Source organism: Rhodococcus sp. IEGM 1366, from assembly GCF_033142425.1.
GTDB lineage: Bacteria > Actinomycetota > Actinomycetes > Mycobacteriales > Mycobacteriaceae > Rhodococcus_F > Rhodococcus_F globerula.
On sequence record NZ_JAWLRZ010000003.1, the window covers coordinates 390,471 to 505,813 of the forward strand.

At 61.2% G+C, this 115,343-nt stretch carries 103 protein-coding genes and 1 pseudogene (2 of these 104 cut by a window edge); 52 read left to right on the top strand and 52 right to left on the bottom strand.

The genetic code is table 11. The features are described 5' to 3' along the window. The 7 genes from R4P64_RS11550 to R4P64_RS11580 all read right to left on the bottom strand — a co-directional run. Positions 1 to 834 carry the 5' end (the start) of a molybdopterin-dependent oxidoreductase gene (locus tag R4P64_RS11550; RefSeq protein ID WP_317820841.1) on the bottom strand. It extends 1,314 nt beyond the left edge of the window, so only the first 834 of its 2,148 coding nucleotides appear in the window; the start codon lies at positions 832 to 834; its stop codon lies beyond the left edge, outside the window. A 16-nt stretch (positions 835 to 850) separates the two neighbouring features. Next, positions 851 to 2,224, bottom strand: a complete 1,374-nt coding sequence (locus tag R4P64_RS11555) for an MFS transporter (RefSeq protein ID WP_317820843.1) — start codon at positions 2,222 to 2,224, stop codon at positions 851 to 853. A 1-nt stretch (position 2,225) separates the two neighbouring features. Continuing rightward, the gene (locus R4P64_RS11560; RefSeq protein ID WP_317820845.1) at positions 2,226 to 3,782 is read right to left on the bottom strand and encodes a class I adenylate-forming enzyme family protein; all 1,557 of its coding nucleotides are present in this window, start codon (positions 3,780 to 3,782) and stop codon (positions 2,226 to 2,228) included. Positions 3,783 to 4,079: 297 nt separating this feature from the next. Next, positions 4,080 to 5,624, bottom strand: coding sequence for a class I adenylate-forming enzyme family protein (locus R4P64_RS11565; protein ID WP_172935887.1), 1,545 nt, complete (start codon positions 5,622 to 5,624; stop codon positions 4,080 to 4,082). Between the two features lie 327 nt (positions 5,625 to 5,951). Then, complete coding sequence (locus tag R4P64_RS11570) at positions 5,952 to 7,199, bottom strand: CoA transferase (protein WP_317820846.1); 1,248 nt, start codon at positions 7,197 to 7,199, stop codon at positions 5,952 to 5,954. A 42-nt stretch (positions 7,200 to 7,241) separates the two neighbouring features. Continuing rightward, a complete protein-coding gene (locus tag R4P64_RS11575) occupies positions 7,242 to 7,877 on the bottom strand; it encodes a PaaI family thioesterase (protein ID WP_317820847.1) in 636 nt (211 codons plus the stop codon). Positions 7,878 to 7,885: 8 nt separating this feature from the next. Beyond that, positions 7,886 to 9,046: an aromatic ring-hydroxylating oxygenase subunit alpha gene (locus R4P64_RS11580; protein WP_317820849.1), complete on the bottom strand. Its 1,161-nt coding sequence runs from the start codon at positions 9,044 to 9,046 to the stop codon at positions 7,886 to 7,888. 71 nt (positions 9,047 to 9,117) lie between these two features. Between R4P64_RS11580 and R4P64_RS11585 the strand changes: the two genes are divergently transcribed. Next, positions 9,118 to 9,714: a TetR/AcrR family transcriptional regulator gene (locus tag R4P64_RS11585; RefSeq protein ID WP_317542564.1), complete on the top strand. Its 597-nt coding sequence runs from the start codon at positions 9,118 to 9,120 to the stop codon at positions 9,712 to 9,714. 85 nt (positions 9,715 to 9,799) lie between these two features. On the opposite strand, the gene R4P64_RS11590 is transcribed toward R4P64_RS11585, so the two are convergent. Genes R4P64_RS11590 through R4P64_RS11605 form a run of 4 tightly spaced genes read right to left on the bottom strand, consistent with a single transcriptional unit; the run spans position 9,800 to position 14,078 of the window. Further along, entirely contained in the window at positions 9,800 to 10,960 is a 1,161-nt protein-coding gene (locus R4P64_RS11590; RefSeq protein ID WP_317820852.1) for an acyl-CoA dehydrogenase family protein, read from the bottom strand. 33 nt (positions 10,961 to 10,993) lie between these two features. After that, positions 10,994 to 11,977, bottom strand: coding sequence for an NAD(P)H-dependent flavin oxidoreductase (locus R4P64_RS11595; protein WP_172935892.1), 984 nt, complete (start codon positions 11,975 to 11,977; stop codon positions 10,994 to 10,996). A 58-nt stretch (positions 11,978 to 12,035) separates the two neighbouring features. Then, a complete protein-coding gene (locus R4P64_RS11600) occupies positions 12,036 to 13,229 on the bottom strand; it encodes a thiolase family protein (RefSeq protein WP_172935893.1) in 1,194 nt (397 codons plus the stop codon). A 48-nt stretch (positions 13,230 to 13,277) separates the two neighbouring features. Next, positions 13,278 to 14,078 (bottom strand): crotonase/enoyl-CoA hydratase family protein, encoded by an 801-nt coding sequence (locus R4P64_RS11605; RefSeq protein WP_172935894.1) that lies wholly within the window; start codon positions 14,076 to 14,078, stop codon positions 13,278 to 13,280. 202 nt (positions 14,079 to 14,280) lie between these two features. On the opposite strand from R4P64_RS11605, the gene R4P64_RS11610 reads away from it, so the two are divergent. The 5 genes from R4P64_RS11610 (at position 14,281) to R4P64_RS11630 (ending at position 19,814) form a co-directional block, all read left to right on the top strand. Next, entirely contained in the window at positions 14,281 to 15,075 is a 795-nt protein-coding gene (locus tag R4P64_RS11610; RefSeq protein ID WP_317820856.1) for an enoyl-CoA hydratase, read from the top strand. Between the two features lie 195 nt (positions 15,076 to 15,270). Beyond that, the gene (locus R4P64_RS11615; protein ID WP_317820858.1) at positions 15,271 to 16,461 is read left to right on the top strand and encodes an aromatic ring-hydroxylating dioxygenase subunit alpha; all 1,191 of its coding nucleotides are present in this window, start codon (positions 15,271 to 15,273) and stop codon (positions 16,459 to 16,461) included. A 38-nt stretch (positions 16,462 to 16,499) separates the two neighbouring features. Further along, positions 16,500 to 17,393 (top strand): hypothetical protein, encoded by an 894-nt coding sequence (locus R4P64_RS11620; RefSeq protein ID WP_317820859.1) that lies wholly within the window; start codon positions 16,500 to 16,502, stop codon positions 17,391 to 17,393. 124 nt (positions 17,394 to 17,517) lie between these two features. Beyond that, complete coding sequence (locus R4P64_RS11625) at positions 17,518 to 19,068, top strand: class I adenylate-forming enzyme family protein (protein ID WP_317820861.1); 1,551 nt, start codon at positions 17,518 to 17,520, stop codon at positions 19,066 to 19,068. Between the two features lie 89 nt (positions 19,069 to 19,157). Continuing rightward, entirely contained in the window at positions 19,158 to 19,814 is a 657-nt protein-coding gene (locus R4P64_RS11630; protein ID WP_317820863.1) for a helix-turn-helix domain-containing protein, read from the top strand. Here R4P64_RS11630 and recD read toward each other — a convergent pair. Genes recD through recC form a run of 3 tightly spaced genes read right to left on the bottom strand, consistent with a single transcriptional unit; the run spans position 19,802 to position 28,250 of the window. Next, complete coding sequence (gene recD, locus R4P64_RS11635) at positions 19,802 to 21,667, bottom strand: exodeoxyribonuclease V subunit alpha (RefSeq protein ID WP_317820865.1); 1,866 nt, start codon at positions 21,665 to 21,667, stop codon at positions 19,802 to 19,804. The two genes, R4P64_RS11630 and recD, sit on opposite strands and share 13 nt — an antisense overlap. Next, complete coding sequence (locus R4P64_RS11640) at positions 21,664 to 24,969, bottom strand: UvrD-helicase domain-containing protein (protein ID WP_317820867.1); 3,306 nt, start codon at positions 24,967 to 24,969, stop codon at positions 21,664 to 21,666. The genes recD and R4P64_RS11640 overlap by 4 nt, the downstream gene beginning before the upstream one ends. Positions 24,970 to 24,971: 2 nt before the next feature. Then, complete coding sequence (gene recC, locus R4P64_RS11645; RefSeq protein ID WP_317820869.1) at positions 24,972 to 28,250, bottom strand: exodeoxyribonuclease V subunit gamma; 3,279 nt, start codon at positions 28,248 to 28,250, stop codon at positions 24,972 to 24,974. 122 nt (positions 28,251 to 28,372) lie between these two features. Here recC and R4P64_RS11650 point away from each other — a divergent pair, with 122 nt between their 5' ends. The 4 genes from R4P64_RS11650 to R4P64_RS11665 all read left to right on the top strand — a co-directional run bounded on the left by R4P64_RS11650 (position 28,373) and on the right by R4P64_RS11665 (position 31,988). Next, positions 28,373 to 29,206 carry an ABC transporter ATP-binding protein gene (locus tag R4P64_RS11650; protein WP_080711649.1) on the top strand — a complete coding sequence of 278 codons (834 nt, stop codon included), beginning with the start codon at positions 28,373 to 28,375 and terminating at the stop codon, positions 29,204 to 29,206. Then, complete coding sequence (locus tag R4P64_RS11655) at positions 29,203 to 30,033, top strand: ABC transporter permease (protein WP_045068522.1); 831 nt, start codon at positions 29,203 to 29,205, stop codon at positions 30,031 to 30,033. Before R4P64_RS11650 ends, R4P64_RS11655 begins: the two co-directional genes overlap by 4 nt. After that, positions 30,030 to 30,827, top strand: a complete 798-nt coding sequence (locus R4P64_RS11660) for an ABC transporter permease (protein WP_317820873.1) — start codon at positions 30,030 to 30,032, stop codon at positions 30,825 to 30,827. The genes R4P64_RS11655 and R4P64_RS11660 overlap by 4 nt, the downstream gene beginning before the upstream one ends. Before the next feature lie 78 nt (positions 30,828 to 30,905). Further along, positions 30,906 to 31,988, top strand: a complete 1,083-nt coding sequence (locus tag R4P64_RS11665) for an ABC transporter substrate-binding protein (protein ID WP_033232660.1) — start codon at positions 30,906 to 30,908, stop codon at positions 31,986 to 31,988. 2 nt (positions 31,989 to 31,990) lie between these two features. Here R4P64_RS11665 and R4P64_RS11670 read toward each other — a convergent pair whose 3' ends face one another. Both R4P64_RS11670 and R4P64_RS11675 read right to left on the bottom strand, forming a co-directional pair. Further along, positions 31,991 to 32,347, bottom strand: coding sequence for a hypothetical protein (locus R4P64_RS11670; protein WP_141486546.1), 357 nt, complete (start codon positions 32,345 to 32,347; stop codon positions 31,991 to 31,993). Positions 32,348 to 32,485: 138 nt separating this feature from the next. Then, positions 32,486 to 33,382, bottom strand: coding sequence for a helix-turn-helix transcriptional regulator (locus R4P64_RS11675; RefSeq protein WP_317820876.1), 897 nt, complete (start codon positions 33,380 to 33,382; stop codon positions 32,486 to 32,488). Between the two features lie 205 nt (positions 33,383 to 33,587). Between R4P64_RS11675 and R4P64_RS11680 the strand changes: the two genes are divergently transcribed. The 4 genes from R4P64_RS11680 (at position 33,588) to R4P64_RS11695 (ending at position 37,835) form a co-directional block, all read left to right on the top strand. Then, positions 33,588 to 34,817, top strand: a complete 1,230-nt coding sequence (locus R4P64_RS11680; protein WP_317820877.1) for an MFS transporter — start codon at positions 33,588 to 33,590, stop codon at positions 34,815 to 34,817. A gap of 46 nt (positions 34,818 to 34,863) precedes the next feature. Beyond that, positions 34,864 to 35,907 (top strand): NAD(P)-dependent alcohol dehydrogenase, encoded by a 1,044-nt coding sequence (locus R4P64_RS11685; protein WP_172935902.1) that lies wholly within the window; start codon positions 34,864 to 34,866, stop codon positions 35,905 to 35,907. 109 nt (positions 35,908 to 36,016) lie between these two features. Next, positions 36,017 to 36,529, top strand: coding sequence for a cyclophilin-like fold protein (locus R4P64_RS11690; protein ID WP_095888204.1), 513 nt, complete (start codon positions 36,017 to 36,019; stop codon positions 36,527 to 36,529). 205 nt (positions 36,530 to 36,734) lie between these two features. Then, positions 36,735 to 37,835: a PQQ-dependent sugar dehydrogenase gene (locus R4P64_RS11695; RefSeq protein ID WP_411742665.1), complete on the top strand. Its 1,101-nt coding sequence runs from the start codon at positions 36,735 to 36,737 to the stop codon at positions 37,833 to 37,835. A 334-nt stretch (positions 37,836 to 38,169) separates the two neighbouring features. Here the strand turns inward: R4P64_RS11695 and R4P64_RS11700 are convergent, their stop codons facing one another. The 3 genes from R4P64_RS11700 to R4P64_RS11715 form a co-directional block, all read right to left on the bottom strand. Next, positions 38,170 to 38,673, bottom strand: coding sequence for a TspO/MBR family protein (locus R4P64_RS11700; RefSeq protein WP_317820881.1), 504 nt, complete (start codon positions 38,671 to 38,673; stop codon positions 38,170 to 38,172). Positions 38,674 to 38,718: 45 nt separating this feature from the next. Continuing rightward, positions 38,719 to 38,988 carry a DUF4235 domain-containing protein gene (locus tag R4P64_RS11705; protein ID WP_095888202.1) on the bottom strand — a complete coding sequence of 90 codons (270 nt, stop codon included), beginning with the start codon at positions 38,986 to 38,988 and terminating at the stop codon, positions 38,719 to 38,721. A 129-nt stretch (positions 38,989 to 39,117) separates the two neighbouring features. Next, positions 39,118 to 39,744, bottom strand: coding sequence for a hypothetical protein (locus tag R4P64_RS11715; protein ID WP_051730361.1), 627 nt, complete (start codon positions 39,742 to 39,744; stop codon positions 39,118 to 39,120). A 273-nt stretch (positions 39,745 to 40,017) separates the two neighbouring features. Here R4P64_RS11715 and R4P64_RS11720 point away from each other — a divergent pair, with 273 nt between their 5' ends. Continuing rightward, positions 40,018 to 40,542: a hypothetical protein gene (locus R4P64_RS11720; RefSeq protein ID WP_317820884.1), complete on the top strand. Its 525-nt coding sequence runs from the start codon at positions 40,018 to 40,020 to the stop codon at positions 40,540 to 40,542. A 186-nt stretch (positions 40,543 to 40,728) separates the two neighbouring features. Beyond that, positions 40,729 to 41,163: a cupin gene (locus R4P64_RS11725; protein ID WP_045068504.1), complete on the top strand. Its 435-nt coding sequence runs from the start codon at positions 40,729 to 40,731 to the stop codon at positions 41,161 to 41,163. On the opposite strand, the gene R4P64_RS11730 is transcribed toward R4P64_RS11725, so the two are convergent. Beyond that, the gene (locus R4P64_RS11730) at positions 41,152 to 42,357 is read right to left on the bottom strand and encodes a cytochrome P450 (RefSeq protein ID WP_317820885.1); all 1,206 of its coding nucleotides are present in this window, start codon (positions 42,355 to 42,357) and stop codon (positions 41,152 to 41,154) included. The genes R4P64_RS11725 and R4P64_RS11730 overlap by 12 nt on opposite strands. 135 nt (positions 42,358 to 42,492) lie before the next feature. Between R4P64_RS11730 and R4P64_RS11735 the strand changes: the two genes are divergently transcribed. The 3 genes from R4P64_RS11735 (at position 42,493) to R4P64_RS11745 (ending at position 46,123) form a co-directional block, all read left to right on the top strand. Next, on the top strand, positions 42,493 to 43,332 hold the full coding sequence (locus tag R4P64_RS11735; protein WP_317820887.1) for an SDR family oxidoreductase: 840 nt from the start codon (positions 42,493 to 42,495) through the stop codon (positions 43,330 to 43,332). Next, the gene (locus R4P64_RS11740; RefSeq protein WP_317820889.1) at positions 43,329 to 44,057 is read left to right on the top strand and encodes an acetoacetate decarboxylase family protein; all 729 of its coding nucleotides are present in this window, start codon (positions 43,329 to 43,331) and stop codon (positions 44,055 to 44,057) included. Before R4P64_RS11735 ends, R4P64_RS11740 begins: the two co-directional genes overlap by 4 nt. A gap of 1,019 nt (positions 44,058 to 45,076) precedes the next feature. After that, on the top strand, positions 45,077 to 46,123 hold the full coding sequence (locus R4P64_RS11745; RefSeq protein WP_317820891.1) for a transglycosylase family protein: 1,047 nt from the start codon (positions 45,077 to 45,079) through the stop codon (positions 46,121 to 46,123). Positions 46,124 to 46,246: 123 nt separating this feature from the next. On the opposite strand, the gene R4P64_RS11750 is transcribed toward R4P64_RS11745, so the two are convergent. Further along, positions 46,247 to 47,428 (bottom strand): MFS transporter, encoded by a 1,182-nt coding sequence (locus R4P64_RS11750; protein WP_317820893.1) that lies wholly within the window; start codon positions 47,426 to 47,428, stop codon positions 46,247 to 46,249. A gap of 143 nt (positions 47,429 to 47,571) precedes the next feature. Between R4P64_RS11750 and R4P64_RS11755 the strand changes: the two genes are divergently transcribed. Next, entirely contained in the window at positions 47,572 to 48,018 is a 447-nt protein-coding gene (locus R4P64_RS11755; protein WP_317820895.1) for a MarR family winged helix-turn-helix transcriptional regulator, read from the top strand. Here the strand turns inward: R4P64_RS11755 and thrS are convergent. Then, positions 48,015 to 49,250: a threonine--tRNA ligase gene (gene thrS, locus R4P64_RS11760; RefSeq protein ID WP_317820896.1), complete on the bottom strand. Its 1,236-nt coding sequence runs from the start codon at positions 49,248 to 49,250 to the stop codon at positions 48,015 to 48,017. The two genes, R4P64_RS11755 and thrS, sit on opposite strands and share 4 nt — an antisense overlap. A 331-nt stretch (positions 49,251 to 49,581) precedes the next feature. Between thrS and R4P64_RS11765 the strand changes: the two genes are divergently transcribed. Both R4P64_RS11765 and R4P64_RS11770 read left to right on the top strand, forming a co-directional pair. Then, on the top strand, positions 49,582 to 50,856 hold the full coding sequence (locus R4P64_RS11765) for a hypothetical protein (protein WP_033232453.1): 1,275 nt from the start codon (positions 49,582 to 49,584) through the stop codon (positions 50,854 to 50,856). 2 nt (positions 50,857 to 50,858) lie between these two features. Next, positions 50,859 to 51,665, top strand: a complete 807-nt coding sequence (locus R4P64_RS11770) for an Abi-alpha family protein (RefSeq protein ID WP_317820899.1) — start codon at positions 50,859 to 50,861, stop codon at positions 51,663 to 51,665. A gap of 68 nt (positions 51,666 to 51,733) precedes the next feature. Here the strand turns inward: R4P64_RS11770 and hsaB are convergent, their stop codons facing one another. The 4 genes from hsaB to hsaA are packed head-to-tail and all read right to left on the bottom strand — an operon-like array spanning position 51,734 to position 55,258. Beyond that, the gene (gene hsaB, locus R4P64_RS11775) at positions 51,734 to 52,294 is read right to left on the bottom strand and encodes a 3-hydroxy-9,10-secoandrosta-1,3,5(10)-triene-9,17-dione monooxygenase reductase subunit (RefSeq protein ID WP_033232457.1); all 561 of its coding nucleotides are present in this window, start codon (positions 52,292 to 52,294) and stop codon (positions 51,734 to 51,736) included. Beyond that, positions 52,291 to 53,193, bottom strand: a complete 903-nt coding sequence (gene hsaC / locus R4P64_RS11780; RefSeq protein ID WP_045068484.1) for an iron-dependent extradiol dioxygenase HsaC — start codon at positions 53,191 to 53,193, stop codon at positions 52,291 to 52,293. Before hsaC ends, hsaB begins: the two co-directional genes overlap by 4 nt. Next, positions 53,193 to 54,071: a 4,5:9,10-diseco-3-hydroxy-5,9,17-trioxoandrosta-1(10),2-diene-4-oate hydrolase gene (hsaD, locus tag R4P64_RS11785; RefSeq protein ID WP_317820902.1), complete on the bottom strand. Its 879-nt coding sequence runs from the start codon at positions 54,069 to 54,071 to the stop codon at positions 53,193 to 53,195. The genes hsaC and hsaD overlap by 1 nt, the downstream gene beginning before the upstream one ends. 11 nt (positions 54,072 to 54,082) lie before the next feature. Next, entirely contained in the window at positions 54,083 to 55,258 is a 1,176-nt protein-coding gene (gene hsaA / locus R4P64_RS11790; protein ID WP_045069644.1) for a 3-hydroxy-9,10-secoandrosta-1,3,5(10)-triene-9,17-dione monooxygenase oxygenase subunit, read from the bottom strand. A gap of 195 nt (positions 55,259 to 55,453) precedes the next feature. Between hsaA and R4P64_RS11795 the strand changes: the two genes are divergently transcribed. Next, on the top strand, positions 55,454 to 56,605 hold the full coding sequence (locus tag R4P64_RS11795) for a Rieske 2Fe-2S domain-containing protein (protein WP_033232463.1): 1,152 nt from the start codon (positions 55,454 to 55,456) through the stop codon (positions 56,603 to 56,605). A gap of 2 nt (positions 56,606 to 56,607) precedes the next feature. Then, complete coding sequence (locus R4P64_RS11800) at positions 56,608 to 56,967, top strand: hypothetical protein (RefSeq protein ID WP_033232465.1); 360 nt, start codon at positions 56,608 to 56,610, stop codon at positions 56,965 to 56,967. Positions 56,968 to 57,049: 82 nt separating this feature from the next. On the opposite strand, the gene R4P64_RS11805 is transcribed toward R4P64_RS11800, so the two are convergent. Together R4P64_RS11805 and R4P64_RS11810 are read right to left on the bottom strand one after the other, a co-directional pair. Further along, positions 57,050 to 58,255, bottom strand: a complete 1,206-nt coding sequence (locus R4P64_RS11805; protein WP_033232467.1) for a CaiB/BaiF CoA transferase family protein — start codon at positions 58,253 to 58,255, stop codon at positions 57,050 to 57,052. After that, entirely contained in the window at positions 58,252 to 59,742 is a 1,491-nt protein-coding gene (locus R4P64_RS11810; RefSeq protein WP_219110737.1) for an aldehyde dehydrogenase family protein, read from the bottom strand. The genes R4P64_RS11805 and R4P64_RS11810 overlap by 4 nt, the downstream gene beginning before the upstream one ends. A gap of 447 nt (positions 59,743 to 60,189) precedes the next feature. On the opposite strand from R4P64_RS11810, the pseudogene R4P64_RS11815 reads away from it, so the two are divergent. From R4P64_RS11815 to R4P64_RS11865, 11 genes and pseudogenes are all read left to right on the top strand, one after another. Beyond that, positions 60,190 to 60,375: pseudogene (locus R4P64_RS11815) on the top strand (ferredoxin); the annotation flags it as partial. Between the two features lie 59 nt (positions 60,376 to 60,434). After that, positions 60,435 to 61,781, top strand: coding sequence for a cytochrome P450 (locus R4P64_RS11820; protein ID WP_033232470.1), 1,347 nt, complete (start codon positions 60,435 to 60,437; stop codon positions 61,779 to 61,781). 14 nt (positions 61,782 to 61,795) lie between these two features. Next, positions 61,796 to 63,499, top strand: coding sequence for a thiolase C-terminal domain-containing protein (locus R4P64_RS11825; protein ID WP_095888196.1), 1,704 nt, complete (start codon positions 61,796 to 61,798; stop codon positions 63,497 to 63,499). A gap of 13 nt (positions 63,500 to 63,512) precedes the next feature. Further along, positions 63,513 to 65,069, top strand: a complete 1,557-nt coding sequence (locus tag R4P64_RS11830) for an acyl-CoA synthetase (protein ID WP_317820908.1) — start codon at positions 63,513 to 63,515, stop codon at positions 65,067 to 65,069. A 20-nt stretch (positions 65,070 to 65,089) separates the two neighbouring features. After that, the gene (locus R4P64_RS11835) at positions 65,090 to 65,851 is read left to right on the top strand and encodes an SDR family oxidoreductase (RefSeq protein ID WP_317820910.1); all 762 of its coding nucleotides are present in this window, start codon (positions 65,090 to 65,092) and stop codon (positions 65,849 to 65,851) included. A gap of 125 nt (positions 65,852 to 65,976) precedes the next feature. Next, the gene (locus tag R4P64_RS11840) at positions 65,977 to 67,248 is read left to right on the top strand and encodes an amidohydrolase family protein (RefSeq protein ID WP_033232474.1); all 1,272 of its coding nucleotides are present in this window, start codon (positions 65,977 to 65,979) and stop codon (positions 67,246 to 67,248) included. Between the two features lie 216 nt (positions 67,249 to 67,464). Continuing rightward, the gene (locus R4P64_RS11845) at positions 67,465 to 68,766 is read left to right on the top strand and encodes an acyl-CoA dehydrogenase family protein (RefSeq protein ID WP_045068471.1); all 1,302 of its coding nucleotides are present in this window, start codon (positions 67,465 to 67,467) and stop codon (positions 68,764 to 68,766) included. Further along, positions 68,763 to 69,779: a phosphotransferase family protein gene (locus R4P64_RS11850; protein WP_317820912.1), complete on the top strand. Its 1,017-nt coding sequence runs from the start codon at positions 68,763 to 68,765 to the stop codon at positions 69,777 to 69,779. The genes R4P64_RS11845 and R4P64_RS11850 overlap by 4 nt, the downstream gene beginning before the upstream one ends. Next, positions 69,776 to 70,546 carry an enoyl-CoA hydratase-related protein gene (locus tag R4P64_RS11855; protein ID WP_317820914.1) on the top strand — a complete coding sequence of 257 codons (771 nt, stop codon included), beginning with the start codon at positions 69,776 to 69,778 and terminating at the stop codon, positions 70,544 to 70,546. Before R4P64_RS11850 ends, R4P64_RS11855 begins: the two co-directional genes overlap by 4 nt. Before the next feature lie 6 nt (positions 70,547 to 70,552). Continuing rightward, complete coding sequence (locus tag R4P64_RS11860; RefSeq protein WP_317820916.1) at positions 70,553 to 71,527, top strand: NADPH:quinone oxidoreductase family protein; 975 nt, start codon at positions 70,553 to 70,555, stop codon at positions 71,525 to 71,527. Between the two features lie 103 nt (positions 71,528 to 71,630). Further along, positions 71,631 to 72,413, top strand: a complete 783-nt coding sequence (locus R4P64_RS11865) for an enoyl-CoA hydratase/isomerase family protein (protein ID WP_045069635.1) — start codon at positions 71,631 to 71,633, stop codon at positions 72,411 to 72,413. A gap of 71 nt (positions 72,414 to 72,484) precedes the next feature. Here R4P64_RS11865 and R4P64_RS11870 read toward each other — a convergent pair whose 3' ends face one another. From R4P64_RS11870 to R4P64_RS11880, 3 genes are read right to left on the bottom strand one after another with little or no spacing between them, the layout of a single operon-like run. Next, positions 72,485 to 72,808, bottom strand: coding sequence for a hypothetical protein (locus R4P64_RS11870; protein ID WP_045068465.1), 324 nt, complete (start codon positions 72,806 to 72,808; stop codon positions 72,485 to 72,487). Between the two features lie 41 nt (positions 72,809 to 72,849). Beyond that, on the bottom strand, positions 72,850 to 73,611 hold the full coding sequence (locus tag R4P64_RS11875; protein ID WP_317820919.1) for an SDR family oxidoreductase: 762 nt from the start codon (positions 73,609 to 73,611) through the stop codon (positions 72,850 to 72,852). 12 nt (positions 73,612 to 73,623) lie between these two features. Beyond that, positions 73,624 to 74,391, bottom strand: coding sequence for an SDR family NAD(P)-dependent oxidoreductase (locus R4P64_RS11880; protein WP_033232487.1), 768 nt, complete (start codon positions 74,389 to 74,391; stop codon positions 73,624 to 73,626). A 352-nt stretch (positions 74,392 to 74,743) separates the two neighbouring features. Between R4P64_RS11880 and R4P64_RS11885 the strand changes: the two genes are divergently transcribed. The 4 genes from R4P64_RS11885 to R4P64_RS11900 all read left to right on the top strand — a co-directional run bounded on the left by R4P64_RS11885 (position 74,744) and on the right by R4P64_RS11900 (position 78,560). Then, positions 74,744 to 75,175 (top strand): nuclear transport factor 2 family protein, encoded by a 432-nt coding sequence (locus tag R4P64_RS11885; RefSeq protein ID WP_317820921.1) that lies wholly within the window; start codon positions 74,744 to 74,746, stop codon positions 75,173 to 75,175. Between the two features lie 11 nt (positions 75,176 to 75,186). Continuing rightward, positions 75,187 to 76,017 (top strand): mycofactocin-coupled SDR family oxidoreductase, encoded by an 831-nt coding sequence (locus R4P64_RS11890; RefSeq protein WP_045068460.1) that lies wholly within the window; start codon positions 75,187 to 75,189, stop codon positions 76,015 to 76,017. Positions 76,018 to 76,044: 27 nt separating this feature from the next. Continuing rightward, positions 76,045 to 76,839 (top strand): SDR family oxidoreductase, encoded by a 795-nt coding sequence (locus tag R4P64_RS11895; protein ID WP_317820923.1) that lies wholly within the window; start codon positions 76,045 to 76,047, stop codon positions 76,837 to 76,839. A 119-nt stretch (positions 76,840 to 76,958) separates the two neighbouring features. Beyond that, complete coding sequence (locus R4P64_RS11900) at positions 76,959 to 78,560, top strand: FAD-dependent monooxygenase (RefSeq protein ID WP_317820925.1); 1,602 nt, start codon at positions 76,959 to 76,961, stop codon at positions 78,558 to 78,560. Here R4P64_RS11900 and R4P64_RS11905 read toward each other — a convergent pair. From R4P64_RS11905 to R4P64_RS11925, 5 genes are read right to left on the bottom strand one after another with little or no spacing between them, the layout of a single operon-like run. Then, complete coding sequence (locus R4P64_RS11905) at positions 78,550 to 79,038, bottom strand: VOC family protein (protein ID WP_317542650.1); 489 nt, start codon at positions 79,036 to 79,038, stop codon at positions 78,550 to 78,552. The genes R4P64_RS11900 and R4P64_RS11905 overlap by 11 nt on opposite strands. Beyond that, a complete protein-coding gene (locus R4P64_RS11910; protein WP_233364013.1) occupies positions 79,035 to 79,787 on the bottom strand; it encodes an SDR family NAD(P)-dependent oxidoreductase in 753 nt (250 codons plus the stop codon). Before R4P64_RS11910 ends, R4P64_RS11905 begins: the two co-directional genes overlap by 4 nt. Before the next feature lie 9 nt (positions 79,788 to 79,796). Beyond that, positions 79,797 to 80,840, bottom strand: coding sequence for a 4-hydroxy-2-oxovalerate aldolase (dmpG, locus tag R4P64_RS11915; protein ID WP_033232497.1), 1,044 nt, complete (start codon positions 80,838 to 80,840; stop codon positions 79,797 to 79,799). Further along, the gene (locus R4P64_RS11920) at positions 80,837 to 81,739 is read right to left on the bottom strand and encodes an acetaldehyde dehydrogenase (acetylating) (protein ID WP_045068448.1); all 903 of its coding nucleotides are present in this window, start codon (positions 81,737 to 81,739) and stop codon (positions 80,837 to 80,839) included. Before R4P64_RS11920 ends, dmpG begins: the two co-directional genes overlap by 4 nt. A 2-nt stretch (positions 81,740 to 81,741) precedes the next feature. Beyond that, on the bottom strand, positions 81,742 to 83,373 hold the full coding sequence (locus tag R4P64_RS11925; RefSeq protein WP_317820928.1) for an FAD-binding protein: 1,632 nt from the start codon (positions 83,371 to 83,373) through the stop codon (positions 81,742 to 81,744). 115 nt (positions 83,374 to 83,488) lie between these two features. On the opposite strand from R4P64_RS11925, the gene kstD reads away from it, so the two are divergent. The 5 genes from kstD to R4P64_RS11950 all read left to right on the top strand — a co-directional run bounded on the left by kstD (position 83,489) and on the right by R4P64_RS11950 (position 90,252). Further along, complete coding sequence (gene kstD, locus R4P64_RS11930; RefSeq protein WP_317820929.1) at positions 83,489 to 85,249, top strand: 3-oxosteroid 1-dehydrogenase; 1,761 nt, start codon at positions 83,489 to 83,491, stop codon at positions 85,247 to 85,249. Next, positions 85,239 to 86,096, top strand: a complete 858-nt coding sequence (locus R4P64_RS11935) for a MaoC/PaaZ C-terminal domain-containing protein (protein WP_045068442.1) — start codon at positions 85,239 to 85,241, stop codon at positions 86,094 to 86,096. The genes kstD and R4P64_RS11935 overlap by 11 nt, the downstream gene beginning before the upstream one ends. Before the next feature lie 54 nt (positions 86,097 to 86,150). Then, on the top strand, positions 86,151 to 87,908 hold the full coding sequence (locus R4P64_RS11940) for a cholesterol oxidase substrate-binding domain-containing protein (protein WP_317820931.1): 1,758 nt from the start codon (positions 86,151 to 86,153) through the stop codon (positions 87,906 to 87,908). A gap of 169 nt (positions 87,909 to 88,077) precedes the next feature. After that, positions 88,078 to 89,253, top strand: a complete 1,176-nt coding sequence (locus R4P64_RS11945; RefSeq protein WP_317820932.1) for a serine hydrolase domain-containing protein — start codon at positions 88,078 to 88,080, stop codon at positions 89,251 to 89,253. Positions 89,254 to 89,427: 174 nt separating this feature from the next. Then, on the top strand, positions 89,428 to 90,252 hold the full coding sequence (locus tag R4P64_RS11950; RefSeq protein WP_242484472.1) for a PE-PPE domain-containing protein: 825 nt from the start codon (positions 89,428 to 89,430) through the stop codon (positions 90,250 to 90,252). On the opposite strand, the gene zapE is transcribed toward R4P64_RS11950, so the two are convergent. Continuing rightward, positions 90,230 to 91,177: a cell division protein ZapE gene (gene zapE / locus R4P64_RS11955; protein WP_317820933.1), complete on the bottom strand. Its 948-nt coding sequence runs from the start codon at positions 91,175 to 91,177 to the stop codon at positions 90,230 to 90,232. The genes R4P64_RS11950 and zapE overlap by 23 nt on opposite strands. An 87-nt stretch (positions 91,178 to 91,264) precedes the next feature. Here zapE and R4P64_RS11960 point away from each other — a divergent pair, with 87 nt between their 5' ends. Further along, entirely contained in the window at positions 91,265 to 91,834 is a 570-nt protein-coding gene (locus tag R4P64_RS11960; RefSeq protein ID WP_317820934.1) for a TetR/AcrR family transcriptional regulator, read from the top strand. An 11-nt stretch (positions 91,835 to 91,845) separates the two neighbouring features. Here the strand turns inward: R4P64_RS11960 and R4P64_RS11965 are convergent, their stop codons facing one another. Next, positions 91,846 to 92,430 carry a TetR/AcrR family transcriptional regulator gene (locus R4P64_RS11965; protein ID WP_172935918.1) on the bottom strand — a complete coding sequence of 195 codons (585 nt, stop codon included), beginning with the start codon at positions 92,428 to 92,430 and terminating at the stop codon, positions 91,846 to 91,848. Between the two features lie 153 nt (positions 92,431 to 92,583). Here R4P64_RS11965 and R4P64_RS11970 point away from each other — a divergent pair, with 153 nt between their 5' ends. The 5 genes from R4P64_RS11970 (at position 92,584) to R4P64_RS11990 (ending at position 97,683) form a co-directional block, all read left to right on the top strand. Beyond that, positions 92,584 to 93,648 carry a zinc-binding dehydrogenase gene (locus R4P64_RS11970; protein WP_045069630.1) on the top strand — a complete coding sequence of 355 codons (1,065 nt, stop codon included), beginning with the start codon at positions 92,584 to 92,586 and terminating at the stop codon, positions 93,646 to 93,648. A 2-nt stretch (positions 93,649 to 93,650) separates the two neighbouring features. After that, on the top strand, positions 93,651 to 94,145 hold the full coding sequence (locus R4P64_RS11975; RefSeq protein ID WP_045068426.1) for a nuclear transport factor 2 family protein: 495 nt from the start codon (positions 93,651 to 93,653) through the stop codon (positions 94,143 to 94,145). Between the two features lie 74 nt (positions 94,146 to 94,219). Beyond that, positions 94,220 to 95,032, top strand: a complete 813-nt coding sequence (locus R4P64_RS11980) for an SDR family NAD(P)-dependent oxidoreductase (protein ID WP_317820935.1) — start codon at positions 94,220 to 94,222, stop codon at positions 95,030 to 95,032. Positions 95,033 to 95,201: 169 nt separating this feature from the next. Next, the gene (gene iri, locus R4P64_RS11985; RefSeq protein ID WP_317820936.1) at positions 95,202 to 96,653 is read left to right on the top strand and encodes a rifampin monooxygenase Iri; all 1,452 of its coding nucleotides are present in this window, start codon (positions 95,202 to 95,204) and stop codon (positions 96,651 to 96,653) included. Positions 96,654 to 96,876: 223 nt separating this feature from the next. Continuing rightward, a complete protein-coding gene (locus tag R4P64_RS11990; protein WP_095888181.1) occupies positions 96,877 to 97,683 on the top strand; it encodes a putative protein N(5)-glutamine methyltransferase in 807 nt (268 codons plus the stop codon). On the opposite strand, the gene R4P64_RS11995 is transcribed toward R4P64_RS11990, so the two are convergent. The 13 genes from R4P64_RS11995 to R4P64_RS12055 form a co-directional block, all read right to left on the bottom strand. Beyond that, positions 97,673 to 98,473 carry an ABC transporter permease gene (locus R4P64_RS11995; RefSeq protein WP_033232521.1) on the bottom strand — a complete coding sequence of 267 codons (801 nt, stop codon included), beginning with the start codon at positions 98,471 to 98,473 and terminating at the stop codon, positions 97,673 to 97,675. The genes R4P64_RS11990 and R4P64_RS11995 overlap by 11 nt on opposite strands. Next, on the bottom strand, positions 98,470 to 99,426 hold the full coding sequence (locus tag R4P64_RS12000; protein ID WP_033232523.1) for a daunorubicin resistance protein DrrA family ABC transporter ATP-binding protein: 957 nt from the start codon (positions 99,424 to 99,426) through the stop codon (positions 98,470 to 98,472). Before R4P64_RS12000 ends, R4P64_RS11995 begins: the two co-directional genes overlap by 4 nt. Before the next feature lie 74 nt (positions 99,427 to 99,500). Beyond that, on the bottom strand, positions 99,501 to 100,949 hold the full coding sequence (locus R4P64_RS12005) for an MFS transporter (protein ID WP_317820939.1): 1,449 nt from the start codon (positions 100,947 to 100,949) through the stop codon (positions 99,501 to 99,503). Between the two features lie 5 nt (positions 100,950 to 100,954). Further along, complete coding sequence (locus tag R4P64_RS12010; RefSeq protein ID WP_033232524.1) at positions 100,955 to 101,803, bottom strand: mycofactocin-coupled SDR family oxidoreductase; 849 nt, start codon at positions 101,801 to 101,803, stop codon at positions 100,955 to 100,957. Positions 101,804 to 101,901: 98 nt separating this feature from the next. Then, positions 101,902 to 103,095, bottom strand: coding sequence for a serine hydrolase domain-containing protein (locus tag R4P64_RS12015; RefSeq protein WP_317820941.1), 1,194 nt, complete (start codon positions 103,093 to 103,095; stop codon positions 101,902 to 101,904). 122 nt (positions 103,096 to 103,217) lie between these two features. Then, entirely contained in the window at positions 103,218 to 103,628 is a 411-nt protein-coding gene (locus tag R4P64_RS12020; RefSeq protein ID WP_033232525.1) for a VOC family protein, read from the bottom strand. A gap of 154 nt (positions 103,629 to 103,782) precedes the next feature. Then, on the bottom strand, positions 103,783 to 104,784 hold the full coding sequence (locus R4P64_RS12025; protein WP_317820944.1) for a helix-turn-helix transcriptional regulator: 1,002 nt from the start codon (positions 104,782 to 104,784) through the stop codon (positions 103,783 to 103,785). 71 nt (positions 104,785 to 104,855) lie between these two features. After that, positions 104,856 to 106,025, bottom strand: coding sequence for a lipid-transfer protein (locus R4P64_RS12030; RefSeq protein ID WP_317820946.1), 1,170 nt, complete (start codon positions 106,023 to 106,025; stop codon positions 104,856 to 104,858). Continuing rightward, the gene (locus R4P64_RS12035; protein ID WP_116104118.1) at positions 106,022 to 106,453 is read right to left on the bottom strand and encodes a MaoC family dehydratase; all 432 of its coding nucleotides are present in this window, start codon (positions 106,451 to 106,453) and stop codon (positions 106,022 to 106,024) included. The genes R4P64_RS12030 and R4P64_RS12035 overlap by 4 nt, the downstream gene beginning before the upstream one ends. Next, positions 106,450 to 107,430: a bifunctional MaoC family dehydratase N-terminal/OB-fold nucleic acid binding domain-containing protein gene (locus R4P64_RS12040; RefSeq protein WP_317820948.1), complete on the bottom strand. Its 981-nt coding sequence runs from the start codon at positions 107,428 to 107,430 to the stop codon at positions 106,450 to 106,452. Before R4P64_RS12040 ends, R4P64_RS12035 begins: the two co-directional genes overlap by 4 nt. A gap of 9 nt (positions 107,431 to 107,439) precedes the next feature. Next, on the bottom strand, positions 107,440 to 108,591 hold the full coding sequence (locus R4P64_RS12045; protein ID WP_045068414.1) for an acyl-CoA dehydrogenase family protein: 1,152 nt from the start codon (positions 108,589 to 108,591) through the stop codon (positions 107,440 to 107,442). Then, positions 108,576 to 109,628 carry an acyl-CoA dehydrogenase family protein gene (locus R4P64_RS12050; protein ID WP_317820951.1) on the bottom strand — a complete coding sequence of 351 codons (1,053 nt, stop codon included), beginning with the start codon at positions 109,626 to 109,628 and terminating at the stop codon, positions 108,576 to 108,578. The genes R4P64_RS12045 and R4P64_RS12050 overlap by 16 nt, the downstream gene beginning before the upstream one ends. A 73-nt stretch (positions 109,629 to 109,701) precedes the next feature. After that, positions 109,702 to 111,849 carry an acyl-CoA dehydrogenase gene (locus R4P64_RS12055; protein ID WP_317820952.1) on the bottom strand — a complete coding sequence of 716 codons (2,148 nt, stop codon included), beginning with the start codon at positions 111,847 to 111,849 and terminating at the stop codon, positions 109,702 to 109,704. A 94-nt stretch (positions 111,850 to 111,943) separates the two neighbouring features. Between R4P64_RS12055 and kstR the strand changes: the two genes are divergently transcribed. Further along, the gene (gene kstR, locus R4P64_RS12060) at positions 111,944 to 112,582 is read left to right on the top strand and encodes a cholesterol catabolism transcriptional regulator KstR (RefSeq protein ID WP_033232537.1); all 639 of its coding nucleotides are present in this window, start codon (positions 111,944 to 111,946) and stop codon (positions 112,580 to 112,582) included. 87 nt (positions 112,583 to 112,669) lie between these two features. Beyond that, entirely contained in the window at positions 112,670 to 115,231 is a 2,562-nt protein-coding gene (gene otsB / locus R4P64_RS12065; RefSeq protein ID WP_045068411.1) for a trehalose-phosphatase, read from the top strand. On the opposite strand, the gene R4P64_RS12070 is transcribed toward otsB, so the two are convergent. Beyond that, on the bottom strand, positions 115,216 to 115,343 hold the final stretch of the coding sequence (locus R4P64_RS12070) for a LacI family DNA-binding transcriptional regulator (protein ID WP_033232541.1). It continues 961 nt past the right edge of the window; the window shows 128 of its 1,089 coding nt (coding positions 962-1,089); its start codon lies off the right edge, out of view; its stop codon occupies positions 115,216 to 115,218. The genes otsB and R4P64_RS12070 overlap by 16 nt on opposite strands.

Below are 115,343 nucleotides of genomic sequence, written 5' to 3' on the forward strand. Positions count from 1 at the left end.
GCAGACCCGTTCCACCATCTGCGGGGTCGCACCAGCAACCGCGGCGGCAAGCTCGGGCAAGTCGCCAGCATACTGTCGACAGAAATCGTGGTCGTACAATTCTTCGGAGAGAACAAGATTCAACATGCCTGCAAACAGCACAGCATCTGTGCCAGGACGCGGCGCGAGGTGCAGATCTGCGCGCGCTGCCGTCTCCGTCCGACGAGGATCCACAACGATCAACCGCAACCCGCGCTCACGTGCTTCTCGCAGTGTCACGGATGGATTCTGGACGACCGCACCGTCGCCGTCTCCGCCATTCGCGGAGACGAGAGTATTTGTCCCCGCAAGCAACCACACATCGGCAGTCTCGAAGCGCTGACGTCCGCCGAGATAGGTTCCCATCCGCTCTTGGACAACCCATTTGGCGGATTGATCGATCGTCATGGTCGAGAACAGCTTGTGCGAACCCGTCCCACGGAACCAGGCACGCGCCATCGGCGGGGTCAACGCCGCAAAGTTCTGTTGTGTCCCCATGAACATGGCAACAGACTCCGGTCCGTGTTCGTCGACGACGGCCTTCAAGCGCGCCGCGATGTCGGTTACCGCTTCCGGCACCGATACCGGCACGTGTGTGCCGGTATCGGTGCGCCGAAGCGAAGACGTCAACCTATCCGGACCGCGCGCGAGATCAGCGCCTCGGCGCCCCTTCGCGCACGTATACCCGCCAGAAATCGGATGGTGGGCATCACCGAGCACCCGAACGATCTGGTTGTCCTCGAGATCGAGCAGGACACCACACGATGCGGGACACAGACGGCAATAGGACGTCTTGCGCGACCGGGAAGTCTTCATGATTACGAACTCTCAGCTAGCTCTCGACCGGAGTAAACACCGAGGTGGTGGACGATTGCTCGAGCCGACGCTCACGACGACTCCGTAGTTGCAACACTGCCAGCGTCAGTACCGCGACCATCGTCGGCACGATCATCAACATGAAGATCGTGCGGGCATCCATGCCGGCGGCGATGAGCACTGCGCCCAGACTCGGGCCGACGATCGATCCGATTCGCCCGACGCCCAAGGCCCAACCAACACCTGTTGCTCGTGACGAGACCGGGTAGATCGATGATGCAATCGCAATGATGCCGGCTGAGCTGCCGGACATACCGAAACCCACCACGAAAATCGTCACCAGGAGCAGAAGCGAATTGCCGAGCAACATTGCCACTGCCCCGATGAAGATGGCACCAAGAGTGTATCCGGCCATGACTACGGCAAATCCATTGCCGATGCGGTCTGTGATCCGGCCGAACGTCAAAGCACCGGTCATACCACCAAGATTGAACAGGGCGGCCGCAAGTAGCGCGGTCGACGCACTCTGACCGGCGTTACTGAACAGCGAGGGCATCCAACTCAGCAGGAAATAGATCACCAGGAAGTTGATGACGAATACTACCCACAGCAGCACGGTGTCGATGGCGCGGTTGCCCGAGAAAAGCTCCCGTACAGGTGATTTCGCCTGGACCGACACATCCTGCACGAACCTGTCCGCAGCAGTGATGTTTGCCGTAGGCGCAATCGACGCAAAGATCTTCGAAGCTCCTGCGTGGTCACCGCGAGCAGCCAAGAATCGACCGGACTCCGGCAGCCAGAACCATGCCACCGCGGCTGCGACCAACGGAAGTACACCACCGATGACGAAGATCGATTGCCACCCGAACGAGGGAATCAGAAAGGCTGCCGCAAAACCTCCGACAAACCCACCCAGTGACATACCTGCGATAACCACGGTTACTGCCGTCGCACGGATTCTCGTGGGGCTGTATTCACTGGTCAGAGCAACAAGATTCGGGGTGACACCACCCAAACCCAGGCCGGCCAGGATGCGCAGCACGATGAGCATCGACATCGATGTCGCCAGCGCAGACGCCAGCGTGAAGACCGCGAAGATCACCGTACAGACAAGGATGACTCTCCGCCGTCCGTAGCGGTCGGACAACGGCCCGAACACCATGCTGCCGACAACCATAGCGCCGGCGCTCAACGCAAGAAGCAAGCCGAACGAAGCCTTCGAAACTCCCCAGGCTTCGGACAGGGCTGGAATTGCGAAACCAATCAACTGCGCATCGAGCCCATCAAGAATTGCCAGGATCAAACACACCGCGATTGTTCTCTTCTGCAAGAGAGACAGCGGCGCCTTGTCGATCAAATCCGAGATATCCACGTCTCTAGTCGTTGTCATGTCATGCGTTCCTTTCAGAGATTCGATGCATCCCGCCCACTGCAAGCGCAGATTCCGGCGCTTGCGGGAACTTGGTCCGCAGAACTGCTTTTGCCAACTTTCCGGAGAACGTGCGAGGTAGCGGCTCATCCAGAGCGACGGCGTGGCGCGGCCGTTTGAAACTTGCGAGGCTCGCACCCGCAACAACGCTGATATCTGCGACGACATCGGCCGCAGCACGGTCGCTGTGGAACACGACCATCGGAACTTCACCCCAGCGGTCGTCCGCAACCCCGATCACCGCAAGATCGACCAACCCGTCGATCACGTGCAGGGCTTTCTCGATTTCCGCCGGGTAGACGTTGAGACCCCCGGAAATCACCATGTCCTTACTGCGGTCCACCACTTTGAGGAACCCCAGGTCGTCTTGAAGGCCGAGATCACCGGTTCGCAGCCAGCCACCGACCAGGGCGCCGGCAGTAGCATCAGGTTTGTTCCAGTACCCCGCCATGACGTGCTCACCGCGGACCAGGATCTCTCCGATCTCGTTCGGCGCAGCAAACCCGCCGTCCGCAGCGCCGATCCGGATCTCGGTGCCTACCAATGCAAGACCGGCAAAACCCGGCCGCGTCCTGGCGTCTTCGTACTCGAGAGTCGATACCAGTCCGGAGGCTTCGGTCAAGCCGTAGGCCTGCGTAAGTGGTACACCGCGGTCGTTGTAGAAATCGAGGAGGTCGAGACTGACCGGCGCTCCGCCGGCGGTAGCAAAGGTGAACTTGGCCAGCTTGCGAACGCCGAAATCCGGAAGAGCAGTCATACGCTCCCAAATCACCGGCACCGTTTGCGCAGCCGTCACCTGTTCCCTCGCAAAGGTATCGAGTGCAATCTCCGGGTCGAATTCACGCAGAAGCACCATGGTCGAGCCAGGCACCAAGACCATCTGGACAAAAATCGAGATAACCGAACCGGTATAGACGAGAGGTGCCGAACACATGACACGATCACGCGCCGACAGCCCGGCACCGATCACCAAGGACAGACCGGAAGACAGTGCATTGCGATGGGTCAGCGTCGCGCCCTTCTGCACACCCGTCGTCCCCGACGTGTAGCAAATGAAGGCGGGATCGTCAGCCGAGATGTCCACAACCGGAGCCGTACCCACATCCAACAACGACTCGTACCGGCGATGAGCACTACCACCGATGGCAAAGATCTCGAAATCTACTGCTGCAGAGCTCTCTTCGAGAAGAGAAGCCAACTCGTCCTCCACGATCACCACCCGCGGCGCCGAATCGACCAGCATCGGCGCAAGCTCCTTGCCGATCAACCGGAAATTCAGCGGGACACTGATCGCACCCAACTTGAGCGTCGCCAAAATGACATGGGCCAACTCAGGCCGATTGAGCATCATGACCCCAACCCGATCCCCCTTGCCCACACCACGGGCTGCCAAACCCCGCGCCAACGCGTCGGTGATCGCATCCACCTGCGCCCACGTCTGCGACGTGTCACCAAAAACAATGGCCTGCTGCTGCGGCCGCGTTTTCCCCCAGTACCGGGTCAGGTCCGCCAAATTCATGAGCTCTCCTCGTTATCGACCTGGTTGCAATGCAATCCGAACAATTCCCAACAGCCGCCGGCGCGACACGTCCGATTCGAAATTTGGTGAGCTGAAGAGTTATGCGACCGACGGCGACAACACGATCGTGTGATGGCCATCACAGGCACCGTAGAGAACATAGCACCAACAGGTAAGTTACGCAACGCTTTTCGACCCAGACTCACAGATTCACGAAGTTGCCGGAAATGCGAAAGCTCCTCCCGCCACAGGGTTTTCAAGGCAGGAGGAGCCGGCACAAGCAATCGGACCTGGAAGTCAGTCGGCAGCTGTAACTGCCGATGCCCGAACTACTGGAACAGCCGCCGTCGGAGCCATGGGAAAACGCTCCCGGAGAACAGCTTTAGCAAGTTTGCCGGAGAACGTGCGCGGCAATGGTTCATCCAAGGCAAGTGCGTGACGCGGCCATTTGTATTTCGAGAGGTTCCGGCCGGCCACGTCGGTAATGTCCGCGACGACATCGGCAGCGGCACGGTCGCTGTGAAACACCACCATCGGAACTTCGCCCCAGCGATCGTCCACCACCCCGATCACCGCAAGATCGACCAACCCGTCGATACCGTGCAAGGCTTTCTCGATCTCCGCCGGGTAGACGTTGAGACCCCCGGAAATCACCATGTCCTTACTGCGGTCCACCACCTTGAGGAACCCACCCTCGTCCTGCGCGCCCAGATCGCCCGTGTGTAGCCAACCGTCGACCAGCGTGGCCGTCGTAGCTTCCGGCTTGTTCCAGTACTCACGCATGACGTGCTCACCGCGCACCAGAATTTCACCAACCTCGCCGGGAGCGACCGAACCGTCACCGATCCGTATCCTGGTTCCTGCCAGCGGCAGCCCTGCGAATCCCGGGCGAGTGCGGGCATCGGCGTACGTCAAGGACGACGCCATACCGGACGATTCCGTCAGCCCGTAGACCTGAGTGAGTGGAACACCCCGATCGTTGTAGAAATCGAGCAGATCGAGACTGACCGGAGCACCACCGGCACCGGCGAAGGTGAACTTTGCAAGCTTTCGAACGCCGAAATCGGGGAGCATCGTCATGCGCTCCCAGATCACGGGCACCGTGGTCGTCGCCGTGACCTGTTCGCGTTCGAAAGTATCGAGGGCGATCTCCGGATCGAACTCGCGCAAAAGCACCATCGTTGCGCCCGGTACCACCACCAACTGCATGAAGATCGACAGCACGGAACCGGTATAGACCAGGGGTGCCGAACACATCGCTCGATCACGTCCCGAAATACCATGTGCCACAACCTGTGCCAGGCCAGGTGCGATTGCACTGCGATGTGTGATTACAGCGCCCTTCTGCGCTCCCGTCGTCCCCGACGTGTAGCAAATGAAGGCGGGATCGTCAGCCGAGATGTCCACAACCGGAGCCGTACCCACATCCAACAACGACTCGTACCGGCGATGAGCACTACCACCGACGGCAAAGATCTCGAAATCTACTGCTGCAGAGCCCTCTTCGAGAAGAGAAGCCAACTCGTCCTCCACGATCACCACCCGCGGCGCCGAATCGACCAGCATCGGCGCAAGCTCCTTGCCGATCAACCGGAAATTCAGCGGGACACTGATCGCACCCAACTTGAGCGTCGCCAAAATGACATGGGCCAACTCAGGCCGATTGAGCATCATGACCCCAACCCGATCCCCCTTGCCCACACCACGGGCTGCCAAACCCCGCGCCAACGCGTCGGTGATCGCATCCACCTGCGCCCACGTCTGCGACGTGTCACCAAAAACAATGGCCTGCTGCTGCGGCCGCGTTTTCCCCCAGTACCGGGTCAGGTCCGCCAAATTCATGAGCTCTCCTCGAGATCGACTCGGTCGCGGCGGGAAGCATCCTCACTCGCGACCTGTTCGACAGGTGTGATCCGGATCGAATCGCACCATCTTGTTTGTTTTCCCTGCACTGCTGCGTCGGCCACATCGACGCGGATGTGATCGCGCTCACCGCATCCCTCAGTAAATCTAACATCAATAGATATCAATTACCAGGCAATTCGCAACTATTCTGCCGACGGATCGAATCGTATCGAAGACATGAAAAAGCCACTCGTGCATATGATTTCATGCACGAGTGGCGCGGCCAGGCCGGCGAACGACTATGAAGTTGTCGGAGCGCGCAGCCTACAATCCGGTTCCAACGGGAGCGGCAGCAGCGGGATCGACCACCGATCGTGCACGCTCCGGTGAGTAACCGGCGACCTCACACAAGACGTCGATCGTGTCCACACCGAGCCGAGGCGGAAGATCCGGAGCGAATCTCTCGCCCGCAATCCGGACAGGACTGGTCACGAACTCGAGTTCACCGACCCCGTCGTAGTCGACTCGATACGTATTGGCGCGAGCACGAAAGTGGGGATCGGCGATCATGTCGGCAACGCTGTTGACCGGACCACCGGCAATCTCGTGTTCGAGGAACAGAGCAACCCATTCGGCTCTGGTCCGTTGCAGAAATACTTCTCGCAGGGCGCGCCACACCAGATCTGCACGAGCCGGCGCACCGTCATCGGCACTGCTCAAGTCGATGGACAGCAGATCCTCTCGACCTACCGCAACACAGAAATTGCGCCAGAATTTGTCCACGTGAGAACCGAAGAGCATCGCCTCGCCGTCACTGGTCCGGTACGCCTCCAGTCGTGGCCAGTCCGGCAATCTACCGTCCTGCATCCATGACGGCCTAGGAATCGACCGCTCCTGGTTGAGTTCCGCATCGATCATGTCCGGCACCCATGCCGCTGCAATATCGATACCGGCTACCTCGAGTTGCACCGCTTCGCCGGTCGTACGTGCGCGATGCAGCGCGGCCAACAACCCCATCGCTCCATACGCGCCGAGCGCGTACATCGCGATGGGTGGTGTGGTCGATCCCGCCATCCCGACGGTAGGCGGGTCGGTTGGCGTCGTCACTTCCCGTAGGCCTGCATATGCGTCGAAAACCGGCCCGCCGGTTCCCATCTGCCGATAAGGTCCGTCCGATCCCATCCCCGATACCGAGCAGAAGACGATACGCGGATTCACCTGCCGCAGTTGCTCGTAACCGATTTCCAGCCAGTCCAGATAGCCCCCGCGCATGCCCTCGATCACGGCGTCGCACGAACCCGCCAAGTCGAGGAACGCCTGCTTTCCGGCTGGACTACGCAGGTCAAGCGCCACACTCTTCTTGCCGCGATTCCAACGTAAATGCATGAACGCCGGGCCGTCCTCGTCCCCGATCGCCCGACTTCCTCCGACTCGAACCGGATCGCCGAGTGGCCCGGACTCGATCTTGACGACTTCGGCGCCCAAGTCGGCTAGATGTCCGCCGAGCGAGGACGGGGCGAGTTGGGCGACCTCGAGTATCCGCACACCACTGAGCAACGAGTATCCACTCATGCCTTCTCCTTCTTCTATTCGCGCGTAGGACTTCTGAAAGCGTTATCTCTGTTCGGGTTTCAGCTCTACCCACAAACCTTCGACGTCAGCGACAAGGATGTCTCCGTCGTACATCGCTCCCCGCATGAACCGTTTCCGCCCGTCCTGACCGACGAACTCCGCCTCCACTCGCAGCACCGCGTCGAGTGGAGCCAATGCGCGATAGTTGACGTTGAGATAGGCGGTGCGGCCCCAAGCACGCCCAGCGCTATTGGCGAGCCTCGCGAGAATCTCGTCGAAGATCAGTGGCGTGACACCGCCGTTCATCGCATACCGTCCGGAATGGAATCGGCCGACGCTCACATGACCCCGAGCAGTGGTATCGGTAACTTCGTCGATATGTAGCGCCGGGGCCATGGACTGCGCTCGTCCGGCAAGTTCCCAGCGCCGGCCGGCAATCTGCTCGTCTTCGGAGACTTCGAATTTTGCCATCTGCAGTGCGAGATCACGCAGTCTCTGGGCGGCAGCGGCCGCTCCGGCGGGAGTCGGTCTACTACGAGCAACCGATTCTTGAACCGCTCGCAACGCGTCGATCAATTCGGAGAATTCGTCCTCGCACTCGACCGTCGGCTCGAACGGGTCGATCCAACTCGGATTCCAGAGATCGGACTGCTCAGCTAAATCCGGAATGGCATCCATGTGTCTCCTCAGGGTTGTGCGAGCAGCTCCTGTGCATCACGCGTGATCATCTTGTGGAACACCTGTCCCGGCAATTCGTTACGGCCGTATATCAATTCGTCCACCTGACCGTGCGCCGCATTGTCGGTGATCGTTTTCGTGACGAACCAGTCCTCGTTGTGCAGAGTCTCCATGAGCAGTTCCCAGTTCTTCTCGAGCACCCGCTTCTCACGCGGGGTTTCCGGTTCTTTGGGAGAAAGAAGACGAATCGTGCAGTACGAAACGTTCGGATCTTCGGTATCGGGGACGATGGTCCACACCTCGAAGTGATTGGGTTCCGTGACAAGCATGGTCCCGGGGTAGATCGTGTAATTCGCGAGCGAGTAATCGCGGACGTCGAACGAGTCCGGGTCTGCATCGCGCACCTCGGTAATCGACTTGCGCGCCACGACGATTCGCCATGATCGATCGACGAGATCGAATGCGGTGATGTTGCCTTCGAGGTAGTTGCACACCGTCTTGGTGTGAAGTTGGCACAGGTGATACGAGTCTTGCACTCCGTCGACGGCGATCTTCCAGTTCATGCCGAGTTTCCACGATTCCTTGCGAACCTGGAACGAGTCGGCCATGCCCGTCGCGATCACCTCGGCGTCGTGCTTGGAGCCCAGGGTGTGCTCGATGTCCAAGTCGGCACCAACCGTCGGCACCACCCACACGAGACCGTGGCGCACCTCGCACGGGAACTCGACCAGTCCGTATTGCTGGCGGTCCATTCCCTCGAAACCCTCCGCGTGCGGCATCCCGCGCAGTTCACCGCCGCGTCCGTACGCCCAATTGTGATACGGGCAACTGAAGATTCGCTTGCATCCGGATTCGGCGAACTCGACCTTGGCACCACGGTGGCGGCACACGTTCGAGAACGCCTTGACGCTTCCGTCGGACTGCTTGACCACCAGCAGCGGGGTTCCGATGAGATCCGTAGTGACAAAGTCACCCGTCTTCTTCAACTCGTCCACGTGAGCGACGATGTGCGGGAAGCGCCGAACCACTTCCCGTTCACGCGCTGCGAGCTCGGGGTCGTCGAACGCCGAAAACGGAACGCGCATCAAATCTTCCGCATAATCGGTGGTGTCGTTGTCCACGTGCGAGATAAGGCGCCTGGTGAGTTCGATCTTGTCTTCACGCTCCATACGTGAAGCCTGGCACATGAGACAAAGATTGTCTAGTGCCTCACGGTCCTGGGTGGCGGTATTCTTCACCCATGACCTCAAAGACGGAACCCGATGCGTCGACAGACGTGACGATCGCAATCCTGAATGCGGCAGAGTCGTGCTTCGAGCGATTCGGCATGACTAAAACGACTATGGCCGACGTGGCCAGAGCCGCAAATATCTCCCGAGCAACGGTGTATCGGTATTTCACCGATCGCGAAGCTCTGATCACAGCGTCGATCGTGCGACGCGCGCAGGTGAACATGGGACCGGCGCGTGCTTTCATCGCCAGCTTGCCCACGATCGAGGACCAGATCGTCGAGGGTATCTGCAAAGACGTGCAAAGCGGTCGCCAGGATCCTGTGGTCAACATGCTGGTCTCACCTGAGGAAATGGAGTTGTCGACCAAACTTCTCAACGAATCGGGCAAGGCAATCGAACTGACCTACGAATTGTGGGGACCGATTCTGTCCGACGCTCAGGAGAGCGGCAAGATACGCGCCGACATCGACCTGCGCCTGCTGTGCGAATGGATCTCCGAGATCGAAATCATGTACATCAGCGCGCTCACCGACGACGATGGCGCCTTGGATCGATTCAAGTACAAGATGCGCCACTTCTTCGTGCCATCGCTTCTCCCCCGCTGATCCGGGTCATGGCTTCAGATGAGCGCTGACGCGATGAGGGCGAACGACCACAGGTCGTTCGCCCTCATCGCTAAAGGTAGTTCGATCACGAGGTGAACCCGGCCGCGATGTCGCGGCCGATGATCTCCTTCATGATTTCGGTGGTACCGCCGTAGATGGTCTGAATGCGCGTATCCACGTAGGAACGTCCGATCGGATACTCCATCATGTAGCCGTACCCACCGTGCAACTGCACACAACGATCCACCACCCGCTTCTGCAACTCCGTGGCCCACCACTTCGCTTTCGACGCGTCGACAGCAGACAGTTCCCCCGCATTGAGGGCCAGAACGCACCGGTCGACGTGAGTCTCGGTCACCTCGATCTCGGTCAACATCTCCGCGAGAGCAAATCGAGTGTTCTGCAAATCCCCGATCCGCTTTCCGAACGCCTTGCGCTCGAACACATACCGGCTAGTCCAGCCGAAAGCCGATCGAGCCGCGGCAATCGCGTTGACCGCGATGGACAGCCGTTCGAGAGGCAGACGCTCCATCAGGTGCACAAAGCCACACCCTTCGGTGCCCAGCAGGTTTGTGGCGGGCACCCGGACGCTCTCGAAGACCAGTTCCGCGGTGTCCTGACTGGCAAGGCCGACCTTGTGCAGCTTTCGCCCGCGACTGAATCCCTCCATCCCCCGCTCGACCACAAGTAACGAGAACCCTCTCGATCCGGCACTGGGGTCGGTGCGGGCCACGACGATCACCAGATCGGAATGAATACCGTTGGTGATAAACGTCTTCTGGCCATTCAGGATCCAATGATCACCATCGCGAACGGCAGTACTCTTGACGCCCTGCAGATCGCTCCCGGCGCCAGGCTCCGTCATGGCAATTGCCCCGATCAGTTCACCGGCCGCCATTCCAGGCAACCATCGCCGCTTCTGTTCCTCGGTGCCCAGATCCTTGATGTACGGGATCGCAATATCGTCCTGCAAGGTCACGCTCTGCCCGAACGACGTGGTAGCCGCACGCGCGATTTCCTCGGAGACCACACACCGGAAGCGATAGTCTCCGACTCCGGAACCCCCGAACTCCTCCGGTATCGAGAGACCGATGATGCCGGACTTGCCTGCCGCGAGCCACGCAGATCGGTCGATGAGCCGATCGGCTTCCCACTGCTCGTAGTACGGTTCGACCTCACGGGCCAGGAACTCACGAACCGTGTCCCGATACGCGTCGTGGTCCGTCTCGAAGAGACTGCGTTGCATGGCTATTCTCCTCAACCGTTGATCTGCTCAGGGTCAGGCGTTGATCGGATCGAGGACACCGACAAGGCGCTCGGCAATCAGAGCTTCGGCCTCGGCGACCATGCGATTAACCAGGTCACCGACAGTGGGAATGTCGTGGATCAAACCCTGCGCAGTTCCGACGGTCCAGATGCCGGCTTCAGGATCACCGTTCTCGTACACGGTTCGTCCCCGCGCACCCGCGACAAGATCACGCACGTCCTCGAATTGACCACCGTTGGAGAGAATTTCGACGACCTCTCGACTCACGCTGTTACGCGCCACACGGGCGGTATTGCGTAGTGACCGGAAAATCAGTTCGGTGTCGACCTCGGTGGCCGCAACGATCGCTTCCTTGATGTTGCGGTGAATCGGCGATTCTTCGGTGCACATGAACCGCGTACCCATGTTGATACCGTCGGCGCCAAGTGCCAAGGCAGCGACCAACCCTCGCGCATCGGCAAATCCGCCGGACGCGATCATCGGAATGCTGATCTTCTCCGCTGCTGCGGCGATGAGCACCAGGCCGGGTACGTCGTCTTCGCCCGGATGACCGGCACATTCGAACCCGTCGATACTGATTCCGTCAACGCCGAGATCCTGGGCCTTTACCGCATGCCGGACGCTGGTGCACTTGTGGAGAACCTTCACCCCGGCCGCGTGGAATTGAGGCAGATGCGGTCCGGGGTTCGAGCCGGCAGTCTCGACGATCTTGATCCCGGAGTCGATGATCACCTGGCGATATTCGTCGTAGGGCGGCGGTGTGATCGCGGGGAGAATCGTGAGGTTGACTCCGAATGGTTGATCGGTGAGCTCGCGGGTTCGCGCAATCTCCTTGGCAAGATCGTCGGGTGTCGGCTGAGTCAGCGCTGTGATCATGCCGAGTGCGCCGGAGTTCGCAACGGCCGCAACCAATTCGGCTCTCCCGACCCACTGCATGCCGCCCTGCACGATGGGATGACGAACTCCGAAGGTCTTGGTGAAAGCAGTGGTCAGCACAGAAGAGCTCCTCGCGAATCGGGTGATTGTCAGTCTGATCAGATGTGTTGGTACAGAGTCAGATACGTTCGATGATGGTCGCGTTTGCCATTCCGGCACCCTCACACATCGTCTGCAGTCCGTACCGGCCACCGGTGGCCTCCAAGTGGCACACCAGCGTGCTCAGCAAGCGAGTACCCGACGATCCCAAGGCATGTCCAAGTGAGATCGCACCACCCCACGGGTTGAGCTTGGCCGGATCGGCACCGAACTCGTGTGCCCAGGCCAACGGCACCGGCGCAAACGCCTCGTTGACTTCGTAGGCGTCGATGTCGTCGATGCTCAGCCCCGAGCGGGCGAGGACCTTGTGGGTTGCGGGGATCGGCGCGGTGAGCATGAATACCGGATCGTCGCCCGCCACCGAAAACGCGCGGAATCGCGCCCTCGGCGTCAGTCCGAGCTTGGCTGCCATCTCCTCGCTCATGATCAGCACCGCTGATGCACCGTCCGTCAACGGCGAGGAGTTACCCGGCGTGATCTGCCACGGCGCCTCGGGAAACCGCGTCGCATACTCCTCGGTGTAGAACGACGGCCGCAGCCCCGCCAGACCGTCAGCGGTGGTCGAGGCGCGCACGGTCTCGTCAACCGTGTGCAGCACTGTTTCTCCAGCCGCGTTGGCCACCTCGATAGGCAGGATTTCCTTGTCGAAGTATCCGGCGGCCGCGGCAGCAGCAGCGCGCTGATGTGACTGGGCAGAAAACGCATCAAGGGTCTCGCGGTCCAGTTTCCATTTCGCCGAGATCAGTTCCGCCGAAATACCTTGATTTACCAGCCCTTCCGGGTAGCGAGCCACGATCCCAGGTCCTGACGCGTCTTGTCCCATCGACGCCGTCCCCATGGGAATCCTGCTCATCGACTCGACACCGGCCGCGATCACCATGTCGTAAGCGCCGGCGATCACACCCTGCGCAGCAAAATGAGCGGCTTGCTGGCTCGATCCACACTGGCGGTCAATCGTGGTCGCGGGCACCGAATCCGGGAATCCGGCCGAGAGCAACGCCGTGCGGGTGATGTTGAGTGACTGCTCGCCTACCTGCTGCACGCAGCCGCCGATCACGTCGTCGACCTGCGCCGGGTCGATCCCGTTGCGTTCGACGATGCTGCGCAACACATGTGCCAGGAGTTCCACCGGATGCGTTCCCGACAGCGCACCGCCTGGTTTGCCCTTGCCTGAAGCCAGACGAACTACGTCGACGATTACTGCGTTGGTCATGTTGTTTCCTTTGATCGAAGGATGTCGGTGGTGCAGGTCAGCGCGGCGTCAGCGCCCTTGCCACACGGGTGCGCGTTTCTGCGCAAACGCCGCAGGCCCCTCGGCTGCATCGGCACTCGTGAACACAATTTTCATGGACTTCGCATTTGCGGCCCACACATCCGGTTCCCAATCCGCACCCGACGCGGTCTGATGGATCACCGACTTCGATTCACGCACCGCCAGTGGCGCATTCGCGGCGATCTGTTCAGCCAACTCGAGTGCAACCTCGAGGGCTGTGCCTGCGGGTGCAACACGATTGACCAAACCCAATTCCTTACCCTGCGCAGCGGTGATCGGTTCGCCCGTCAACGCCATCTCGAGGGCCACTTTCCGCGGGATCTGTTGCGCCAACCGAATCACCCCGCCGGCTGCGGCGAACAACCCCCGCTTCACCTCGGGAAGCCCCAACGACGCGGTCTCGTCGACAACTGCGAGGTCGCTGGCCAGCACCAGTTCGGTACCGCCTCCGAGGGCAAACCCATTAACCGCCGCAATGGTCGGCTTACTGATCCAATGCTCGACGAACCCGGCAAAACCCCACTCGCGATGTCCTCGGGCGGATAGATCTTCTCCCCCGCCGAGCGCCTTCAGATCTGCGCCGGCACAGAATGCCCGACCGGCGCCCGTGATGACGACGACCCGCACCTGCGGGTCGGAATCCGCCTGTTCGAGGAAGGAACCGACTGCCGTCGACAGCGCCTGATTGACAGCATTCAATGCCCGTGGGCGATTGAGAGTGATGATTGCAATCCCACCGCGGCGCTCATACAGCGCCGCCGACTCGATCACGGTCGACTGGTCGGCCATGTGTGCCCTCCGTAATTGTCGAAAACTGCAGATCGCCCAAACCTACAGTAGTTAGGTAATATCGATCAACAACAGATCGGAACATTCACAGCGAAGACGCATCGTCGAGTCCGTTCCGCCGGCCAGGTTGCGGCAGCGGGGGCGAAAGCTATTCCGCTGCAGGAACGACCACCTTGCCAATAAGACACCCGATTGGAAACACATGAGTAATGATCTCGCCGGCATCGACGTCACCGTCGACGGCAACGTTCTCCGCATCACCGTCAACCGCCCGTCTCGAATGAACGCCGTCACCACGGAATCACTCGACGCGATCGCCTCAACGCTGAACCACTACCGCGATGACTCTGCGATCCGGGTTGCGGTGCTGACAGGATCGGGACGAACGTTCTGCACTGGTGCCGATCTGTCGAGCATCGAGGAGATCTCCGACCCACCGTCCCCCGCCACCATCGACGCGGCAAACCGCTCCGTCACCGAAATCATCACGTTTCCCCATCCGGTCATCGGTGCGATCAACGGACCGGCCGCAGGAGTTGGCGTATCCCTGGCGCTCGCATGTGACCTCACCGTCGCAACCGAATCCAGCTACCTGTTGCTCGCATTCACCAAGATCGGGTTGATGCCGGACGGCGGCGCCACTGCACTCGTCGCGGCATCGATCGGACGTGCAAGAGCCCTCAGGATGGCTTTGCTCGCAGAACGTCTCCCCGCGGCGACTGCCGCCGACATCGGGTTGATTGCCGCAACATATCCGGACGACAACTTCGCCGAGTCCGTCGAAGCACTGACTCGGCAGATTGCCGACGGCCCTGCTCACGCACTTGGCACCACGAAATCCGCGATCAATGCGGCGACTCTCACCGAAATACACAACGCACTGGAGCGTGAGCGATCAGGGCAGCTCGAATTGATCAGCGAACCCGACTTCAGCGAGGGCGTTCAGGCCTTCCTCGAAAAGCGTCCCGCCGCATTCGGGCGAGCGACTATCGCCTGACCAGACACTCCAGGGACGCCTTCGCCAAACCGATGCTTGACGCACCAAGACTAATGGCGATAGTTTATTAGTCGAGAGGGTCGCCGACGAGCGATGCACCACGGTGCAACGCGGTTTCGAAACCGAATGCAACGCAACATATTCGGTGGCATGTACCCCGAGCACTGCGCATGGACGAAGAAGGAGATCCCCATCATGAACGTCGACCTCGACTTGCAGGGCATCCGCGATCAAGCCCTTCGGAACTTGCTCAACCACCTCAACGACTCCGTCACCGACCAGTGGAACGAGATCGCCCCGTTCGAGGCCACTGACTACACGGATCCGGCACGTGCCGAACTCGAACGAGACAAAATCTTCGGCGAAGTTCCGTTCATCGTTGCGCACACCTCGGAACTTGCAGGCAAGAACGACTTCATCTCAGTCGAACTCCCGCGCAACAAGGTTGTAGTGGTCAGACAAAAGGACGGAAGCGTCAAGGCATTCGTCAACGCGTGCCGACATCGCGGCGCCCAACTCGTGTCGGAAGAATCCGGAAAATGCCGCATCTTCTCATGCGTCTATCACCGGTGGTCCTACGATCCCAACGGCGAACTTCGCACGGTCACGCTCGACACGACATTCGGCGACTTCGACCGCTCGAAATTCGGACTGGTCGAAATACCCGTCGAAGAACGTCACGGATTCATCTGGGTAATCGACAATGCTCAACGAGAAATCGACGTAGCAGCCTGGTTGGGTCCCGAGATGGACGCAATTCTCGCCGACTTCAATGTCGAGAAGCTCGTAAGCATAGATCCCCACACTTACCGCCGTCCTACGAACTGGAAGATCCTGCAGGACGGTTTTCTCGACAACTACCACGTGAAGTACGCGCACCCGAATACCGCCGGAAAGATGTTGCACACCAACGCCGTAACGCTGCAGGACTACGGACGACACTTCTGGTTTCTCACCGGCCGAAAGAGCGTCGACCAGTTCATCGGTCACGACGTCACGTGGGACGAGTCAATGGAGAAGCACACGATCGAGAGTTGCTACCTCGCACCGAATACCATGCTGCTCAAACACGCCACTCACATTGAGATCCTGACATTCCGTCCGGTAGAGGCAAACCCCAACGAGTCGATCATGCAGATGCGGATCCTCGCTCCTACCGTCGAGGACAGTGGATTAGCCCAGGAACACTGGGAGAAACGCTGGAAGAAGAACTGGGATTTTCTGGTCTCGATACTCCACGATGAAGATTTCCCCATCCTCGACGGTTCACAACGAGTGCTGTCCAGCATGGATGCCGGAACGATGTTGCTCGGCCGAAACGAGTTGTCCAGCCACCTCTTTCGCCGCGAAGTCGATCGGCTCATCTACGGGCCTTCGGAGGCCTGACCATGCCGGAGAAATCCAGTGTCGAGGATCCCTCCGTCATGTCACTGAACTGGTACCGGGGCCTCCCCACCGGTGCCGCCGTCGGCTTGCTGGATCGCGCCCGAGCAGCCGACGCCGAGATGGACTTCTCCGCCCCGCACCGGCAATCCACACCGGCATCCGCGCACTGCGTCACCGCCGAAGTTCGCACGCTCCTGCATCGTTGGAACGCGCCCGTATCGAGCGAACCCCAGTTGGCAGCAGTACTGACCGTGATCACAACACCAGAACAGATCACCACGATCGACTTCACAGTCGATCCGGACTTCCGCTCGACTGGCGTCGCTACCGCTGTGTTCGAGGAACTCGGCAACGAAGAATCGGAATCCAGACAATGGATCGACAGCGACACCACAGCGTTCCTCGGTTGTGCATACGGTTCACATCCTGCCGCCCTGCGCCTCGGAATGCGCTTCGATGCGGTCGTGATCGGCCAACGACATCATCTGCTGCTTCCCTCCCACCGCGACTACGGCAATTCCCGGGCGGTATCGGATTCAGCCCGCACCCCCGCCGTGCACATCGATGAATGCCGCGAAGAGCAGCGTACGGATACCGTCTGGGACCAACTAAGAGACAAGCGAACTAGTCCTGCTACACGGATCGTCAGCAACACCGCGACGGTGGATGTGGACGTGCACAACGGGGTGGGAACGATCCGGAGCCTGACGATCACGGAACCACGTTCCGCGCCAACAGGTTCGCCCCTGATTGCCGCAGTCCGTTCTGCGGTGGATTTCCTCTGGGAATTTGGCGCCGAATCCATCGAAACCACTGTCGACGCCTTGGACGACGAGCTATTCGGCGCGTTTCGATCGGCAGCATTCCAACATGACCGAACCGACATTCTGTTCTCTCGATCATCGAATTGCATTGAAAGTCAACCGAAGTAGATCTTCGACTCCCACCGAGACGGCTCTCTACGAAGTAGATACTTACTGTTGACTTTTTGCCTAATGACATTAGTCTATTGAGAGACCTGGATCACACTCCTGCACACAGCTAAGGATGTCTTAGATGCCCAGTAACATTCTCCGACCACTCAATGCGTGGGCCACACGCCAGCCTGACGCTGCGGCAATCGAATGTGGCGGGGCACAACTGTCCTGGCAAGAACTCGACAGCGCCGCCGCACGCGCAGCTGCCGAACTCATGGCGCACGGCGTCTCACACGGTGACCGTGTCGCGATCATCGGCCGTAGTTCCACCACGTGGGCCGCCACAGCACTCGGGGTACTCAAACTCGGTGCGATCATTTGTCCGCTCAACGAACGAAATGGTCCCGCCGAGATCGGGCCGGCCGTCGAACAACTCGAACCTCGAGTGGTGATCTCCGCGGCACACGCAAGGACCGCCGTAGAAACAGCACTCTCCGAGACGTCGGTACAGTTCCCCGTCCTGGATCTGGAGCAGATCGGCAACTCTTCCACCGCGATCGTGACTCTGCCGAAGCTACAGAGCGCCGGTACCGATCCGGTGTGCATTCTCTCCACGTCGGGGTCGACCGGACACCCCAAAGGTGTTGTTTACACCCATGAATCACTGCTGAGCGCCTTCTTCGAGTGGTGCCTGCAAGAACCGTCTTTCATGCGAGCGCGGTCACTCAACGTCAGTTCGATGTCGTTTGCGGCCGGACTCCTCAACGGCTTCCTCGGGCCGTTGACGCTCGGCGGCAGTTCAGTCTTCCTCCCCGACTGGGATCCCAGCATTGCTCTGGCGCTGATCCGCGACTGCAAAATCACACACTTGGGTGCCACCACGATCTTCTACGAACAAATGGCCGCGATCCCGGAGTTTGCGAGCGCGGACCTCTCGTCCCTGACAGTAGCTTTCACCGGAGGTAATCCTGTGACGGTGGAACTGATCCGGGCCTGGTCGGACAAGGGCGTCGGATTGCGCCAGGTATACGGGCTGACCGAATCACAGTCCAACGCAACGATTCCCTCGGTGGACATGGCACTCAATCAGCCCGACAGCGTTGGGCTCGGAGGCGTTCTCAACGAGTTCATGATCGCCGATGCGAATGGAACACCCTGCGCCCCTGACACTCCGGGAGAAATCCTGATCTCCGGTCCGGGCGTAGCCGCTGGATACTGGCGCAACGACGAACTCACCAAGGCAAACTTCGAGGGCGGCTGGTTGCATACCGGTGACATCGGAACGCGGGACGCCAGCGGCGCGATTCGAATTGTTGGCCGAATCAAGGACGTCATCATCTCCGGTGGTATGAACATCTACGCCGCGGAAATCGAACGCGTGATCATGGAGATCCCGGGAATCCTCGAAGTAGCCGTCATCGGAGTGCCCGACGACAGTTTCGGAGAGACACCCGCGGTGCTCCTCCGAGCCGCTGGATCCCTGACGGCAGAAGCCGTCGTCGAGCACTGTCGTGCCCGGCTGGCGCGGTACAAGAGCCCGCGGTACGTGGAGTTCCTCACCGATCCCTTGCCGCGGACTGCGGGAATGAAGATCAACAAGGCCCCTCTTCGTGTGCAATTCAATGATCTACCCCAGCGGGCCGCACAGGTTTCGCCACGGCACCTGGAAACCTCCGACCGACTTTCCTGAGCGGGAGCGTTCATGCCGGGCAGGTTGCCGGCCGCGACGTCACCCACGCCATAATGATGTGAGCACTTGCCGCACACGTGGGTGACGGCATGATCGGAGTAAGGGTCGGTATGGGCCGGAAACCATTGATACAACGTGAAACGGTGATCCGCGCGGCAATCGAAATTGCCGACGCGGACGGTCCAGGATCGCTGAGTCTCGAACGAATCGCGGCGGCCCTGGGAGTGAAGGCTCCATCGCTCTACAATCACTTCTCCGACAAGGCCGAAATCCTCGCAGGAGTGGCGCGATCCATTGTCATGGAAACTCCGCGAACACCCGCTCCCGTCGGAGGCGACTGGAAACAATGGCTGATCGAGGCCTCGGTCAGATTCCGGGAGACACTCCTGAAGCATTCTCGGGCCGCACCGCTCGTCGTCGAGTACTTCCCACGCGGTTTGCTCGAAAAGCTCTACGCCGAGCACTGCCTGGTACTGGCCGCTGCGAATGTCCCCACCAACTATCAGATGTTCATTCTCGAAGCGACCCATCGGATGACCATCGGGGCGGCTATGTGCGTCGCCACCGGACGCCCCGCAATGGCCCCCTTCGCCAATCCTGACCAGTTCGACGACCAACTGAACGAGTCTATGCAGCAGGGTAACTGGTCGGACGCGAAGCTCTTCACCGAGATGCTGCGGGTCTTCATGGACGGTGCCGAAGCAGACTACTCACGCCGCGAGCTCCAGCTCGATCAACCGTCGTAGGGACGGATGGCACGTCGCAAGCCACTGGCCCGGAGCACTTGGCGTTCGACGCCGGCGCGCACGGACTCCTCCGTTCCGATCACGCGAACATGAGTTCGCGCGCGAGTAATCGCGGTGTACAACAACTCCCGAGTGAGCAGCGACGACGCCTCGGCCGGCAACATGACGGAGACGGTGTCGTATTGACTGCCCTGGCTTCGGTGGATGGTCATCGCATAGACCGTCTGCACGGACGACAATGAGCTCGGGTGCAACTGGAAATTGTTGTCGCCGCGCTGGAAGGCTGCCATGAGCACTCCGCCCTCGCCCTCGACAATCACTCCGGTATCTCCGTTGTAGATGCCGACCTCGTAGTCGTTGGCTGTGACCAACAGCGGCTGGCCGGGATACCACTGTTCAGGATTCAGGAACTCCCCTGCCGCAGCCCCCACCCAGTCCATGGCCTGTTTTGCCCACCGGCTGACGCCGTACGGGCCGTCGCGGTGTGCGCACAGAAGCCGATGCGATTCCATCGCTTTCAGCGCTCTCATCGCGTCACCCTGCTTCGCGAATCCAGTCGCGGACTCAGCGCTCGTGACGATATCGGAACGCAGCGCGTCGAGGTCTTCGGGCGCGTGAAACGACACGGCGGGATCACCGCTACGAAGAAGGCCGATAACCTCCTCTGCCTTGCCCTCCCGAACCGCGCTTGCCAACTGCGCAATGATTCCGCCGAATCGTCGGCCACGGGAAAGTTGAACTATGCCGCCGCGGAGACGTTCACGATCGTGCGCGGTGAGTGATTCGGCAGTACCTCCAGGTTCCAAGTCCGCACCGACAATGTCGGCCAGCGCCTCGTTTCCCTCCGCATTCGACGGTCGTGCAACAAGATCCGCGAGGACCGCGCCAGCATCCACCGACGTCAGCTGATCCGGATCGCCGACCAACAGCAGTCGCGCGTCTGGACGCACGGCCTCGAGTAATCGAGCCATCAACGTCAACGACACCATCGACGTCTCGTCCACCACGATCACATCGAACGGCAGGCGGTTGGACGCGTTGTACTTGAACCTGCTGGCGCTGCCCCGTTGCCAGCCCAACAAACGGTGCAGCGTCATCGCCGTGAGGTCTGCCGGAAGTTTCAACTGCTCCGCCTGCTCGCGCACCGACTCCTGCAATCGCGCAGCCGCTTTGCCGGTGGGCGCAGCCAGACCGATTCGTAACTCGCTGCCGTGCTCTTCGAGAAGCAGCGCAAGAATACGTGCCACCGTGTGAGTTTTGCCGGTACCCGGGCCACCCGCGATAACCGTCGTCCAGTGTGTGAGCGACAGGGCTGCCGCAATGCGCTGTCGGTCAGGGCCACTGGTATGGCCTGAATCCCCCTGAAAAGTTGTCTGCAATCGGGTGCGCGACTGTTCGGTGTCGACTGTCGGATGCGTCTCGGCTCGCTCGTCGAGCACCCGCCGAATTGTCTGCTCCTGCAGGAAGTACCGATCCAGGTATAGCAACTCTCCGTCATCGCTATCCACCAGTCGCAGCGGTCGCAACGGCCCGGCAGTTCCGCCGATCACCAAGGGGCTCAACCGCAACGCGCTGATCACCGCTTCAGGTTCCGGCCAGGGTAACGCGGCAAGTTCGGCTTCGGTGGCCCCGTCGACGCTGACATCCTGCATGCGTCGTAGATCCAGGCAAACCGATCCCGAGCGCACCGCCCGAACCGCCAACGCGGCCACCAACATCACGCCTGGCGACGGTTCCCCGCCCAGCGTGCACAATCTGACAGCAACGTGGACGTCGGCGGCCAGAAGGACCCCGGCCTCATTGAACGTGCGCACGATCCCACGCGCTCGCTGGGCCAACTGCGCTTCGGTCATGAGAACTCCAGTACGTCAGGCGAAGATCGACCCGCGAGCAGATCCGACAACTCGACGATGAGCGCGGCCGGTGGTTTCCACTCGAATACACCGCATTCCGGCGGACTTTCCGGTCCGAGCATCCCCCGGACAAACTGATACTGCGCTCCGCCCAGATGCCGCCCCGGATCGTAATCCGCAAGTCGCCACCGCAGATAGCGATGCAATGCAACCGAGTACAACAGAGCCTGAAGCGGGTAATGCGAGCGAATCATCTCAGCTGCCATCAGGTCCCGGGTGTAATGCGCAGCCGTGAGATCACCGCGCCCCAACCTGTTGGTCTTGTAGTCGACGATCACGAACGACGGCCCCGGAATGCGCAGTACTGCATCGATACTGCCGGTCAGGAATCCCCGCATCGGTATGGCGTCGACCCGGCCCAGGTGATCGGCATAACCCGCCAGAATGTCGTCGTGCGGCAGATGCTTTCGGAGAAGTTCGGCCACCTGACGCAGCGTGACCATCAATGACACCGGATCGTCACCACCGGCCAGCGGCAATTCGAAGTCCAACTCCGGCAGTCGATCCGAAGGATCGATTGTCGCCAGCGTTCCGAAGCCCAGTGGCGTGTGCATGACTGCAAAGAGCGCGTTCGCCAGCGCCACCGGGTCCAGGTCCGCAGCCCGCGCAGAAACCGCCTGTGCACATCGCATCTCGAGTTCGCTGCGTAAGTCCACAGCGGAGGTATCGACAACTTCGAGAATTTCGTGAACCAACGTGCCGAACGCGGCGCCCGCGGGAAGTCCGTTCATCGGCGACGGCAATGCCTCCGGTGAGGCTTCCACGGGTCCGACGTCCACGAAGTCCGCCGGTTCGTCGTCCTTCCCCGGATCCTCGACCTCACTGCCGGTGGTGGGCGCATGATGAGCGCCCGCCGTCAACGCCGAATACGACGTCCGGCGCCACAGCGTATCCAGGTCACGATCGAAGCGAGCTGCCTCCAACTCGTAGGTCTCCGAGACGGATTCGGACCAACGATCGACCGACGGTGGGTGCGGCCCGACCGACTCGACGGAAATCACGTCCGAGCGGTCCGCCGGCCACGATTCCAATCGCGTGGCAATGGCGCCGTCATCAAGTACTTTCACCACTCGGGCGGGCTCCACGATTCCGGGTGTACGCCCGAGTAGTAACCTGTGCAACGCAGACCGCGACGTGCCGTATGCCGGTGCCCACCAAAGAACAAGCTGACACTGCGCCCGGGTGAGCGCCACGTACAGCAGACGCAACTCTTCGCCCGCTCCCTCCGTTTCAGCAGTCAGCTTCCGAGTGTTGTAACCCGGCCCTTCAGCCCCACCGACGTCGAGAATCCGGCGTCCGTCGCCGTCGTGGAGCATCTGGGTCGCAGCGGCGAATCCGCCGACGCTGTCCCAACCGAAGGGCACGTACACAATCGGGAACTCGAGGCCCTTGCTGGCGTGAACCGTGGCGATCTGCACTGCCGCTGCGTCGCTGTCCAGACGTCTGCTGCGATCACTCACGCTTCCCGACGCCGGGTCCTTGATCCGATCCCCCAACCACCGTACGAGGGCGCTCAGGCCGAACGATTCTTCGGCCGCGACTCGGCCCAGCAATTGCGCCACGTGACGCAGATCGGTGAAATCACGTTCGCCGGACGGCGACGACAGGATTCTTCGCTCCAAACCTGTTTCACCCGATATTTTTTCGAACACTGCCGCAAACCCGATTCGCTGGAACAGCTCGGCAAACACTCGCAACTGCCCGGACACGGCAGCCACGACGGCGTCGCCATCGGAATCCATCGCCTCGGGCGTATGGCCCAGAATCGGCGACAGCGCAGCCAGCCGCACCCGATCTGCACGGTGAGGCTGCTCGACGGCCTGCAACAGCCACAGCCAGTGTTTTGCGCTCGCCGTCGCGAAGACGCTGGAGCCGCCGGTCAATACAGACGGAACACCGACGAGTTCCAACGTGCCACGAATCATCTCGGCTTGCTTGTGATTACGCACCAGGACTGCAATGTCGCCGGGTACAACAGGCCGGCTCACACCACCGAGACTCAGCTCGGAACCACTCGAGAGCACGCGCACGACGTCGGCGGCCAGGTCGTCGGCGATTCGGCTCCGCAATCTGCCGACCGCGGGAAATTGCGACCGATTGAGCGGACCTGCGCCGGTGCGCGGCAGATAACGCAAACGCATCGCCGGCTGCCCGGAAAGCCGGGAAACCTTGTGCGACGACGCAACCGGATGAGCGACGATGCTGTCGTTACCCAGCGCTGCACCGCCGTACAGATGCTCGAGCGCAGCCAGCAGACCGGGGTCACTGCGCCAATTGGTAGTGAGTTCCTGATGCGAATCGGCCTGGTGTACGGCGTCGAGGTAGCTCAGCACCTCGGCTCCACGGAACGCGTAGATAGCCTGCTTGGGGTCACCGACAAGAACCAGCGTGGTGTGCCCGTGAAATGCGAGGCGCAAGATATCCCATTGCAGTGGGTCGGTGTCCTGGAATTCGTCGATCAGGACCACACGAAACTTCTCGCGCACGCGGCGACAGGCTTCCTGTCCGTAGTCGGGGTCGGCGAGCACCCCGTGCAGCAACGTCAGGAGGTCGTTGAAGTCGCGAATCCCCCTGGCACGTTTGCGTCGTTCGACTTCGTCCCGCGCTGCCGCCGCGAACAACACCCGCTGCCCCGGGATGGTGTCTTCGTCGGCATCGGGTTCGAGTACAGCTTGCCCGTCTGCGACCGCACTCCGCGCGATCGCCAGTGCGTCCTTCACAGAAAACGGTGGGGACGTATCCAGGGCGCTGTAGCGGACGAGGTAGAGATCGGACACAACCTCGTCGATCAGATCGTCGACCGACTCGACAAACGTCGCATCCGGTTCCCGCTCACCCGCGATACCCAGACCGTCGAGCATCCGCTGGCAGAAGCTGTGCGTTGTGGTCATGGTGCCGGAATCGAACTCCGCGAGTGCCTGCAGAAGTCGGCGGCGGCGACGTGCCACCTCTTCGTCGCCGGCAGATGCCAGATGACGAACCAACACGTCTTCCGAGTGACGAGCACCGTCCGGGTCTGCCAGCGCAGCCGATACACCAGCGAACCGCTCACGCGTCCGCTCCCGAAGCTCCTGTGTTGCAGCCCTACTGAACGTAACCAGCAGTACCTGCGAAATATCCGCCACACCTTCGGCGACACACCGAGTTGCCAGACCCACAATCGCGTAGGTCTTACCCGTGCCCGCGCTTGCTTCCAATACCGTTGTGCCGGAAGGAAGGGGGCCAAGCAGGTCGAAGTCCATGACTACTCCGCACTTTCGTTGAGCAACACGGGCAACCACAACCGGTTGGCAAGGACGCCGAACCGGGTTGGCTCCTCGGCCCAGACACATTCGTCCTCGAGTGGCGCCGTAGCGGCGAGGTCGGCAAAGGAACTGGATTCACCGAAGACGTAGACATTGCTGGGATCGTCACCGTCGCTGAATTGCCGCCCCCATGTGGCCTCGGCACTGCTCATGGCATTGTCGATCGACTGTCCGGCAAAACGCCTTTTCGCGTATTCGGCGGTGGTATTGACCCACATCGGAATCGGACCGCGCAAACCCCGATCGAGCAGATCGACCAACTGAAGTAGGACATCGAGCGGGTTCTCGGGAGCGGACAGAACGGAACGTGTTGCCGCGCGCTGGTTTCCACCGCGCCCCACCGTGATCGCGTTGACCTGCCCGTGATCGCCGGCAGCGGCAAGCGCCAGCAAATTGACCCACGCGCTCACCCGATGCTTGGGGGCCAACGACGAATACTGCGCCCGCACAACCGAATTTCCGTACACCCCCGTCACGGTTCCGCTCAGCCGTCTACCTCCACCAAGATCGACTGCAACATCGACGGAAGCGGCATCTCCGGCCATGTGTGGCAGTGCGAGTGACGCCAACTGATCCACTACCCACTCGATGTTGCCCAACACGGCGCTGCCCAGTTTGTACGGCGGCAACGTGCCTCGCCGCCATTCGGCAGCCCGGAAGTCCGCCGAACTGCGTCCGGTCAAGCGAGAGAGGAGCATTCGATCTCCCAGCTCCCAGGTCGCAAGCCCGTCGAGTTCCGCGTCGAGTGAATCGGCGATGTCGTCGCCGAGTTCCGGTACCCGCACACCGAGTCGCTGGCGCAGGAATCCCCGCGCTGGGTGGGTGAGGAACGATGACAGGTCCGCGAGGTTGACGTCGCGTGGCGGTATCGACGGCAGCGACGCCGAGCGGATCGACGGCGGCGGGACCGGCGCCTGGGTGATGGCACGGGCACCTGCCAACGCTGCGGCGTCGAAGCTGAACGGTCTTTCCACCTCGAAATTCCGTTTGTCGAATGACTGCAACGGGTGCCGGGTCACAACCTGGTCCAGGTCGTTCGGTCCCACCGCCAACTTCAGGACATCGAGCAACCCGCTGAGCGGAATAGCCGGTGGGCGGGATGCGCCGGTCACGGGATCTGCACCGGTGTACAGCAGCAGCAGGTGTTCACCGGCCGACATCACCGCGTCGAGCAGCAGTTGTCTGTCTTCGCTACGCAGATCCCGCTCCCCGACAACAGGATCGCGAGCCAGGATGTCGTCTCCGTCGACGCCGCCGGAGCGCGGAAACACCTCGTCGTCAAGTCCGAGCAGTACAACAACCCGGTGCGGTACAGACCGCATCGGCACCATGGTGCACACGGTTAATTCACCAGTACGGAAATTGGCCCGAGTCGGCCGCCCCGCCAGACTCTTCGAAAGAAGTGCACGGATGTCGGAGAGTTGAAGTGTGGTGTCCGAACCGAACTCGACCGCACTCGCAAGAATGCGCTGGGCCGACGCGCTCTGCCAGGCGTCGTCCGGTGCCGCATCGGTGAGAAGGTCCAACGCTCTGAGCAACACCCGAAGCCACTCCGACGGCGAATGCGGGCCCGCCAGGTCACGCAACGAGACCGCCAGCCTGTCGATGTACTCGGCAAAGCGCCCGCTGAGGTCGATGTCTGTGCTTTCGACGTCGTCAAGGGGCAATGCGAGGTCCAGCCACGCATTTTCCGACTCGTCTGCGCTGGCTCCCAACAGAATACGGTCAACGGCAGTGTTGAACGTGTTCTGCTTGAAACCGGCCAGACCGAACGTTGCCCGCTGCCTGATGTCGATGCCCCATCGCGCCCCGGCCGCTCCGGTCCACTCGCGCAGACGCTCCAATTCATCGTCGGAGAACGCGAATCGGGTACGTACCGGCACACTGGTGGCAAGATCGAGAACCTGGCTGGCCGTGGCGCGGCCGTCTGCCAGTTCGAGCAGAGTGCCCAGCACAGCCAGCATCGGATTTGTCTGACGCAGACCACGATCAGCAAGGCGGACGCGAAGGCGGTGACCGGGGTGTCCGTGAACACCCTGCCCGAACGCGCCACGCACCAGCGGCGCATATGTTTCGACATCCGGGCACATCACCAGGACATCGCGGGGTTCGAGCGTCGGATCGTCTTCGAACAACCGCAACAGGCACTCTCGCAGGACCTCGACCTGACGAGCCGCGCCATGGCACGCGTGAACCTGTACGCTCCCATCGGGTTTCACTCCACCCGAAGGGGCACGATCGGCCACGATGTCCGCCTGTATTGCCGCCAGAAGGGTCGGTGCGCCTGATGTGGCAGGCAGATATTCCGAAGTGAGATCGGTGTTTGCCAGACTCCATTGCATTTCACGAACATCACGGGCAAGGCTGGACAACAGTGGGTTCGGCGAGATCAACGCAGAGTTGTCGTCCGAACGGCGGGTGGTGACCGCCCCCGACGACAACTGGGAGCTCATCTCGTCCCACAGCGCGGGGCTTGGATGCGGCAGCCAGATGTGCACGTCTCGATGAGTCGCCAAGGCCTCGAGAATCATTCGCTGATCAACTGGCAGTCGGGTGGGACCGAACACCGAAATACGTTCCGGTAGAGAAATAACAGTAGCGTCATCACTCAGCCTGCTGCACGCCGACATGAGTCGCTCGGCCGGACCTGCCACGTCGATTCGATCCGCGACAACCGTCCACAACTTGGCTTGCCATTCGAAGTCCTCGGCAAGCGGTAACCCGTGGCCGTCGGTGAACCGACCGGCCGCCCACTCGATCAGCATCTGGGGACGCTGCGCCGCGTAGCTGGAGAACAGATCGGTGACATGCGACGCCGACGCAAAGCGTCGCCCCACCCCGAGCCCACGGAGATGCTTGGCAAGCACGCCGCACCACGGTTCGGAAATGGAATCATCGATGGCACCCAGAACCGTCCACACCAAGCGCGTCGGCGCCCACGGATCATTGTCCGCGCCGACACCACTCACCGTAGCGAGGACGTCGTCGACCAGTCGAACCGGAGAGGGAAAACTGATGTTCGCGGAGATGCCGTCCTGCGAGGATTCCGTCGCAGTGCCCAATCGTGAGGAAAGCTGCTGATTGAGCCAGCGTTCCACCCCTTTTGCCGGCACAGCGACTATCTCCCGGGCAAACGGATCCGACAACGGCGAGCGGAGAAGAGTGGACAGAGCGCAGACCAATGTGTCGGCGCGCTCGGCACGATACAACTTCAGCAACCCTCGCCCCTTTCGATCCCGCGATGTCCTGAACTCGGATGCGTCCATCTCACCACGCGAGTGCGACACGAACTCGCACCCGCGGCCGCAAGCCCCTCACACAGCAGTGACGAGCAGGCAACATGCCTGCAATCGAACCTTCGTACTGTGCGGAAATGACCAGTCCCATCACCACACCTCGTCCTCTCGGAACAGGTCTCGACATATCGGGCCTCGGTAAGACCTTCACGATGGGACGGCGGTCGGTGACCGCATTGACCGACGTCTCATTGCAGACGAGCGAGGGAACTTTCCTGTCCCTGCTCGGGCCGTCCGGCTGCGGTAAGTCCACTGTCCTGCGCATCCTCGCCGGACTCGACACTCCGAGCGCGGGAACTGCGCTGGTCAACGGGCAAACGCCCGCCGAACTGACAAAACGCCGGGAACTCGGAATCGCCTTTCAGGATTCTGCTCTCCTCCCGTGGCGGACCGTGACTTCCAACATCAAGCTGCCACTCCAGGTCGCCGGAATCGATCCGGACCCGGAGTTGATAGCCGATCTGATCGCTCTTGTCGGCCTCGAAGGATTCGAGAAGGCAAAACCCGCTCAACTCTCGGGCGGTATGCGTCAGCGCGTCTCGATCGCTCGCTCGCTTGTCGTCAAGCCGAGTGTCCTCCTCCTCGACGAACCATTCGGTGCGCTCGACGACATGACCCGCCAACGTCTCAACATGGAACTACTTCGAATCTGGACCGAGAAACCGGCGACAACGTTGATGGTGACTCACGGCATCTCGGAGGCGGTGTTCCTCTCGGATGTTGTTGCCGTCATGAGTCCTCGGCCCGGACGTGTCCTCGAAGTTGTTCCCATCGATCTCCCTCGTCCGCGCACCCCCGAGATGATGCGTACGCCCGAATTCCACGCGATCCACGACTACCTGTCGGGTCTCCTGTTCGGAAAAGCAGGCGTTGCATGACAATTACCGATATCGAAAATGTTGCCACCGCAGCTGCAGAACCCATTCCGACGAGGCGGCGGGGCTTCACACGTCCCACCTGGCTCGGCGGCGCCATCGGAATCTGTGGGCTGATAGCAATCTGGTGGATTCTCGCGGCTGCCGGCGTTGCGGGCGGCACGATCCCCACACCGTGGGTTGTGATCTCGACGATGTTCGACGACGGTTGGGCGCTCTACGGCCCCAATTTCACTGTCACCGCTTACGGCGCCTTACAAGGCTTCCTGTGGGGAAACCTGCTGGCGATCACCCTGGCAGTCTTGGTTGTTCTCATCCCGCCGATCGAGAGTCTCGCCACTCAACTTGCGATCCTCAGCTACTGCACACCACTGCTCGCCCTCGGCCCGATCATCCTGGTGGTCTTCGGTGGACGGACCCCGACGATCTTCCTGGCGGCGATGTACTGCTTCTTCACAACCATGGTCGGAACTCTCGCCGGCCTACGATCCGCCGACAAAGCGAGCCTCGACCTGGTCGCCGCGTACGGCGGTGGGCGCTGGCAGAAGTTCACCAAAGTACAACTGGTGAGCGCACTTCCGAGCACATTTGCCGCTCTCAAGATTGCCGCGCCGTCGGCTGTCCTCGGCGCCATCCTCGGTGAGTACCTCGGCGGTGTCGACAGCGGAATCGGAGTTGCCTTGACGGCCGCACAATCGTCGTACAACGTCCCTCGGACGTGGGGAATGGCTATCGCCGCAGCTCTGCTCGCCGGCCTGGGATACGCCCTCGTTGCCGCGGTCGCAAAGATCGTGACACCGTGGACGTCGGCTCCGGGAGCACAGAAATGACCGCGGTACGAGGAACATTCAGATTCCTCGCTCCGATCGCCATTGCGTCCGCACTGCTGCTCGTCATCTGGGTCGTCTTTCTCAACGCCTTTCCCCAAGTCGGACCGCGCGTGGGAAAAACACCGGCCGATGTATGGGAATACCTGTTCTCCGGACCTAAATCCGCTGACGCGAGGGCCGGAATCCTCGACAATCTGCTCATCACCCTGCGCGATGCGGGTGTCGGATTTGCCGTCGGAATGACGGCCGCGATTGTCGTAGCCTCGATCTTTGTCGTATCCCGCACCGTAGAACAGACATTCATGCCGGTAGCGATGCTGCTGCGGTCCGTGCCGCTCGTCGCGATGACCCCGATCATCGTGTTGATCTTCGGACGCGGAATCGTCGGCGTCACAGTAATGGTCGCCATCGTCGTATTCTTCCCCGCACTGGTCATGATCATGGTCGGATTGCGGGCAGCGCCAACGCAAGCTCAGGACCTCATTGCCGCATACGGCGGGAGTCGTTGGACTGCACTGCGAATGGTGTCGGTTCCCTCGGCACTTTCCGCGGTGTTCGCCGCCGCGCGCGTCTCCGTACCCGGAGCACTGATCGGAGCGCTGATCGGCGAGTGGCTCGGTAGCGGTCAAGGCCTGGGATCGAGCATGATCAAGGCGATTCCGCGCTACCAGTACAACGAGTTGTGGGCGTCCATCGTGGTGATCACGGTCGTGTCGATCATCCTTTACGCCATTGTCGGAATCTTCGAGAACCTCGCTCTGTCCCATTTCGGTCCTTCGGCAGGCAAAGCGTGAGAACTGTTAACACAACCTCAACAAATATTGTCCGCCAAGCAAACTCGACGAAATCGACTGCCCCTAGTGTTCCGGTTCATGACGCCTTTCAAGCCCGTCCGCCAGGTGGACCGCCGAGCTTTCTTCCGTTACTCCGCACTGACCGGCATCGCTGTGGCAGGCAGCGCGTCATTGCTCGCCTGCAGTAGTGATTCCACAGCCTCGAGCGGTGGCACCTCCGACGACGGATCCGAATTCGGAACTGTTGCAGTGCAATTGTCCTGGATCAAGAACATCGAATTTGCCGGTGAATACTTCGCCCTCGACAAGGGCTACTACAAGGACGCCGGATTCGGGAACGTCGAACTTGTTGCGGGCGGCGCCGCCGGCACCGGTGTCGAAGCCGGATTGGACACCGGCAAGGTGTGGATCGGCATGTCAGCTCCGCAGCTCACCGCTCCCGCTGTTCTCGACGGACTCGAGGCGAAGATCGTCGGCGCAACCTTCCAGAAGAATCCGTTTGCGATAGTCAGTTCCGCTGCAGCACCGATCAATTCGCCGCAGGATATGATCGGCAAGAAGATCGGTGTCCAGGATTCCAATCAGCTGGTCTTCGGCGCTCTCCTGGCCGCGAACGGGCTCACCGAAAGTCAGATGACCATAGTGCCCGCTCAATTCGACCCCAGCCCACTGGCAAACGGCGAGGTAGACGGTTGGGTCTCCTACGTCACCAACGAGCCGATCACCCTGGCGGCAAAAGGTTTTCCCAACGCCCACTTCCTGTTCGCGGACTACAATCTGCCACTCGTAGCCGAATCGTTCACCGTCCTGCAATCGACCATCGACAACGAGCGAGACAAGCTCAAAGCCTTCCTGAAGGCCGAAATTCAGGGCTGGCGCGACGCTGTCGCCGATCCCGCAGAATCCGCCCGCCTCGCAGTCGAGGTGTACGGCAAGGACCAGAACCTCGAACTCGAGGAACAGACCAAGGAAGCGACCGCACAGAACGATCTTGTGGTCTCGGCCGACACCAAGGCAAACGGATTATTCACGATGACCCCGGCATTGATCGAACAGAACATCGCGGCATTGGCCAAAGCCGGACTGGAGATCTCAGCAGATCAACTGTTCGACCTGTCGATCCTCGAGGAGGTGTACGCCGAGAACCCGGATCTCATCTGACGCTACTGACCGAAGGTGAACCGCAAGTTCGCGTTGATCAGTGTGTTGATCCGTTTGCGCAAGCGGACAACCTCGGACTCTGTCGGGACCCGATCCTCCACGAACAACGTCCAACACAGTGTCGTACTGTTGCCGACCGCCTCGATGTCGAAACGGATTATCGCATCGGGGCGGTCGGGCCAGATCGAAGACCAGACCACCAACTCCGGTTCAACCGCCTCGATAATCCTCGGCTCAATCTCGTTGTCCCGCAAATCGAGCCAGTGCCGAACGGGCTCCCGATGCGGATCGATCAGAGCTTCGAACAAGAACCGCGCGGGCGGCGGCTGACTCCGGCGTCGACTCGCAACTTTGTGCATCACGCAATCCTACTGACGCCCGGAGCCGACGTGAGGCGTGTCAATCAGGGATCAGCGCGAACCGAGGTCGCCGGCTCTGTCCCAGACTTGACCGACTATCGGTGTGCGATCCGGTATGTAGCAAAGTGCATCCCGGAGTCAGTGGCCGGTGGATTCCTTTGCCGGCGAAGCGGGAACCGGAGCACCGTATTCGCTGGCAGCCCATGAGGCGAGCAGTCGCAGCGCTTGTTCGGATCCGGAGCCCGGCTCTGCGGAGTAGATGGTCAGTGTCAGGCCGGGTTCGGCCGCCATCTTGAGGCCCTCGTACGCCAGGGTGAGTTCACCGACAACTGGGTGGTGGAAGGTCTTTGACCCGGTGCCGTGGTGTCGGACATTGTGTGCACTCCACCGACGACGAAAGTCTTCACAACGGGTGCTGAGCTCGCCGATAAGGTCGTGAAGTTCCTTGTTGTGTGGGTCGCGGGCGGCTTCGGTGCGCAAGATGGCAACCGTCACCTCGGCAAAGAGGTCCCAGTCGGGGTAGAAGTCTCGTGCCCGCTCGTCGAGGAAGGTGTACCGGGCGATGTTCGGCGGCTGGCCCGGCATGTCGTAGACGTCCCCGTAGAACGCTCGGGCAAGCATGTTGCCGGCAAGGATGTCCATGCGTCCGTTGCGGACAAATGCCGGGCCGGCGGTGATCGCGTCGAGGGCCCACTGCAGACTCTGGTGCGGCAGCCACGTCTTCGAATTGCGGCGCCGCGGGGGCCTGGCCACGGGACTTGCTGCATGGGCGAGATCGAACAAATGCGCCCGCTCGGCATCATCAAGGCACAGTGCCTTGGCGAGACTGTCGAGCACCTCGGGTGAGGCGCCGCTGATTGCGCCGCGTTCTATCCGTGTGTAGTACTCGATGCTCACACCGGCCAGGGTCGCGACCTCACTGCGGCGAAGCCCCTCGACCCGCCGGTTGGTTCCCGCTGGGAGTCCGACCTGTTCCGGAGTGACCAGGGCGCGACGTGAGGTCAGGAATTCCCGGACTTCCGCTCGATTGTCCATACGTCGACGCTAGTCGAGGTCCCGGTGTCGAGGGAGTCCCTTGTAGTACCCCCACCAACCGGGACTCCCTGCTATGCGCAATGAGTGGTGTGCTGGTGATCGAGAGACGAAGGTCTCGCCTGCGACTTTCAGCGGCCGTCCACAAGGAAGAAACGAACCCACCTTGAATTCAGACACCGAGTCGATCGAAACCGTAAGCGTACTAATGCAATCCACTTCCAACGACGGTATCGTCGAGCCAACCACATCGATGCCGGCCAGACTCGTGGACTCGTCGTATCCACACGGCCGCCTACCGTTGCATGCACTGCTCGTCATGGCGCTCATGGGGTTCATCCTCATCACCACCGAAACGATGCCCGCCGGGCTCCTGCCGCAAATCGCGGGCGGCCTCAACATCGCCGAAGGGACCGCGGGACAGCTGGTCAGCGCCTACGCTCTGGGTACCGTGGTACTCACCATCCCGGCCATAGCATTCACCCGCGGCATGCGACGCAAACCTGTGTTCCTCGTCGGCATCCTGGGATTCCTGATCGCCAACACCATCGCCGTGTTCTCCCCGGATATCGCGGCGACGTTGACGGCGAGGTTCGCAGCCGGTGCTTTCTCCGGTCTGGTGTGGGGAATGCTCGCAGGATATGCACGCCGCATCACCGCCCCGGAACTTGCCGGGCGAGCCCTCACCATTGCCTCGATCGGCACACCCCTCGGCTTGGCCATAGGAACGCCTTTCGGATCGTGGCTCGGCACAACATTCGACTGGCGCTGGTCTTTCGGAGTCATCTCCGTATTGACTATTGTCACCGCCGTCCTCGCCCTGACGATCGTTCCCGACGCCCCAGGGCAACCTGCGGAATCACGCGTCCCCCTCGTGCGGGTGTTTGCCATTCCCGGCGTCACCGTCATACTCGTCGTCATTTTTGCATGGATGCTCGCGCACAACACGCTCTACACCTACATCGCGACCTATCTACGGACCGCGAATGTGCCGATCTCCGTAGACGTGGCTCTGATGGTGTTCGGGGTTTCCGCACTGATCGGCATCGCGATCACCGGCGCCCTCATCGACCGTGTCCCTCGGCCACTGATTTTAGGCAGCCTCTTCCTCTTCCTCACCGCGGGTGTAGTTTTCGTTGCCGGAAGCCACTCGCCCGCTGCGGTGCTCGTCGCCGTTGTTCTCTGGGGAGTCGCCTTCGGCGGCGCGGCGCCACAGCTGCAAACAGCCATCAGCGCAGCAAGCGGCGAGAACGCAGACATCGCCAACTCCATGCTCGGGGTCGCGTTCAATGTCGCCATCTTCGCGGCCGGAGTCCTGGGTGCCGTACTCGTGAGCACCTTCGACGGAATGGCCCTGCCTTTCCTCATGATCGGGCTCACCGCAATTGCCGTCTCCATCGCATTCACTGCCCGCCGCACAGCATTCCCCGCCCGATAGCCCACCGTCACACTCATCCGACTGACCACACACCAGGAAATAGAACATGCACACCGTCACCGCCTACGCCGCCCCGTCTGCAACCGAACCCTTACGCCGCACACACATCGAACGCCGCGACGTCGGCCCGAGTGACGTGCTCATCGAAATCAAGTACGCCGGAATCTGCCACTCGGACATCCACACCGTCCGCGGAGACTGGGGCCCCCAGAACTACCCCCTCGCCCCCGGCCACGAAATCGTCGGCATCGTCACCGAAGTGGGCTGCGCCGTCACCAAGCACGCCGTCGGTGATCGTGTGGGTGTCGGCTGCATGGTCAACTCGTGCCGCGAATGCGTCAACTGCCGTGGCGGCGATGAGCAGTACTGCCGCGAAGGCAACATCGCGACCTACGGCAGCGTGGACCGCGACGGCACGATCACCCAGGGCGGGTACTCCACCCACGTCGTCGTCGACGAAGACTTCGTCCTTCGCGTTCCGGTGAGCATCGACCTCGCAGCGGCCGCCCCACTGCTGTGCGCCGGCATCACCACCTACTCACCACTCGAACATTGGGGCGCCGGCCCCGGCAAGAAAGTTGCCATCGTGGGGATGGGTGGACTCGGCCACATGGCCGTCCAGATCGCACACGCGCTGGGGGCCGATGTCACCGTCCTGTCCCAGACGCTGAGCAAGAAGGACGACGGCTTGCGTCTAGGTGCAGATCACTACTACGCCACCAGTGACCCGGCAACGTTCCTCGATCTCGCAGACACCTTCGATCTGATCGTGAACACCGTCAGCGCACAAATCGATATCAGCTCCTACCTGAAGTTGCTGACGCTCGACGGTTCCCTTGTCAACGTCGGCGCACCGCCGGAACCGCTTCCGGTGAACGTATTTTCGCTGATCCTGGGGCGACGCTCCTTCGCCGGGTCTGCGATCGGCGGCATCCGCGAGACCCAGGAAATGCTCGACTTCTGCGCCGAGCACGGCATCGCTCCCGAAACCGAACTCATCGCCGCCGATCAGATCAACGATGCCTACGAACGCGTCCTTGCCTCCGATGTTCGGTACCGGTTCGTCATCGATACTGCGACCCTCGTCTAGACCCCACGTTTCCGGTGTGGCCGGAGGGCAGAACTTCGGCCACACCTAGGCGATGGTCCCGTTCACTGCGGGCCGAACCTGTGAACTGCAACCGAGAAGAAGGAAAACGATGCGACGAAAGCTCCTCATCACAGGATCAGCGGCAATCGTGTTCGCCGCCGCCGGATGCACGACCCCTGCGGGGCCCGCCTCCTCGACGTCGGCAATTTCCGCCACCTTCCCACCTGGCATCGCTTCTGCTAGCAGTTCTGCCGAAGGAACCGTAGTGCGCTTCACCTCGGGTGAAACTGCAGTCGACGTCACGATCGAATCGGACAATCCCACAACCCGTGATTTCCTCTCGATGCTTCCACTCACATTGTCAGTCGAAGAATTCGCGGGAAGGGAAAAGATCAGCCAACTGCCCCGAAAACTGGAGACAGACCGCTCGCCTGGATCCGACCCCGAGGACGGTGATCTCATCTATTACGCACCGTGGGGGAATATCGGCTTCTACTACGACACCGACGGCATCGGCTACTCGGATCAGACCATTCACCTGGGCACCTACGACGGATCCGTCGAGCAGCTGAGCCGCCTCGAGGGCGGAGACGTCACCGCCGAAGTGGTCCACCAGCAGTAGATACCGAGCCAACAAACTTCTGCCCACGGGCACAGGCTGCCAGATGTGCTGAACCCCGAGAGATACTTCGCCACTATTGATTTCGAAAACGAATCCGAACAACTCTGCCGCACACAACGGCCCCCGCCTCGCGGCGACAACGTGACGGCGACACCCATCCTGACCATCCACACCGACCGCGAATCCGCGGCAAACATGGAGAGCTATGACCCGCACATCATCCCGGTACACATTTATCGCCGCAGGACTCACTGTGGGCGCTCTCCTTGCCTCGTGCACCGCGCAGCCCATACCCTCCGCGACGACCTCTACTTCCTCTCACTCAACGGCGCACCCGTCTCTCGGGACATCCGTGCCCTCCCACGTCACGACAAACCTGCAAGCCCCGTGTTCGGTGGTGTTCCTCGACGGCACACCCCTGGTCAGCGAACGCGACAGCGCACGCATCCTCGAAATCGCAGAAGACGGCACCGCACGCGAAATCGGAACGGTCACAGGCGTCACCGGCAGCGGCGAAGGTGGTCTCCTGGGTATGGCGGTCGACGATCAGAGTCGGCTGTACGCGTACTCCACAGCATCGAGTGGAAACCGCATCCAGCGGTATTCCGTGACTGGAACAGCCGGATCACTCTCGCTCGGCGAACCACAGACCATCATCGATCAGATCCCGGCCGCCGGATGGCACGACGGCGGACGGATCGCGTTCGGCCCCGACGGAATGCTGTACGCCGCAACAGGTGATGCCGGACAGCGCGGCACCGCGCAGGACCCAGCCTCCCTTGCCGGGAAGATTTTACGGATGACCCCCGACGGTGATGTCCCCGAAGACAACCCGTTCCCGGACTCACTCACCTACAGCTACGGGCACCGCAACCCTCAGGGTCTGGCCTGGTCTGACGACGGAACGATGTTCGCCACCGAATTCGGACAAGACACCTGGGACGAACTGAACATCATCACCCCCGGCAGCAACTACGGGTGGCCTACTGTCGAAGGCATCGCCGACACCGACGGTTTCACCGACCCCGTACAGCAGTGGGAGCCCAGCGAGGCCAGCCCCAGTGGCATGGTCAACATTGAAGGGACACTGTTCATCGCCAATCTCCGCGGTCAGGTCCTGCGAGCTGTCCCGAGCGCCCACCCTGCCACTTCGACCGACTATTTCAGCGGCGAGTACGGCCGCATCCGCGATGTCGCCGAGTCCCCGGACGGGGACCTGTGGCTCATCACCAACAACACCGATGGCCGCGGCGAACCGGGTCCCGAGGACGACCGCATCCTCCGTGTGCATCCAAGCATGCGGTAAGAGGCATCGTCAGCCGGCAACCTGACCCCACCCGCAACCGGTTCGAGAATGATTCCGTAGCAACAGATCTGGATTGAAATCTTGAGCATCAGCACTGTCGTACGGCGCAATCGCTTCGTGGTTCATACGACTTGTCGCCGCGAATCAGAAGCATCCCCAACCATCTGCGCCGTCACCGTCCCGATCAACGTAGAAAACGTGTTCCTGGCGCTCTGGTGGCACCGAAGAAGGTGAGACGGGTTTCTGAGACACATTACGATTCCAAAACTGTTGCAGTCGATTTCGCTCCACTCCGGCGTCGACTAGCAACTTTGTGCATCTCGCAATCCTACTTTTAGCGATTGTTTCTCCAGATTGCAGCAGAGAGGACTGTGGCGAACGAGCACCACAGCGGATACGGAACCAGTGCAAGGCCCGCAGAGCGGTCGACGCGCCCAACTCGCATCGCCAGATCAGAACGACTGACAGCTAGGGCTGCCGCGATGACGGGTGCAGCAGCGAGTCGATGTGAGCGAAAGAAGACCCAACTCCAGCCTGCATTGACGGCGAGGTTAGCCAGTAGTGCCAGTGCCAACCTTCGTTCATCGGCACGGTCTCCCTCCTCTTGGAGTCGATCAAGTGCAATGGCGGAACTGACAGCAATATCGGCATACAAGGCGGTCCATACGACCGGAAAAACAACGGCCGGCGGTTGAAATGCCGGCTTGCGCAAGTTCCTGAACCACGATGTTTTTTCGGGGCTACGGCCGGCCGCAGACCCGACGAGAGCCGTGAGGGTGGTAAACGCTCCGGTCCTCGCCAAATTCTTCGGAAGCCGGTTCAGTAGCTGTTCGCTCATCAATCTATCCCTACCGTCGTCGGTGTGGTCGCGGTGAAGCCGAAGTCAGACCGGATTCTCATGTGCGAGTGCGCGGTAGCCTTTTGCACCCATGCGATCCACTGCCGCTTTGACCACTGCAAAAATTGCTCCCTGCAGTGCTGCGGAAATGAGAACCTCCTTGCTTGACCTGGTCAGATCGTGCGGGTCAGGCGCTTCGCCCTCGTGCGCGACACGCTTCCAAACTTGTTGAAACACAGCACCGGCGGCGATTCCGCCGAGAACACTCGTTGCGAGCGAAAGTGGAGTGGCAGCAATTCGCTGAGCGTGCTCCATGGCGGGATGATCGAGCCACTTCCACTGATGACTATGTTCGACAAGCAGATTCAGCTTCGCCTGGGACAGGCAAACGGCAAGAAATGGGTGGACGGCATCATGCCTTCATGATGCCGTCGAAGTTTGCCGTCATGGGGCTGGTGTATCTGCAACGTGCGTATCTGCGAGTCGCTGCGCGCGTCGCACGTCTCGATGACTTCGCAGGGAAAGACGCCCGACAGCGACCGCGCCGAAAAACAGGATCACCGCACCGAGGCCTTCGAAGAACGCCAGCTGTTGCAATGCCTGAAATCCGGGCCGGGTTGCTGTCGGGCTTCCAGGGTCTCCGATGTGCAGCACGGGCGCCAGCACCGGTCCGACGATGAACCATGCGCCGCCGACAACACCGAGCCACGCGCCGAAGCCGGCGACGGCGCGGTTGGCGCTGAACAAGAGCAGGATCCCGCCAACCACGGTCACTGCACCCGGCAACACTTCGAGCCAACCCCGGGCGGAAGTCCAGGTCCACGCCTCATCTGGCGTGAAAGAAAACGAGAAGTACGGACCCACAAACGGTATCAACGCTCCCCAGAGTCCAAGCAGAATCAGGGCCAGGCCACTGACAGCACCACGGGTGCGAGGCACCCACATCCGACCAGGCGTTGTTTCTCGAACCGGCACCGCCGCGCGATCAGAGGCTGCGTAGTCATTTGCCGGGGCTGCATCGCCTGCAGACGATTCATGCCTCTCGTGCCGAGATGCATTCTGACGAAACATGATTCCACTCCTTGTCGTGCGCGAACCAGGGGCCGCTCGATCAAGTCCCGACAAGTCGCGCGCGACTGTAGTATCGACGGATACACACGGCTAGTTGCTCTACCGCGATGACCACTCTCGGAATACCCTGAAGCCACTGTCGGCAAACGAAGAATCAGCAAGCACAATCCCACATATGCCGTGCTCCACGCATAAATCGGCGCCACCGCGTTCAGCTGATCGCGAGCATCTCGCGAAGGAAAACACTGCACACAGCATCAAGGAAGGGCGAACATGTTCGGAAATCGATCTCGATCATCCGAGGAACACATCGCCACGGCCTACCTGGTCACACACCTCTGTGGTGCAATGTTGGGTCTACAGCTCGCGAGATCGCTCGTCGACTCCTACGGATCGTGGGCGGAGGGACGGCTGGATTCGCTGCCGAACGAATTGGAGTACGAAATCGGACAGTTATTGCAACTGATCGAAGACACTCAGGAAATTTCGCTACCTCGCTATCCGGTGATCGATGCGGGATTGAATCGGCTGAGAAAACTGGTTCACATCGATGCACTGTGGCAGTCCCGTCTCGTCAAACTAGCTGCCCTGGAAGTCATGCGAACCGCGCTCTGCGGAAAAAGCGCAATGTGGGAAGTTCTGCGCGATATCCCGGCCGGCGAGACCGAGGACCAGCATCGCGAACTCAATGCACTGGTATCCAAGCAGATTTCCACGGTGACGGATCTGCACCACCGTGCCGCAACTGATGCGTTCAATCGTCCCGACTCGGGAAAACCCAACACCGAGCACGGGTGACACCACGGACATCACCTCGGAGGCAACGTTCCGGACGAGGAACGGGTTGGCCGAAACAGAACTTCACGTACCAACTGCGTTGTCCGCGTATTACTCCTGACTGTTTACAACCACAGTCCCTAATATCCGACAATTCAAGCATTGCCGGGGGACACTCATGAGCACACCCATTCGAGAGGCCTGCTCATGCGTATACGACATCGAGTTCTACTTGCTCTGACTGCAGCTTGCGGTCTTGCGGTGACTCCCACCGTCGCGTCGGCGACACCGAGCACCGGGGTGCACGGCGAAATCCTCGGGCAGGTGACGTTCGGCGACAAGGACTATGTGCTGCGCAAAATCACTGTCGACCCGGGTGGATCCACCGGCTGGCACTTTCACGACGGTGTTCTGTACGCCGCCGTTGCCGGCGGCACCTTGAGCCACTACCGATCCGATTGCTCGGTCGACGGCATCTATCAGACCGGTAACACCCTCATCGAACCGAGCGGATCGGATCACGTTCACATCGGCAACAATTCGCAGACCACTCCCCTGGTTCTCCTTGTCGTTTACGTCAACCCCACGGGCAGTCCCTTGTCCGAGGACGCGGCAGCGCCCAACTGCCAACTACCCGGGTAGCGGATTGGCGAGCGGGAATCGTATCGGCATCGATTCGATGCCGGACACGAAGTTGGCGGCGCGACGCGGTAGTGGTGCGTCCGTCGCCAGTTCCATCCCCGGTAAACGCTGGAAAAGCTGCTCGAACATGATCGTTCCTTCCAGCCTCGCCAGCTGATTACCCAAGCAGAAATGCGTGCCGAACCCGAACGCGACGTGTGGGTTCGGTGTCCGACCGATATCGAACTGCGGCGCATCCACGAACACAGCGTCGTCGAAGTTCGCCGACTCGAAGAGCAGCAGCATCTTCTCTCCCGCTTTCAGACGCGCACCGAAGAAATCCGTGTCGCGGGTAAGTGTGCGGGCCATGTTCTTGATCGGCGACGACCATCGCAGCATCTCTTCCATCGCCAACGGAATCATCTCCGGGTCGGCGGCCAGCGTTCGGTACTGATCGGGGTGGCGCAGTAGTTGTTCCATCCCTCCGCTGAGCACGTGGCGCGTTGTTTCGTCGCCGCCGATCAGAATCAACAACGACTCGTTGACAATTTCCTGGTCCGACAGCGCCTCTCCGTCGATCTCGCTGTGAATCAACGTGCTGATCAAGTCGTCTGCTGGGGCTGACCGACGCTCCCTGATCGTCCGGGTCATGTGCTCGGTGAAATCGACGTACGCCGCCATCATCGCCTGAAGTTGCTCTGGGGAAGCGTTACTACCCAGCGCTTTCACCAAATCGTCCGACCACCGCAGGAACACCGCGCGTTCTTGCGGACGCACACCGAGCATGTCGCCGATGACCGCCATCGGCAACGGCGCGGCAAGATCGGCCACGAAGTCCGCTTCCCCGCTCTCACAGACAGCATCGATCAACTGGTCACAGATCTGTCGAATCCGATCGCGTTTTGCTTCGACCTTCCTTTTGGTGAATCCGGCATTGACGAGGCGTCGACGCGTGAGGTGCTCTGGATCGTCCATGTCGATCATCTGCGGAAGCGGACCGGTTTCGGGTCTGATGCCGCCGGCATTGGAGAACAACGCAGGGTCTCGCTCGGCCGCGATGACGGCGGCGTAGCTTGCAGCGGCGGTGATGCCGTTCGCGCTATCTCGGTACACGGGTTCGTGCTCACGCATCCACGCGTATGCGTCGCGCACATCGCCGAGGTCACCGGAATAGAAGCGCCCGTCGATCAGGTCGAAGTTCGGCCGATTCGCCATCTCGCCGTCCTCTCTCGAGAAACCCTTGCCTCAACAAGTAGAACCTGTTCCTATAGAGCTCGGGGCGTTATTGCCGAAGTTCTTCGACGCACCTCGATCCGTGTACACCGCGCAGACGACAACCGGGAGATGGACATGGGCGACAACACCGCCTTTGCAGGCAGATCGGTACTTGTGACCGGCGGCGGAAGCGGCATCGGATTCGGCATTGCCGGTGCGCTCGCCGGAGCCGGTGCCCACGTCACGATCTGCGGACGAAACAAGGACAAACTCGATGTTGCGGCCAACTCGATTCGTGCCCGCTACGGGTCCGGCTCCGTCACTGCTGTACCCACCGACATAACCGTCGAAGCCGAGGTCATCGCTGCAGTCGCATCCGCGGTCGAGGCAACGGGAACACTCGACGGCGTTGTTGCCTGCGCCGGTGGCAACGAAACCATCGCCCCGGTGACCCAACTCGACGTCGATGCGTGGCGCCGCACGGTAGACCTCAACGTAACCGGCACGATGCTGACGATCAAGCACGGCGCACGTGCCCTCGTCTCCGGAGGCGGTGGTTCCATCGTGGCGATCTCGTCGATCGCGAGCAGCAACACACATCGATGGTTCGGAGCGTACGGAGTGTCGAAATCCGGCGTCGACCATCTCGTACAGTTGGCGGCAGATGAACTGGGTGCCAGCAATATTCGAGTCAATGCGATTCGTCCCGGCCTCACCCGGACCGATCTGGTCGCGCTCATCACCGACGGTGGACCGATTCTCGACGACTACATGGCCAACACTCCCCTCGCACGTGTCGGCGAAGTGGAGGACATCGCAGCACTCGCGACATTCCTCCTCGGACCGGACTCCACGTGGATCACCGGACAGATCATCAACGTCGACGGCGGTCAAATGCTGCGTCGCGGACCGGATTTCCGCTCGATGCTCGAATCCGTGTACGGCGCCGACGGACTCCGCGGGGTGGTCGCATGAGCTATACCATCCTGGGCAAGACCGTCGAGATGCCCGTAGAAGTCCGTACCGCCTCCGCGTTCATGGCGATGTTCTCCGTTCCGAGTGTTACTGCCCAGTCGATCATCAACCACACCGGACTGACCGTTCTGCAATTCCGCCCGGGGCGCGCACTGTGCGGACTGGTATTTGTCGACTACGTGGACGGAGATCTGGGACCGTACAACGAATTCGGCGTGACATACATGGTGCGTAGCCATACCGCTCCACCGGAAATTTCGGTGCTGGGCGACCTTCGCGCGCTCACGTCCGGCACAGCGGGCGCCCTCATCCATGAACTGCCCGTCGACGGCGAGTTCACCAAGGCCGCCGGCCGTGAGATCTGGGGATTCCCGAAGGTGATGGCGGAGTTCGATACCGAGCATGTCGGATCCGTCAAACGCGGTTCGGTATCTCACGACGGCAAACTCATCGCGCAGTTGAGCGTGAAGCCCGGAGTGAGCGTTCCCGGTTCGGGAGCAAACATGTCACTTGCCGCATATTCACATCTCGACGGCATCACCCGCTGTACGTCCTGGGACATGGCTCCCACCGGCGTCAAATCTCGCCCTGGTGGTGCGGAGCTCCAGCTTGGCACCCACCCGATGGCCGCCGAACTACGACGGCTCGGCCTGCCGAAACGAGCTTTGATGACAACCACGATCACCAACCTCTCCATGACATTCGGTGAGGCGACAACCATCTGACGGCGTCTGCCTCATTGCGCGAACGCGTTTGAATGCCCTCCTGCGGTGCCACCTTTGTCGGGGCTCCGCAGGAGGGCTCATCCCCGGGCGCAGACTGCGACCCTCAGGGTGCGACACAGATCCCTCACAAGGGTTGCGCCAATCGATCACTGGGAGCGCAAGGCGTGTCGCAAGTTTTCTATTGTGGAACAGCTTCGGGTGAATCCGTGTGCTCCACTCTGGCATCCGGCGTTTCTCCTCACACGGGTCGAATGACCCATTCGGGTACCTGTTTTCGGGTCATCGCGCGTCACTACCTTCGCAATCAATGCCGAGGGTCCAACCTGTTTGACGTGTAGCTTTGCCGTAGACCTACCCCGCCAAAGCGACGCCGCTCGCACTACGAAAATGATTTCTCACCCGCCCCTGAACTGGCCGAAGACAATAATGCCGCGTGAGAGATCAATAGTTTCTGCGCCGTGAACCAGTGGCAACTCGGTCAGTCCGTTTCCTCAGCCCGCTCGCGCCAGACCCGCTGCTAACTTTCCCAGGACATGATGGTCCACCCAGAATCCTTCTGGCACAGTTGAATACCCGGCAATACCAGCAAGGCCACCCATTCGGCCAACGCGGAGTTCATCGACCAGTTGCCCTGAAAAACGTGGTACCGGTCGGCTTGGTTCGACTTGTCAAAAATTGGCGTAATCCGCGAAACAGGTATGCCACCAGGTAATTGGGCCGTTGTACGCATGTGGGCGAGGCAACAACCTAGGCGTGACTCACAAATCGTGACCATGAAACCGGAAGGAACTATCGGCACGCTCTCTCTTCACTCGAGAGGCGCTCTGTAACAAAGAAATTGGCCTGACCAATTCGGTCAATGCAAATAATTGTCCACGGATAGCGAGAACTGTTGGCGCACTTGTTGTCAACTCATCTTCAATCGCCTTCCAGCATGGGCGATCTCGTACACCACGCTGCTCAGCAGTTGATCACCGCTGCGTGCCGCGAGATTGCCGACACCGATCAAGGAAAAGATCATGGGAAAACACAGGAAACACCACCGTTCTCACGCCACACGATTCATCACACTCGCTGCCGGAGCAGGCGCTCTGACAGCCATCGGCACCTTCGCCAACACGGGCATAGCCAGCGCACACGACTGGTCGCAAGTGGCCATGTGCGAGAGTTCCGGAAACTGGAGCATCAACACGGGCAACGGGTTCTACGGCGGACTGCAGTTCACGCAGTCGACGTGGGATGCCTACAAGCCAGCCGATGCACCGGCCCGTGCTGACATGGCGTCGGTCGCGGATCAAGTCGCAGCAGCGGAGGCAACACTCGACGCTCAGGGCATCGGTGCGTGGCCGGTGTGTGGCACACACCTCGGCTGGGGTGGAGTCACCCCTGGTTCGGACAACGTGATCTCATCGACACCGCCTTCTGCCGAAGAAGCCATCCACGTAGCCCCTCTTCATGCTGGTAACAGCTGCAGTTGGGAGTGGCCGGTAGATGGGGTGCTCTCGCAGGGGTTCCACGCCGGACACGATGGAGCGGACTTCGCGGTCAACGTCGGAACGGTCCTCCATGCCCCGACGTCGGGCACGATCTCGGTTGCCGGACCATATGACCCCGGCGGATACGGAACCTACATCCAGCTCGAAGCCGATACCGGCGAGCAGATCCAGATGGGCCACCTCTCCGAAACGTGGGTCGGTGAAGGCGCTCACGTCGAGGCCGGCGACGAAATCGGTGCCACGGGTAATACCGGCAGCTCGACCGGCCCGCATCTGCATCTGCGCATTCACAGCGGCGGCGCCGTCGATCCCGTCGCCTTCCTGAAGTCGACAGGCGCGTGCGATACCGGGGCTAGCGCCAATCCCGGACCGACATTCGCACCCGCGTTGAATGCTCCGGCACCAGAGCCTGCCACATCGGCAGTCGACGACACGGTGACCGTGTCCGAAGGCGATACGCTGTTCGACCTCGCTTCGGCAAGAGGGAAGAATTGGCAAGAGGTGTGGGCCATGAATGCGTGGATCACCGATCCCGACCAGATCTTCGTGGGCGATCTGATCAAGTTCTGATGCTGGAAGTCAGCTGCTGCGGGCTCATGCCCGACTGAGCGAACGTACCTTTCGCCGCCTTGGATGCGCTGAAAGGTACGTTCGCTCAGGTGAAGTGGTGGTACAGACCCGGACAACCCGGCACTACCCGACCAGTATGCCGTCCCGCTCGGGAGCCTTCTCCGACCTGTCCATCGACGACGCGAGGAGCAGCACCACCAAACCGACCACGGTGACAACGGCTCCCATCCAGATCGGGGAGGTGAAGCCGAGCCCCGCGGCAATGGTGAGACCACCGAGCCACGCGCCCAATGCATTTCCGACATTGAACGCGGCGATATTGGCGCCCGACGCCATAGTCGGTGCCTCCGATGCGTAGTTCATGATCCGCATCTGCAACCCGGGTACCGTCGCAAAACCGAAGGCGCCCATGAAGAACAGTGAGATCACGGTCATGACCTTGCTCTCTGCAGTCGCCGCGAACACGATCAGAACGACGGTCAAGATCGCGAGAATCCAGACCAGCGCCTTCGTCAGCGAACGGTCGGCAGCCTTCCCACCGAGGACGTTGCCGACAAACAGACCGGAACCGAAAAGGATCAGCAACCACGGAACACTGGACGCTGCAAAGCCACTCACCTCGGTGAGAGTGAACGCGATGTACGTGAACGCGCCGAACATTCCGCCGTAGCCGAGAATCGTGATCGCGATCGAGAGCCACACCTGTTTGTTGCGGAAGGCTCCGAGTTCGCCGCGCAGGCCGCCGCCCGCCGTTGGTGCCGGCGTCGTAGGCACCAGAGCCGCGATCCCGATCAGCGCGACAATGCCGATGACGGTGATCGCCCAGAATGTCGAGCGCCATCCGAACTGTTGGCCGAGCATCGTGCCGAACGGAACGCCGAGAACATTGGCAATGGTCAACCCGGAGAACATCATTGCGATGGCACCTGCACGCTTGTCCGGTGCGACCATTCCGGCGGCGACCACCGATCCGATGCCGAAGAACGCGCCGTGGCACAGGGCCGCAACGATGCGCCCACCCATCATCACCTCGTACGAGGGGGCCAGCGCGGACATCAGGTTGCCGATGATGAACAGCACCATCAGCGAGAGTAGGACCTTCTTGCGCTCGAACCGGATGACGGCCGCGGTCACCAGAATTGCACCGATCGCGACGGACAGTGCGTAGCCGGAGATCAGGTAGCCCGCTACGGCTTCGGTGACCTCGAAATCGGCGGAGACCTCGGGCAGCAGGCCCATGATGACAAATTCGGTGAGGCCGATCCCGAACCCGCCCATAGCGAGGGCAATGAGACCCAATGGCATCTCGATGTTCCTTTCACAGATTTACGCGTAAGCCGTTAGCGGGCGTGTGCAGTAGTTGCACGCGCGCTATAAATAGTTGCACGCGCGCGCTACATGCGCAAGCTGGTAACCTGGAGCGGCAGGAATCGGACAAGGAGAATCACATGGGGATCGCCGACGACGCCGTCGAAATCCGTTCGCAAGGGTGGCGCACGCTCGCAGCGCTGCACGGCGCCCTCGACACCGAATTGGAACGCGCTCTCCAGCGTGAGCACAAACTGTCCGTCGTCGAATACACAGTCCTCGACGCGTTGAGCCGCCAAGACGGCTGGCACATGCGCATGGCCCAGCTGGCTCGCGCTGCCGCGCTGAGCAGCAGTGCCACGACGCGATTGGTCAACCGTCTCGAAGATCGTGGACTACTGACCCGAATCCTGTGCGCCGACGACCGTCGAGGCATCTACACCGAGTTGACGCCGTCCGGCCGCGAGCTTCTCGAAAGCGCACGGCCGACGCACGACGCCACCCTCGAAGCCGCACTCGACGAGGCATGCAAGACACCCGAACTCGCGCCGTTGGTGCGGGCGCTCCACGAACTTCCCGTCGGCTAGAACCCTGCCGGAAGCAGGGCACGCTCGTTGATGTCCGCGACCACCTGATCGACAAACACTCCCGCGTCGACGACGGCCCGCTCATCCCGCGCCGGGATCAGAGTGTCGACGGTGCCGCCCCGCACTTCGTTGTCCCCGATCACGGCGACGTACGAATCCCGGTGAGTACGAGCCTCGCGGATGCGGCGTCCCAACGACCCTTCGGACGCAACGGCCACGCGGACATCGCGAGCCTCGAGATCTGCCCGTAGACGCTCGGCCGCATCCTGATGCCGGTCGCCGACGGGCAGGATCGAGACCTGGTTGGGCGCCAGCCACGGCGGCATCCGACCTTCGAACCTTTCGATCAAGAGCGCGGTCATACGTTCCATCGAACCCAGCAGGCCTCGATGGATCATCACCGGACGATCCTTGGTTCCGTCCTCCGCTGTGTACTCGAGCCCGAACCGCTCCGGTTGGTTGAAGTCGAGTTGGACGGTCGAGAGTGTTTCTTCGCGGAAGTTCGCATCTCGCACTTGGACGTCGATCTTGGGCCCGTAGAACGCAGCCTCTCCCTTGGCTTCCACGTAGTCGATCGAGCGCGCATTCAGTGCGCTGCGAAGTTGATCCTCGGCGGTGGCCCACTGTTCGTCGGTGCCGAGGTACTGCCCCGCTGCCCCTCCGCTCACTGCCCCTCTGATCGAAAGCCGATATTCCCGTTCGGCAATCCCGAGAGTCGAGTAGCAGTGCTCGATCGCGTCGATCGCAACGATCACTTCGGCTCGAACTTGGTCACGAGTGCAGAAGACGTGTGCGTCGTCGAGATTGATCTGCCTGACGCGGCTCAGTCCGCTGAGAACACCGGAGAGTTCGCTACGGAACATCGAGCCGAGTTCGCGAAGGCGGAAAGGGAGTTCGCGATAACTACGGCCGCGCGCGGCGAATACCTGTGCGTGATGAGGACAGTTAGCAGGACGAAGAAGAAATGATTCCCCACCTATCTGCATTTCGGGGAACATGTCTTCCGAGAACTTGGACCAATGCCCAGATCTCTCGTACAACTCCTTCTTCGCCATCACCGGGGTGTAGACACCGCGGCATCCGGACCGAGCAGCTTGCTCGGCCGCGAACTTCTCGAGTTCGCTCCTGATGATCGCGCCGTCCGGCAACCAGAGCGGAAGGCCCGCTCCGACGATGGGGGTGGTGGTGAAAAATTCCAGCTCGCGTCCGAGTTCGCGATGGTCAACGCTCATGAGAGCTCTCCAGTTAGTTCAAGGGGAGTCGCGCATCGGAGCGAAGAAACAGAACAACCCCGGGGCGATAACTCCCGGGGCGGAAAGGGTTCGGTCAGCAGGTGCTAAACGATGCGCCGGAAGGAAACCGGCGTCGTCGTGTTGTGCGCAAAGCTGACCATGTACGTCAGGTTACATTAACTTCCGACCCATCGACGGCCCGGATTACCGGGGATCTATGCTGACGCAACTGGGAAGGCGCAGTAGTAGCGAAGGAAACACCCACGAAGAGCGAAGTTTCGGCAATCATGTCCGAACGTGAGGTTCTCGGATATGAGGAGGATGGGCGACGGTGCCGGACCACTTGCTCGAACAGTTGATCACCATTCCTTTGTTCACGGGAATCATCGGGTACATCACCAATTGGTCGGGCGTTCTGATGCTCTTCGCCCCACTCGAATTCCACGGAGTCAGAATTCCGGGCCTCAAGATCCTGTTCCCACTGCTCCCGCGCCGGGTCCAGGTAATCCCGGCGATCACCAGCGACGGCCGCTTCGGTTGGCAAGGAATTGTGCCCTCCCGGGCCGAGAAAATGGCGTCGATCGCAGTGGACAAATCGTTGGCAAAAGTGGGCAGCATCGCCGACTTCTACCGTGAACTCGATCCGGACAGCATCGCCGAACATCTGGTCACCATCTCGCGAAGCGAAGTCCGCGGCGTGGTCACCAGAATCATGACCGCTGAGAATCCTCAGCTCTGGCACAACCTTCCGAACCCGGTGAAAGAAGCCGTTTTCCGGAAGGTCGAGGAAGATCTGCCAGCCAGTGTCCGCACCATCACGGACCGCATCGAAGAGAACATCGACGAATTCATCGACGCCAAACTCATGGTGATCCGGTACCTGTCGTCGCACCCGAAACTACTCAACGACATTTTCCGGACCATGGGAAACAAAGAACTGCGATTCATGCAGAACTTCGGTTTCTACTTCGGGTTTCCGATGGGGTTTGTCCTGGTGGCCGTACTGCACTTCCTGCCGTACTGGTGGATCCTGCCCATCGGCGGCGTCATCATCGGCTACATCGTCAACTACCTCGGAATCACAATGATCTTCGAGCCCATCGCGCCCAGCCGATGGGTGCCGTGGCGGCAAGGTCTTTTCCTCAAACGACGCACCGAGATCATCGAGGGGTACGCAAAAACGCTCGCCGATCACGTCATCACACTCGAGAACATCGGCACAGAACTTCTCGAAGGACCACGCTCGGACCGAACCCGCCGAATGCTCGATCAGGTACTTCGTGAATCCGTCGACGACGCCGTCGGATGGGCACGATCCGTCGTGAAAATGACGGTCGGCTCGCAAAGCTACAAGCGTCTGCCGAGCCTCGCGACAACCGAAGTGCTCGACCTCGTTCCACGAGTATTCGAGGACGCGGCTTTTGCCGAAAGTCAGTCCGAGAAAATCCGGATATTCGTCACGGCGCAAATGAACAAACTGTCACCGGAAGACTTCAGCGAACTGCTGAGATCTGCCGTCAAACAAGATGAATGGTTGTTGTTCGTCCACGGAGCGGTACTCGGCTCGTTGGCCGGTTTCCTGCACCTCGCGATATTCGGAGTATGAGAATGAGTGAGCAGCGCGAAGAACCCACGTATGACTGGGATATCGACACGGCCACCGAAGAATCCGTCGAAAAGCGGTTGATCCGTAGCCTGGTCGGCTTGACCGCCACCACCACACTCACTTCCCTGAAAATAACGGGGTGGGCGTTGGGCACAGCGCGCGAGGCGACGCGGCAGATCGTTGCAGCCGCCGCAGACGCGGCAGCAGAGGCCGCCGAAGCCGCCAACGTTCAACCTTCGACAAAGCGACCGGCAAGTGCCGGGCCCTCCCGATCCGAGAACCTGCGATCGGCCATGCGCGCTCGCCCCACCGGTAAACAGAGCACCGAGGCCATGCTCGCGGCCCTTCGCCAGCGCGGCGACAACCTGCTCGACCGTTCCGCCGACGTCACCGACCGCGACGATCTTCACCCCGCCTACGACCGAATCCTCGACGAGATTGCACCGGACGAAGCACGCATCCTGCGCCTGCTCGCATTGTCGGGCGCGCAACCGAGCGTCGACGTCCGGACAGCCCGGCCCTTCGGCGTCGGGTCGGAAATGATCGACGAAGGCCTGTCGATGATCGGCGATCTCGCCGGGTGCCGGCACCTGGATCGCACGAATGCCTACCTCAACAACCTGCACCGACTCGGGCTGGTGTCATTCTCTCGAGAACCTGTCGAAGCGGATCGATATCAGGTCGTCGAAGTCCAGCCCGCGGTGATCGACGCCGTGCGCCGCGCGGGCCGGTCCAACAAGATAGTGCGTCGTAGCATCCTGCTCACGCCGTTCGGTGAGGACTTCTGCCAGACGTGTTTTTCCTTGTAGGGGCTCCGCCCCTGTGCGCCTTTCCGGCAGTCCCCACTACCAAAAAGGCGCAGAGAGGCCGCAGGCCCCTACAGCCAGGTGTCTTCCGTCGTTGTTGTCAGGAACGCCTCGAGGTCGTCCCGCCAATGCGCGGGGACGGTCTTGTCCGGTTCGATCCCGGTGTACTGCCCGCGATAGAACAGCAGTGGACGCTCGGTCTTGACCTCACTCATCGACGAGACCCGACCGAAGACCACGAAGTGATCGCCGCCGTCATGGACGGTTTCGACGGTGCAGTCGATGTGCGCGAGCGATTTGTCGATGATCGGTGAACCCAACGGCGACGGTGTCCAGTCGATACCGGCGAACTTGTCCGGCTCACGCGAACCGAAGCGCGCGCATACCGACTGTTGTTCCTCCGCCAACACGTTGACGGCAAACTTTCCGGTCTTCTCGATTGCCGCCCACGACCGAGAACCCTTGGTGGGGCAGAACAACACCAGCGGCGGGTCGAGGGAGAGCGCGGCAAACGACTGACACGCAAAACCCACCGGCACGCCGTCGTCGACGGTCGTGATGATGGTGACACCGGTACAGAACTGGCCCAGGACGGTACGGAACTGCCGCGGGTCGAGTGCAGGGGCACTCACGGCTTCAGTCCGACCGTGAAGTCGTGACCCCACAGACTCACTGCCGTACTTTCCCGCGCGATCCAACTCTCGTCTTCGACCTCGCGTCCCTCACAACCGAATTCGATGTCGAAGCCGCCGGGAGTCTTCATGTAGAACGAGAGCATTTCGTCGTTGACGTGGCGCCCGAGGGTCGCCGACATCTTGACCTTCTTGCGCAGCGCACGGTCAAGGCACAGTCCGACGTCGTCTGAGTTCTCCACCTCGAGCATCAGGTGCACGATGCCCGTCGGGTTGGGGAACGGCAGGAACGCCAGGCTGTGATGACGCGGGTTGCAGCCGAGGAACCTCAGCCACGCCGGATCGCCGTCTGCGGGTCGGCCGACCATCTGCGGTGGCAGACGCATCGAGTCTCGCAGTTTGAATCCGAGGACGTCGCGGTAGAAGCGCAACGACGCGTCGTCGTCATCGGTGGTGAGCACGACGTGTCCGAGCCCCTGCTCCCCCGTGACGAACTTGTGTCCATACGGGCTCACGACGCGTCGATGTTCGAGCGCTACACCGTGAAACACCTCGAGCAAGTTCCCCGAGGTGTCCTCGAACGCAATCAGCTCGACCACGCGACGGTCCTTCAACTGCTCCGACGTGCCCTCCTTGAAGGGAACCCCGGCTGCCGACAACCTGTCACGGATATCCTGCAGCTCAGCCGCATTCGCTGTCTCCCACCCGGAGACGAGCAGACGATCCGACTCGTTCGGAACGATGACCAGACGTGCCGGGAAATCGTCCATGCGAAGGTACAGCGAATCGGGGTCGACGCCCTTGCCCTCGCTCATGCCGAGAACCTTGAGCCCGTACTCGCGCCATGCGCCCATATCGGTGGCCCCGATACGCATGTATGCCAGAGATCGAATACCCATCACTTACCTCCGTCGAGCAAGAAGTCGGTTGCGAGCCGGTTGAATTCGTCGAACTTCTCGAGTTGCGCCCAGTGCCCACAACCACCGAAGACATGCAGTTGCGCGCGCGGAATCATCTTGAGCGCCACCAGTGCGCCGTCGAGCGGGTTGACGCGGTCTTCACGGCCCCAGATCAACAGCACCCGTTGGCGCAGTTTGTACGCCTCGCGCCAGAGCATGCCGAGCTCGAAGTCACCGCTGGAGAAGGACTTACCCATCGCCTTGGCCGCAGCCAGGGACTCGGGAGTACTGGCTGCGGCAAAACGTTCGTCGACGAGTTCCGGCGTGATCAGCTTCTGATCGAAGACCATGATCCGCAGGAATGCTTCGAGGTTCTCACGTGTGGGCTGGTAGCTGAACTTCCCGAGGTTCTTGACGCCTTCGGTGGGGTCGGGTGCAAAGAGATTGACACTCAGACCGCCTGGCCCCATGAGGACCAGCCGGCCGGCACGGTCCGGGTAGTCGAGCGCAAAGCGAACAGCAGCGCCACCACCGAGCGAATTGCCCAGAAGATCAACGCGACCGGCGATCTCGAGCGTGTCCAGGAGGTCGTTGAGCGCCGACGCACTGTGCACGAAGTACTGCGGATGCTCGGTCGGCTTGTCCGACTGTCCGTAGCCGGGCTGATCGACCGCGATGACGTGAAAGTTCTTCGCCAACACCGGAATGTTGCGGGCAAAGTTCGACCACGACGACGCTCCCGGACCGCCGCCGTGCAGCAGCACGATGGTGCGATCGTTCCCTACCCCGGCTTCGTGGAAATGCAGTTTCAGGTCGGGGCGCACCTGCGCAAAACGCGACGTGGATTCGTAGGTGAACACTTCTTCGGTGGTTGTCACGGACGTTTCCCCTAGACCATCGTGTCGGTGATCGGCAGACCGAACTCGCCTGTTCCGAACATGACGTATGCGCGTTCGGGATCGTTGGCCGCGTGGACGCGTCCGGCGTGAGCGTCGCGCCAGAATCGCTGAATCGGCGTGCCGTTCTGCAGTGCTGTTGCTCCGGAGTTCTCGAAGAGCTTGTCGATGGACGCGATCGCGCGGCCGGTGGCCCGGACCTGATCGCGTCGCGCTCGCAGACGCAGTTCCATCGGAACCTCTTCGCCCGCAAGGATCAACGCGTACTCGTCGGCGACATTGCCGGACAGTTGACGCCAGGCTGCATCGATGTCGCTGGATGCCTCGGCGATACGTACCTTCGCAAACGGATCGTCCTTGGACTTCTCGCCGGCAAAGGCTGCGCGAACACGCTTGCCCTGATGCTCGACGTGCGCTTCGTAAGCACCGTAGGCCATTCCGACGATCGGTGCGGAGATCGTGGTGGGATGAATGGTGCCCCACGGCATCCGGTAGACGGGAGCGGTGTTGTTCTCGAGTCCGGGCGCAGTCAGTTCGCTCATCGCCCGGAAGCTCAGCACGCGATGGGTCGGAACAAATACATCCTTGACCACAACGGTATTGGAGCCGGTTCCGCGCAGTCCGACCACATTCCAGACGTCGTCGATCTGGTAGTCCTCGCGGGGAATCAGGTAGCTGACAAAATCGACGGCGCGACCGTCCTTGAAGACCGGCCCGCCCAGAACTGCCCACGTTGCATGGTCGCAACCCGACGACCACGCCCACGCGCCGTTTACCTTGTATCCGCCCTCGACTACCTCACCCATACCCATGGGCGCGTAGGAGGACGAGATGCGAACGTCAGAGTCCTTGCCCCACACGTCTTCCTGCGCCTGCTGAGAGAACAGCGCCAGGTGCCAATTGTGAACACCGATGATCGAGGAGACCCACCCCGTCGATCCGCAGGCGCTCGCGATCTTTTTGACCGCCGAGTAGAACAGGACCGGATCGGCTTCGTATCCGCCCCACTGCTTCGGCTGCAGTAGACGGAAGAAACCGGTCTCCTGCAATGCCTTGACGGACTCGTCAGGGATACGACGAAGATCCTCGGTCTCCTGCGCCCGCTCACGTAGTGCCGGCAACAATGCGTCGAGCTTCTGCATCACCTCGTGGCTGTCATGGTTACCCACTTCGACGCTCCCGTCTGTCTCGCTCGGATAGTTCACTTACCTTTGAGACTAGAACACGTTCTCTTTTCTGTCGAGATGTCGCAAATCGCGTCATTGAGGGCCGCAATGCTGTAACAAGTGCTTCCGAAATCTAGCGAAATCAGAGTTCATTCTATAACGTGTTCTATTAACAGCTAGAAGGGATGTGAGGTCACTATGGCGCAGATTCGCGAGATCGACGTGGGAACGGTGCAGACACGGTTCGCGCGTGGATGGCATTGCCTGGGTCTTCTGAAGACCTTCAAGGACGGCAAACCGCACGCGATCGAGGCTTTCGGTACCAAGCTCGTGGTGTTCGCCGACAGCAAGGGCGATATCAAAGTTCTCGACGGGTACTGCCGACACATGGGCGGTGACCTCACCCAAGGCGAGGTCAAAGGCGATTCCATCGCGTGCCCGTTCCATGACTGGCGCTGGGGTGGAAACGGAAAGTGCACCGGCATTCCCTACGCCCGCCGCGTGCCCCCGCTCGCCCGCACCCGGGCGTGGCACACACTCGAACAGAACGCTCAGCTCTTCGTCTGGAACGACCCGGAGGGCAATCCTCCGCCCGAGGAAATCGTGATCCCTCGTATCGAGGGCGCGTACAGCGACGAGTGGACAGACTGGACCTGGAACTCCATGGTCATCGAGGGTTCCAACTGCCGCGAGATCATCGACAACGTCGTGGACATGGCGCACTTCTACTACATCCACTACGCCTTCCCGACGTACTTCAAGAACGTCTTCGAAGGTGAGATCGCCACTCAGTACCTCAACACCACGGGCCGTCCCGACATCGGAATGGCGTCCCAGTACGGCGGCGATACGCTACTTCGCTCAGAGGCTGCGTATTACGGACCGTCGTACATGGTCAATCCCCTGTGGAACAGCTACAGCGGATACGAGGTCGAAAGCGTCCTGATCAACTGCCACTACCCGATCAGCCCGGATTCATTCGTGCTGCAGTGGGGCGTGACGGTCAAGAAGCCGACGGGCGTCTCCGACGAAATGGCCGACAAGTTGGCCGGCAAGTTCACCGAGGGCATCAGCGAAGGATTCCTTCAGGACGTCGCGATCTGGAAGAACAAGACCAAGATCGAAAATCCACTCCTCTGCGAGGAGGACGGCCCCGTCTACCAGCTACGACGCTGGTACGAGCAGTTCTACGTCGACAAGGCCGACGTCACCGAGAAGATGACGCAGCGCTTCGAGTTCGAAGTGGACACCACCAAGGCCAACGAAGCCTGGCACGCTGAGGTCGAGGAAAACCTCGCCCGTCAGAAGGCCGAGAAGGAAGCCGCTGCAAAGAAGGAAGCAGAGGTCTAGTCGTGAGCGCCTCGATCCGTGACCTCCGTTGGGCCAAGGCTCCGGACTTTGCCGGGCAACCGGAACGGCGGGGCGCAATCGAAGCCCAGACCGTCGAGGACAAACAGGAATACCTCGACTCGGGGATGCAGGAAGTCGATTGCAAGACATGCGGCGCGTGCGTACTGGTTCGCAAGAACACGTACAAGCACACCAGCATTCAGTGGACCTCCGACCCGGCACGTCGGTGTCACACGTTCAAGGACGCCATCGCGTCGGGGCAGAAATCTGCACTCAAGGACGGCTGCCCGATGCTCCATGAGAGCATCGCCGACGCCGTCAGGGACGGCACAATTACGGTTCGCGACGCCGAAAACAGCTGAGCACCGCGAACAGTTGCACGAGAACTGAATGAGGGCCGACCCCAACGGGTCGGCCCTCATTTGTCAGGTGTGGTCACAGTTCCTAGGTAACTGCTCCCGCGATCTTGAAAGCGATGACACGTTCCCAGTCAAATCCCAACTCTGTCAGAATTTCGTCTGTGTGAGCGGCGAATTCCGGTCCTGCACGCAGCTCGGGCGCAGTGACGTCGAACTGCACCGGGTTTGCGGCCAGTTCGAGTTCCCCTGCCTTGAGCAGATATTCGTTGGCCAGAACCTGCGCGTCGCTCGACACTTGCAACGAGTCCTGCACAGGCGCCCACGGACCGGCAAGAGTGGCAAACTTCTCCGACCATTCCGCGAGTGTGCGGCTGCCCAGTACCTCACGCAGAATAGCCACTGCGGCTTCGGTATTGGCGGCAATCTGCTTGGAATCGGCAAAACGAGGGTCGTCGATGAGGTCGAGGCGATCGATGTGGCGACACACATCGGCCCAGTACTTGCCGGCCTGGAGCATCACGAACGAAAGGAAGCGCCCGTCCGATGTGCGGTACAACCCGGACAACGGATTGGTCAGTGCACCATGACCACCCGGCACCGGCGCCACCATGGCCTGGTCGAGATGCGCCGACAACGCAATCCCGTGTCCCATGGCCCACACGCCGCTGCCCAGGAGGGAGACGTCGACTACCGAGGTCTCGCCCGTACGTTCTCTCTTGAGCAGCGCTGCCGCAACACCGCCGGCAAGGTTCGTGCCGGAGATAGTGTCACCGAACGCCGGCCCCGGCGGGGTGATCATTCCGTCGACCCCGGGAGGAGTGAGGGTAGCGGCGATTCCGGCCCTGGCCCAGAAGGCCGTCATGTCGTACCCACCCTTGTCGGACTCGACACCGCGCGGCCCGAGTGCACTGCCGCGGGCGTAGACGATCTTCGGGTTCACGGCGCGGACGTCGTCCACGTCGATTCCGAACTTGGTCCGAGCCTGGGGCAGGAAGCTTGTGAGGAACACGTCCGCTGTGCGGATCAGTGCATCCAACACCTCTTTACCCTCGGCGGTTCCCATGTCGAGGCCGATACTGCGCTTGCCTCGGTTGGCGTGCTCGACGTTGGGGTTGGGATCCCCCTCGACCTTCAACGCACCGACCTGACGAAGGCCGCGCTGTGGGTCACCGGTGACGGCGTGTTCCACCTTGACGACCTCGGCGCCCCAGTCGGCGAGCACTGCGCCCGCCGACGGAACGAAGCCGTACATCGCGACCTCGAGAACGCGGATCCCCTCGAGTGGCTTCACTTGACCACCGTCGCAAAAGCCTTGGTCTGCAGGAACTCCTCCAGTCCGGCAGTACCCATCTCACGGCCGATGCCCGACTGCTTGTAGCCACCGAACGGAACATCGGGGGTGAAGTAGTTGCCACCGTTGACGCTGAAGGTTCCGGTGCGGATACGGCGGCCGATGGCGATCGCGCGATCGTCGTCGGCACCAAGCACGCCACCGGAGAGTCCGTACTTGGAGTTGTTGGCGATCTCCACGGCATGATCGTCGTCATCGAACGGGATGACTGCGAGCACGGGTCCGAAGACCTCTTCCTGCGCAATTTCGCTGTCCGGGTGGACATTTGCCAGCAGGGTCGGCGCGTAGAAGTAGCCGGGATCGATCCGCGTGCCACCGGTCACGAGCGTCGCGCCCGCCTCGACGGCCCGCTGAACCAAACCGTCGACCTTGTCTCGCTGCTTCTCGCTGATGAGCGGGCCCATGTAGATCTTCGGGTTGGTCGGGTCTCCGACTGGCACGTGCGCCATCATTCCGGCCACCTTCGCGACGATCTCGTCGTGATGTTCCCGCGGCACGAGCAACCGGGTGGTGAGCGCACAACCCTGACCCGTGTTGGAGCAGATGGAGAATGCCGCGAACTGTGCAACCGTGCCGAAGTCCGCGTCCTCGAGCACAATCAATGCCGACTTCCCGCCGAGCTCGAGGAAGACCTTCTTCAGGCTCGCGCTTGCCGCAGCCATGATCGACGCGCCGACGGGTGTGGATCCGGTAAAGGTGACCACGTCCACGTCGGGGTGGGTGGTCATGATCTTGCCGGTCTCCACGTCGGACGAGGACAGTACGTTGACCACACCGGCCGGAATGTCGGTGTGATTGGCGATCAGTTCACCCAGCGCCAACGTGATGAGTGGTGTGTCCGGAGCGCCCTTGAGGACGATCGTGCAACCCGCGGCGAGCGACGGAATCAGCTTGGCAAACGCCAGCTGATTCGGGTAGTTGTACGCAATGATCGCGGAGACAACTCCGGCGGCTTCCTTCTCGATCCAGCGATTGTGCTTCTGCCCCTTGATGTCTACCTCGCCGAGCTGCTCGGTCAGCGGGTAGGTGCGCAGGAGATCAGCGTAGTAGCGAATGATGCCGATGGGCGCCTCGAGCTGGTTGCCTTGCGTATTGAGGTAGGTAGCTCCGACCTCGGCGATCGTCAGCGCACGAAACTCTTCGAGGTTGTCGAGCATTGCCTGATGCAGCTGGTCGAGGCACTTGATGCGGAATTCCACATCGGTTGCCCAGCTGGTGGTGTCGAAGGCCTTGCGCGCAGCTGCGATAGCGGCTTCTGCCTCCGCGACACCCGCATTCGGTGCGTAACCGAGGATCTCACCGGTAGCGGGGTTGATCGACGCAAACGTCTGCTCCGTTGTCACGAGCTTTCCGTCGATGAGCAAGCGCCGATCGACATCCAGCACGGCGGTGCCCTCGTTGGCCGACACCGTTTCCTGAGATGACATCCGTTCTCCTCACTAAAGTATGAAAATAGAGTTCTCATATTCGAGAATATTGCATCCTGGTGGTGTGAATGTAGCAACTGTGAAGTCGTACGCATACCCCCCACCGAAAGGTTGCATTGCACCTGAGCAGTCTCTACTCGGGATCTTGCGGCCACGTCAGAGCGAGAGTAGGATTCTCCAAAATTGAATTGGAGATTCTTGTGAACCAGAATGCGACACTCGAACGCTCATCTGTAACGACGGCAGCCCCGTCGCCGGTGAGTCACGCACTCAGGCCCGAGCCATTTCCCAGCCCAGCCCATCTCGCGGCAAGGACACGTTCTGTGCCCACCTTCCGCCCGTCGACGACGCAAGTTCGATCAACATCGTCATTGCCGGCCGCCCCCTATCAGCTAGTCGAAACAGCCTGAATAACAAAAAGATTCACGTGCAAACAGGAGGAATATTGTGAAGGTGAAGGTCGACCCAGAACTGTGCCAAGGGCACACACTGTGCGCTATGGCTGCACCGGATGTGTTCGAACTGAGCGACATCGACGGCCACGCTACGGCCATCGAAGGCGATGTTCCTGCCGATCTCGAGGACAAGGTGCGGGAAGCTGCCCATTCCTGCCCGGAGCAGGCCATCACCATCTTTGCGAGCAACTCCGCCTCCGAGAACGCCGACGCCAAGACGCCAGAGAGGACAGCTCCATGAGCATCGACAATGCGCCAGCGCAAGACAACCACGAGAAGCCCGTATTCCAGTTCGACCGGCATGCAGCGGACTATCGAGACAACTTCCTGGACATCACCCAAGAGATGCACTCGAAGTGTCCGATGGCCTGGTCCGATACCCACGGCGGGCACTGGGTTGCGTCGGGCGGCGACGAGGTCTTCGCTCTCGCTCGGTCCGCTGACATCTCGAATGATCACGACCTCAAGGGAGTTCGTCGTGGTTACAAGGGAATCATGATTCCGACCGCGGAACGCGCGTCCGGTGTCCGCGGCGGCATCCTGGAAATGGACGACCCCGAGCATCGCGAGTTCCGTGCGGTTCTCAACCCCTACCTGTCTCCTGCTGCCATCAAGAAGTGGGTTCCGCTGATCGACGAGGTGATCCGCGCCAGCCTCGACGAGAAGATCGAGTCCGGCAAGATCGACTTCATCGACGATCTGGCAAACATCGTCCCGGCCGTCATCACGCTGGCAATGCTCGGTATCCCCGTCGTCAAATGGTCCGTCTACTGCGAGCCGGTACACGCGGCTATGTACACCCCGCCGGATTCACCTGACATCGCCCGGATCGGTGAACTCCACCGCGCCATGGGATTGGACCTCCTCACCAATCTCCACCAGATCCGCGAGAACCCCAGGCCCGGCATGGTCGACGCGATCGCCCGAGCCACCGTCAACGGCGAGAAGCCGGATGATCTCGAACTTCTCGGAGTCCTCAGCCTGCTCATCGGCGGCGGGTTCGACACGACAACGGCGCTCACGTCACACGCACTCGAGTGGCTGTCACAGAACCCCGATCAGCGCGAGATCCTCAGCCGGGAACGCGACACCATGCTGGACTCGGCAACGGAAGAATTTCTCCGCTTCTTCTGCCCGACCCCGGGCGACGGCCGCACCTTCTCCGCCGACGGCGAATTGGGCGGCGTGCAGTTCAAAGAGGGCGATCGACTCTGGCTCTCCTGGGCAATGGCCAACCGCGACCCCGAACTCTTCGAGGACCCGAATACCGTCGACCTCGAACGAACGGCCAACCGACACTTCAGTTTCGGTCTGGGAGTACACCGATGCATCGGCTCGAACCTGGCCCGAACGGTCTTCAAGCGCATGCTCGTCGCAGTGTTCGACCGGATGCCGGACTTCACGTGCGACCCCGAAGGCACCGTGCATTACGACTCCATCGGCGTCATCCAGGGCATGCGTCACCTCCCGGCGACCTTCACCCCCGGCCCGCGTCTCGGTGCCGGCCTCGACGAGACCCTCGAGAAAATCCAACTGATCGTCGACGAGCAGGGACTCGCCGCACCGATCACTGCGCAGAAGTAAGGAAACTGAAGTAAGTGACTGATTCCGCGGTAGTCGATCCGGTAAACGAGAACAAGGTAGCCGAGTCGGGGCGCCCTCTTCCCCTTGTGACCCGGCAAAACCGGTTCTACTGGACGTCCGGCGCGGATGGCCGGCTGCGAGTACAGGAGTGCGAGTCCTGTTCGGCTCTCATCCATCCGCCGCAGCCGGTCTGCAGGTACTGCCGTTCACATCAGATGGGCGTGCGCGTGGTTTCCGGCTACGCCACACTCATCGGATTCACGGTCAACGAACGCTTCAGCATGCCCGGGCTTCCGGCACCCTACGTGGTGGCTCAGGTCGCGATCGAAGACGATCCTCGGGTTCGGCTGACTACCAACGTCATCGAGTGCGATCCCGCGCAGCTGCACTTGGGCATGCGCATGGAAGTTGTCTTCCACCAGGACGGGGATGTGTGGCTCCCGTTGTTCCGGCCGACGGCCGAGCAACCAGAACCTGCGCCGCTGCCACAGGCCGAGGGTGATCCGGAAGAGATCCGGCGACGCGTGCGACCGATGTCCACCACCGTGAAGTTCGAGGACAAGGCGGCGCTCACCGGCATCGGCATGTCCGAGATCGGCCGACGCTTGATGCTCTCCCCCATGGAGCTGACGGTGCAGGCGTGCGAACGCGCTGTCGCCGATGCCGGCCTCACGATGGACGACATCGACGGTCTCGCAAGCTATCCCGGCGCCGGACCGGTAGGGGGGTTCGGCGAGGGCGGCGGGGTGACCGGCGTCGAGGCGGCTCTCGGCATCCGGCCGACCTGGCATAACGGCGGCATTGAAACCTTCGGCCCCAGCGGCTCCGTGATCGCGGCGATGATCGCCGTCGCCAGCGGCCTTGCCCGCCACGTGCTGTGCTACCGAACCGTCTGGGAAGCCACCCACAACGAATTGATGCGTCTGGGCGAAATCAGCCCACCTGCGCCGAGTCGCACCCCGAGCTGGATGTTCCCGTTCGGGGCGACCTCCGCAGCACACACTCTCGCGCAGAATGCGCAGCGCCACTTCCACAAGTACGGCACAACTCGCGAAAGCTTGGGCTGGATTGCGCTGAACCAACGAGCCAATGCCGCACTCAATCCGAGCGCGATCTATCGCGACCCGATGACGATGGACGACTACCTCTCGGCCCGCACCATCACCACGCCATTCGGTCTCTACGACTGCGACGTACCGTGCGACGCTTCGGTCGCAGTAATCGTGTCCGCCATCGATGCAGCACACGATCTTGCCAAGCCGCCGGTACTCGTCGAAGCTGTCGGAACGCAGATTGTCGAACGTATCGAATGGGATCAGAGCACACTGACACACGAGCCTCAGGTTCTCGGCCCAGCTGCTCACCTGTGGACACGAACCACGATGCGCCCCAGTGATGTCGACGTCGCGCAACTCTACGACGGATTCTCGTTCAACTGCCTGTCCTGGATCGAAGCGCTGGGCTTCTGCGGCATCGGCGAAGCAAAGGACTTCCTCGACGGCGGCCACAACATCGCCCGCGACGGCGTGATCCCACTCAACACGCACGGTGGACAACTCTCACACGGCCGCACCCACGGCATGGGGCTGATTCACGAAGCGGTCACACAGTTGCGCGGCGAGGCCGGTGAACGTCAGGTCGTCGGCGCCAAGGTCGCTGTCGCGGCTACGGGTGGCCTGTCCCCCGGCGGCGCAATGCTCCTTCGAACGGATCGATAGTGGAGGCGCGTCAATGACGACCGCGACGATGACACCCAGCTACCACGCTCGTCGGAGCCCGGACACCCCGGCCATCGTGATGGCGTCGAGTGGCGAGGTCACCACATACGCCCAACTCGACGAACGCTCGACGCGATTTGCGCGGGCATTGCGGGCACGCGGGTTGGGCGTCGGCGACCACATCGCGATCCTGATGGAGAACAACCGCCCCTTTCTCGAAATTGCCTGGGCAGCGCAGCGATCCGGCATTCACTACACCGCGATCAACCGCCACTTACGCCCGCTCGAGGTGCAGTACGTTCTCGACGATTGTGGTGCCCGCGCGTTGATCTCGAGCGAAGCACTTGCCGACGTCGTGGCCGGCCTCGACGTCTCGCGTATTTCCATCCGGGTATCGGCACTCGGTGACATCTCCGGATTCGATCGGTACGACGACGTGCTGGCCGGCGAGACGGCCACACCACTCGACGACGAGTGCGAGGGCCGCGAAATGCTCTACTCGTCCGGGACCACCGGACGCCCCAAAGGTGTGCGTAAGCCGTTGCCAGGAACGGCGTTCGGAGATCCGAGTGCCGCCCCCGTCCTGATCGCCAGGGGACTGATGGCCGGAAACACCGTCACCGATGCGGTGTACCTGTCGCCCGCACCGCTGTATCATGCTTCGCCCCTGGTCTTTTCGATGTCATGGCACCGTCTCGGCGCCACGGTCGTGGTGATGGAGAACTTCGACCCACTCCAATGCCTTGAACTGATCGAGCGTCACCGAGTGACAAGCGCGCAGTTCGTGCCGACCATGTTCGTGCGCATGCTTCGGTTGTCACCGCAGGAGCGAGCGCGATACGACCTGTCGAGCCTGCGCAACGCAATACACGGAGCGGCGCCGTGCCCGATCCTCGTGAAGCAGCAGATGCTCGACTGGTGGGGGCCGATAATCCACGAATACTATTCGGGCACCGAGGATGTCGGCGCTTCGACCATCACACCCGAGGAGTGGCTGACGCACCCCGGATCCGTCGGGCGACCGATGCAGCAATGCCACATCGTCGGCGAGGACGGGGCGGAACTTCCTGTCGGACAGGTCGGCTCGGTGTATTTCTCCGGCGGCAGGCCGTTCGAATATCACAACGATCCCGAGAAGACCGCGTCCGTCACCAACGACCGCGGGTGGCGCACACTCGGCGACATCGGGCGTCTGGACGAGGACGGATACCTCTATCTGACCGACCGCGAGGCGCACACGATCATCTCGGGTGGAGTGAACATCTATCCGCAAGAAGCGGAGAACGAACTCGCCGGGCATCCTGCCGTCGCCGATGTCGCAGTCATCGGCGTACCCGACGACGAGATGGGCGAGTCGGTGAAGGCTGTTGTGCAACTGGTCGATCCAGCGGCAGGCCACGCTACCCTCGCCGCCGAGCTCATCGAGCACTGCCACAAAGCGCTCGCGTCGTACAAATGCCCCCGAAGTATCGATTTTGTCGACGCCCTCCCCCGAGATCCCAACGGCAAGTTGTACAAGCGCCTGTTGCGGGACCGTTATCGGGCGAGCAACGTCACCCCTATCGCTTGACGACAGAACAGGAGACCCTCGTGCAGGGTTTGACAGACAAGGTCATTCTGATTGCCGGCGGCGCCACCGGCCTCGGCGCCGCCTCCGCGCAGCGACTGGCAAACGAGGGCGCACAGATCGTGATCGGTGATCTCAACCTCGAAGGTGCCGAAAAGACCGCTGCGGCAATAAACGAAGCCGGTGGGCGTTCCGTTGCAGCACAATTCGACATTTCCGACGACACGTCAGTCGAGAAATTGGTGGCATTCAGCGTCCGGACCTACGGCGGCCTTGACGCCATCCATATCAATGCCGGAGATATGGGTTCGGTGTCCAAGGACACCGATATCGTCGACATCGACCTCGAGGTCTGGGACCGCACCATCGCCGTCAACCTTCGCGGCCACATGCTCGTGACCCGGCACGCCATTCCCGAACTCCTCGCACGCGGTGGCGGCACGATCGTCTATACATCGTCGATCGCCTCGTTCACGGGTGATCCGCAGCGTCCTGCCTATTCGGCAACCAAAGCCGCTATCAACTCCCTGGCCCGCCACGTCGCGTCGCGCTGGGGCCGCGACGGCATCCGCGCCAACGCCATCACTCCCGGCCTGATCCTCACCAAAGAGATCGAGGAGGGCGCGTCGCCCGAACTGCTGCAGTCGTTGATCGCGCGTTCTCGCAGTACACGGGGAGGCAGACCCAGCGACATCTCGAGCATGGTCGCCTACCTGATGTCGGATGACGGCGAGTGGATCAACGGGCAGGTCGTCAACGTCGACGGCGGCACGGTGTTGCGGTGACCGGACACAGCGAATATGTGATTCTCCGCTCGTCCAGCTATTGATTCTCAATAGCGAAAACAATATTCTCATTGCAGTAGGCGCCGCTGCCGGGCATCTCTGCGCAGCGCAGGAGAGGATTCTCAATGAACATTGACGACATGGTGATGGTCAGCATCGACGACCACGTGGTCGAACCGGCTGACATCTTCGAAAAGCACTTCCCGAAAAGCCTCATGGACCAGGCCCCCAAGCTGACGGCCCACCCCCGCAACCCCAACGTGCAGGCCTGGCTTTTCCAGGACACGGTGGTCGGCAGTTCCGGCCTGAACGCCGTCGTCTCCTGGCCCAAGGAAGAATGGGGCATGGATCCCACGGGCTACGCCGAGATGCGTCCCGGCGTCTACGACATGGACCTGCGTGTACGCGACATGGATGCCAACGGCACCTTGGCCGCAACACTTTTTGCCACCTTCCCCGGATTCGCCGGAACCCACCTTGCGAGCCTGCCGGACAAGAAGTTGTCCCTAGCGGCATCTCGGGCCTTCAACGACTGGGTCGTCGGTGAGGTACCGAATGCTCACCCCGGGCGCTTCATCCCCCTCGGCATCATCCCGTTCTTCGACGTGGAGGAATCCGTCAAGGAGATCCACCGTCTCGCCGCGATGGGTTGCCGATCCATCAGCATCCCTGAGACTCCGTACGGAGTGGGTGAGGGCTACCCCGACTTCAAGTCCGGCTACTGGGATCCGATCTTCAAGGCATGCGTCGAGACCAACATCGTCCTGAGCCTGCACATCGGTGGCGGCTTCAGTTTGGTCAAGCGCCCCGAGGGCTTCAACATCGACGACATGATGGTTCTGACACCGCTCATTTCGACTATCGCGGCAAACGACATGATGCTCAGCGGAGCCTTCCAGAAGTTCCCGGATCTCAAGGTCGCCATGAGCGAGGGTGGCGTCGGCTGGGTTGCACCGTGGCTCGACCGCGTCGAACGCCACGTCGTCAACCAGTCCTGGACCGGAACCAGCTTCCTACCCAAGGGAATGACGGCAACCGACGTGTGGCGCAAGAACTTCCTGGCGTGCTACATCACCGAGCCGAGCGGACTGAACAACCGTGACCGCCTCGGCATCGACACCATCGCCTGGGAATGCGACTACCCCCATTCCGACTCCACTTGGCCGATTTCGCCGGAGATGTTGATGGAAGAACTCGTCGACGCCAAGCTCACCGACGAGGAAATCGACAAGATCACCTTCGGAAACGTTGCCCGGTTCTTCGACTGGGATCCCTTCAAGCACATCAAGCGCGAGGACGCCACCGTGGGCGCCCTGCGTGCACGGGCAACCGATGTCGATATCAGCGAGACATCCAAGGCCGAATACCGTCGACGCTACGAGCTCGCCAACTCGTAGCCTCCACGCTTGGACAAATGCCGCCGACACCCGTGTCGGCGGCATTTGTCGTACCCACACGCGGGCGGTGCGCCTGCTGGAGAACCTCACCAGCCCAACAGGTTTGACTGGATCACACACCGACCGTCGGGGCGATCAAGAATTAGAATTTTGCCCGAAAAGAATTGCATTTTTATCAATAAGAACGCTATTCTCCAAGTAACCAAGGAGGCGCACATGGCGTGGGATTTCGAGACCGACCCCGAGTACCAAGCGAAACTGGACTGGGCGGACAAGTTCGTACGTGAAGAGGTCGAGCCGCTCGACCTGGTCTGGCCGCACGAGCAGTTCGTGCCGTTGGACGGAGCCAGGCGTAAAGCGATCGACCCGCTCAAGGAGCAGGTTCGGAAGCAAGGACTGTGGGCCACGCATCTCGGACCCGACATGGGCGGCCAGGGATACGGCGCACTCAAGCTGGCTCTGCTGAACGAGATTCTCGGTCGATCATCCTGGGCACCAATCGTATTCGGATGCCAGGCACCGGATACCGGCAATGCCGAGATCATTGCCCACTACGGCACCGAAGAGCAGAAGCGGCGCTACCTGCAGCCACTACTCGACGGCGAGATGTTCTCGACCTACTCCATGACCGAACCACAGGCCGGTGCCGACCCCGCGCAGTTCACGACGCGCGCAGTCAAGGACGGCGACCACTGGGTCATCGACGGAATGAAGTACTTCTCCTCCAACGCGAGAACCGCGTCGTTCCTGATCGTCATGGCTGTCACGAACTCCGATGTCAGTGTGTACAAGGGCATGTCGATGTTCCTCGTACCGTCGGACACACCGGGAATCAACATCGTCCGCAACGTGGGTCTGTACGGTGAGCCCCTCAACGACGGCACCCACGCCCTCATCCACTACGAGGGTGTCCGGGTACACGAGGATGCACTCCTCGGCGGCGAAGGTCAGGCATTTGCCGTGGCACAGACGCGCCTCGGCGGCGGACGAATCCACCACGCCATGAGGACGATCGGCCTTGCACAGAAGGCAATCGACATGATGTGCGAGCGCGCACTGAGCCGCGAAACCGCGGGCAGCCGGCTCGCCGACAAGCAGTTCGTGCAGGGCTACATCGCGGACTCCTACGCCCAACTGGCTCAGTTCAGGCTCTTCGTATTGCACACGGCATGGAAGATCGACAAGTACAACGACTACAAGAAGGTCCGCAAGGACATCGCCGCCGCCAAGGTCATCATGCCGACTGTGCTGCACGACATCGCTTGGCGGGCAATGCAAATACACGGTGCGCTCGGTGTGACCAACGAGCTTCCGCTGTTCCAGATGATTCACGGGGCCGCAGTGATGGGCCTCGCCGACGGCCCGACCGAGGTACACAAGACCACCGTCGCCAAGCAGGTACTGCGGGATTACAGCCCCAGTGACGACCTCTGGCCTACGGAATGGATCCCGCGCAAGCAAGAAGCCGCTAAGGCAAAGTACGCCGACTACATCGAACTGGAAGTGGGGAACCTGTGATCGATTTTCAACGGCTTTCGGACTGGATGGACGGCGAGGGCCTCGGCAAGGGCGCGCCGCTCGAGCACCGATACCTCTCCGGCGGTACCCAGAACGAAATCTACGAACTCACCCGTGACGACTTTCGCTGCGTGATCCGGATACCACCGCCGGAGGCTCCCGCAAACCGCGACAAGGGAATCCTCCGCGAGTGGCAGATCATCTCGGCACTCGACGGCACCGATGTGCCCCACACCGAGGCAATCGCCGTGTGCGAGGACGCATCCGTACTCGGCCGACCGTTTTATCTCATGGGATTTGTCGACGGTTGGTCCCCCATGGACGACCGGAATTGGCCGGAGCCCTTCAAGAGCGACCTCGAAGCACGGAGCGGACTGGGCTACCAGCTGGCCGAAGGCATCGCACTTCTGTCGAAGGTCGATTGGAAAGCCAAGGGCCTCCAGGATCTTGGTCGACCCGACGGTTTCCACGAGCGTCAGGTCGATCGCTGGACCAGCTTGTTCGAGAAGATCAAGGGCCGCGAACTCGAAGGAATCGAAGTCGCCACCGAGTGGCTGCGGAACCACAAGCCGCTCGACTTCATCCCCGGAATCATGCACGGCGACTACCAGTTCGCGAACGTGATGTTCGAAAACGGCGCACCGGCCCGGCTTTCCGCCATCGTCGATTGGGAGATGGGAACGGTCGGCGACCCCAAACTGGACCTCGCCTGGATGCTAGAGGGCTGGCCCAAGGACACCAGCGCTCCAGAGGCAGCAACCAGCAGCTACGTCAACCTGCAGGGCATGCCGTCGATGGAACAGTTGGCCGGGCACTACTCCGAGATCTCGGGTCGCCAGGTCGACGACCTGGACTACTACCGAATCCTCGCCAAGTGGAAACTCGCGATCATCCTCGAACAGGGGTTCCAGCGCGCCGGCGAGAACGAGAAGCTCCTTGCCTTCGGTCCCATTGTCGCCCAATCGATGATCGCTGCTGCCGAACTCGCCGAGACAACGGAGTACAAGTCATGACCGACACAACCCCCGAACTGATCCAGGAACGCCGCGGACAGATCCTGATCCTGCGTCTCAACCGCCCGGACGCACGAAATGCGCTCACCGGCAGCCTGTATCGCGAACTCGGCGACACAGTACTGGCCGCCGACACCGATCCGGACGTCCGCGCAATCGTCATCACCGCCACCGGTGACCGCGCTTTCTGCTCAGGCATGGACCTGAAGGCCTTTGCCACGGAAGGCGAAGGAGCCTTCACCTCCGAAGGTTTCGCTCGACTCGCAACAGGCAAACTCTCGACCCCGGTGATCGGTGCCGCCAACGGCACCGCCATCGGCGGCGGGCTTGAACTCCTCCTCGGTTCCGACATCATCATCGCGTCGTCGGCCGCGAAATTCGGCTTCCCCGAAGTGAAACGGGGATTGTTCCCCGGCGGCGGCGGCACCGACATCGGAACCCGAATCCCGATGCACGTCGCCCTGGAGTTAACCCTCACCGGCGATCTCATCACGGCTGACCGGGGCTACCAACTCGGACTGATCAACGCGGTCGTAGATCCGGACCAGGTCCTGGAGGCCGCAGTGGGATATGCCGAGCGCGTCGCCGCCAACGCTCCACTCGGCTTGGCTGCATGCAAGGAACTCGTCCGCCTCGCGGTAACCGATTCAACCAGCGCTGCACAGAAACTCGGGCAATGGCAGTCAACGGTGTTCAGCAGTGGTGACGCCAAGGAGGGCGCTGCTGCTTTCATCGAGAAGCGCACCCCGATCTGGCAGGGTAGGTAACCTGCGATGCGCGCTGCTGTGTGCGGGGCGTACGGATCTCCCGAGGTTGTCACCGTCGAAACACTCCCCTCGGCTCCGCTCGAGGCCGGGCAGATTCGGATCCGTATCGAATCCGCAGCCGTCAACTTCTCCGATGTGTTGTTGATTGCCAACAAGTATCAGGTCAGTGTCCCACCGCCATTCACGCCCGGCAGTGAGTTCGCCGGAGTCGTGTCCGAGATTGCCGAAGGCGTCACAGCTGTCTCCGTGGGTGACCGCGTCACCGGCACCGGTTTTGTCGGTGCGTTTGCGGAAGAAATTGTCATAGCTTCCGACAAACTAACGCTGGGCCGCATCCCGGACGGTGTCGAGACACGCATTGCCGCCGCTTTCGGTGTGGCTCACCGCACGGCGTACCACACGCTCCGATCCGTGGCTCACATCAAACCCGGAGACGAGTTGATCGTTCTCGGCGCCGGTGGCGGCGTCGGCCTTGCCGCCGTTCAGCTCGGTGTTGCGCTCGGGGCGTCGGTCACTGCGGTCGCGTCGAGCACGAACAAGCTTGACGTCGCGGCGTCGTACGGCGCCGGGCACCTCGTCAACCACCGCACCGAGGACCTGCGCACGGCACTGAAAAAGGCACTCCCCCATGGAGCAGACGTTGTTGCCGATCCAGTCGGCGGCGACCTCTCCGAACCCGCACTTCGTGCTTTGCGTCCGGGCGGCCGCTTTGTCACCATCGGGTACGCATCCGGTGTCATCCCCAAGATTCCGCTCAATCTGATCTTGGTAAAGGGCGTGCAGGTCAACGGATTCCAGTTCAAGGACATTCCGCCGGAAGAATACCGTCGAAATGAAGCCGAACTCACCGATCTACTGGTCGCCGGCCGCACAGTTCCCCACATCGGTGCCGAGTTCCCGCTGGACAAGGCAGCTGATGCTCTTCGGATGGTCGCCGACGGCCAGGCGGTCGGGAAGGTCCTCATCGACCTGACGTCCTGACAGGCAGAAGTCATCAGTGGGGTCCGGGAACAGCAGTGTTCCTGGGCCCTACTTTTTGACGAGATTATGATTCTTACATCAGAGAATGACGTATGCTCTTCGTATGGGAGACGACTTGGGAGCAGACGGTTTACGGTTCGAGCGCGAAGGCGCGATCGGGTGGTGCACCATCGACCGACCAACGGCGAGAAACGCATTCACCCCCGCAATGTATTACGGACTGAAACGAGCAGTTCGCCTCGTGAACTCCGATCCTGATCTGGGAGCACTGATCATCACCGGCGTCGACGACGTATTTGCGCCCGGCGGCGATCTCGGTGGACGCTCCGATCCGGGAGACAATATGCCGGAGGGGCTTTCGGGCAACGACGTCGTCCCGTTCATGACCATCCGTGACAGCCGCGCGCCTGTGATTTCCGCGGTCAACGGAATCTGTCAGGCCGGCGGCCTCCTTGTTGCGATGATGTCCGACATCGCCGTCGCCAGCGATCGGGCCACATTCCGCGTTCCCGAACTTCTGCGAGGAATCCCTGACGCGACCTATGCCGCCGTACTGCCCGCTCACGTCGGCATTGCAGCTGCGCGCGATCTGATGCTCTCCGCACGTAAATTCGATGCCGCAGAGGCACTTCGGCTCGGAGTGATCTCCCGCGTCGTGCCGCACGAGGATCTCCGAACTGCCGCGCTCCAGGCCGCACGCGAGGTATTGCAGAGCGCGCCACTGGCCCGTGCCCAGGTCAAGCGAATGCTCAACGAGCGTTACGGACTGTTCGACTACGAAACCATGTTCGGCGCGCTCGAAACGTCACCGGAGCCCCGTGAGGGAATGCGCGCTTTCATGGAAAAGCGTGACCCCAACTGGATCCCGGCAAATCTGCCGAGCTGACCGCCCGCACCATCCGAGGCCGCCGTCGCAGTGCGACGGCGGCCTCGGACCCTTTTCTGTGCCTTGCACGATCAACGCGGCTTGGAATACTCCGATTGCACGGCCATGATCCGCATTTTCGGAATCGGGCCATAGCTCAGCGAGTCCGACATATTCAACTTCTTTGCCGCAGCGGCGATATGAACGTTTCGCTTTGCCTCATGGGGATCACCCTCGAGCTCGTAGAGCGTCACGGAAGGACCGCCATCTGCGTCAGCAGCCGCCAGTCTGGTGCCGCCGACAAATCCGTCAAGAGCCACTACTTCAGGTATGTGGATCTCGTCGTACCACCGATTGAACTCGTCCAGCCGATCCGGATGAGAGGGATGCGATTCGACAACCAGATAATGCTTCAATGTGGATCCTCACTGTGAGAAGTACTGGTGGCAGTGCAGATTCAGACTCGGACAACCCAACCGCCATCGATGTTGAGCGTGTGGCCGGTCACCCAGTCACTACCCGACGAGACGAGGTACAACAGACCGGGAATCAGCTCTTCCGGCTCGCCGAACGGAAACGGAATGGCGTGCTTGACCATTTCCTTGAGTTCCGGCGGTGACGCGATCGAACCCGCTTCGGTGTTGACCATTCCCGGAGCGATCGCATTGACACGAATACCGAACGGCGCCAACTCTCGCGCCAACGACACAGTCATGCTCACCAGGCCGAGTTTCGTGATGCCGTACGCCTGCGCAGCCATGAATGCACCGCTCGACGACTGATTCACGATCTTGCCGTATCCGCGTTCCTTCATATAGGGCACTACCGCGCGGGCGCACAAGAGCGGACCGGTGAGATTGACTGCCAGCGTGTGGTTCCAGAGTTCGAGATCCATAGTGGTCAGGGATCCCTCGCCCACCACTTCGGCCATCAATCCGGCGTTGTTCACGAGAATGTCGACGGACCCGAAGTGCCGGGCCGCGGTAGCCGCCATCTCGGTCGTACTCGATTCGTCCCGGACATCGACATGCACCGCAAGGGCGCGGTGACCGGCCGCCGTTAGTTCGCCTGCTGCTGCAGCGGCGGCCTCGAGGTTGACGTCAGCGAGCACCACGGCGGCGCCGGCCTCGGCGAGTCCCTGAGAGTAGGTGCGGCCGATCCCGCCGCCGGCACCGGTAACGATGGCCACCTTGCCCTCGAGTAGGAGGTTGTCGGTCATGTTTCCCTTTCGTCAGACCTTGCGGGTAACTCCACCGTCGACGCGGATGATCGCCCCGGTGGTGTAACTGGAAGCCGCACTTGCGAGATGGAGTGCAAGTGGACCGATCTCCTCGGGACGGCCCATCCGACGGAGCGGCACGAATGGTGCATCTTCGCCCTCGGCCGGAGCCCAGGACTTGGAGATATCCGTCAGGAAGGGCCCGGGAAGAATTGCGTTGACGCGCACCGTCGGCGCAAAGGCCTCAGCCAGTCCGACAGTGAGGGCATTGAGGCCCGCCTTGGCGCACGCGTATGGCAACTCTCGAACGCTGGCGACGAGGGAGCCCGCGGTGCCGACGTTGATGATCGAACCGCCGTCGTTCTCGGCCATGTACGTTCCGGCGCGCACGGCAAGACGAAAGGGCCCCTTGAGATTAACGCCGAGAGTCTTGTCATACAGGTCCTCGGTAATATCGTCGAGGTTCTTGTACGGGGGTGACATACCCGCGTTGTTCACCAGCACGTCGAGTCGGCCGAAGTGTTCGAGCGTCCGGTCGATCAACTGCTCACAATCGTCCCAACGTCCGACATGACACGCAACCGGCAGAACCTTTCGCCCGGTCGACGCCATGACCTCGTCGGCGGCGCGTTCACACGAGTCGAGTTTGCGGGACGCGATGACAACGTCAGCTCCCGCCTCGGCAAGAATCTGGACAATCGCTCGGCCGATCCCGCGGGATCCACCCGTGACTATCGCAACTTTGCCGGTCAGGTCGTGGAGATGTTCCAAGGTACTCATAGGTGAATCATGCCTGATTCGACCACACTTTGAAAAGGCCATTCTCTATCTCAAGAATATCCTTCTGGTTGCAACACCGAACACATTCACCAAGTGCGGCTACGCCGAAATGAGCAGCGTAGAGTACTGGAAGACAACGCTGTTCGACAGTCGAATCGATACATCCAATCGCAATTCGCACGAGGTCACATAGGTCGACAGAAGCCGCAACCCGTCACCAGATCCGGCGGCGATGGATTTTTCACACTTCATGTTCTACTTTATGAGAATTGCGTTCTCATGAACGTGACGCCTCGCCGAGAGTTCATCGAGCAAACGAGGGCCAGGAACCCACCGTCAGCAAAGGAACTTCGTGGATCTGCAGACTGTTCAGGACAAGATCGAGATCGCCGAACTGATCTACCGATACGCCCGCGCCGTGGACACCAAGAATTGGGAATTGCTGACTACCGTGTTCACCGAGGATGCGCATCTCGACTACAGCGCCGTCGGCTACCCGGCCGGATCCCGGGACCAAGTGCTGACGCTGCTCACACAAGCACTCGGCCGGGTGCCGATGACTCAGCATTTTGTCACCAACGTCGAGGTCGAACTCGACGGTGACACCGCCAACGTACGGGCGATGTTCTACAACCCGATGCAACTCCCGGGCGCTGCGGAGATGACCTACTGCGGCGGCAACTACCACCATGAGGTCGTTCGCACCGCCGACGGCTGGAAGAGCGCTCGGGTGACCGAGGAGAACCTGTGGTTCTCGAACCACCCCGCCAAGTCGCCGGCCTGAAAGGTAAACCTATGACCGAGCGCGTAAACGGGCGTGTATCCGGCAAAGTCGCCCTGATCACCGGTGCCGCCCGCGGACAAGGACGAGCGCACGCCGTTCGCTTGGCGGCCGAGGGCGCAGACGTCATTGTCGTCGATCTGTGCGCACCCATCCGAGGCGTCCCGTATGCACCGGCCACCCCCGAGGATCTACAGGAGACCGTTCGGCTGGTGGAAAAGACTGGACAGCAGGCAATTTCAGCGATTGTCGACGTGCGGGACCTCGAGAAGCTTCGTGGGATCGTCGACGATGCCGTCATTCGTCTCGGCCGTCTGGATGTCGTCGTCGCGAACGCGGCGATCTGCTCTGCCGCTCCCTGGCATGAGGTAACCCCCGAATCCTTCGAGGACACAATAGGTACCAACGTGACCGGTGTCTGGAACACCGTCATGGTCTCGGCCCCACATCTCGTCGAGCGCGGTAGCGGATCGATCATCTTGATCAGTTCCGCAGCGGGATTGAAGGCCCAACCGTTCACGATGCCGTACACCACGAGCAAGTGGGCAGTGCGCGGAATGGCAAAAGCGTTCGCCGCGGAACTCGCTCAGCACAGCATTCGGGTGAACAGCGTCCATCCCACCGGAGTGAACACGCCCATGGTCAACGACGGTGGCCTCGGCGGGCAGCTCGACAAGGCGATTGCCGGCAACAGTCGTATCGGCGCGATGATGATCAACATGCTACCCGTCGACATCATCGCCCCCGAAGATGTGTCAGACACGGTGTTGTTCTTGGCATCCGACGAATCGAAGTACATCACCGCACACGAATTGGCACCCGACGCGGGTGTCACCGAGTTCTGATCGAACAGTATTCACTGGAGGAAAAGCATGGAGTTGTCCTCGGCGCGGCACGCATTCATTACCGGCGGCGCGAGCGGTATCGGCCTCGGCATCGCCGACGCGCTGGCAGAGCGCGGGTTATCCGTCACGGTCGCCGATATCAATCGGCAGTCGCTGGATTCGGTGATCGCTTCCCGAGGTGTCGGGTTTAGTGCCGTCTCACTCGACGTCCGTGATCGCGAGGCCTGGGCAGTGGCCAAGGCAACGGCCGAAAGCACCTTCGGCCCGGTGGATATCCTCGTCAACAACGCGGGCATCGGTTTCAACGGGCGCGATGTGGCCGACATGGACCCGGAGACCTTCGACAATCTTGTCGCGATCGACCTGACCGGAGTCTTCAACGGCGTGTCCGCCTTCGGCGGGGATATGCGAGCACGTGGATATGGGCATATCGTCAACACCGCTTCCGTCATGGGATTGACCGCAGGCGCTCCCGGGCGGGGCGCATACAGTGCCGCAAAGAGCGCAGTCATTGCTCTGTCCGAAGCACTGCGCAGCGAGATGGCGCCACACGGTGTCGGCGTTTCCGTGCTGTGCCCTGGATTGGTCATGTCGAATCTCGATCGCAGCACCACCGAATTGGGTGGTCAGGTCGAGGATGTCAGCCACATCAAAGGAACGGGAAACATCGGAATGGAGCCCGCGACCGCAGGCGCATACGTTGTTCGAGGGATAGCGCAGAATCTCCCGTACATCGTCACACACCCGCAGTATCTCGACTACGTCGAGAAGCGAATGGAGAGCATTCGAGCCAGTGTGGACGCGTCGACCCCGATTCCCTGAGTTCTGCCTCGACGCGTTTTCACTCGAATGGCATGATGCCGGATTTGCGAGATTTCCCACGCCTCAAAATTTCGCTCGCCATACTGGAATGGATGCTTCCCCCTACCCAGTAGGTGCACATGGATATCGATGTACTCGTCGCAGGCGCCGGCCCGATCGGGCTGACCGCCGCCATCGAACTGCGCCGTCGCGGGATGAACGTTCGGATCGTCGACCCGCTCGGCGAACCTCCGCAGTACGCCAAAGCAGTTGGCATCCAACCCCGCACCCTCGAAGTATTCGAGAACATGGGCGTACTGCGACAGGTTCTCGATGCCGCCACCATCTTGCGCGGGCAGATCAGCTACACCAACGGTTCCGAAGTGGGGCGGATGGATCTCACACTCCCCGGCGACGTGCCGTACACCTTTTGCGGACTCCCCCAGTACGAGACCGAAAGAATCCTGACGGCCAGGCTGCGAGAACTCGGAACCTCGATCGAACGCGGGCTCTCACTCGACAGTTTCGAGGACAGCGACGACGGAGTCAGTTGCATACTCAACGATGGAAGTACCGTGCGGGCCAAGTATCTGGTGGGATGCGACGGTGCGCACAGTGTTGTCCGTAAGGGCTTGGGATTGACCTTCGAGGGTGGAGCTTTTGCCGAAAGCTACATGCTCGGCGACGTCGAAGTTGACTGGTCGATGCCCAGCGGATACGCGATTCGCGCCAGTCATGTCGACGACGCTGGAACTACCGACGATCTCCTGGTGTGCATCCCGCTCCCCGGTCACAAACGATATCGGATGTCGATGCTGGTTCCCGACGAGCTTCTCCCGGATCCTGCCGGACTTGACGGAATTGCACACGGCTTTTCGTCCGGAAAGGCGCCCGAACTCCACCACATTCAGGCTGTGCTCGACCGATTGTCGCCCGAACCTACGACAGCGTCGGCGATGCGGTGGTCGTCGGTCTTTCGGATCAGCCACCGCATTGTCGATGCCTACAGTCGCGGAAGGGTTTTCATCGCCGGTGACGCCGCGCATATTCATCCGCCCACCGGCGCACAAGGTATGAACACCGGAATCCAGGATGCGCACAACCTCGCGTGGAAACTGGCACTGGCAACCCAGAACTTCGCCGCCCCTGGCCTTCTCGACACCTACGACGCCGAAAGACGGCCGGTTGGTGAAGAAGTTGTCGGAATGACGGTCCGCAACGCTCGCGAAGGGATCGGCGCCGGAGAGTCCTCGATCGATACCGCGATGCGTCGGCAGGCACAACTACTGGTTGCCTATCCCGACAGCCCGCTCAACAGCGGAGAAGCCGGTAACGCCTCGAACGTCCACCCCGGCGAACGGGCACCGGACGCACGTGGGCTCACCCGCGACTGCGTGCAGTTCCCCATCCGGTTGTTCGAATTGCTGGCCGGTGTCAACCACACACTTCTTCTCTGCTCGGACGGATCCGAAGACAGCATCGGTGACTGCGAAAAGCAGTCTGCCGCTGCTGTTCACGCGGCACACGGACAGCTCGACGTGTACGTGATCGCACCACCGTCGTCTGATTCCGTCTATTCGACACTGCCGATCATTCGAGATTCCGATTCCCAGCTGTGTGCCGCCTACGGCGTGGAAGAGAACTGTGCGTTGGTAATCCGACCGGACGGGTACCTCGGATACCGAGGTGACTGCGCCGGTATCTCCGGCTACTTATCGAAAGTCTTTGCGTTCAATACGTGATGAGCGAATCGAACATCAAGCGGATCTCGGGCGAGAGCTTCATGAGTTCCACGTAGCCGCCCATCGGGCCTGCGTCGACGTAGGCAAATTCCATTCCCACGTCTTCGATGCACCCCTGCTGCAACACCGACATTCCCCGACGCTCTACCTCCGCCAAGGTTTCGTCGTAATCGTCCGGAACAAATGCCACGTGATGAACGCCAACACCGTGGGTGTCGAGGAACTCCGAATAAAGACTGCGCCCCGAAACCGGTTGGATCAGTTCAATTTGCTGAGTTCCCGCATAACCAAGGGAAATGTGGGCTGTGTAATCGGCGGGCTGGCCCCGATAAGTCGTGGTCTCCGGACCGAAGTGAAGGTCGGGCATCTGTAGCCATCGCTGAACGCCCCAATTCTCGGAGAACTCCTCTTCCGCTGCGGTGATGTCGGCTACTACCCAACAGATCTGAAAGATCGGTCCCGAAACCAGCGGGGTCATGCCATTTTTCCGTTGTCCACCGAATACACCGCGCCGTGAATCGCAGAGGCATCATCGGAAGCAAGAAAGGCCACCATCTTCGCCACGTCCTCCGGCTCCATCAGTCCGCGCGGTGACGCGACCTTCATGATCAGATCGAAATCGACGCCGTCCGGGAAGGTGAATCCAGTGACCTGCGGAGTCATCATGCCGCCAGGGCAGATTGCGTTGACGCGCAGAGATTTTCCGGTGAACTCCATAGCCATCGCTCGGGTGAGCCCGATCAGCCCGTGCTTGGCAGCGCAGTACCCTGCCGAGTATGCCTGCCCTTCGAGTCCAGCGATCGAGGAAACGTTGACGATGTTGCCGCCCCGCGCGAGAAGATGGGGCAGCGCAGCTCGTGACAGGAAGAACGGCCCGTTCAGGTTGACCGCGAGGTCATGTGCCCAGTCGTCATCGGCAATGTCTGCGGTATGGCGGATGGTATGTGAACCAGCCACATTGACGAGGATGTCGATTCCGCCGAAGGCGTCGACGCACGCCTGCACAGCGGCGTCGCACTGAGCGGAGTCGGAAACGTCGGAAGCCGAATAACGGCCCGCACCGTCGCTTCCCGCCAGTTCGGTCATTGCCTGGTGCAATGTGTCCTTGCTCCGGGCAACTCCGAAAACCTTGGCGCCTCTGCCGGTCAGGATCTCGGCGACGGCGCGCCCCAACCCCGAGGACGCGCCGGTCACCAGTGCAATTTTTCCGTCCAGTACGTCAGCCACACACCGAGTCTACGACGCGGCGGCCTCCCGCTGAAGCTCCAACGCGATATCTATCAGCTGATCTTCCTGTCCGCCAACCAACTTGCGCTTCCCCGCGCGCACCAGTAGCTCGGCAGAGGACACGCCGTACCGCTCGGCTTGACGTTCAGCATGCTTGAGGAAGCTGGAGTACACGCCGGCGTAGCCCATCATCAGCGCCTGGCGGTCGAGTAGACATTCCTGCGGCATAGCCGGTCGCACAACATCTTCGGCGGCGTCGGCTATCGCGAAGAAGTCGATACCGGTCTTGACGCCGATCTTGTCGCAGACTCCGACGAACGCCTCCACCGGCGCGTTACCAGCACCGGCACCGAAACGGCGGGTGCTGCCGTCGATCTGCTTGGCCCCAGCGCGAACGGCGGCAATCGAATTCGCGACACCTAAACCGAGGTTCTCGTGTCCGTGGAAACCGACCTGAGCGTCGCTGCCGAGTTCCTGGACCAGCGCCTCGACCCGTTCGGACACCTGCTCGAGAACAAGAGCACCCGCAGAATCGACCACGTATACACACTGGCAACCGGCGTCGGCCATGATGCGAGCCTGTTTGGCGAGCGTTTCCGGCGGAATCGAATGAGCCATCATGAGAAATCCGACGGTCTCGAGTCCACGCTCACGAGCAAGGCCGAAGTGCTGAATGGAGACGTCCGCCTCGGTGCAGTGAGTAGCGATACGGCAGATGGACGCGCCGTTGTCCTGAGCGATGACGATGTCGTCCTTGATACCCAGCCCCGGCAGCATCAGGAAGGCGATCTTTGCGTTTTTTGCCGTCTCCACAGCAGCTTTGATGAGTTCTTGCTCCGGCGTTTTCGAGAAGCCGTAGTTGAAGGAGGACCCGCCGAGACCGTCACCGTGGGTGACCTCGATGACCGGCACACCGGCTCCGTCGAGGGCACCGACGATCGCCCGGACTTCCTCGAGGGTGAACTGATGACGCTTGTGATGGGAACCGTCGCGCAGCGAGGTGTCGGTGACGCGGATGTCCCAGCTCGAATCGAAGTGAATCATGTCGCTCATGCCTTCACGCTCAGAAGCTTCTGGGCGATCTCCTCGCCCACTTTGGTGGCTGCCGCCGTCATGATGTCGAGGTTTCCGGCGTACGGCGGCAGGAAGTCGCCTGCACCTTCGACCTCGACAAACGTTGTGACCGTTGCATATCCACCGGACACGACGCTCGGCTTGTCGAACTGCGGCTCGTTGAGCAACCGATAGCCCGGCACGTACTGCTGGATGTCCTTGACGACGCGATGAATGGAGTCGGTGATCGCGGCGTGGTCTGCATCTTCGGGGATGGCGCAGAAGATGGTGTCTCGCATGATCATCGGCGGGTCGGCGGGATTGAGAATGATGATCGCCTTGCCTCGCTGGGCGCCCCCGATCGTCTCGATACCGCGACTGGTGGTCTTGGTGAACTCGTCGATGTTCGCGCGGGTTCCCGGTCCGGCGGACAGTGATGCAACGGAGGCGACGATCTCGGCGTAAGCCACTTCCACCACACGAGATACCGCGTACACGATCGGGATAGTTGCCTGCCCGCCGCAGGTGATCATGTTGACGTTCGGCGCGTCGAGGTGCTCGCGGAGGTTGGCCGGAGGAACTACTGCCGGGCCGACAGCAGCCGGGGTGAGGTCGACAGCGCGGATTCCCGCGGCCTCGTAGCGCGGAGCAGCGTCACGGTGAACGTAGGCCGACGTCGCCTCGAACACCAGGTCCGGTTTCTCCGCCTGATTCAACAGCCAGTCGACCCCCTCGGCGGAGGTCTCGAGCCCCATCGCGGCGGCGCGCGCCAATCCTTCGCTCTCCGGATCGATTCCGATCATCCACCGCGGCTCCAGCCACTGCGAACGTTGCAGTTTGTACAGCAGATCGGTACTGATGTTTCCCGACCCGACAATCGCCACACTTGCCTTGGTCATGACTACTCCCTCGATGAGCTGAAGCTGGGGGGTGAACTGAAACGGGCCATCGCGGTGACCGTGGCCGCATGAAGTCCGGCGCGACGGCCGGAGAACACACAGTCAGCGAGCGACAAGCCACTCACATACGAATTGGAACAAATACCGACAGCTGTGCGTCCGGCTGCATAGAGTCCCAGTATCGGTTCCCCGGCTTCATTTTTCACCAGGCCGGTCGATTCGTCGACCACCAATCCACCAAGTGTGAGCATGGGACACGGATTCATCATGTTGGGCTTGATCGAGACGTCGTACAGCGTGAACGGGGCGTTGAGTATCGGTCTGATGAAGTCGGACGGCTTGCCCATCGGATCGGATTGACCGTTCGCCGCAGCAGTATTGTGCGCATCGACCGTTTCATACAGGCCGGCTGCATCGATTCCCGCCTTGTGCGCCACTTCGGCAATCGTGTTGCCGTGTACTGCGGTACGCATCATGCCGGCGGTCTGCACCCGCTGAAACCACATGGACTGATCGGGGATTTGCGCTTTCGCTTCACGAACGAGGTCGGAATCCGCCAGCAGCCAACCGATTCCGTTGCTCTTCTCGACCATTGCTTGCCCCAGCGCCGCACCGTAACGCGATTCGTCGACGATTCGCGTTCCGGATTCGCCCACCAGTATCGAACCGAGAAAAGCGCTGGGCGGGACGATGAACCGCCACGCGGAAACGTTACCGAGTTTGTCGGTCGCACCGCCCGCCTCGATTCCGAGGTTGATTCCCTTGCCGTCGTCGCCCGACGTGCCGAGCGGGATTCCGCCCTTATACGCGGGTGCGTGAGTGCGCATCATCTCGCGGTTGGATACAAATCCACCCGCGCTGAGGATCACGCCACCACGCGCCTTTATGCGGATCTTCTTGGCGTACTTCTTCTCGATCTTGCTGATTTGGGCGTCGACAATCGAACGCAGTTGGGGCGCATACACACCCGGTTTGGCGGAAATCGAACTGAGCGCAGCGTGACGCCGCCGGACCCCGGCGGGTGCATCCCGAAGCGTCAGCGCCTCGACGCCGATCACCCGGCCGTCCTCGATGATCAACCGATCTGCGCGGGTCTGACCGAGAAACCGCACGCCGTTGGCCTGGGCCGACTTCGCAAGCGGGCCGTAGAGCATCTTCCCCGACGTTCCTCGGCCTTTGGCACGGTGCCCACGCGGAGCAGGTTTGGCGATGTCCCGGAACCCGCCGGCCGATTCACTTCCCGAGAAGTACAGGTAGTGCTTGTTGCTCGGATACGAGGTCTTGTACGGGCACAGCGACGCCTCGAACGGCACACCGTGACCGCGCAGCCAGTCGATTGTCGCCGGACTCTCCTCCACGAACCGACGCAAGGTCTGGGGCGTCACCGCATCACCGACCTCGCGGTTCAGGTACGCGAGCATGGCTTCCGGAGTGTCCTCGATACCGGCTTCTTTCTGAATCGCGGTGCCGCCACCGGCATAGAAGATTCCACCGGAAATGGTGCTGGCGCCACCTCCCAATGCCCGGTCGATCGCCATCACCGATGAACCGGCCGCCACCGCTTCGAGTGCGGCGCTTGCCCCCGCCACGCCGAATCCGACAACGAGGACATCAACCGAAGTATCCCAGGTCACACTGCACCATCCTCAATTTTACTGCAACGCGTTTCGTTATCGAAGGCAACGTTCGTAAATACTTCCTGGCAGAAAGCATGGACTGACACCCCCATCATTCTATAACGTGTTCTACATGAGCAAGCAGGAATACGACATCGTCGTCGTCGGCAGTGGTGCCGCAGGTATGACAGCGGCCTTGACCGCAGCCCATCAAGGCTTGAGTGTGGTCATCGTGGAGAAAGCCGCCCACTACGGCGGATCGACCGCCCGTTCCGGTGGCGGAGTCTGGATCCCCAACAACGAGGCACTTCAGGCAGACGGTGTCACCGACACACCCGATGCCGCACGTTCCTACCTGCACAGCATCATCGGTGACGTCGTCGCTCCCGAGCGCATCGACACCTACCTCGAGCGTGGGCCCGAGATGCTCTCGTTCGTTCTGAAGAACACTCCGCTCCAACTGCAGTGGGTACCCGGCTACTCCGACTACTACCCGGAAGCTCCCGGCGGACGCCTCGGTGGACGCAGTGTCGAGCCCACCCCTTTCGACGGCAACAAGTTGGGTGCCGATCGCAAGAATCTCGAACCCGACTACGTCAAGGCACCCAAGAACTTTGTCATCACCCAGGCCGACTACAAGTGGCTCAACCTGCTTATGCGCAATCCTCGCGGACCTCTGCGCGCCATGAAGGTCGGCATGCGATTCCTCGTAGCCAAGGCCACCAAGAAGGATCTGCTGGTTCGCGGCCAGGCACTCGTCGCCGGCATTCGACTCGGCCTTCAGTCCGCCGGCGTTCCCATCTTGCTGAACACACCCCTGACGTCCCTCTACACCGAAGACGGCGTGGTTCGCGGCGTCAATGTTCTCGTCGACGGCGAAGATCAGGTCATCCGTGCTCGACACGGAGTCGTGCTGGGCTCCGGCGGATTCGAGCACAACAAGGAAATGCGTGAGAAGTACCAGCGCGGGCCCATCGGCACCGAATGGACCGTCGGCGCTAAGGCAAACACCGGCGACGGCATCCGAGCGGGCCAAGAGATCGGCGCCGCAGTCGATTTCATGGACGACGCCTGGTGGGGCCCGTCCATCCCACTCACCGGTGGACCGTGGTTCGCCCTGTCCGAGCGCACTCTTCCCGGCTGCATGATGGTGAACCTGTCGGGCAAGCGCTTCGGCAACGAGGCGGCGCCGTACGTCGAGGCTACGCATGCGATGTACGGCGGCGAGTACGGCCAGGGCAAAGGCCCCGGCGAGAACATCCCGACCTGGATGATCCTCGATCAGCGCTACCGCAACCGCTACACGTTTGCCGGCATTACTCCCCGGTCCCCCTTCCCCAGCCGCTGGCTCAAGGCCGGCATCGTGGTCAAGGCGGGAACGATCGCCGAATTGGCCGAGAAGACAGGACTTCCCGTCGCTTCCCTGACCGAAACGGTGGAGCGGTTCAACGGCTTCGCGCGCAACGGCAAGGACGAGGACTTCGGGCGCGGCGACAGTGGCTACGACGCGTACTACGGCGATCCGAGACTGAAGAACCCCAGCCTCGCCGAAATCAGCAAGGCCCCGTTCTACGCCATCAAGATGGTTCCGGGCGACCTCGGCACCAAGGGCGGAATCTGCACCGACGTCAACGGCCGAGCACTGCGTGAAGACGGCAGCGTCATCGAAGGTCTCTACGCCGCAGGCAATGCCAGCGCACCGGTCATGGGTCACACGTACGCCGGACCAGGCGCGACCATCGGTCCCGCAATGACTTTCGGCTACCTGGCAGTGCTGGACATCGCAGAGCGCATGAAGACCGCTGAGGTCACAGAAACCGCAACGGCCGCCGAGACCCCGGAGACTCGTGAGGCCTCCGAGGCTGCAAACACGGCGGTCGATCATGCCAATTGATCCTTCTGTCGCACTCGGCGCAGAGCTTGCGCCACAGGAGTTCTCGTGGACGCCGTCGGACGTGCAGCACTACCACCTGGCGCTCGGCGCTGGGGCTCGTCCGCTCGATCCGAACGAACTGCGATACCTCGACGACGAGAAGCCACAGGTGCTGCCCACCTTCGCCACCGTCGCGGCCAACTTTCACGCCACCCAAGCACCGAAGGTCTCGTTCCCCGGTGTCGAGATCGATCTCGCGAAAGTTGTTCACGGAAGCCAGGAAGTCACGGTCCATCAGCCGATTCCGGCCAGCGGCACCGGACGAACCACAACTCGGATCGCCGAGATCTGGGACAAGGGCAAAGCTGCAGTCATCGTGCAGGAATCAGTCACCGTCGACGTGGAGGGCAACCCGTTGTGGACTGCCCGTTCGTCGATCTTCGCGCGCGGCGAAGGAGGATTCGGTGGGCAGCGCGGGCCGTCGGAGTCGATTCCGTTGCCTGATCACAGGCCCGACGGTGAGGTCGTGATACCGGTACTTCCGCAGCAGGCCTTGCTGTATCGCATGTGCGGCGATCGCAATCCATTGCACTCGGATCCGCAATTCGCCTCCGCTGCAGGCTTTCCAGCGCCTATCCTGCATGGACTGTGTACTTACGGAATGGTCTGCAAGGCCGCAGTGGACACAATGCTCGACGGCGACAGCACGCAGGTGGCCGGGTTCCGTGCACGCTTTGCCGGGGTGGTATTCCCGGGTGAGAACCTGAGCATCCGAATCTGGAAAGGCGAAGGGCAACTCTTGATCTCCGCATCTGTCGCAGAGCGCGACGCCCCCGCCCTAGCTGACGTAGTTCTCACTCTTGCCTGAGATTCACCTGTCGAACTCATTGCAGTTCCCAACCCCCGATGGAGCAGCCCGAAGATGACGGCCCAAGACGAAACAACCCGACTGTCCCGACGAGGATTCCTCGCCGCCGGAGCCGGCGCAGTCGCCGCCACCGCCCTTGCCGGCAGCTGGACCCCCGCCTACGCAATTCCGTTCGGATCCAGTGGCGGACAAGTACCCACACTCGCTGCACCCCCGGCCTTCCCGGAAGGCATCGCGCTCTACCAGCAGGCATACCAGAACTGGTCCAAAGAGATCATGCTCGACACCATCTGGACCTGCGCTCCCAAGACACCCGAAGACGTAGTACGCCTGGCCAACTGGGGACATGCCAACGGTTACGCCATCCGGCCCCGCGGAGCCATGCACGGCTGGACACCCCTGACCGTGGTGAACGGCGCTTCCATCGACAAGGTCATTCTCGCCGACACCATGGTTCATCTGAACTGGGTCAACGTCGACGCCGGCGGGTCACCGGCGACGGTCACCGCGGGACCAGGTGCCACCCTCGACGCCATCACCACAGCACTTCAGGCCCAGGGCCTTGGCTTCGCTAATCTCCCCGCGCCCGGCGTCCTGTCCATCGCCGGCTGCCTCGCCGTCGACGCCCACGGCGCAGCCCTTCCCGCGGAAGGCGAAGCACACGTTCCCGGACAAACTTTCGGTTCACTCTCCAACCTCGTCACCTCCCTGACCGCAGTGGTCTGGAACGGCAACGAATACGCGCTGAAGACGTACTCGCGGGCCGATACCGCCATCAAGCCACTCCTGACTCACCTCGGCCGCACCTTCCTCACCTCAGTCACACTGCAGGCTGCGCCCAACTACCGCATGCGCTGCGTCAGCCACACGGACATCGGTTGGCAGGAACTCTTCGGCGCTCGCGGGGCTTCCGGACGTACCTTCGAGAAGTTCGTCCGCGAAAACGGTCGCGCAGAGGCAATTTGGTACCCCTTCACCGAACGCCCGTGGATGAAGGTGTGGTCCCTCGCTCCTGAAAAGCCTCGCTTCTCCCGCGAAGTCACCGGACCGTACAACTACATCTTCTCCGACAACCTCCCCGAACCGATCACCGACATGATCGGACAGATCAACTCCGGAAACCCGGGCATCGCACCCGCATTCGGGCAGATTATGTACGCCACCACCGTCGCCGGCCTTGCCGCGACCTTCGCCAACGACCTATGGGGATGGTCCAAGGACGTTCAGTTCTACATCCGGGCCACCACCCTGCGTCTGACCGAAGGCGGTGGCGCCGTCATCACATCCCGCGCCAACATCGGCCAGGTCATCCACGACTTCACGCAGTGGTTCAACGGCCGCATGGAGTACTACCGCTCCATCGGGCAGTTCCCTCTCAACGGACCCGTCGAAATCCGATGCTGCGGCCTCGACGAGTCATCCGACGTCGAAGTCGCATCCGCCGGCGCCCCCACGATCTCCGCTATGCGTCCGCGACCGGACCACCCCGAATGGGACACCGCCATCTGGCTCAACGTCCTCGGAGTCCCCGGAACACCCGGCATGTTCGCGTTCTACCGCGAAATGGAGCAATGGATGCGCGGCCACTACAACAACAACGACGCCACCTTCCGCCCTGAATGGTCCAAGGGCTGGGCATTCAGCTCCGACAAGCCGTACACCGACACGCAGATCATCGAAAACGCCCTCCCCCAGACCTACCGCGACGGCGTCCCCACCAGCGACAACTGGGACACTGCCAACGCCGCCTTCAACGCACTGGACCCGCACAAGGTCTTCAGCAACACCTTCCTCGACCAACTACTTCCGTAATTTTCGGCCGACAAGCCCTCGATCAGCACTGCCCGGCACCTTCTACGAAGGTGCCGGGCTTTTCTGTTGACTCCACCCGTTTAATTCAGCGACGAGCACTGTTCGGTCGCGGTAGATTCAGTCAATTGCGACATCCTTTTCCGCTGAGGACACGAAGGGATCGCCACCGATGAAGTCCATCTCGCGACAGCGACGAACTCGATTGGCCGTGATTGCACTCGCCGTGACAGCTCTTGCCTCCTGCGGATCCAACGAGGACACCACCACTGGCACGAGTAGTCCCGCGTCCAGCACCGTCAGCCCCGAATCACAGAAGATCGATGACATTGTCCGCACCCAGGTCACCGAACTCGGCCTCAGCGGCGCGGTGTACGGGGTGTGGCGCGGTGACACCAACGTGGTCACCGGCGCTGTCGGCGAATCCCCACTCGGCGTGCCAGCAACAACCGATATGCAACTACGCGTCGGACAGCCCATGGAACCGATGCTGTCGACCGTCCTCCTCCAACTCGACGAGTCCGGCACTCTCCCACTCGACGAACCGATTGCCAAGTGGGAACCGAGCTTTCCGCGTTCCGACCAGATCACACCGCGAATGCTCGCCAACAGCACCACCGGAATCTCCGACTACGTGACCAACCCCGAATTCGAGAAGCGTTTCTACGCCAACCCGATCCTGGGGTGGACCGCACAGGAAATCCTCGATCTCGCCAACACCCGTCCACCGCTGTTCGCGCCCGGAACGAGTTTTGCCTACTCACACAGCGACCTGACCCTGCTCGGTGAAGTTGTCCAGAAGGCGGCCGGGCAATCTTTGAGTGACCTACTGCAACAGCGTATTTTCGACCCACTCGGCATGACCGACAGTCGGGTTGCGCTCAACCCGCAAATCCCGGATCCCGTCCTGCACGGCTACACCACTGAACGCGGTGTCTTCGAGGACTCGACGTTCTGGAATCCCACAGCCTTCCTACACAGCGGCAATATGAATTCGACAGTCACCGACGTCGGGAAATGGGTTCGCGCCCTCGGAACCGGCGAGCTGCTCTCCGACACAGTCTTCGACGAACAGATGGCCCCGACAACCGCAGGTCTCGGACCTCTGACCGACGACAAGTTCTTCACGTTCGGAACGGCGCACCTCGACGGGTGGCTTGTCATGAACCCGTCGTACGGCGGATACAACGGTGTTGCGCTCTACGAACCGAAGTCCGAAACCACCATTGTCATCTATGCCACTCTCGGCCCCACAGCCAACGCCAACGGCAACAACGCTGTCCCCATCAGCAACGCCATCGGTGCTGTCATGGTTCCGGACAACCCGCCGCAGGTGCCAGGGCCGTAAGATCGAGTTTTCTCTGTCACTGCCATTCTTGTGACTGGCAACGTCGTATTTACCTGAGGAATACCTCCAGGACTCATCACACCGTCACCATTGCGCTCAGTACCGAACAACCCGCGTCGGACCGCGAGCTTCCCAGTGGAGCTACGAGAGCAAAAGATGGATTGGGACGGCCCGATGAGGAAATACTCGCTGTCAGTGGTGTGCACATTCGCCCTGGGGACCGCGCTGCTGTCCGCCAATGCTGCGACGGCATCACCGAACTCATGCCCGACCGGCGCGGTATTCGCAGTTGGTGGAACCTGGGACCCGACCGGCCAGACCACACAACCCGTCACCGATCGCTATGCCGCCCAGGGATACGTCGCAAAACCCGTGAGCTACCCCGCTAGTTTCTGGCCTCTCGGCGACCAGACCTACGACGCCAGCGTGGCTGTGGGCGTCCAAGCACTTCATGCTGAAGTTGATACCTTTCACAACCAGTGCCCCGGGAGCGACGTTGTCATCACCGGGTACTCCCAAGGTGCACGGATTGCAGGCGACGTTCTCGGTGACATCGCCCGCGACGGGTCCATTCCCCAATCCCAGGTGACCGGCGTCCTGTATTCAGACCCGCGAAACTCTCACGGCGGGATCGAAACCGTGATCCCGAATGTTGTTCCCGGTGCAACGATGTCCGGGACGCGCGCCGGCTTCGGCGACATACCCGTCCAGGAGGTATGTATCGAAGGAGACGGCATCTGCAACATGCCCAAACCACGCGATGCACCGGAAGAGTTTGTGGACTCGGTTTTCGGCTACTTCACGAAACACGGTACGTATCAACCGATGATGACCAACAGCACTCCGCCGCCGCAGCCTGGCCTTCCCGAATCACCGACTGTTCCGCTACAGCCGGCGGAGGTAGCCACCGCGATCGCGTCGCGGCTCGTCGAGAACCTCACGCCATACGTGAAGGCAGCACTGTCGAGCGCGCTGACTACTGTTCTGACCGCACCATGACGCCCATCGACTGAAGCAGCGACAACCTACTGAACAGCCGGGCAAGCCCCGCGGCGTCACGAAGGTGGCCGGCTACGTCCTCGAGGCCTCCTTCGGCGAACAATGTCAACCGCACGTCGGCGTCATAGAGAACATCGACGACGTTCCCGAAACGCCGCACTGCGAATTCCGTTGCGGTGCTGAGGATCGGCACACCGTGGATCACCCATTCATCGAAGCGGGTGACAAGATCGAGGTAGTCGGCCGCCGACGTCGAACCACCGCACAGCACATCGAAATCGAACCAGACAGCTCCGTCGCGAAGCGCAGAGCACATCAATGTGCGTGACCCCACTGTTAATTCGACCGGTTCACCGTCAACGGCGCCTGCACTCGAGTGGAAAACTCCCGACGCGAACCGTCGATCCCGCTGACGCGGTTCCCCCAGCATTCGGTAGTCAACCGCTCCACCCAACTCGATCACCTCCCACACCCTCTCGATCAACTCGATGGACGGCACGAACTGATCGTGAAAAAGTGGATTGGGAAGGAGATCGCACGGCGGAACATTGGACGTGACAACAACAGTCACATCTTTCGCAACAATGTTCTCCAGAACTCTCGCCATGAACTGTGCGTCAGCGATGTCGTCGATGTGGAACTCGTCGAAGCACAGCAGCCGAATCCCGGCGACCACCTGATCCAGCGCCTCGCCCATCGACCCGAGACTGTGCGCACGGGTGTGCAGATCGGCAAAGAACTGGTGAAAGTGAATGCGCCGCTTCGCCACTGGAACACTGTCGTAGAACTCGTCCATCAGCATGGTCTTTCCACGTCCGACACCACCCCAGAGGTAGATCCCACCCCCGATGCCGCCGATCGCAATCCGGGCCCGCAGGGCGTCGAGTGATGCACGTGCCGACAACTGCTCTTCGTCCAGTCGCATGACTCTCCTCTACATCTGTAGAGTTGAGGCTAGAGACCGGCTCGGAGCCAAGTCAACGTGATCCGCACTACGCAGAACGGGATAGGCATGACTGGAGATCGCAGACAACTCATCGGAGCGTGCGCTGTCACGATCATCGCTGAACACGGCCCGCGGGCATTGACTCATCGCGCCGTCGATGCCGCCCTGGGTATCCCGCAAGGTTCGACCTCGTACTACTTTCGAACCCGAGAAGCGCTGCTGACAGCGGCAGTGCAACACATCGTCGAACGGTCACAATCGACATTCGACGAACTGCTGGAGACGAATTCCGATCCGGCAACTCTGATCGCCCGATATCTCGGCGATCTCCTGTCCCGTCGCCGCAACGAGTTGATCGCCCGGTACGCACTCCTCCCCGAGACGCGAAGCAATCGCGAATTGCATGACGCCCTGGCGCAAAGCTTGTTCTCCACAGCCAAAGCGCAAGAGATCTTCGTACGTCACGGCGTGAAGAATCCGGAGAGTGCGGCAGCCGATCTTGTCAGCTTGCTGGAAGGCCTGATATTCGATCGATGCATCGGAGCGAGATCAACCCATACCCATCACACCGAATCATCGGAATCCATTCTTCAACTGAGGATCCCGATCGATGCGTATCTGCGCGGCGCCCGCTAGCGAAGGGGCCTTCAGTCGACCGGGCGTAACAATCGCACCATCATCTCGACCGTGCGCTCAATGGGACGCTGCCTCGACGTCGGCGTGAATACCACTGTGCGAGTGAGAATTGCACCGAGAAGCATGTCGAAGGCGTCGTCGGGATCGACTGCGGGATCAACACTTCCGGGAGCTGCGGCGCGCAGAATGTCCTCGAACAGCGGCCGCACCGACATCCTCGGATACACCTCTGATGACGCATCGCGATCCGGCTTCTGGTGATGAGCAAGTAGCCCCGCAGCGGCCGCTCGCGCCGCCGGCGCACTGAAGGCCGCGACGTACGCACGGATGAACCTGCGAAGGTCGCGTCGAAGATCCCCACTCGGCACGATGCCGGCAAAGGTGAATCGAGGGAACGCCGCTTCCTCGATCAACTCGATCCGCGACGACCATCGGCGGTAGATCGCCGACGAATGCACGCCCGAATGACTGGCAACGGCTTGAATCGTCGTCGCCTCGAAGCCTCGTTCGATCAAGAGTGCGCGCGTCGCCTCGAGAGCTCGCTCGTCAATGCTGATGTCGCGGGGTCGCCCCAGACGGCGATGAGGTTCTGACATGCCAGTGAGTGTAGTGACCGCCGGCAAGTGCGCAGCGCCTTTACAGGAGATATTGCTCTATTAGATTTACAGGAGAGAGTCTTCCGTAAGTGCCAATCCATGGATACAGTTCACCCACAGAATGAGAACTACATATTCACGGAGGAGAATCGAATGCGCGCTGCAGTACTGCGAGAAGGCACCGTAGACGTCGGAGTGGTCGACGATCCGGTTCCCGGCCCCGGCCAATTACTTGTTCGTTCGCTGGCCTGCGGAATCTGTGCGTCGGACCTTCACTTCATGGACAACCCGGACGCCGGCATCCACGACAACAGCGGAATGTCCACGTACGATCAGAACGTCGACATCGTCATGGGCCACGAATACTGCGCCGAAGTCGTCGACTACGGACCCGGCACCGACCGGCGAATCCCCGTCGGCACCCGAGTAAGTTCCCTCCCGGTGCTCGCCACACCCCTGGGCCGCAAGATCATCGGGCAGAATCCCGAATCGCCCGGCGGTTTCGGTGAGTTCTTACTCCTCGACGAATCGATTACACGCGTGGTGCGCTCGGACCTTCCGAGCGAGGTGATCTGCGTTGCCGACGCACTCTCGGTCGGATGGTCCGCAGCAGCACGTGCACAGATGGGTACCCGCGAGGTTCCGCTGGTCATCGGCTGCGGCGCCATCGGCCTTTCTACGATTGCGAACCTCAAACGTCTCGGAATCGGCCCGATCATTGCCGTGGATTTCATTGCCTCTCGCCGCGAGACCGCGATGGCAATGGGGGCCGACGCTGTCATAGATCCCGCCGAAATCTCCCCGTACCAAGCCTGGCGAGATGTGGCACACGGATCGCCGGATACAACGAAGGACATGATGGCGATAGCCGCACTACCAGGCTGCGTCATCTTCGAATGTGTCGGAATACCAGGTGTTCTCGATTCAATCATCAAAGGATGTGAGCGTGGAACCAGGATATTCTCCTCCGGTGGACCGCCGGAGGGCGATCACCTCCACACGCTCACCGCTAAGCGCAAGGGCCTCAACATCCAATTCGGCGGAGGCCCACTTCCGGCCCACTGGGACGAAGCATTCCACGCAGTGTGCTCCGGCGAGGTCGACATCAGCCCGATGCTCGGACGGACGGTCGGGCTCCACGAAGTCGCGGAGGCACTCGATGCGTCGCGCGACGCCAACGGTCCGGCACGCATAGTCGTCATTCCTGGAAAGGTGTGAAAATGGTTGAGAACGAAGACCTTCGGACCGCGGTGACGAATCTGACGAACCGAGTTCGCGCTCTTGAAGACCAGGTCGAGATCATGCAACTCGTCGCGCAGTACGGTCCGGCCGTCGACAGTGGTTCCGGTGCGGCTGCTGCGGCACTCTGGACCGAAGACGGCACCTTCGACGCCGTCCCCCAACGTCACATGAAGGGGCGAGAAGAAATCGCCGAGATGGTGCTCGGCGACGGTCACCAGAGCCTGATCCGCAACGGGTGCGGTCATGTATTGACCGCACCGCACATCGAGATCGACGGCGACAACGCGACGGGACGCAACTACGCACTCAACATCCGTTGGGACAGTGACGCGGACCGCTTCTGGGTGGCTCGCGTCTCGGCCAACACCTGGCGGTGGGTGCGCACCGCTGAGGGTTGGCGAACCGTCGAGCGAATCAATGCCAACCTGGACGGGACACCCGAGCACCGCAACATGCTGGCGCCCTCGACGTGAGCGATGCACCAGCACGACAATTCGCGCTTTGACCACACACGTCGAACAGAGTCAACATTGAAAGGAATCACACAATGCCAACACATCTCGCGCAGAAGTACGGACCATGGGCAATCATTGCCGGCGGATCCGACGGGGTTGGTGCCGCATTCGCTCACGAACTGGCCACTCGCGGCGTGAACATCGTTCTTGTCGCCCGGCGAGCGCCCGTCTTGGAATCTTTCGCCGACGACATCCGCGCACAGCACGATGTCGAAGTACGCACGGTTGCACTAGATCTCAGCGCTCCGGCCGCAATCTCCGAACTGGAACGGATAACAGCCGATCTCGAGGTCGGACTCTTTGTGTACAACGCCGGTAGCGACGATTACAGCGCCGAATTCCTCGACAAGGATCTGAACAACCATCTGTCTCTCGTTCATCGGAACTGCACCAGCGTGCTCGAGGCCACCTACCGCTTCGGCGCGCCGATGGTCGCCCGAGGACGGGGCGCCGTGGTGTTACTGACCTCCGGAGCAGCCTGGGCCGGGGGCGCAACACACGCCACGTACGGCGCCACCAAGGCATTCGATCTCATTCTCGCCGAAAGTCTCTGGGCGGAATGGCATCCGAAGGGCGTCGACGTTCTGTCCCTCGTGCTTGGCGCAACAGACACCCCATCTCTCCATCGTGCACTCGGCGCGCGGGCCACATCGCGTGCCGACCTTGCCGATCCCGCCGACGTTGCCCGGGAAGCTCTCGACCATCTGGCCGACGGACCCACCTGGCTGTTCGGAAGTGAGAACCCGACCGGCGGGTCACCGTTCGGAAGCATCGACCGCCGTGACGCGGTTCTGGCCATGAGTCGAGGGACCGCCGGAACGGACACCGCAACCGCTCGGCACTGAGTCGTCGAACTTCCGGGCCGTCGAACTTCCGGGCCGTCGAACTTCCGGGCCGTCGAACCTCCGCCCCTTTCACCATATCGCGTACCCCGGGGCTTGCGGCAAGGCCCGGGTGATGGTGCAGACTCGCCGCTGCGAGCAAGCGCATGCCTTGCCCGCAGGAGGGGTCTACATGAGTGACGTCATCGTTGTCGGTGCCGGACCAACCGGATTGATGCTCGCGGGTGAGCTCCGGCTTCAGGGTGTCGACGTCGTGGTGCTGGACAAGGCCGAGGAGCCGACTCCGTTTGTCCGCGCCCTCGGCATCCATGTGCGCAGTATCGAGATCATGGAGCAGCGCGGCCTGCTGGACAGATTCCTCGCGCACGGCCGAAAGTATCCACTCGGCGGATTCTTCGCGGGCATTTCCAAACCCGCACCTACCTACTTGGATACCGAGCACGGTTACGTACTGGGCATACCCCAGCCCGAGATCGACAGGATTCTTGCCGAACACGCCATCGAAGTCGGCGCGGACATTCGGCGTGGGAAGCGCGTCGTCGCGGTCCGGCAAGACGATAACGGCGCAACTACCGAATTAGACGACGGCACAACACTTCAGGCGCGCTACCTAGTGGGCTGTGACGGTGGGCGCAGCACCGTGCGCAAGCTGATCGACGTCGGGTTCCCCGGCGAGCCGTCGACGGCAGACACGTTGATCGGCGAAATGGACGTAGCCATGCCGGCGGACGAACTGGCCGCCGTCGTCGCCAAGATCCGCGAAACTCACAAGCGATTCGGAATCGGTCCCGCCGGAAATGGTGCTCATCGCGTCGTGGTGCCCGCAGCCGATGTTGCCAACGGTCGTGCCGTCCCGACCACCCTCGACGACATTAAACAACAGCTACGTGTCATCGCCGGCACGGACTTCGGGGTGCACTCGCCGCGATGGCTCTCGCGCTTCGGTGACGCCACACGTTTGGCCGATCACTACCGCCGTGGCCGGGTATTTCTCGCAGGCGACGCCGCCCATATCCACCCGCCGATGGGCGGGCAGGGTCTGAACCTGGGCGTCCAGGACGCGTTCAACCTCGGCTGGAAGCTCGCCGCAGAGATCAACGGATGGGCACCGGAAAGCCTGCTCGACACCTACGAATCCGAACGGCGTCCGGTGGCCTCCGACGTACTGGACAACACGCGCGCACAGGCGGAGTTGATCTCCACCGCAGCGGGCCCACAAGCTGTGCGGCGCTTGATCTCCGAGCTGATGAATTTCGACGACGTCAACCGCTACCTGACCGAGAAGATCACGGCGATCTCGATTCGCTACGACTTCGGCGACGACCATGACCTACTAGGCCGGCGGCTGAAGAACATCGCGTTGACCCGCGGCAACCTCTACGACCTGATGCACTCCGGCCGCGGGTTGCTGATCGACCAGGGTGGTCAACTGTCGGTCGATGGATGGAACGATCGCGTCGACCACATCGTCGACACCAGTACCGAATTGGATGCTCCCGCCGTGTTGCTTCGTCCCGACGGCCATGTGGCCTGGGTTGGAGACGAACAGTCAGAGTTGAATACCCGTCTGACCAGATGGTTCGGCCGCTCGACAACCCGGAAATCGCCGCCGAATTCAGAGTGAATGCGCTTAATGGCGCGCGCAGACGACAATGATTCGATAGAGTATCGACGTTCAATACGCGCAGGTCGACATGCAGACAGTCGACATGCAGACACAGTCGATACGCAGACACTCAGGAGGTGAGTCCCATTACCGCTAGGTCAGTAGTGGCGCCGCCTCCTCCGTTCAGCTTCCGGTAGCGGTCGAGAGCGCCCATACGGTAATTCCCGAAAGGCACTCTCCTATGTCCGCACCGATGCACTCTCGTCCTCGGCAAAAATCCACCACCGACGTCCTGCGCCGCGCAGGATGTGTTTTTGCCGAGGACGAAGCGCGAATTCTACTGAATGCCGCACAATCCCCCGCCGAGCTTGACGTCATGATCGCTCGGCGGGTGGCCGGCGAACCACTCGAGATCATTGTCGGCTGGGCAGGATTCTGCGGTTTGCGAATAGTGCTGGAACCCGGGGTATTCGTGCCACGCCGACGCACTGAGTTCTTGGCCAGGCAGGCATGTTCGTTGACTGCCCCTGGCGGTGTTGCCGTTGATCTCTGTTGCGGCTCGGGTGCAGTCGGGGCGGTACTCCAGGCGAACGTCCCGGCGATCGAGTTGTACGCCATCGACATCGAACCCGCTGCGGTTCATTGCGCACGGCGCAACATCGCCGAGCCTGGCCAGGTTCTCGCTGGCGATCTCTACGATCCGCTGCCCACCCAACTCCGCGGACGGATCGACGTCATAGCGGCAAACGCACCGTATGTCCCCACCGATTCGATCCGTCTCATGCCACCCGAAGCGCGACTCCACGAACCCCGTGTCTCCCTCGACGGCGGTGTCGACGGACTCGATATCCAACGAAGGATTGCCGACGAGGCAGCGACGTGGCTCAAACCCGGCGGGCACCTGCTTGTCGAAACAAGCAACGAACAGGTGGACCGCACCGTGGAATCATTCACTCACGGAGGACTTCTCGTGAAAATTTCCGCACACGATGCCACCTCGTCGACAGTGGTGACCGGCACCAAACCCGCAGCACGAGTCACCTACTGACGGCTTTCTGATATCGACGGATTGCAAACGGCACGAAGACAATCAGCAAGCCGGCCGTCCACAACAGCGACGCGAGAATCGGATTCTGCAGTGGCCATGCATCGGGAACGGTCATGGCGGGGTTGGTGTTGCCGAAAAGCTCGCGCACCGCCTGAGTCACGGCCGACACCGGATTCCACTCCGCGATCACCTTCAAAGGCCCTGGCAGGTTGGTGGTTTCGACAAATGTATTCGCGATGAACGAGAGCGGGAAAATGACGACGAAGCTGGCGTTGTTGAACACTTCCGGCGTCCTGATCCACAGGCCGACCACTGCCATGACCCAGGACAACGCGTACGCGAACAACAAGAGAAGTAGGTATCCGGCCAGCGCTTCGAAGAAACTGGAGTGAATGCGCCACCCCACGAGCAGACCGGTGATCGACATGACCACCAGGCTGATCACGTTGATCAGGACATCGCTGGACGTGCGGCCGATCAGCACCGCTGAAGGAGCCATGGGCAGGGAACGGAAGCGGTCGATGATCCCCTTCTGCAGATCCTCGACCATACCCAGACCAGTCCAGGTGGAACCGAATATAACTGTCTGCGTGAAGATTCCGGCGATCAGAAACTCGCGGTACGACGTCCCCGGAACGGAGATCGCACTGCCGAACACGTACGCGAACAACAACACGAACATGATCGGCGAGAGTGTCGTGAACACCAGAAGGTCGGGAACCCGCTTGATCTTGATCAGGTTTCGTTTGGCAATGGTCAGGCCGTCTTCGAGTGCCATCTGCACCGTCATTTCTGGTCCTCCAATTCAGCCTGGTGCCCGGTCAGCGTGAGGAAAACGTCGTCGAGTGTCGGCCGACGCAACCCGACATCGAATACCTTGATTCCGCGAGCCGACAGCAGATTGAGGGCGGTGACCAATGCATCGGTTCCGTCGTCGACCGGCACGGTGATGCGTCGGACGTTCTCCTGAATCTGGATCTCCCCGACGGCCAGTGCCCTCAATTCCTCCCGGACGATGTCGAGATGTTCGTTCTCGTGCACGCTCAGTTCGATACGTTCGCCACCAACCCGTGCCTTGAGTTGATCGGACGTTCCACGCGCGATCACCACACCGCGGTCGATCACCGCAATCTGGTCGGCCAACCTTTCGGCTTCCTCCATGTATTGCGTCGTGAGCAGCAGTGTCGTGCCTTGTGCCACCAGTCCTTCGATGACATCCCAGAGGCCGAGCCTCGCTCGCGGATCGAGTCCTGTTGTCGGTTCGTCGAGAAAAAGAACCTGCGGCCGGGCCACCAAGGCACCGGCCAGGTCGAGGCGTCGGCGCATACCGCCGGAATAGCCCTTGACCGGGCGATCACCGGCTTCGACCAGGTCGAACTGGTCAAGTAGCTCGCGCGCCCTCGCCTTACTCTTCTTTGCTCCCAGGTGATACAGCCGTCCGACCATCTCGAGGTTCTCGTACCCGGTGAGGTATTCGTCGACTGCGGCGTACTGACCTGAGGCCCCGATCTTGGATCGCAGGGCCCGCGCATCCTGGACGACGTCCAGCCCGGCGACTTCGGCGCGGCCGGCGTCAGGAGTGAGCAGCGTGGTGAATATGCGAACCGCTGTAGTCTTTCCCGCGCCATTGGGTCCAAGAAGTGCCATCACCGAGCCTTCGCGCACTTCCAGATCTACGCCGCCCAACGCCGTCAGCTCGCCGTACTTCTTGACCAGTCCCTCGGCCACAATCGCTCCGGTCATGCGTCCTCCCGCGTCAGCACAAATCCAACCCGAGACCCCAGTGTGACGCAGAGCCCCGACAGATTTCTACGGAATTACTCGCGGACAGCTTCTCCGGACTGAACGTTCTCTGCGGAGCGATCCCGCTGAACATCGCCTTTCCGTTCGACACGAACCGCGACTGTCACTATCGCAGCCAGTAACGCAGCTCCCGCCCCGATCGAGTAGAGAACCTCGAACGAATGCAGCGTCGGCACAACCGCGGCGCCGATCAACACGGTCGAACTGGCCAATACCGCAGCAGCGACTGCACTTCCGGTCGAAGTACCCACGGAACGGAGCAGGCTGTTGACGCTGTTCGCGGAAGCAGTCTGGTCGAGCGGAGCCGACTCGGTGATCAACGTGGGCATCGCCGCCAAGGCAAATGCGACGCCTGCAGACACAATCGCTGTGCCGAGAATGATGGTGAACAGCGTCGGAGCGAGGAATACACGCAGGGCATAGCCGAAAGCGATGACGATGGCACCGGTCGCCAGTGTTGTCTTGGCTCCCCAGCGGCGAGTGACCTTAGGTGAAACCGTCGCGAGGAGGACCATCAAGAGCCCACCCGGCGACATTGCCAGTCCCGCTGCTGACGCAGACAACCCGAGTCCGAATCCGGATTCCGCGGGAAGCTGCAGTTCCTGCGTAGCAGCCAGGGAACTGATGAACATGGCAAATCCGAGCAGCAGCGCGCAGATATTCGATACCAGGATCGGGGCGCGGACCGATGTTCGTAAATCCACGAGCGGCGCCGACGCGCGCAGTTCCCACGGAACCCACGAACTCAGCAACACAATTCCCGCCGCAATGAGCACGAGAATGACCGGGCTTCCCCAACCCCATTCCGTACCCTTGGAGATGGCAAGAAGCAGGCTGGTCATAGCCGCCGTGAAGACTATTGCGCCGAGGAAGTCGAAGCGTCCGCGGCTTTTCACCGCCGATTCCGGTACGACAAAGGGCAGTACAACTGCGACAGCAATTCCGACAGCACCGGTCACCCAGAAGAGCGAGGACAGGCCCCAATGCGCCGAGAGCACCCCTGCCATCGGCATGCCGACCATTCCGCCGATACCCACGGTCGCGCTCATGAGAGCAACTGCACCACTGAGCTTTTCGGGCGGCAGTGCGTCGCGCATGATGCTGATTCCCACGGGCAACAACGCCGAGGCAAATCCTTGCATCGATCGACCGAGTACAAGAACGAGGAAGCTCTGACTGGTCGCGGCAATCAAGCAGCCCACGACCATGACGCCGAGACACAGCAACATCATGGCCCGCTTGCCGTACATATCGGCAAGCCGGCCGATAAGTGGAGTTGCGACGGCACCGGTCAACAAAGTTGATGTCACCAACCACGACGCAGTCGAGTTGGAGACTCCCAATGCCGTCGCGAACTCAGGGAGAAGCGGAACAACCAAAGTCTGTTGCAGTGCGACCACCACACCGCTCAGACTCAAGACTCCGACAACCCACGACGCCCGCACATGTCGGCGGGACGACACTGTGGTCAAGCGTTCGAACGAGCAGCGACTCCGGCGTCGACAGGAACAACGATGCCACTCATGTGGGCACTGGCATCAGCCGCGAGGAACAGAATGACGCGGGTAATCTCGAACGGATCAAGCCACCCGACGGGCTGCGCGTGCAATGTCGCGAATACCGGTTCGACGTCAGCCATGGTCGGTTCTTCGAGATCCGGACGCATCATGTGGTACATCATGTCGTTGTGGATCATCGGCGTCGAAATATTGCCCGGCGCAATCGCATTGACTGTGACGCCGGAATTCGCGAGCTCGAGGGACACGCTCTTGGTCAGTCCGATGACACCCCACTTGGAGGCGCCGTATGCGGCCATCTGAGTGCCACCGGATCGACCCATCATCGAGGAGATCGTGATGATACGGCCGTAACCACGCTTTGCCATTCCGCCGGACACGGCGGCGACGGTGTTGAAAACACCCGTGAGGTTCGAGGAAATGACTTCGTTCCACTGCGCCGACGTCATCGACGTAATGGGGGCTGGAACGGATACACCGGCATTGGCGACAGCGATATCGACCTTGCCGAACTCGGCTTCCGCGCGGGCCACCAGGGCGTCCATTGCCTCACGGTCGGCGGTATCTGCCTTGACTGCGATGCAACGACGCCCGGTGGCCTCGACGAGACGCACTGTTTCGGCGAGATCAGCTTCGGTCGCAAGAGGGTAGGCGACGGCGTCACTGTTCTCGCAGCGATCACAGATCACGATGTCGGCCCCGCGCTCGGCAAACGCAACTGCGTGAGCTCGTCCCTGCCCGCGAGCGGCACCGGTGATCAGTGCAACCTTGCCTTCGAAACTACCCTCGAGGCTGTTCATGCCATCTCCTAGTTCGTTGTACACATTCGCTTACTGCATGAGTACTCCGAACTCCAAGCGTTCCCGTCTCCGATCCCGAACAGCGGGAGCTGTTGCCGTCAGCGATACACGGCCGACTCGAAATCCAAGTACCCGCCAACCGAACCCGCATCTGCAAACGGCAGGATCTGCGTGGCCCAGAATCCACCAACGCCACTTTGGCGATCAATCCAGTAGAAGAGGTTGGCCAGTCCCGCCCAGGCGAGTGAACCCGCTGGTCGCCCGGTGGGAGCCACTTCCTCGTTTGTCATGAACGAGTACGCCCATCCCTTGGGCACTCCGGGGAAGAACTCGGCGTCGTTGGACAATGTCGGGATGACGCCAGGCAGAAGACCGACATGTTGGCCTTCGAGGCCGTTCTTGGTTGCTGCTGCCACCGTTTCCTGCGACAACACCCGCCCCTGATTGCCGGCACCGTCGTTCAGCCACATCCGGATGAACTTCATGTAGTCACCGACGGTGCCGTGCAACCCGTGTCCACCCATGTGTACCTCGGGCTCTGCGGGCAGTTCGAATCCTACGAGCGGAGTGAGCGTTCCGTCGGATTCTCGCTGATGAATGGTTGCAAGGCGGTCCTTCATCGACGGAGTCATCGAAAATGCGGTGTCCGCCATCTCCAACGGTTCGAAGATCCGCTCTCGCATGACGTCGCCGAGTCGTTGTCCACGAATGGATTCCACGACCTGACCGGCCCAGTCCATGTTGGTTCCGTACTCCCACTTCTCGCCCGGATCAAACAGCAGCGGAGTGGTGAGCGCAGCTTTGGTGCAGGTGATCACGCTGGGCTGACCATGTTCCTGCGAGAGGCGGTTGTACGACTCGTTGAAGAAGTCGTAGCCGAATCCGGCTGTGTGAAGCATCAACATGCGAGTTGTGATCTCTCGCTTCGGTTCCCGCAAAATCGGCTCACCCTGATCGCCGAATCCGTCGAGAACCTTCAGCTCACCGATATCCGGAACGTACATGGCCGCCGGCGCGTCGAGATCGAGCAAACCTTCCTCGACGCACTGCAGTACCGCAGTTCCGGTGATGGCCTTGGTTGTCGAGAACAGGGCGAAGACCGAATCCGTGGACATCGGGTCTCCGAAGCCTGCAGCGCGCTCGCCTGCGGAACCCTCGTAGACGTTGCCGTCACGATCGGTGATCATGGCAACTACACCGGGGACGCCAGCGGGTCCGCGCACGGCATCTGCCAACAGACCGTCGAAACGCTCCTTCGAAAAAGCCTTTCCTGCAACATCTTCGATCGTCATCACACTTCTCCATCCGACTGAAAACTCTTCTGTCAGAGAGAATGTAACGACGATCACATGCCCGGCTCTGCCTCGAAACGGCAGAAGTTCCGTCTGATTTCGGCAGAACCGGACCGGATCACTCAGCTCTGCGGAGTGCCGATATTGACGACCCAGTTAATTCCGAACTTGTCGACGCAGGCTCCGAACTCGTCGCCCCACATCTGCTTTTCGAGCGGCATCGACACGTTTCCGCTGGAAGACAGCTTCTCCCAGTAGCCGCGCAGTACATCGCCGTTGTCACCGCTGAGGCTGACGGTGATGTTGTCACCCGGGTTGTACGGCATGCCGGGAGGAGTATCCGAGCCCATCACGGTGTAACCCTCGTCGGTTTCGAGCATTGCGTGCATGATCTTGTCCGAGCCGGCGCCCTCTTGGCCGAATTCACCGAAGGTGTTCAGCGCGAGCGTGCCACCGAAAACGCTCTTGTAGAACTCCATCGCTTCACGGGCGTCGCCGTTGAAACTGATGTACGGATTGAGTCGAGATGCCATGACTGAGCTCCTAATGCGAGGTCTGATTGATGTTCCGGGCCCTGCTGTCACTCTCACCGTCAATCCTTGCAGAAGGTTCCGACAAGAAACAACGGATCGACCTGGATCCTCGAAGATGCAAACGGGGTGTCACGACTTCCCCAAGACCACACGTTCAGGCTCGCGACCTGGTCTGCGACGGCAATTCCCCAAATCGTTTCCGGTATCCGGCGGCAAAAATGCCGAGGTTGACGTATCCCCAGGCGTTGGCGATATCGGAAATTGTTCTTCCGTCCGAGAACAGGAGTTCACTGCGCACTCCGGTAAGCCGACGCTCTCGCAACAACTGGCCGGGTGTTGTGTCACGGTATCGGCGAAAGCCCGCGGTGAGTGCCCGAACGCTGACTCCGACCGCAGCCGCGATCTCCGAGGCAGTCGGAACCGAACGAGCGAATGTGTCGATGTACTCCTCGGCCGCTCGTACGTACACGGGCTCCGCAGAATCGATACCGGCACCGAGTGCGATACCGGCCTGCGCGGCCCACTCCTCGAGCAGTTGCGCAGTGATCAGTTCCTGCACCCGCGCCCCCAACCGCTCGCGCGACAGTGCTTCGGGCGACTCTGCGACTGCCCGCACTACGTAATCCATCAGTGCCAGCCAGCTCGATCCGCGCCCACCGATCGAGCACTTGTGTTGCCACAGTCGATCATCCGGCGCCCGTCCGTACCACTGTTGGGCATGATCGGCGACAAGTTGATGCGGCACAGTCAGATTCAACTGCAGATGATCCTCGTCGAACTCTACGAAGTAGTCCGTCCGACTGCAGTCCGCCACAAACGTTTCTCCGACAGCGGTATTCACGGACGACCCGCCGCCAAGAGCATGCCGTCCGTTCCCGCGAATCGTCGTCAGAACCAGAATGTTCCCAGCTTCGGGCGAACACTCACCCACCGTGACGGGAATGCCGTAGCAGAAACGGGTGACGTCGATCCGACCGACTGTAGCCGAATACATGTCTGACGCCGGACGTAGTCGGCTACCGATGGGCGTGACCGTATATGGCATGTAGATGTTGTCGGACCACTGCTTGATACGGTCCCAGTCCTGAGAAAAGGCCTGGTGGTGCCGCTGGGTCGGCCGACCCGCCGCGTCGATCAGCAAGGCATTCTCGAACATGTTCCGAGTATCGCATCACAACCGGGCCGGGTCACCTGTCCCGATGGACAACGACACAGCAGAGACTTTGCCTACCGAGTGAGAACCAGTCCCGACGTCGGGACGCCGGTACCCGCAGTGACCAATACGTTCTGGGCAGCGTCAACCTGGTTCACGGAAGTCCCGCGGATCTGACGGACACCCTCGGCTATACCGTTCATCCCGTGAATGTATGCCTCGCCCAGTTGACCGCCGTGAGTGTTGATCGGAAGCTTCCCACCGAGTTCGATTGCGCCACCGGCGATGAAGTCCTTGGCTTCTCCCCTGCCGCAGAAGCCGAGCTCTTCGAGTTGCATCAGCACATAGGGCGTGAAGTGGTCGTACAGAACCGCTGTCTGCATATCCGCCGGCCGCAAACCGCTCTGCGACCAGAGTTGATCACCCACAAGCCCCATTTCCGGCAGTCCGGTCAGACCGTCACGGTAATAGCTGGTCATGATGTACTGATCGGCCCCGCTGCCCTGAGCTGCGGCCGCGATGACGGCCGGGGTGTTCTTCAGATCTTTGGCCCGTTCGGCTGAGGTGACCACGATGGCAACACCGCCGTCGGATTCCTGACAGCAGTCCAGTAGATGTAGAGGTTCGGCAATGAAGCGGGAATTCTGGTGATCCTCGAGTGTGATCGGCTTTCCGTAGAAGAAGGCATTGGGGTTTGTGGCAGCGTGCCTGCGATCGGCAACGGCAACGCGGCCGAAGTCCTCACTCGACGCACCGTAGACGTGCATGTACCGCTGCGCCACCATCGCGACAAACGAAGCGGGAGTTCCCAATCCGTGCGGGTACGAGAAGGCGTTGTCCGTTCCCGATGAATTGACCTGTGCCACAAGACCGGAGTTCACCTGGCCGAACCGGGCACCGGAGCGTTCGTTGAAAGCACGGTAGGCAACAACGACGTCAGCGACTCCGGTCGCGACAGCCATGGCAGCCTGCTGGATCGTAGCCGCAGCAGCCCCGCCGCCGTAGTGGATGCGACTGAAGAACTTCAGGTTCGGGATTCCGACCGAACGTGCCACGGCTACTTCGGTATTGGTATCCATCGTGAACGAGGTGAGCCCGTCCACGTCGGCAGGGGTCAGGCCCGCGTCGTCCAAAGCTGCTTGGACGGCCTCCGCCGCCAGGCGAAGTTCACTTCGGCCGGAGTCCTTCGAGAAATCCGTCGCGCCGATACCGACGATTGCGGCTTTCCCCGACAGTGCACTCATTCGATATCTCCGGCCGTCGTGGAAGTCAGCGGGGTAAATGTCAGCATGACCTGGGCGGTGATGTGATCACCCAGACTGTTCTTGCCCACCACGGCAACAGTCACCAGCGCCTCGTCGAAGCTGGTGACGGTTCCGCTGAGCGACAAAGTGTCGTACGCGTACCACGGCACCCCGAGGCGGAGCTTGATCGAGGTGATGACGGCACGGTGCCCCGCCCAATCGGTGACAAATCGCTGCACCAACCCGGTGTCGGTGAGGATATTGACAAAGATGTCCTTCGAGCCGCGCTGTTGCGCCAGGTCGCGATCGTGATGCACGTCTTGGAAATCGCGCGTTGCCAAAGCCGTGGACACGACAAACGTCGGGTCGCCGTAGATCTCCAACGCCGGAAGCTGCTCTCCCACGGTGATGTCCGAAACCGAAGTCATCGAGCATCCTCCTGCTGCGAAACCGGTACCCACGCATACAGAGTCCACGGAGTTCCGCCAGTCTCTTCATCTCCCGGAAAATCGAGATACGTTGCTTCGACGGACATCCCGATCGAGACATCGACAGGCGCGACACCTCGAAGTTCGCCGAGCATACGCACGCCTTCCGGTAGTTCGACGAGTGCAACCACAAACGGCAGAGAGCGACCGGGCACTGCGGGCGCATGGTGGACGACAAAGCTGAATACGGTTCCCCGCCCGGAAGCCACGAGGTAGTCGGTCTGCGCCGACTTGTCCTTCCAGATCGCGGGCACCGGTGGATGCTGCACGCTACCGTCGGGACGCAGTTGAATCCGAAGCTCGTGCGCGGCAACTCCGTCCCAGAAGAACTGTGTGTCCAGAGACGGCGTGGGGCGCAGCATTCGAGAAGAATCCAGATCCTCGGGCACATCCGATGGAACCGTCTCACCGGCCGCCGGAGCAAACTTCAGGATCCGGAACATCATCTCGGACACCAATTCGTCACCGACGTGCCACAGGCTTCGAGTTGTGAAGAACCAGCCCTCACCGAGGCCCGTCTTCTTGGGCCCCACAACGTCTTCCAAGACAGACGAGATCGTCACGTCCTCACCCGGTCGCAAGTAGCGGTGGTAGGTCTGATCACAGTTGGTTGCAACGACCGACGTGTAGCCGGCTTCGTCGAGGATCTCCGTCATACGGCCGAGTGGATCATCGGATTCGCGTACAGCGCCCAGTCCTCGCATCGTCCACACCTGCGCCATGGCCGGCGGAGCGACCAGCCCGCCATGCCCGGCGGCGAGTGCTGCGGATTCATCGACATAGATCGGGTTCTTGTCGCCGATCGCCTCGACCCAGTTGCGGACCATCGGCACGTTTACGGGATCTCGGCCGGTGCGTGGCGCGCTCGGTCCGGCGGCGCGAACCTGCTCTGCAGCAGTAAGAATGAGATCTGACACAGTCAATTCCTATCTCGGAACTCTTGGCAGCTTCAAGCCGGCGGTCGCGATCAGTTCACGCATCACCTCGTTGACCCCGCCGCCGAAGGTAATCACCAGATTGCGCTTGATCTGCATGTCCAACCACTCCATGAGATCAGCGGTCTCCGGATCGAGAGGGTTGCCGTATCGACCGACAATCTCCTCGGCCAGGCGGCCGACTCGCTGAATACGCTCGGTGGCGAAAACTTTGGTCGCGGAGGCGTCGGCAACATCAACCGAGTCCGAATCACTCGATGCCACCTGCCAATTGAGGAGTTCGTTCAGTCGGTAGGTTGCGTGGATCTCCCCCAGCGTGCGTCGCACGTCGGTGTGATCGAGAAGATTCTCGCGGCGAGCCCAGTCGAAGACATGATCGTAGATGCCACCGACGCGGCCTGCTGGTCCGAGCATGACTCTCTCGTGATTGAGCTGGGTGGTAATGAGGCGCCAGCCCTGATTCTCCTCGCCCACAAGCATGTTCACCGGAACGCGAACGTCCTCGTAGTAGGTGGCATTGACGTGATGGGCGCCGTCGCAGGTGATGATGGGCGTCCAGGTGTACCCAGGATCCTTCGTGTCCATGATCAGGATCGAGATACCCCGGTGACGCGAGTCTGCTGCTCCCGTTCGCACAGCCAGCCACACATAGTCCGCATCATGTCCACCGGTGGTGAAGATTTTCTGACCGTTGACTATGTACTCGTCACCCGCGCGGACGGCACCGGTACGCAAAGCCGCAAGGTCGGTTCCGGCCTCAGGTTCGGTGTATCCGATGGCAAAATGCACTTCGCCGGCCAGGATGGCGGGAAGAAACTTCTGCTTCTGCTCCTCGCTACCGTACTTCTGCAACGTCGGTCCGACCGTCTGCAACGTAACCGACGGCAGTGGAACATCTGCTCGCACAGCCTCGTTGACAAAGATCTGCTGCTCCACCTCGCCGAAGCCTCGCCCGCCGTATTCGACCGGCCAGCCGACACCGAGCCACCCGTCCTTGCCCATTCGGCGGATCACGTCGCGGTAGGTGGGTCCGTGCCGTTCGGTACGCATGATCTTCGCCTCGTCGGGCGAGATCAGAGTCGAGAAGTAACGACGAAGTTCAGCCTGCAACGCGCGCTGACTGTCGGTCAGATCGATGAACACCGGGCCCCCACGAGGTCGAGTCGATGCGAAGCGCCACCGAGCAGGCGCGCCAAGTCTTTTGCTGCGCCGTAATAGCGATGAAGCGGATAGGTGACATCCACTCCCAAACCGCCGTGCAGATGATGGAGAACCTGCATGGTCGCAGGAACTTCCTGAGCTATCCAGTACGCCATCACATCCAGATCGGACTGCGCGTCAAGCCCTTCCGACACGCGCCACGATGCCGACAGCGACACAACGTGCAGTGTCCGGGACGTGACGTAGGCGTCGGCGATCTGTTGTGCGACGGCCTGGAAGGTCGCGAGCGGCTTACCGAATTGCTCGCGGGATCCGATGTGGGCAGCAGTGAGATCCACGGCTCCGGAAACCAATCCGTCGACCACAGCTCCGATGCTCGCCAACGCGATGCGATAGAGCGTCTGCACGGCTTCCGTACCGGCGCCCAGCAGCTCACCTGTGGCGTCGTCGAGGACTATCGCAAACTCGGGGCTGCCGGACGAACTCGGCGTCGGCGTAAGCGTCACACCTGCCGAGTTCGGGTCGATCAACACAACACCGACGTCTGTCGGAACCAATACGCGGTGCGCACTCGCAGCGAAGGGGACCGCGAGCACAGTCCCGTTGACGCGGTACCGATCACCGGTCTTCTCACCGGTCTTCCTTGCCGTAACGGCTGGCTGCTCGGGAAACTGGCGGCCCGGCTCAGCCAAGGCAGCCGTGAACACCCGTCCCGCGGCAACACCGGCCAGAAGTTCGTCCTGCTGGGCGTCGCTGCCCAGCGCGACTATGGGCAGCACCCCGAATCCGAGTGTGGCCAGCGCTGGAATCGGCGCTGCCGCTCGGCCGACGTCGGTGAGCAAGGCGCCCACGTCGGTGACGGACAGACCCTCCCCTCCGAGTCGCTCCGGTAGCGCCAACGTGAGCAGATCCGCCTCGGCGAAGGCCGCCCACAAGGCATCCGGCTGTAGTTCGCGGGCCAGGAGTGCGGTAGCCACCTCGGCTACCGCATCCTGGGTTTCATCTCTGGTGAAGTCCACGCTGGCAAATTCCCGTCGTCGATATAGAACGTGTTCTAGTTGTATCACCAACGGGACCAAATTTGTAGACCTACTACTCCCGCGGTAGCCCCAGAATTCGCTCAGCCGCGACGGTCAGCAGGATCTGCGTCGTACCACCGGCGATGGACAGGCAACGCGTATTGAGGAACTCCCGGGACAACGGCCCCTCGACCCAACCAGCCGGACCGCCCAACTCCATCGCGAATTCCGCGACGGTCTGACGCTGCCGAACACCGACCAGTTTGCGGACGCTCGACGCCGGTCCTGGATCCTGGCCATCCAACTGCCGCAATGTGGTTCGCAACTCCAAGAGCGATCCCACCATCGCGGTGCCGATCAAACCGCCCAGCTTGTCCGCGACCACGGGATCCGGACTTCCTGCCAGAACAAGCAATTCCTCCATCGCACCACCAAGTGACGAGCCACCGCTCATCGCGACCCGCTCGTTGGCGAGTGTGGTTCTGGCCAGTTTCCAACCACCACCGAGCTCTCCGACGACACAGTCGTCCGGGACGAACACGTCGTCGAGGAACACCTCGTTGAACAGCGAATCGCCTGTGATCTCCCGCAGCGGCGAAATCCTGATCCCCGGCGTTCTCATATCGAGCAGAAAGTACGTTATGCCCTTGTGCTTGGGCACACCACGATCGGTACGCGCCAGACAGATCGCCCAATCAGCCTCACGCGCAAGCGAAGTCCACACCTTCTGCCCGTTGAGCTTCCATCCACCGTCTACCTTCTCGGCAGTGGTGCGCAGCGCGGCGAGGTCGGATCCAGCTCCCGGCTCGCTGAACAACTGACACCACGTGATGTCCCCCTTCAAAGTGGGGACGGCAAACCGTTCGATCTGTTCGACACTGCCGTGCTCGAGAATGGTTGGCACGGCCCACCATCCGATGACCAGGTCAGGTCGGCCGACGCCTGCCGCGGCCAACTCTTCCTCGATCAAAATCTGCTGAGCTGCCTTCGCCCCTTTGCCGTACGGCACCGGCCAATGCGGCGCGAGGTAACCCGATTCAGCCAAGGCAGTGCGCTGCTCGGACTCCGGCAGAGCGACCAGTTGTGCTACTTCACTGCGAATTTCGGCGCGATCGGACTCCAACGCACTGAGATCGATCTGCAGGTGACGACGCGATCCCGCGAGCGTCAACTCCGCCACCCTGGCGCGCCAACGAGACGAGCCGCCCATCATCTGGCGCAGCGACACGGCGCGACGAAGGTAGAAATGCGCCTCGTGCTCCCAGGTGAACCCGATGCCGCCGAGCACTTGGATGCAGTCCTTGGCCGTGTCGACTGCCGCGTCCAGGGAGACCGCGGCGGCTACTGCTGCGGCGATCGGAAGTTCGTCACCCGACTCTGCCGCCACGGCAGCGTCCCAGGCGACTGCACCGACGTTTTCAACCCGGCACAGCATCTCGGCACACAGATGCTTGATCGCTTGAAAGGAACCGATCGGTTTGCCGAACTGCTCACGAATCTTTGCGTACTCCACCGCAGTCCGCAGGCTCCACGCGGCAATTCCGGCAGCCTCTGCCGACGCGAGCATCGCAGCGAGATCAGCCACCGATCCCGTCGCTATGTCGCCGATGATCCGATCAGCATCCACGACCACACGATCAAAGGAGACCTTCGCCAACGGACGGGACTTGTCGATCGTGTCGAGCGCGTCATACGTGACTCCACTCGATTCACCGTCGACGAGCACCCACACGACGCCATTGCCGTTGTCGGCGGAAACCAGTACTGACACGCCGGCATCTGCGCCCCACGCGAAACCTCCGTCACCGTGAAGTTCGAGCCCTCCGGATTCGGTAGCCGTTGCAGCAACTGGTCTTTCGTCCAATACGACGGCGCAGGGAATCGCACCGTCTGCAAGCGCCTCGGACCAGCGCTTTGCCGCGGGAGTTGCACTGCGCCCGACCACCAACGCGGCCAGTGCCGTAGTGAGAACAGGACCCGGAACGAGTTCAATCGCAGCCTGCTCGATCATCGCCGCCAGATCGACGATCTCAGCTCCTGAGCCGCCCACCGACTCGGGCACAGCAACGGAAAAAAGCCCCAACGAGGCAAAATCCGGCCAACCCTGGCGCCACGAATTCGCTGGTCCACGGCGTACCATGTCCATCGGCGCTGCTGATCGCGCCCACGCCTCGATCGACTCCTGGACTGCCCGTTGTTCATCGGTCGTGGCGATAGTCACAACTGGTTCCCACCTCTCCATTAGTGACACAATTGTTTAGAACGTGTTCTAATATGACACCTGGCCATGAGTCAAGGCGCGAAGGAATTTGTCGATGACCGCAACATCTCGATCCCGCTCCACTGCCGTCGCATCCGCGACGCTCGGAGAGGACGATCTCAGCTCCAACGCGCAACGCGAACGTCGCAAGCGAATACTCGATGCCACATTGACATTGGCATCCAAGGGCGGATACGAAGCCGTTCAGATGCGCGCGGTGGCCGAGCGTGCGGATGTTGCCGTCGGAACGCTCTACCGATATTTTCCGTCGAAGGTGCACCTCCTGGTTTCCGCTCTGGCGCGTGAGTTCGAGAAGATCGACTCCAGAGGCAAGATTCCGCCCGGAACAAGCCCGCTCGAGCGCATGCAGCTGATCCTGAGTTTGATCACCCGAGCAATGCAACGCGATCCACTGCTCACCGAAGCAATGACCCGCGCATTCATGTTCGCCGACGCGTCTGCTGCTGCCGAGGTCGATCACGTGGGCCAACTGATGGACCGATTGTTTGCACGCGCGATGACCGAAGAGGAACCGAACGACGAACAGTTGGCTATCGCCCGCGTGATCTCCGATGTGTGGCTGTCCAACCTCGTGGCTTGGCTCACACGCCGATCATCGGCCACCGACGTCGCCAATCGACTCGAATTGACCGTTGAACTGTTGCTCGGCGACGGATCCCGCAGACCCGCATAGGGATAATCCGGATCGATAATCGGTTCTGGGCACCTGCCGAGCCGACGTACCGAGCCAGGACGCTCGCAATCACCTAGATTTGAAGAGGTGAGCGCACAGGATCTCCCCATCGAACTCCGTCGAGCCCTCTCAGCCGTGGCGCAGACGCCACGGTTGCTGGTTGCCTCCGATTACGACGGGACCATGGCGCCCATCGTCGCGGATCCGGAGAAGGCGTATCCACGCGCGGAATCGGTCCGCGCCCTTCGCTCGCTCGCCAGCCTGGCTTCCACGACAGCGGCCGTCATCTCGGGACGTGCCCTCAAAGACCTCGCCGCGCTCTCCCGACTCCCCGCCGAAGTACAGCTGGTCGGTAGTCACGGCTCCGAATTCGACATCGGATTTGTTCACGCCATCGACGCCGACGCCAAGAAACTGCTCGGCGAGATCAGCACCGAACTGACCCGGATCGCGTCCCGCACTCCCGGCGCGACCGTCGAGAAGAAACCTGCCAGCATCGCTCTACACGTTCGAAACTCCCCCGAAGACGACGCCGAAAAAGCCCTGATCGCGGTGCGAACGGAATCCGCGCTCTGGCCGGGAGTGCAGGTCACGGAAGGCAAGTCCGTCGTAGAACTGGCTGTCATCGCCACCGACAAAGGCCAAGCGCTTGATCTCATCCGGCACCAGGACGGCGCAACCGCCGCCGTGTTCATCGGCGACGACGTCACCGATGAAAAGGCGTTCGCCAGGCTGTCCGGCCCGGACATCGGCGTCAAGGTCGGCCCGGGCGACACCATGGCCGCCTTCCGCGTCGACAGCACCGAGGACGTCGCGGCCGCGTTGGCATTTCTGCTCGAAGAGCGCCGCACGTGGCTTTCGGGTGCGGACGCGCCGCCCATCGAGCGGCTGTCCATGCTTGCCAGCCCCCGCACTGTTGCGTTGGTTACGCCCGACGCCACCCTGACCTGGTTGTGTCACCCCGAACCCGACTCTGCAGCGGTATTCGCCCACCTGCTCGGCGGGACAGCAGCCGGGCACTTCAGCGTCGGGCCACGGCGGACTGCGCTGCCGCTGAGCCAGAAGTACCTCGACGGCACCATGACCGTTCAAACTCGGTGGGCCAGCCTGTCTGTCACCGACTATCTCCCCCACGACGTGCAACAGGGCCGAACCGACTTCACCCGCATCATCTCCGGTAGAGCCGACGCCGTGGTCTCGTTTGCACCGCGCCCGGAGTTCGGCCAAGCTCAAGTCACCCTCGAGATCGTGGAGGACGGCATCCGCGTCCTGGGCACCAACGAGCCGTACGTGCTGCGATCCCCCGGTGTGCAGTGGAATATTGCCACCGACGGCAATCAACAGACCGCCCATGCAATCGTCACGCCGTCAGCCGGCGATATCGTTCTCGAACTGCGCTGCGGCACAACAGATATGGACCCGTCACCGGCGCCCGAAGCGGATCGCCGCGCCAGGTCGGAAAGTTACTGGTCCGATTGGGCTAAAACCCTCGAGCTGCCGAAACTCAAGCCGGACTTGATGAAACGCTCCGCTCTCACACTGCGTGGACTCGTCCACGCCGACTCAGGCTCCATCATGGCTGCGGCGACCACGTCACTGCCTGAAGAGATCGGCGGCGTCCGAAACTGGGACTACCGCTACTGCTGGTTGCGTGACGCCGCGCTCACCGCAACAGCTCTCGTAAGTGTCGGGTCGACGCACGAAGCCGAGGAGTACCTCGACTGGGTCCACCGTGTCCTCGAAACATTGCCGGGCCCCGAGCGTCTACACCCGCTGTACACGCTGAACGGCACGTCACTGCCGCCTGAGGCCGTCATCGACTCCCTGCCCGGGTACGCCGGCTCCCGCCCGGTGCGGGTTGGCAACGCTGCCAATCAGCAAGTCCAACTCGACGTCTTCGGCCCCATCGTCGAACTGATCGTCCACCTTGCCGATGCCCGCGAAAAGGCCGGAGCTGCCGAGCCTTTGAGCGATCGCGACTGGGAACTAGTAGGCGCAATGGTCGAAGCCGTGCAACGACGGTGGTTCGAACCTGATCACGGCATCTGGGAGATCCGCGACAACCCGCGCCATCACGTCTACTCCAAGGTGATGGGGTGGGTGACCGTCGACCGCGCAGTGAAACTGGCCGACCGCTTCGGCCGAACGGCACTGCCCGAGTGGGCCGAATTGCGCGATCAGATTGCCGACGAGGTGCGCCACAAGGGATGGAAGGACGACGTCCAGTCGTACACCGCCGCATACGACGGCGTAGATCTCGACGCCGCAACCCTGCACATCGGACTGTCCGGGCTGATCGATCCGGAGGACCCGCGATTTGCCGCGACGGTAGTCGCCACCGAAGCCGAATTGCGTAGCGGTTCAACGGTGTACCGCTATCACCACGACGATGGCCTGCCCGGCATCGAGGGTGGATTCCACCTCTGCGCGGCCTGGTTGGTCGAGGCGTACCTGCTGATCGGACAACGCCTGCAAGCAGAGGCGCTGTTCGACCAACTGGTCGCAGCAGCAGGTCCTACCGGTCTTCTCGCGGAAGAGTACGACCCTGTTGCAGAACGCTCCCTCGGCAACCATCCCCAGGCTTACAGCCATCTCGGCCTACTGCGCTGCGCTCAGCTCTTGGACTTACCCGCTCAGATCTTGGCCTGACCCGACGTACGGCCGACCAGTAGTTCCGTCTCGAGCATCTCGATGATCGGCACACCGGAACCGGACGGTGACATCAGCAGTGCACCCGCGCGCCGGCCCTTCTCCTCCTGAG

Bases quoted from the DNA above. Each gene is read 5' to 3' on its own strand.
- R4P64_RS11740 (WP_317820889.1), top strand. From the start codon at position 43,329: ATGAGCTATACCATCCTGGGCAAGACCGTCGAGATGCCCGTAGAAGTC.
- R4P64_RS12015 (WP_317820941.1), bottom strand. From the start codon at position 103,095: ATGACGATCGAAGATGTTGCAGGAAAGGCTTTTTCGAAGGAGCGTTTC.
- R4P64_RS11975 (WP_045068426.1), top strand. From the start codon at position 93,651: ATGGTTGAGAACGAAGACCTTCGGACCGCGGTGACGAATCTGACGAAC.
- recD (WP_317820865.1), bottom strand. From the start codon at position 21,667: ATGACCGAAGCGCAGTTGGCCCAGCGAGCGCGTGGGATCGTGCGCACG.
- R4P64_RS11590 (WP_317820852.1), bottom strand. From the start codon at position 10,960: ATGCAACGCAGTCTCTTCGAGACGGACCACGACGCGTATCGGGACACG.
- R4P64_RS11820 (WP_033232470.1), top strand. From the start codon at position 60,435: ATGAGCATCGACAATGCGCCAGCGCAAGACAACCACGAGAAGCCCGTA.
- R4P64_RS11610 (WP_317820856.1), top strand. From the start codon at position 14,281: ATGAGTAATGATCTCGCCGGCATCGACGTCACCGTCGACGGCAACGTT.
- R4P64_RS11605 (WP_172935894.1), bottom strand. From the start codon at position 14,078: ATGGCCGACCAGTCGACCGTGATCGAGTCGGCGGCGCTGTATGAGCGC.
- R4P64_RS11990 (WP_095888181.1), top strand. From the start codon at position 96,877: ATGTCCGCACCGATGCACTCTCGTCCTCGGCAAAAATCCACCACCGAC.
- zapE (WP_317820933.1), bottom strand. From the start codon at position 91,177: ATGCGACTGGACGAAGAGCAGTTGTCGGCACGTGCATCACTCGACGCC.
- R4P64_RS11900 (WP_317820925.1), top strand. From the start codon at position 76,959: ATGGATATCGATGTACTCGTCGCAGGCGCCGGCCCGATCGGGCTGACC.
- R4P64_RS11880 (WP_033232487.1), bottom strand. From the start codon at position 74,391: ATGAGTACCTTGGAACATCTCCACGACCTGACCGGCAAAGTTGCGATA.
- R4P64_RS11950 (WP_242484472.1), top strand. From the start codon at position 89,428: ATGAGGAAATACTCGCTGTCAGTGGTGTGCACATTCGCCCTGGGGACC.
- R4P64_RS11575 (WP_317820847.1), bottom strand. From the start codon at position 7,877: ATGGATGCCATTCCGGATTTAGCTGAGCAGTCCGATCTCTGGAATCCG.
- R4P64_RS11905 (WP_317542650.1), bottom strand. From the start codon at position 79,038: ATGACCCCGCTGGTTTCGGGACCGATCTTTCAGATCTGTTGGGTAGTA.
- R4P64_RS11845 (WP_045068471.1), top strand. From the start codon at position 67,465: ATGGCGTGGGATTTCGAGACCGACCCCGAGTACCAAGCGAAACTGGAC.
- R4P64_RS11750 (WP_317820893.1), bottom strand. From the start codon at position 47,428: ATGCCATTGGGTCTCATTGCCCTCGCTATGGGCGGGTTCGGGATCGGC.
- kstD (WP_317820929.1), top strand. From the start codon at position 83,489: ATGAGCAAGCAGGAATACGACATCGTCGTCGTCGGCAGTGGTGCCGCA.
- R4P64_RS12020 (WP_033232525.1), bottom strand. From the start codon at position 103,628: ATGGCATCTCGACTCAATCCGTACATCAGTTTCAACGGCGACGCCCGT.
- R4P64_RS11895 (WP_317820923.1), top strand. From the start codon at position 76,045: ATGGAGTTGTCCTCGGCGCGGCACGCATTCATTACCGGCGGCGCGAGC.
- R4P64_RS11600 (WP_172935893.1), bottom strand. From the start codon at position 13,229: ATGACCAACGCAGTAATCGTCGACGTAGTTCGTCTGGCTTCAGGCAAG.
- kstR (WP_033232537.1), top strand. From the start codon at position 111,944: ATGACCGCAACATCTCGATCCCGCTCCACTGCCGTCGCATCCGCGACG.
- R4P64_RS11700 (WP_317820881.1), bottom strand. From the start codon at position 38,673: ATGAGCGAACAGCTACTGAACCGGCTTCCGAAGAATTTGGCGAGGACC.
- R4P64_RS11810 (WP_219110737.1), bottom strand. From the start codon at position 59,742: ATGTCATCTCAGGAAACGGTGTCGGCCAACGAGGGCACCGCCGTGCTG.
- R4P64_RS11830 (WP_317820908.1), top strand. From the start codon at position 63,513: ATGACGACCGCGACGATGACACCCAGCTACCACGCTCGTCGGAGCCCG.
- R4P64_RS11720 (WP_317820884.1), top strand. From the start codon at position 40,018: ATGTTCGGAAATCGATCTCGATCATCCGAGGAACACATCGCCACGGCC.
- R4P64_RS12025 (WP_317820944.1), bottom strand. From the start codon at position 104,784: ATGTTCGAGAATGCCTTGCTGATCGACGCGGCGGGTCGGCCGACCCAG.
- R4P64_RS11965 (WP_172935918.1), bottom strand. From the start codon at position 92,430: ATGTCAGAACCTCATCGCCGTCTGGGGCGACCCCGCGACATCAGCATT.
- R4P64_RS11625 (WP_317820861.1), top strand. From the start codon at position 17,518: ATGCCCAGTAACATTCTCCGACCACTCAATGCGTGGGCCACACGCCAG.
- R4P64_RS11690 (WP_095888204.1), top strand. From the start codon at position 36,017: ATGCGACGAAAGCTCCTCATCACAGGATCAGCGGCAATCGTGTTCGCC.
- R4P64_RS11945 (WP_317820932.1), top strand. From the start codon at position 88,078: ATGAAGTCCATCTCGCGACAGCGACGAACTCGATTGGCCGTGATTGCA.
- R4P64_RS11970 (WP_045069630.1), top strand. From the start codon at position 92,584: ATGCGCGCTGCAGTACTGCGAGAAGGCACCGTAGACGTCGGAGTGGTC.
- R4P64_RS11665 (WP_033232660.1), top strand. From the start codon at position 30,906: ATGACGCCTTTCAAGCCCGTCCGCCAGGTGGACCGCCGAGCTTTCTTC.
- R4P64_RS11660 (WP_317820873.1), top strand. From the start codon at position 30,030: ATGACCGCGGTACGAGGAACATTCAGATTCCTCGCTCCGATCGCCATT.
- thrS (WP_317820896.1), bottom strand. From the start codon at position 49,250: ATGAGCGTTGACCATCGCGAACTCGGACGCGAGCTGGAATTTTTCACC.
- R4P64_RS11675 (WP_317820876.1), bottom strand. From the start codon at position 33,382: ATGGACAATCGAGCGGAAGTCCGGGAATTCCTGACCTCACGTCGCGCC.
- R4P64_RS11580 (WP_317820849.1), bottom strand. From the start codon at position 9,046: ATGGAGCGTGAAGACAAGATCGAACTCACCAGGCGCCTTATCTCGCAC.
- R4P64_RS11680 (WP_317820877.1), top strand. From the start codon at position 33,588: ATGCAATCCACTTCCAACGACGGTATCGTCGAGCCAACCACATCGATG.
- R4P64_RS11875 (WP_317820919.1), bottom strand. From the start codon at position 73,611: ATGACCGACAACCTCCTACTCGAGGGCAAGGTGGCCATCGTTACCGGT.
- R4P64_RS11725 (WP_045068504.1), top strand. From the start codon at position 40,729: ATGCGTATACGACATCGAGTTCTACTTGCTCTGACTGCAGCTTGCGGT.
- R4P64_RS11640 (WP_317820867.1), bottom strand. From the start codon at position 24,969: ATGGACTTCGACCTGCTTGGCCCCCTTCCTTCCGGCACAACGGTATTG.
- R4P64_RS11565 (WP_172935887.1), bottom strand. From the start codon at position 5,624: ATGAATTTGGCGGACCTGACCCGGTACTGGGGGAAAACGCGGCCGCAG.
- R4P64_RS11560 (WP_317820845.1), bottom strand. From the start codon at position 3,782: ATGAATTTGGCGGACCTGACCCGGTACTGGGGGAAAACGCGGCCGCAG.
- R4P64_RS11735 (WP_317820887.1), top strand. From the start codon at position 42,493: ATGGGCGACAACACCGCCTTTGCAGGCAGATCGGTACTTGTGACCGGC.
- R4P64_RS11865 (WP_045069635.1), top strand. From the start codon at position 71,631: ATGGGAGACGACTTGGGAGCAGACGGTTTACGGTTCGAGCGCGAAGGC.
- R4P64_RS11715 (WP_051730361.1), bottom strand. From the start codon at position 39,744: ATGTTTCGTCAGAATGCATCTCGGCACGAGAGGCATGAATCGTCTGCA.
- R4P64_RS11860 (WP_317820916.1), top strand. From the start codon at position 70,553: ATGCGCGCTGCTGTGTGCGGGGCGTACGGATCTCCCGAGGTTGTCACC.
- R4P64_RS11695 (WP_411742665.1), top strand. From the start codon at position 36,735: ATGACCCGCACATCATCCCGGTACACATTTATCGCCGCAGGACTCACT.
- R4P64_RS11655 (WP_045068522.1), top strand. From the start codon at position 29,203: ATGACAATTACCGATATCGAAAATGTTGCCACCGCAGCTGCAGAACCC.
- dmpG (WP_033232497.1), bottom strand. From the start codon at position 80,840: ATGAGCGACATGATTCACTTCGATTCGAGCTGGGACATCCGCGTCACC.
- R4P64_RS11670 (WP_141486546.1), bottom strand. From the start codon at position 32,347: ATGCACAAAGTTGCGAGTCGACGCCGGAGTCAGCCGCCGCCCGCGCGG.
- R4P64_RS11705 (WP_095888202.1), bottom strand. From the start codon at position 38,988: ATGGAGCACGCTCAGCGAATTGCTGCCACTCCACTTTCGCTCGCAACG.
- R4P64_RS11745 (WP_317820891.1), top strand. From the start codon at position 45,077: ATGGGAAAACACAGGAAACACCACCGTTCTCACGCCACACGATTCATC.
- R4P64_RS11630 (WP_317820863.1), top strand. From the start codon at position 19,158: ATGATCGGAGTAAGGGTCGGTATGGGCCGGAAACCATTGATACAACGT.
- R4P64_RS11855 (WP_317820914.1), top strand. From the start codon at position 69,776: ATGACCGACACAACCCCCGAACTGATCCAGGAACGCCGCGGACAGATC.
- R4P64_RS11770 (WP_317820899.1), top strand. From the start codon at position 50,859: ATGAGTGAGCAGCGCGAAGAACCCACGTATGACTGGGATATCGACACG.
- R4P64_RS12035 (WP_116104118.1), bottom strand. From the start codon at position 106,453: ATGACTTCGGTTTCGGACATCACCGTGGGAGAGCAGCTTCCGGCGTTG.
- R4P64_RS11920 (WP_045068448.1), bottom strand. From the start codon at position 81,739: ATGACCAAGGCAAGTGTGGCGATTGTCGGGTCGGGAAACATCAGTACC.
- R4P64_RS11650 (WP_080711649.1), top strand. From the start codon at position 28,373: ATGCCTGCAATCGAACCTTCGTACTGTGCGGAAATGACCAGTCCCATC.
- R4P64_RS11585 (WP_317542564.1), top strand. From the start codon at position 9,118: ATGACCTCAAAGACGGAACCCGATGCGTCGACAGACGTGACGATCGCA.
- R4P64_RS11795 (WP_033232463.1), top strand. From the start codon at position 55,454: ATGGCGCAGATTCGCGAGATCGACGTGGGAACGGTGCAGACACGGTTC.
- R4P64_RS12030 (WP_317820946.1), bottom strand. From the start codon at position 106,025: ATGAGTGCACTGTCGGGGAAAGCCGCAATCGTCGGTATCGGCGCGACG.
- R4P64_RS11995 (WP_033232521.1), bottom strand. From the start codon at position 98,473: ATGACGGTGCAGATGGCACTCGAAGACGGCCTGACCATTGCCAAACGA.
- R4P64_RS11960 (WP_317820934.1), top strand. From the start codon at position 91,265: ATGACTGGAGATCGCAGACAACTCATCGGAGCGTGCGCTGTCACGATC.
- R4P64_RS11555 (WP_317820843.1), bottom strand. From the start codon at position 2,224: ATGACAACGACTAGAGACGTGGATATCTCGGATTTGATCGACAAGGCG.
- R4P64_RS11755 (WP_317820895.1), top strand. From the start codon at position 47,572: ATGGGGATCGCCGACGACGCCGTCGAAATCCGTTCGCAAGGGTGGCGC.
- R4P64_RS11940 (WP_317820931.1), top strand. From the start codon at position 86,151: ATGACGGCCCAAGACGAAACAACCCGACTGTCCCGACGAGGATTCCTC.
- R4P64_RS11615 (WP_317820858.1), top strand. From the start codon at position 15,271: ATGAACGTCGACCTCGACTTGCAGGGCATCCGCGATCAAGCCCTTCGG.
- hsaC (WP_045068484.1), bottom strand. From the start codon at position 53,193: ATGGGTATTCGATCTCTGGCATACATGCGTATCGGGGCCACCGATATG.
- iri (WP_317820936.1), top strand. From the start codon at position 95,202: ATGAGTGACGTCATCGTTGTCGGTGCCGGACCAACCGGATTGATGCTC.
- R4P64_RS11620 (WP_317820859.1), top strand. From the start codon at position 16,500: ATGTCACTGAACTGGTACCGGGGCCTCCCCACCGGTGCCGCCGTCGGC.
- R4P64_RS11890 (WP_045068460.1), top strand. From the start codon at position 75,187: ATGACCGAGCGCGTAAACGGGCGTGTATCCGGCAAAGTCGCCCTGATC.
- R4P64_RS12000 (WP_033232523.1), bottom strand. From the start codon at position 99,426: ATGACCGGAGCGATTGTGGCCGAGGGACTGGTCAAGAAGTACGGCGAG.
- R4P64_RS12010 (WP_033232524.1), bottom strand. From the start codon at position 101,803: ATGAACAGCCTCGAGGGTAGTTTCGAAGGCAAGGTTGCACTGATCACC.
- R4P64_RS11570 (WP_317820846.1), bottom strand. From the start codon at position 7,199: ATGAGTGGATACTCGTTGCTCAGTGGTGTGCGGATACTCGAGGTCGCC.
- R4P64_RS11840 (WP_033232474.1), top strand. From the start codon at position 65,977: ATGAACATTGACGACATGGTGATGGTCAGCATCGACGACCACGTGGTC.
- R4P64_RS11980 (WP_317820935.1), top strand. From the start codon at position 94,220: ATGCCAACACATCTCGCGCAGAAGTACGGACCATGGGCAATCATTGCC.
- R4P64_RS11935 (WP_045068442.1), top strand. From the start codon at position 85,239: ATGCCAATTGATCCTTCTGTCGCACTCGGCGCAGAGCTTGCGCCACAG.
- R4P64_RS11685 (WP_172935902.1), top strand. From the start codon at position 34,864: ATGCACACCGTCACCGCCTACGCCGCCCCGTCTGCAACCGAACCCTTA.
- R4P64_RS11730 (WP_317820885.1), bottom strand. From the start codon at position 42,357: ATGGCGAATCGGCCGAACTTCGACCTGATCGACGGGCGCTTCTATTCC.